Origin of the sequence: Nonomuraea sp. NPDC049129 (assembly GCF_040648495.1) — a bacterium.
Lineage (GTDB): Bacteria > Actinomycetota > Actinomycetes > Streptosporangiales > Streptosporangiaceae > Nonomuraea.
This window is the reverse complement of the sequence record NZ_JBEZDU010000022.1, coordinates 55012-169384: the sequence shown is the minus strand read 5'-3', so window position 1 is coordinate 169384 and position 114373 is coordinate 55012. Positions and strand designations below refer to the sequence as shown.

Below are 114373 nucleotides of genomic sequence, written 5' to 3'. Positions count from 1 at the left end.
CAGCATGCCGGTGTCTTGATTGAGCAGCCCGCGCGGCGCCCTGATCAGCGAGAGTGGCGCCCCGATCGCGCTCAGCGCCGCGCCGATGCGCTCGGACTCGGTGAGCATCCACCGCCCGTCCTCGCGCACCGCGTCACCGGCCACGCGCGAGCGCAGCGCGCCCTCGGTGCCGGTCAGGTCATAGCGCACGTACGCCTCGGCGTCGGCGTTCCAGCTGTCGAGGAAGGCCGGGTGCGCCATGAAGAAGCCGACGTACGCCTCCGGTGTCGGGAATGTCCGGCGCAGCCGTTCCACGGCCGGTCCCAGGGTGGCCTCCAGGACCGCGTCGGGATCGGCGCCCTCGGGCAGCGGCAGCGGCAACCCGCCGTCGACGAGCACCACGCGGGCGAAGTCGCGTTCGGCACCGGCCAGCGCGGCGACGTAGGCGCCCATGGAGTGCCCGGTCAGCACCGTCTCGGGGCCCGCGCCCACGTGGTCGGCCACGCGCAGCACGTCTTCCGCGTGCCGGGTCAGCCCGTACGGGCCGGGCAGCGCGGCGCTGTGCCCGCGACCGCGCAGGTCCATCGCGACCAGAGACCAGTCGGCGGGCAGCAGCCGCGCCACCGCGGCCCAGGCCATCAGGGAGGCGGTGATCCCGTGCACCGCGATGATCAGGCGTGGTCCCGTGCCGAACGTGGCGACCCGCATGCCGTCGACCTCGTCGAGTCTCATAGCCGGGATCTTAAGGACAAACCTTCTGGTACGGCACTCCTGACACGAAGCTTCGCCACTCGCCGGGGCTCAGCGACCGGCCGGCGCGGGCGCAGATCGCGGCCACCATCTTGCCCGGCTCGACCGGCCGCTCGCGTAGGGCCCCTGCCTCGTCCAGGGTGAGCACTCCCGAGCCGTCGGTGGTGAACGCCGGGCCGTAAAGCTTGCCGCCGCTGCCGTCGCCGTCGTCGAGCGTGCCCAGGTCCGCGCCGGCGGCCAGGTCGACGAGCCGTAAACGGTGGTCGCGCGTGACCAGCGCGACCACGTCCTCGCTGGGTGACCTGACCGCGACGTCCCCGCCCTCGAGCCGGCCCAGGGCGGCCTGGCGGGCCCGCTTCCCGGTGGCGGTGTCGTAGACGCTCACGCGACCGCGGGAGTCCACGACCGCCAGTGACCTGCCGTCGTGGGTGAAGACCACGTCGGTGACGGTCGTGCCCCGGCCGGTGCCCCCGAACGGCTTGCCCAGCCGCCTGCCCGACGCCGCGTCGAACAGGTACTGCTCGCCGGACCCCACCGCCAGTACCTTGCCGTCGGGGGAGAAGTCGGCGTCATGTACCTCGCCCACCTTGGCCGACCACAGCTGGCGCTTCGACTTCCAGTCCCAGACGCTCACCGCGTAGCGGCGGGACACGTCCTCGTCGCTGTACTCCAGCCCAGTGGCCAGCTTCGTGCCGTCGGGGCTGAAGGCCAGGAAGGAGGTCGTGTATTCCGCCAGGTCGCCGCGGGGCGCCGCCTGCGCGAGCGTGCGCCGCGTGCCGGTGTCGAGGACCGTGAACCCGCTGATGCTGCCCACCGCGGCCAGCCGCCCGTCGGGGCTGATCGCCGCGGCGTCCACCGGGTCGGAACCGGGCTTCTTCAGCACCGGGGCGCCGAGTGGCCGGCGCGGGTCGGCGAGGAAGACCTTGTAGCCGTCATCGGAGGTCAGGGTCTGCCGCGCACCAGGACCGAACTTAGCCCACCACCACGAGGGCGCCTTCTTCGGCCTGCGCACCGGGAAGTCGCTCAGGTCCACGGTGAGGACGCGGTCCTCGCTGAGATAGCGCAGGGTGTGGCCGTCGAAGCCGACCTGAGGCAGCGGCACGGAATCGTCCTCAGTGCCGCCGGGCAGGGTCAGCGTGGTGAGCAGTCTGTCGTATGCCCGCCAGACCTGGATGTTCTGCCCGGTCGCCGAGGCGAGCAACCGCCCGTCGGCGCTGAAGGTCACCGCGCCGCCGTTCCAGATGTCCACCTCGTTCCCGAGATTCTCCGTCTGTCCGCCCGGGCGGTACGTGATCCGCAGCTTTCCGCCCACGAGCCGCACCGCCGACTTGCCGTCGGGTGAGACGACCGGGCGAGTGGCGAGCGGGCTCTTCGTCCGGGTGCCGGTCCGCAGGTCCCAGGTGTATTCGTCCTGGTCGAGGATGATCAGCGCGTACCGGTCGGTCGTCCCGTACTGGACGCCGACCGAGGTGCCCGTGTCGTCGCCCACGTCATGGCTGAATGTCCACGTCCCGGCGGCCTTGCCGGTGCGCAGGTCCCACACATGGGCCCGCTTGTTGGTGGCGACCAGCAGATTCCGGCCGGTGGGGGAGAGGGCGGCGGTCAGCGGCCGCTCGCCCGCCAGGCCCAGCCGGCCGATGCCGCCGCTCCGCTTGCCGGTGCGTACGTCCCAGAGCCTGACCGCGTCGTCGCTCACGCTGGCCAGCGTCCTGCCGTCGCGGCTCAGCAGCCGCAGCGCGTCTCCCGAGGCGGCGGGGTCCCTGAACGCGGCGACCTCGCGCTGCGCCAGCGAAGCGGTCAGCGCGGCCCTGGTCTGCGGGGTCCGGTCCAGCCGCCAGGCGGCCACGCTCAGCAGCATCGCCGCTCTCGGGTCGCTCTTGCGCAGCGTGCCCGCGAACTGCGCCAGTCGCGCCGCCTCCGCCTGGTCGCGCTGCGCGGCGATCCGATCGGCCCGCTCGTCGGCGAGCGCGCTCTGCTGGACGGCCAGGCCGGTCGCGAGCAGCGAGATCACCAGCAGGGCCGCCAGGCTGATGGAGATGAGCCTGGTCCGCCTGCTCCTGCGCCTGGTCAGACCGGCGCCCGCGTCGAGGAAGTCGCGTTCGGCGGTGGACAGGGTGATGTTCCTGCGGGCCGTGGCCGCCCACCGCAGCGCGTTCTCCAGGCTGCTGCCCTGCAACAGGTCGCCGTCTTTGCGCCCGGCCCGAGCCCACCGCCGCGCGGCGGTCAGGATCTCCTTGTGTACGGCCAGGCCGTCCCGGTTGGCCTCGACCCAGCGGCGATAGCGCGGCCAGGCGAGGGGCATGGCGGGGCGGGCCAGCCAGACCTCCTCGCCTTCCCTGGACAGCAGGTAGCCGAACACCTCCAGGATCCGGGTGATCGACGAGACCTCGGGCAGCGGCCGGCCCTCGACGAGTTCGGCCAGCTCCGCCCGCCGTACCGCGAGGCCGCCCTGCTCGCTCACCGTGATCAGCCGCAGGAAGACCTCAGGCGCGAGTTCGCGCTCCTCGGCGGACAGCAGCGCGTACGCCTCCTCGGCCAGCGTGCCCAGCGCGGGATCGTGGGCGGGGGCGCCCACCCGCGCGGCCTCCCTGCCGCCGGCGGCGAGCAGCAGGCCGGTGTCGAGGCCGCCCTCGGCGCTCACCAGGGCCAGCAGCAGCTCCCGAGCGGACGGGCGCTCCAGCGGCTCCTTGCTGAGCGCCGCGGCCACCAGCGGGCGCAGCGTGGTGGGCAGCACGCTCAGGTCGGGCCGGGCCGACAGCACTCGGTGCATGACCGCGCCCAGGTTCTCGGCTTCGAACGGGTCGGTGCCGCTCGCCGCGTAGACCATGATCGCGCCCCAGGCGAACACGTCGGCGGGCGTCCCGGCCCGCTGCCCGCCGAACACCTCGGGCGCCATGTACGTGGGCGTGCCCGTCACCAGGCCCGTCGCGGTGAGCGACATCTCCGCGGTCCGCGCCACGCCGAAGTCGATCACCCGCGGCCCGTCGGGGCCGAGCAGCACGTTGTCGGGCTTCAGATCGCGGTGGATCACCCCGGCGTCGTGGATGGCGGTCAGCGCGGTCGCCACGGCCGTGGCCAGCCGGTGCAGCTCGCCGCCGCCGAAGCGGCGTCCCTCCGAGACGGCCTTGCGCAAGCTGGGGCCCTGGACGTACTCGCTGACGATGTACGGCCTGGGCCCCTCCAGGTCGGCTTCCAGGACGCTCGCGGTGCAGAACGCGGCCACCCGGCGCGCCGCGGTCGCCTCCCTGGCCAGTTGCGCCGACTGGTCGCCGTGCAGCACCTTGATCGCCACCCGGCGGCCGTCCTCGGCGTAGCCCTCGTAGACCACGCCCTGGCCGCCCGTGCCGAGCCGCCCGGCCAGCCAGTAGTTGCCCAGCCGCTGGGGATCTCCGTCGATCAACTTGTCCACGGGCAGTTGGATGCGTGCGGCTTGGTGAAAGTTTGGGCGGATAAATTACTCCTTATGAGGATTACGGTCATTGAGCACGAGGCAGACGCGACCCTCGGCTACCTGGGCGACTGGCTGGGGCCGGTCTGCGACGTCGTACGGCCGTACTTGGGCGAGGAGGTTCCCGAGCGCGCCGCCGACGGGCTGATCGTGCTCGGCGGGGAGGCGGCGGCGTGGGAGGACGATCGCTGCCCGTGGCTGCCCGCCACCCGCGACCTGCTGGCCCGCTCCGTCGAGGACGGTACGCCCACGCTGGCCATCTGCCTCGGCGCGCAGCTGATGACCCTGGCCTGCGGCGGCACCGTCGAGCGGGGCGGCGAAGGGCTGGAGGTGGGCGTCTGCGAAGTGGTCGCGCTGCCCGCCGCGGCCGCCGATCCGCTGCTGTCCGGTGTCGGTACGGCGGTGGCCGTCCAGTTCCACCAGGACGTGATTGCCCGGTTGCCCGACGGGGCGGTGCCGCTGATGACGGGAACGCCGTACCCGAACCAGGCGTACCGGCTGGGCGCGGCGGCCTGGGCGGTGCAGTTCCACCCCGAGGCCACGCCGGAGATCTTCACCTCGTGGTCCACGGCCTCGGGCCTCGGCTCGGCCCGCGAGCTGAACGCGGCGGTCGGCGCGGCCGAGGAGACGCTCATGGCCACCTGGCGGCCGGTGGCCGAGGCGTTCGGGCGCCTGGTCGCCGACAGGGCACGGCCGGACCTTGAGCCCATTCAGGGCATGTCCTGAGTCGTTCCCCGACGCGCGCCCTGGCTGTTCCTGGTCTGCGTCGGCTGATGTCCGCGCGTACCGGCCGCCGGGCCGGATGATTACCGGCGGCCGGTACGGGGTCGGGTGAGCGCGTGGGCGAGTGCGTGGACGCCGCCCAGGACGAGCGGCAGCGCGGCCAGCCCGGTCAGGGCTGACCCGGCGCCCCCAGTCGGCACTCCCGACGCCTTGAGCCGCCGCCATGCCCACACCGTGAACGGGATCACCACCACCGGCGCCGTCACCACGCCGGGCGTGTAGCCGCGCGCGAGCGCCGACTGCACCAGATGGCCCACCCCGTGCAGCCCGAACCCGGCCAGCACCGCCTGGAACACCGGGCTGCGTCCTCCGGTGCGCGCCCCCATGGCCGACGCCCCGGCCACGACGCCGCCCATCAGCCCGATCGCCACGTTCACCTGCCGCTGCGACATCTCCAGCCGCTGCCACGGGACCTGTGGGTAGCGCCGCTCCAGCTCGGGCCGGTGCTCGCGGGTCCAGCGGGCCATCGTGGCCAGCTCCTCCGCGTCGTGCGCCACCCAGGCCGCGAGCAGCCCCCACGTCACCGTCGCCGGCACGCCGTCCATCTCAACTCCCTAAAACGCAACGCAACGTTGCGTTTAACTTTAGGCTTCGGGGGCGGTGGGCTGTCAAGATGGAGGGGTGCCGAGGATCGAGTCCACCGCCGCCCGCCTGGCCAAGCTCGGCTTCGCCGACGGCGCGCGGGCCGCGACCCTGGTACGACAGTCGGGGGCCGAGCTGGACGATCTGCTCAAAGGACTGGTGGCCGTGTCCGATCCCGACCTGGCGCTCGCCTCACTGACCCGCCTGGCCGAGCGCGAGCCCCGCGTGCTCGACACACTGCGCGCGGACGAAGACCTCCAGGGCCGGGTGCTCGCGGTGCTCGGGGTGAGCGCCGCCTTGGGGGAGCACCTCGTACGCCATCCCGAGCAAATGGGGCTGCTGGCCCTGCCCGAGCTGGGAGACGCGCGGGCCGAGCTGCTGCGCGCCGTCGGCGCCGAGCCGGAGGAGGACGAGCCCACCGCGTCGGATCCCGGCGCGCTGGTGGCGCTGCGGGTCGCCTACCGCGGGCGGCTGCTGCATCTGGCCGCGCGCGACCTCACCGGGCAGATCGGGTTGCCCGACGTCACCGCCGAGCTGTCCGACCTCGCGGGCGCGGCGCTGGAGGCCGCGCTGGCCATCGCGCGGGCCGAGGTCGACGCGAGTGACGTACGGCTGGCGGTGGTCGGCATGGGCAAGCAGGGCGCCAGGGAGCTCAACTACATCAGCGACGTTGACGTGATCTTCGTGGCCGAGCCGCGCGAGGGCGCCGACGAGACGGCGGCGCTGCGCGGCGCCACCCGCCTGGCCCAGGCCATGATGCGGGCCTGCACCGCGACCACCCCCGAGGGCGCGCTGTGGGAGGTCGACGCCGGGCTGCGGCCCGAGGGCCGCGCGGGGCCGCTGGTGCGCACGCTGGCCAGCCATCTGGCCTACTACCGGCGCTGGGCCAAGACCTGGGAGTTCCAGGCGCTGCTCAAGGCGCGGCCGGTGGCCGGCGACCTGGCGCTGGGCTCGGCCTATGTCGAGGCGGTCAACGAGTTCGTCTGGTCGGCCGCGACCCGGGAGCACTTCGTCGAGGACGTGCAGGCCATGCGCCGCCGCGTCGAGTCCCACGTACGGGCCGAGGGCGAGCGGCAGATCAAGCTGGGTCCCGGCGGGCTGCGTGACATCGAGTTCGCGGTGCAGCTGCTGCAGCTGGTGCACGGGCGGCAGGATCCGCTGCTGCGGCGCAAGGCCACCCTGCCGGCCCTGGCCGCGCTCTCCCGTGGCGGCTACGTGGGCCGTGACGACTCACGCGGGCTGGCCGAGGCGTACACCTTCCTGCGCCAGGTCGAGCATCTGCTGCAACTGCACCGGCTGCGTCGTACGCATGTCCTGCCGTCGGACCCCGACGACCTGCGGCGGCTGGGCCGCGCGCTCGGCATGCACGCCGACCCGGTGGGGGAGTTCACCGCCAGGTGGCGCCGCCACGCGAGGGAGGCGCGGCGGCTGCACGAGAAGTTGTTCTACCGGCCGCTGCTGCAGGCGGTGGCCCGGTTGCCCGAGTCCGAGGCCCGGCTGTCCACCATCGCGGCGGCCGCCCGGCTGGCGGCGCTCGGCTACGTCGACCCCAACGGCGCCCTGCGCCACATCGCCGCCCTGACCACGGGCGTCTCGCGGCGGGCGGCGATCCAGCGAACGCTGCTGCCGGTCATGCTCGGCTGGTTCGCCGACACCCCGGACCCGGACGCGGGGCTGCTCGGCTTCCGCCAGGTGAGCGACAAGCTCGGCACCACGCCGTGGTACCTGCGGCTGCTGCGCGACGAGACGGCCGTGGCGGCGCGGATGGCGCGGGTGCTCGGCAGCAGCCGCTACGCGACCGGGCTGCTCCTGAACGCGCCCGACGCCGTCGGGCTGCTGGGCTCCGACGAGGACCTGGCCGCGCGCTCGCCGGACGCGCTACTGAAAGAGGCGTCGGCCGCCGTGTCGAGGCACGGGTCCGACATGGAGTCGGCGGTGGCGGCGGTACGTGCGCTGCGGCGCAGGGAGCTGTTCCGTACGGCCGTAGCCGACATTTCCGGACTTATGAGTATTGAGCAGGTCGGGGTGGCGCTGTCGTCGCTGAACGACGTGACCATCCAGGCCGCGCTGGACGTGGCGATCGGCAAGGTCGAGCTGGAGCGGCGGGGGGCGCTGCCGACCAGGTTCGCGGTGATCGCCATGGGACGGCTCGGCGGCATGGAGTCCTCCTACGCCAGCGACGCCGACGTGATGTTCGTACACTCGCCCGTGCCCGGCGCCTCCGAACGCGACGCCACCGACGCCGCGTACGCGGTCGCCAACGAGCTGCGCCGCCTGCTCGCCCTCCCCGCCCCCGACCCGCCGCTGCTCATCGACCCCGACCTGCGCCCCGAGGGCAGGCAGGGCCCGCTCGTCCGTACGCTGGCCTCCTACCAGGCCTATTACGCGCGCTGGTCGTCCCCTTGGGAGGCGCAGGCACTGCTGCGGGCCCGCTTCTCGGCCGGTGACGCCGCGCTGGGCGCCGACTTCGTCGCCGTGATCGACGACCTGCGTTACCCGCCCGAAGGCCTGTCCGACGACGTCGTACGCGAGATCAGGCGGCTCAAGGCCCGCATGGAGGCGGAGCGGCTGCCACGCGGCGCCGATCCCGCCCTGCACACCAAGCTGGGCCCCGGCGGCCTGTCGGACGTCGAGTGGGTGGCGCAACTGCTGCAGCTCCGTTTCGCGGCCGGACACCCGGCGCTGCGGACCACCCGTACTTTGGAGGCGCTGCGCGCGGCCGAGGGGGAGGGCCTGCTCGCGGCCCCCGACGCGGCCGTACTGGCGGCGGCCTGGCGCTTCGCCTCGCGCGTCAGGGACGCGATCATGCTGGTCAAGGGCCGTCCCGGCGACAGCGTCCCGGCCGACGTCAGGGAGCGCAGGCTCATCGCCCGCATCCTCGGTTATCCGCCCGATGGCTCGGAGGACTTCCTCGACGACTACCGCCGGGTGACCCGGCGGGCCCGCCAGGTGGTCGACCGGGTCTTCTACGGTTCCTGACCTGTAACAGGTTGGTTGCGGGCCGTGCGGGCGCGCCCTGGCGGGTGTATCAAGGCGCGGGGTGATCCATTTTGCTATCCATTTACGTCGACCTCGCGTTAGGTCTGGTGCTGGCGTTCCTCCTGCTGTCGCTGCTGGTGAGCGGGCTGAACGAGGCTTTCGTACGGCTGCTGGGCATTCGTAGCAAGTTCCTGTGGGCCTATCTCCGCGACACCATGGACGGCAGCGACGCGCAGGGGAAGTCGTGGTTGCCGGCCAAGGTGGCCGACGTGTTCGCGCGGCTGCCGTTCATCCGTGATCCACGGCCCGCCCACAGCGACCAGCCGGCCCCGGTCGAGGCGGCCCAGGCGCCCGAGCAGGAGACCAAGGCCGACGACGCCGTGACGAAGCTGCTCTACCAGCGGGTCCAGGAGATCGACCATCCGAAGAGGGGCCGCACCAGCATCGCCAACATTCCGCCGGAACGCTTCGCGGTGGCCCTGATGGAGATGGCCGCCGGCGAGAAGGACGGCGTCGAGGGGCTGCTGGCCAAGCTCAAGTCGATGGGCAGCCCGCTCTACGGCCATCTCAAGGGCGTGTGGGAGACCGCGCAGCGCGACATGGACCGCTTCCGGCAGGGCGTGGAGACGTGGTTCGACGGCGAGATGCAGCGGCTGTCGATGCTCTACAAGCGCTACGTCAAGTGGGTGGTCGCCCTGCTCGGCGTGGTGGTGGTGCTGCTGTTCACGATGGACGGGTTCGAGTACGGCAAGACGCTGCTGCGCGACAACGCCTTCCGCGCCTCGGTGACGGCCGTGGCCGAGGCGGGGCCCGACGCCTACAGCGAGCTCAAGGAGCGGTGCGCGCAGTCCAATCCGATGCCGTGCATCACTGAGACGCTGAGCCAGCCCGCGCTGGTCATGGTGTTCGACCACGCGATCGTCAATATCGCGATCCCGGCCGAGGGCGACCCGAGCATCCACTGGAACGGCGCCGCCTGGTGGGACCGCCTCACCACGCTCAGCCACTGGCCCGGCTATGTGCTGACGTTCGTGGCGCTGCTGTTCGGCGCGTCGTTCTGGTGGGACCTGCTCCGCCGCCTCACCGGTCTCCGTGGCCGTCGTTAGATCTGGGCTAGTGTTGCGCTGATGGAGACAGAACGGCTCATCATGCGCAGATGGCGCGACGACGACAGGGAACCGTTCGCGGCGATGAACGCCGACGCCGAGGTCATGGAGCACTTCCCGGCCCTGCTGACCAGGTCGGAGAGCGACGGCTTCGTCGACAGGATCGAGGCGGGCTTCGAGGCCCACGGGTACGGGCTCTGGGCGCTGGAGGTGCGCACGAGCGGCGAGTTCATCGGGTTCACCGGGCTGGTCCTGCAGACGTTCGAGGCGCCGTTCACCCCGGCGGTCGAGGTGGGCTGGCGGCTGGCCAAGGCGGCGTGGGGGCACGGGTACGCGATCGAGGCGGCCCGGGAGGCCGTACGGTATGGGTTCGACGTGGCGGGGCTGGACGAGATCGTCTCCATAACGACCGTGGGGAACACCCGCTCGCGCAAGGTCATGGAACGCCTGGGCATGACCCGTGACATAGCTGACGACTTCTATCACCCGCGGGTCGCGGCGGACAGCCCGCAACGGCCGCACGTCCTGTACCGGCTCAGGCGCGGTCAGGCGCTCATGGCGTAGTACATACCGGCTTATGGGTGGTCTGGGCAGGTCAGGCGCTCATCGCGTAGAGCACGTCGCGCAGGGCGGCCTCGCGGCTGCGCAGCCAGACCAGCCGCAGAACCAGCGTCGGCGCGTCGGAGGCGGGGTCCGTCTCTGTCGCGAAGTCGAGCGGGACCAGTGTGCCGGCGGTCAAGTGCGCCTCCAGCGTGAAGTCGGGCAGCAGCGCCCTGCCGAACCCCTGCCTGGCCCACTCACGTGCCATGGCGATGCTGGTCAGCTCCCTGCGCGGTACCTGCGAGCCGAAGAGCTGATCGGCCGCCAGCCGGATCGAACACCCCGGCGCGCTCACCAGCAGCGTCTCCCGATCACCGTCTGGAGCCGCGACCAGCAGCAGCTTGACTTCGTCCACGTCCAGAAAGTCCAGGTCGGGTGGCGGGGCGAACCCCAGCCCGCCGATCCGCGGACCGGAATCGAGCAGGAGCGCCGCGTCCAGGTCGCCACATGCCACCTCGGACAGCAACGCCTGCCTGGTGTATGAGCGCACCTCCACGTCCAGGTCGGGGTGGCGCTGCGACAGGCGGCGGACGATGACCGGCAGTTTGGCCGCGGCCAACATCTCCAGCGCCCCGATCCGGACCTGGCGGCGTCCGCCGGTCACCGCCCGCCGTACCTCGTCCGCATGGTCGAGCAGGCCCTGCGCGCGTGTGAGCAGAGTGGCGCCTGGGCCGGTCAGGCGCATGCCCTGGGGAGTGCGCTCGAAGAGCGCGACGCCGAGGCTGTCTTCCAGCCTGCGCACCTGTTCGGACACCGAGGCAGGGGCGAGACCGAGGTTGTTCGCGGCGCCGGTGACGGTGCCCGCCCCCGCCACCGCCACGAACCCCCGCAACTGACGCAGATCCATTCGGCCAAGCATACGGTTTTCCCGAACGCCCCCTGCGGCCGCGCCTGTTGAGGGGAAATATGCCGCTTTAGCAGGCTTCGGGGCATGAAGATGTTCGGTTTCTCCCTGGCCTACTTCTTGGTGATCCTCGACACGACCGTGCTCACGATCGCCCTGCCCGACCTCCGTACCTCCCTCGGCGGCTCACTGGCCGGACAGCAATGGGTGGTGAACGCCTACACCGTCGCCTTCGCCGCGTCACTGCTCACCGGGGGAGCGGTCGCCGATCGGTACGGCGCCGCCCGGATCTTCAAGGTCGGCGTAGCGGCCTTCGGCGTGATCTCACTGCTGAGCGCCGCGGCGCCCCATCTCGGCGCGCTGGTCGCGGCCCGCGCCCTGCTCGGCGTGGCGGGAGCGCTCTGCACGGGCGGCTCACTCGCCCTCCTGCCCGAACTCTTCCCCGGCCCCGCCGCCCGCGCCCGCGCCACCGGCCTGTGGGCCGCCATCACCGGCACCGCCCTGGCCGCGGGCCCGCTTTTGGGCGGCCTCCTGGTCGACCAGTACGGCTGGCGGGCCGTCTTCCTGCTCAACCCACCCATCGCCCTGATCAGCCTGCTGGCCATGCGAAGGGTGCGCTCACCCCGGGGGCACCGGCTCATCGACTGGTGGGTGCAGGCGCTGGCCTGCGTACTGCTCGGCCTGCTCGCCGAAGCCCTGATCGACTCGTCACCGGTCGCCGGGGTAGCGGCCCTGGTCGCCTTCGTCGTGCTGGTGATCGTGGAGCGTCGAAAGGTGCTCGCGGATCGCCGCCCGCCATTCGTGGAGCGACGAAAGGCGCTCGCGGATCGCCGCCCCGTCTTCGTGAGGCGACGGAAGGTGCACGCGGATCGCCGCCCGCCATTCGTGGAGCGCCGCGGGCTGTTCGCAGGGCGCCGCAGTCACGCCCCCGTCCTGCCCGGCGGCTTGCTCGCCGTGACCTGGCCGGAACTGCTCGCGGGCATGGTGGCCAACTTCGCCTTCTCCGGCGCCCTGTTCGTCCTGACCCTCTTCCTGCAGGACACCCACCACCTGACCCCGCTGGCCACGGGCCTGGCCTTCTTGCCCCTCACCCTCCCGATGACGGTGAACCCGCTGCTCACCGGCCGCCTGGTGGCCCGCTACGGCCCCCGCCCCCCGATCCTCGGCGGCCTCGCCCTGCTGGCGACCGGCCTGGCCGGCGTCTCGCTCACCGACTACCTGGCGCCATGGCTGGTCGTGATGGGCTTCGGGCTGTCATTCGTACTGCCAGCGCTGATGGCCGGCATCCTCACCAGCGCGCCGACCGGCACGGCGGGCACGGCAGGCGGCGTCCTCAACGCCTCCCGCCAGGTCGGCGCGACGCTCGGCGTGGCCGTACTCGGCGGCCTGTCTCACCCTCTGCCGGTGGCCGCCATCCTGACCGCACTGACCTGCGCCTGCTACGGCGTCATGGCCCGCGCCCGACGGACGATGTCCACCGTTGGCTCACCAGGGACGGCTGGACTTCCAGCCGGGAAGTAATCCGGGAACCGCAGTCATCTGTCGTGATGGATGAGTTGACTGCCCATGGTTATTCTTCGCTCCATCCGCTCATGACCTTGCCCAAAACAATCAACACCATCCCTACTACCATGACGACGAAGCCCTCCGTGGCCAAGCGGGGTGGCCATCCTGCTGCAGCTATCTCGGTTATGGTCTTCTCTCCGCTGGACAGCGGGAAAGAGGGAGCGACGAACATGTAGAAGCCGATGAAGGCGACCACTATTCCAGCTATCTCTATCAGCTTGGATACGACTCCGCTGAATGATCTCGAAGTCCTCGGCGGACGTGCGTGAGTCCTGCGTGGGTCGCGTGCGTACGCTTTGACGGTAAATTCTTCGCTTGCTGGGCGAGCACGACCTTTCTCTCGCTCCCGTAGGAATTGGCCGATTACGGTGAGGATGGCTCCAATGAAAAATCCCATAAACATGGTGGGGAATCTGCTATGACCTGATTCGTGTTCCCCGACGGCTCCACCGATCATGCCCAGCGCGGCGCTACCCATGGCAATTAATAGGCCGACTCCATAGATGACGCCACCAGGGCTGCGCAAAGCGCCGCGTGGAATATCGCCATCGTGTTCGTCCAGCCAGCGTTCCACTACGCTACGGATGGCTTCAGCCCCCGGGCCTTCGATTACCGTAGAATTGATGTATACCTTGCCGTCGCGCTCCAGGTATACATTCGTGTTTCCGAACTGCAAGACATTCCTGCCATGAGACCGTATCGACTTCTCTAGGTAGTCTATGTCCTGTTTTTCGTATCTACCGCTGGCAATCTGGCGAAGGATGGCAAGGATGACATCGTCGCTACTGGGCACGGTCCCTCATGGCATGCATTCCAGTACCTGCTTCTAATTATCTAGGGTTGTCCCCGAAGTAGTTATTCGATGAGCCCTCGTTGTATACGTTGATGTTTCCGATCTGGCCCACTGAACGACTTCCGGTTGCTACCTGCCCTTCTGAAGGCGCCGTAGGTGTCGACTTGGCTGATGGCAGTCGATTGATTTCGGCAATGGGTGAAGTGCGTCTGGATCGGCATAGCTCAATGACCCCTGGAACGGCAAGTGCCAAGCCGCCCAGGGCAACGAACAGCCCGAGTACAGTGGCAACTTTCTCAGCCTGAGCGAGGCCGACAATGGCGAAATAGATGGCTAGGCCAACCACTGCTCCGACTGCGACAACTCCACCTATCCGCATAAGTACCACTCGTGACATGGGAGCTATTATCCACGGGCAGCTTGATCATTTGCAGACTGCTCGAGAGAAAGTAGCACCTTTGTCTCCGTATTGGTGGGTAGTTTTGTCCATGCGTGAAGGCTGACGCGCACTTTTTGGGGTTATGTGCTAGCGGCATTGGCCTTGCGCAAGGTGCTAATAGGCGAGGGGTCAGTGCTCGATCTTCGGCTCGTTGCCTGCGAATCCTTCGGCGCCCAACTTGGCGTGCTCCGACTCGACCGGCCTGGTCCGCTTCGAGTTGCCAGGCTTCGTGTGGGTGGGGGTGGGTGGGAGACGCACCGGTCGCAGAGTGGCGTCTCAGATGCGGATACCGCGAGGCTGCCGGGCCAGAACGCCCTGGAGCGGGAAGATGCGCAGTACGCGCCGTAGGGGGCCGCCTGGGCCACTCAAGTGCAGAAACGGCCCGGCGCATTCGTGATTCGATGCCGGGCCGCTCTGTTCCGGTCCTGTTCCGCCACTGAAGTCCACATCGTCTGGCGCAGGATAGGCACTCACGACATCTTGACTCCGCCACCCGGTCCGTAGAGGCGGAACCCACCCTCGGTGTGGCCGTACTCGGCGACCCCTTGCCGGTGGCTGCCACCGTGACGGCACTGACCTGCGCCTGTTACGGCGTCGCGGCGCGCGCCCGGCGGACACTGCCCGCCGTCACCGAGAGTTTCGGCGATCTTGGGGGCCATGTCGTACGTGGCTCCTGACCACCCGCTCACCGGGACGGAGATACAGGCGGCTCGGGAGGAGACGCTTGGACTCGGTACCCGCAGTGAAGAGGCTTGAGTGGGATCCCGGATCGTGGGCAGCGAAGCCCGCTGGGTATTTGCGAACGCCGAGCCGGAGAGATCCGGCTCAGAAGGTGATGTGCGGCGGTGCCGGCGCGCATACTGGGCAGGGTGTTTCTGTGAGACGGCTGGTCTCCTTGTTGACGTGGGCGACCAGGCCGGAGCCGACACAGTAGCCGCACAGCCCTGTTCCCTCCAGTGCCGGATGCAGCCACGCGGGGAGTGGTGCCGTCGGCGCGGGTCGAGGGTTCACTTTTGGATCGTCAGGACCGCCTACGACGCCTCTGCCGTAGCAGCACATGCATTTGAGCACATACCCAGGAATGCTCCGATCTGCGCCGGTGCCTTGGCATTCGGGGCAGGTGAGGGGGTGGGTCATTGCCAACCACCCCTCACGCAAGTGCGGCATTTGGTCCACTCGTGCTCTTTGTCGCTTTTCCCGTTCGGGTCTTCCCAGTTACCACCCTCGCCGAAACAGGCGCCGCGGCGCCTGTGTTCTTTCTGCTCGTCATCGTCGTCTATCGTGCCCATGGCTTGACAGTATGGGGTGCGCGGGAAGTGGCGCCGGGAAGTCGGTCGGCCGGGACCATAAATCCCGTTTCCAGTAGTTCTGTGAGATGCGTTGGATAAAGTTGGGCATTTGTGAGAGCTTCCCGTTGGTTCGCTGTCGCCTTCCTCTCCACTGTCGGCGCGCTGATCGTCTACGCGCACGGATTCTGGGCTGGGCGATTTCTCGAGCTGGCTCCCAACAGCGAATACTGTGTCAGCAAGCTTTTAGGCTTTCCGGCTACCTCATGGACGTGGCTCCCGCTCAGGCATCTGTGCCATTGGCGGGATGGAACCACGACCGATCTGGTACCCGGATACGTCAACCCGCTGGTGATCCTGCTGATCGTCGGCGCGGTCACCGGAACCGTGATGTGCGCGCTGACGCTCATCGGGCGATCATCACGCGGTACGGACAGGAACTCGACCGGCTGAAGGCCCTGCTCGGAAGGCGGGTACCGGCCGGGATCGAACGCATGGCCATCGGCTGTTGGGGGCAGCCGATGGCCTTTCCCAGAGTTGTGAGTGCCCGGCGGGTGCGGTCAGGACCAGAGGTAGCTGAGTCTGACCTGCAGAGGCCGGTCGAACTCGATGCTGACCCGGGTGTCGACGCCGTCCTCGAAGGCGCGGACGTTGTGCACGGTCATGCGGGCGCCGCCGATGAAGGGGTGACCGTTGGCGTCGATCTCGGTGATGGAGACGGTGACCGGGGTGAACGGTGTGACACCGGCCAGCGCCGCGCGGAGGATGACCTCTCCTGCGGCGCTGAAGTGTTCGTTGCGGCCGTGAACCTCGTCGGCGGCGGTACCCGTCTGGTCGGCGGGTGCGTGGGCGTCGGCTTCGATGGTCGGGATGGCGCTGACGGTCTCTTGGGACATGGGGGACTCCTTCTCTCGACGAGTCGGGTTCGACTCGTTCGGCTGACTCCCATCGTCGGCAGCTTCCCGGTCATCCACATCCCCCTTGATCTGGGGGTTGCCGGGCACGGTCTCAAATCAAGGCGTCGACGCTCGCAGTCGGCTCTTCGCGCGTCATGATCGGCTCGCCGCGCGCTCACCGTACGCCGGATGCCAGACCAGGCGCTGATATGGGGGAGAAAGGGGTCGTCGCAACACAGTGATCACTTACTGGCGGCGGCTGCGCCGGTCATCTGGGTTTCCCGTGCCGGGCCAGCAGCGGGACGGTGGCGAGTTGGACGAGGGCGGCGGCGGCGAGGATGCCGTTGGTGACCTCCTCCCGCCAGGCGGGGAGGTGCTCGGAGAAGCCTGACTGCTCATCCGCGTACATCAGCAGGTTGCCCCAAGCCACGAGTGGCAGCGTCAACAGGTAGACGACCGTGAAGACGCCGACGAGCAGCAGGGAGCGCGGGCGAACGCCGTGCCTACGCAGGAGGATCCCGTGCAGGGCCAGACCGACGGCGGGCACGACGGCGAAGGCCCATATCTGCAACATGAGGCGTAGCGCGTAGTCGGCCTCCCAGAAGGACCCGGGATGGGCCGCGCTGCGGGCGATCTGGTCGGACACGAGGTTGGCCGCGGCGAAGGCCAGGAGGAACGCCAACGGGAGCAGGAGGAGCCACACATTCCAGGGGGAAGAAGGTGGAAGGACCGTGTCGCGGCGCACGACGCCGCGCACCGCGAGGAGTTGGGCGATCGCGGCGGCGGCGAGGATCAAGCCGAGCAGCGGCAGGTACCACGGCGGCGACAGCGCGCCCATGTCGAAGGGCATCGTGGCGTATCCGCCCGACGGGTCGAGAAACTCCTCGTCGTAGCCGGTGACCGGGTTGAGGACGTAGAGGACTGGCATCGCGGCCATGTAGGCAGCGCTTAGGAAGCCTGTCCCGAGCATGAGGCCCGCGGGCCGGCGGTTCAATCCGAACTCGACGAGGCCGAACAGCAGGGTGGCGGCGATGAAGAAGGCCCCGAGCAGGGCGATCCGCCCCTGAGCGAAGGGGATGAAGGCGTCGATCGCTTGGGGCACTACGTCCTCGTTCGCCTCGACGGGGCCGGCGGGAAGGCGCCTCTTCACATCGCGGACGGCGAAGAAGTTGACGACGACCACGACGAGGCCGAACGGCAGTGGAAACCATGTCAGTTTGCCCATAAGCGTTCGATGATCGCATACGGTGATCGGTTCAAGTCGAGCGCGGCGCTTCGCGCACCGATAGGAGCCTATTGGTGAGCGGCCACAAGACCAGCGGGATCACGGCCGCCGCCGAGAGCGCGAGCAGCAACGGCACGCGCTCTCCAGGCGTCAGGTGGTGCAGCAGCCGCACGTGGATCGCCAGGTGCGGCACCGCGAACACCACGTACACGGCAAGCGCCGTGCGCACCATGCCGCGCCGTACGACGAAGAAGCTCACCCCCAGCGCCACCGCCGTCGCCAGGCTCATCGCGCCATAATCCATCATCAGATGCGCGTTGTACGGCATGCGCATCCCCACGAACGGGATGTCGAAGAACGATCGGGGGAAGAACAGCGCCCAGCAGCCCACGGCGAACTGTGTCGCGGCCAGGAACGCCAGGCCCGCGCGGAGCCAGATGCGCGCGCTCATGCGGTGAGGAACCGCTCGAAGGTGATCTGCCCGACGGCATGGTCGGGAGCCAGGTGTCTTCCTTCCCGAAAGCCGCGCATTCCCCCGATCCCGGGCAGCGGCACCGACACCACCGGCCGGCGGCTGGACCGCGCCCGAGCATAGGCGCGGGCCAGATCGGCCGCGGTACGTACCTCAGGCCCGCCCATGTCCCGCGCCCGGCCCGCCGGTGGCGCCTCGGCCAGGTCGGTCAAGCGGGCGGCCACCTCGCCGGTGTCGATGGGCTGAAAGCTGACCCCGGCGGGCATCATGATCATCGGCAGCCGCCGCTGGATCGCGCACATCCAGGCGATGAGCTCGTGGAACTGGGTGGTGCGCTGGATCGTCAATGGCAGCCCGGACTCTTCCAGGAGCCGCTCACACGCCAGCTTCGCCCGATAGTAGGAGATGTCAACTAGATCGATGCCGACGATGGACACGTAGATCAGGTGCGGGCGACCGGTTCGCATGGCCGCCCGGACGAGATTGCGGGTGGCGTCCTGGTCCGCGTGGCCGTTACCGGTCGCGCAGTGGATGATCGTGTCGGTATCGGCGACCGCATACTCGAGCCCCTCACCCGTGATCAGGTCGCCGCGGTGCGTCATCTGGTCGCGCGGCGGCTTGCGGCTCAGCACGCGTACGGCGTGGCCGGCGGCGAGAAGCCGTGGAACCAACCTACGGCCGAGCCGGCCGGTACCGCCCGTCACCAGGATCGGATCTGTCATGGGTGGCAACTCTCATGGAAGAGCGCGAGGCTGATGGCCGCGCGCGGTTGTCAGGTGCACCCATTAAGAACCGGTCAGCCCTTCCCGACGTGACAACCGAAGTTTGGCGGGATTGGCGATGATGCGAATCTCGCTGATCAGGCCGCCCGCCGTCTCCGGCACCAGCACGCCGATCAGCTCCTCACCGGCCAGGGCCAGCAGGCCGGGAGCGCCGTTCAGTTCCGCGATCGACAGCCGGATCCGCTGACCGGTGGTGCGCGATGCGCCGACCAGATAGCGCGCCACCCGGTCGGCGCCGAAGACAGGTCGCCTGGCGGCGCTGATCCTGCCGCCGCCGTCCACCCACACGGTCACGTCGTGGGCCAGCAGCTTCTCCAGCCCTGGAAGATCCCCCTCCTCCGCGGCCGCCAGGAAACCTTTCACCAGGTCACGGTGGTGAGCCCGGTCCACCGGGCGCTCGGTGCTCCCACGAGCGTCGGTGAGTCGCAGGCGAGCACGCCGATACAGCTGCCGGGAGTTCGCCTCGGAGGAGTCGATGACCTCGGCCACCTGGCGATGGCTGTAGTCGAAGGCCTCACGGAGCACGAACACCGCGCGCTCCACGGGGTTGAGCCGTTCCAGCAAGGTCAGGAAGGCCAGTGAGACGAAGTCTCGCTGTTCGGCACTGTCCAGCGGTCCCAGAGCGCCGTTCGCGGTCAGCACCGGCTCAGGCAGCCACGGACCGACATAGCTCACCCGGCGGGCACGCGCCGAAGTCAACCGGTTCACGCACAGGTTGGTCGCCACCTTGGCCAGCCACGCCCACGGCGATTCGACAGCCAACGCGTGGTGCCAGCGGAGGAAGGTGTCCTGGACCACGTCCTCGGCCTCCTCGGCCGAACCCAGCATCCGATAGGCCAGCCCGAACAGGGTCGAGCGGTGCCGCTCGAACTCCTCAACCGCGTCACCCGTCACGCCCGCCAGCCTTCCAGGCCACCGAGCCGGGCCGATATTCGACCTCCGTACGCCGCTCGCGCCCAGACGATCACCCACCCGAGCGCGGAACAGCCCGGAACCGTGGTCGGTTCCGGGCTGTTCCGGTCGGGCTGCTAGATGTCGTAGTAAAGCTCGAACTCGTGCGGGTGCGGGCGCAGCCGGATCGGGTCGACCTCGTTCTCGCGCTTGTACGCCACCCACGTCTCGATCAGGTCAGGCGTGAAGACGCCGCCCTCCAGCAGGTAGTCGTGGTCGGCCTCCAGCGCGGCCAGGACCTCGGGGAGCGAGCCGGGCACCTGCGGCACCTGGCGGGCCTCCTCCGGAGGCAGCTCGTAGAGGTCCTTGTCGACGGGCTCCGGCGGCTCGATCTTGTTGCGGATGCCGTCGAGGCCGGCCATCAGCATGGCCGAGAAGGCGAAGTACGGGTTGCACGACGGGTCGGGCACGCGGAACTCGATGCGCTTGGCCTTCGGGTTGGACCCCGTGATCGGGATGCGGACGCAGGCCGAGCGGTTGCGCTGCGAGTAGACCAGGTTGACCGGGGCCTCGTAGCCGGGCACCAGACGGTGGTAGGAGTTGACCGTCGGGTTGGTGAACGCCAGCAGCGACGGCGCGTGCCTGAGCAGGCCGCCGATGTAGTAGCGGGCCGTGTCGGACAGGCCCGCGTAGCCGACCTCGTCGTAGAAGAGCGGCGAGCCGTCCTTCCACAGCGACTGGTGGCAGTGCATGCCGGAGCCGTTGTCGCCGAAGATCGGCTTGGGCATGAACGTGACCGTGTGGCCGTATTCGAGGGCGGTGCTCTTGATGACGTACTTGTAGAGCATCAGGTTGTCGGCCGTCTTGAGCAGCGTGCCGAACCTGAAGTCGATCTCCGCCTGGCCGGCGGTGCCGACCTCGTGGTGCTGCATCTCGACGTCGATGCCGGCCTCGATGAGGTTGCGCACCATCTCCGAGCGCAGGTCCGTGAAGTGGTCCATCGGCGGGACCGGGAAGTATCCGCCCTTGTAACGGGGCTTGTAGCCGAGGTTGCCGCCTTCGGTGGCCTTGCCGGTGTTCCAGGCGCCCTCGATGGAGTCGATGTAGTAGTAGCCGGCGTTCTGCCGCGTCTCGAAGCGGACGTCGTCGAAGATGTAGAACTCCGCCTCGGGCCCGAAGTAGACGGTGTCGGCGATGCCGGTGCCCTTGAGGTATTCCTCCGCCTTGCGGGCGACGTTGCGCGGGTCGCGGCTGTAGGCCTCGCCGGTCAGCGGGTCGTGCACGAAGAAGTTGATGTTGAGCGTCTTGTGCTGGCGGAACGGGTCGAGCACGGCGCTGGACGGGTCGGGCAGCAGCAGCATGTCCGACTCATGGATGGCCTGGAAGCCGCGGATCGACGAGCCGTCGAACATGAGCCCATCGGTGAAGACACTGGCGCCGAAGTTCTCTACCGGGAAGGTGAAGTGGTGCGTCGTCCCCGGCAGGTCGGTGAACCTGACATCGACGAACTGCACCCCTTCGTCACTGATGAACTTCAGGACGTCGTCGGCGGAGTTGAACACTCTCGAACCTCCCTGGGGACATGACTATCAGGCCGAGGTTAGGTCGCGGCCGTTTCCGATCGGTGTCTCGATTGTTTCGCACATGTTAAGCGGACTCAGGTCGGGTCCGAAGCCCAGCACCTGTCCTTGTCGTCTTTTTTGCCGTGCTTGTCGTCGTCCAGGTCGTAGGGGTTCGACGGTGGGCCGCTCGGTTTCACCGCGTCCGGAGCGGAGTCGTCGTAGGCGGGGTGGATGAAGAAGTCGCCCACGTCGCAGCGCACGGGGGTGCTGGTTTTGCTCCAGTCCTTCAGCCACAGAACGAGCTCTCCCGCCTCGCGGTAGACGAACACGCTGCCGACGCGGTGGGTGACGAGGCGGATGGTCGTGGTGGGTTGTCCAGGGCGGTTCACGGCATAGACCACGAGGTAGTTCAGTTTGACCTCGGCGCCGCTGCGGCCGTACTTCCTGGCCTTGGCCACGGTCGTCCTGCCCTTGACCTTGATGACGTCCGTGGAGAGCTGGGCGGTCTTCGGGGCGAAGCTGGTCACCCAGCCGCGGCTGTCGAAGTCGTCCTTGGCCCTCTTCTTGAGGTCCAGGTACTTCTGGAACCAGACGCGCTGCTCGCGATCGAGCAGCTTCATGAACGCCTTCGGCTTGCCGCCCATGAGCGTCTTGCGGTCGAGGAAGGCCGCGGTCATGAGCTTGCGGGTACGGTCCAGCGCCTTCGCCACGTCCTTCTTCGACAGCCCGCCGAGCGCCTTGGCCTTGGGCAGGACGAAGCCGGCCGCCCCCTCCGCGTACTTCTCGGCAGGGGAGCCCGCGAACGGGTCCGCCGCGGTCGGCTCCGGGGTCGCGGTCTCGACGCCGGCCGCCTCCGGGGCCGCCATGACCGGTTGGGTCTCCTCCGGGACCGGCCCCGGACTCCCGACCTGCGGTGTCAGCAGGTCGGGCCGGGCGGCGACGATCACGGTCGCGCCGCCGATCACCGCGGCCACCAGACCGGCCGCGAGCAGGCCCCGCCCCGCTCGCCGTGGCCGGGTGGCCTTGTCCGAGCGCGGCGCCCTGGCTCCCCTGCTGGCCGCCGCGCGCATCCTGCGCCGCTCGTCCTCATCGATCTGCGCGACGAGCTCGTTGAAGCGCGCGTCTAAGTCATCCCCGTTCGGCATGGCGTACATGATGGGGGACAAAGGTGATCTTTGTGGCGCGGTTGGGTCACGATCCCGACCGCGCCCCCCGCCGGATACCGTTGAGGGTATGAGCGGGAACGAGCCTCGGTGGACGCAGACCTGGCTGGGCGGTGTGAGGGCGGCGGGGGTCGATCTCGGCTACCCGGGTGAGCGCTTGGGGCTGCCGGAGCAGGGGAGCGGTGCCGTCGCCGGGTGGGGGCGGCGCATCGCCGGGCTGGTCATCGACTGGATGATCTGCACCTGGGTCGTGGTCCAGCTCGTGCTGCGGATGAACCCGGCCGAGTCGCCGTGGGCGCCCGTGGTGGTGTTCGCGATCCAGTACATCCTGCTCGTCGGGTTCATGGGGCAGACGTTCGGGCACCGGCTCGCGGGGATCAGGGTGGCCGCGATGGACGGTGGCAGCCCCCGGCTGGTGCCCGTGCTGGCACGCACGGTGCTGCTCTGCCTGGCCGTGCCCGCGCTCATCTGGGATCGCGACCACAGGGGGCTGCACGACCGCGCCTCCAACACGGTCGTCGTGCGTATGTGAAACGTCCATTGACAACGTTGTCTTCGCGGAGTCTGCTGTTGACAACGTTGTCAGGAGGGCGACATGCGGAGAGCACGTCTTGCGGTCGTGGCGACCGCGGCTGTACTGGGATTCGCCGGGTTATCCGGGGTGGCGACGGCCGATCCGCCGACGTCACCAACAGTGACCGATCCAGCTCCGTCACCGCTGCCGTCGGACGCGCCTTCGGCGGCGCCCACGCAGCCGGCGCCCATCGAGGAGGTGACGCCGCCTCCGGGCGCCAAGCGGGAAGCCGCCGTACGGACCGCGCCGCCGGGGGCGCTCTTCTATTCCTCCCTCGAGACCGGCGACCCGCAGCCGACCTGGCTCAACACGGTCGACGAGGGCAGGAAGGCCGAGGGGATCACCGGCGCCACCACCGGCGGCATCCCGGGCAACATCACCGACGAGGTCGTCGACATCGCGGCCAGCGGCGAGAACACCCCCTCGGGCGAGGTGAAGGAGAACCTGTTCGACGGGGACGTCAACACCAAGTGGCTGGCGTTCACCGGCACGGGCTGGGTGTCGGTGAAGCTGTCCAAGCCCATCGCGGTCACCCGGTACGCCATGGCCTCCGCCAACGACGCCGCCCAGCGCGACCCGCGTGACTGGGCGCTGGAGGGGTCGGCGGACGGGCAGAGCTGGACGGCCGTGGACACGCGGGCGGGGGAGGTGTTCGACGCCCGGCTGAAGACCCGCGAGTTCGACGTCGCGCATCCGGGCTCCTACCTCTACTACCGGCTCAACGTCACGCGGATCGGCTCGGGCGCGATCGTCCAGCTCGCCGAGCTGCAGCTCTCGGACGGCGATACCGCCCCGAAGCCGCCCTCCGACATGCGCAGCCTGATCGGCCCCGGCCCCGGCAGCGGCTACACCGCCAAGCCCCGCGCCGGCTACACGGGCCTCAAGGCGCTGCGCTACTCCGGCAGTACGACCACCAGCGGCGGCGGCCACTCGGCCAACAAGGTGTTCGAGACCGACATCGAGGTCACGGCCGACACCGAGCTGTCGTACGTGCTGTTCCCCGAGTTCACCGGTGCCGCGCTGAGCTACCCCAGCACGTACGCGAGCGTGGACCTGGCCTTCGCCGACGGCACCTACCTCAGCGATCTCAAGGCCGACGATCAGCACGGGATCAGGCTGACGCCGCGGGCGCAGGGCGAGTCCAAGACCCTCTACGCCGACCAGTGGAACTTCCAGCGCTCCCGCATCGGCGACGTGGCCAAGGGCAAGCGGATCAAGCGCATCCTGATCGCCTTCGACGCGCCGGCCGGGCCGCTGCCGTTCAAGGGCTGGGTGGACGACATCACGCTCGTCAACGCCAAGCCCCAGCAGGTCAAGAGCCTGGCCGACCATGTGGTGACGACGCGCGGCACCCAGTCGACCGGCGGCTTCTCGCGGGGCAACAACTTCCCGGCCACGGCCGTGCCGCACGGGTTCAACTTCTGGACGCCGATGACCGGCTCCGGGTCGAACTCGTGGCTGTACGAGTATCACCGCAACGGCAACGCCGACAACGTCCCGACCATCCAGGCGTTCGCCGCCAGCCACGAGCCGAGCCCTTGGATGGGGGACCGGCAGTCCTTCCAGGTCATGCCGTCGCTGCTGGCCAAGCCGAACCCCGACCGGGTCGCCAGGGCCACGCCGTTCCTGCATTCGGGCGAGACCGCCAGGCCGTACTACTACGGGGTCGACCTGCTCAACGGCATCCGTACGGAGATCGCGCCCGCCGACCACGCGGCCGTGTTCCGCTTCACCTTCCCCGGCGACGGCGGCAGCCTGATCTTCGACAACTACAACAACGACGGCGGGCTGACCATCGACCAGGGCGTCGTCACCGGCTTCACCGACACGCGCAGCGGCCTGTCGGCGGGCGCCACCCGGATGTACGTCTACGCGGTCTTCGACCAGCAGCCCACCGGCGGCGGCAAGCTGACCGGCGCCGGCCGCGACAACGTGACGGGCTATGTCGCCTTCTCCGCCAAGCAGGTCACGATGCGCATCGCCACCTCCTTCCTCGGTGTGGCGCAGGCCAAGCGCAACCTGGAGCTGGAGAACGGCACGTTCGAGGAGGTCAAGGCGCGGGCCCAGCGCGCCTGGGAGGAGAAGCTGGGCACCGTCGAGGTCGAGGGCGCCACGCCCGACCAGCTCACGACGCTGTACTCGAACCTGTACCGGCTGTTCCTCTATCCGAACTCGGGCTTCGAGAACACCGGTACGGCTGCCGCGCCCGCCTACAAGTACGCCAGCCCGGTATCGGCCAGGAGCGGCCCGGACACCCCCACCCAGACCGGGGCCAAGATCGTGGACGGCAAGATCTACGTCAACAACGGCTTCTGGGACACCTACCGGACGACCTGGCCCGCCTACTCGCTGCTGGCCCCCGAGGCGGGCGAGCTGATCGACGGGTTCGTCCAGCAGTATCGCGACGCCGGCTGGATCGCCCGGTGGTCCTCGCCCGGCTACGCCGACCTCATGGTGGGCACCAGCTCGGACGTGGCCTTCGCCGACGCTTACAGCAAGGGCGTGCGCGGTTTCGACGCCAAGTCGGCGTACGCGGCGGCGGTGAAGAACGCCACCGTGGTGCCGACGAACCCGGTCGTCGGGCGCAAGGGCCTGCAGACCTCGATCTTCCGCGGCTACACCGCCCTGAACGAGGTAGGCGAGGGCCTGTCCTGGGCCATGGACGGATATATCAACGACTTCGGGATCTCGAACATGGCCGCGTCCCTGGCCAAGGACGCCACCGGCGCGGAGAAGGCCCGCTACCTGGAGGAGTCCGAATATTTCCGTAGCAGGGCCCTGAACTACGTCAACATGTTCGACCCGGAGGTGGGCTTCTTCCAGGGCCGCGACTCCACGGGCAAGTGGCGGCGTACCAAGGCCGACTACGACCCCCGCGTCTGGGGCTACGACTACACCGAGACCGACGGCTGGAACATGGCCTTCCACGCGCCCCAGGACGGCACCGGACTCGCCGCCCTCTACGGCGGGCGCGCGGGTCTGGCCAAGAAGCTCGACGCGTTCTTCGCCGACCAGGAGACGGCCACGTTCCCCGGTTCGTACAACGGCGTGATCCACGAGATGCGCGAGGCCAGGGACGTCCGCATGGGCCAGTACGGCCACAGCAACCAGCCCTCGCACCACATCATCTACATGTACGACCACGCGGGGCAGCCGTGGAAGGCGCAGGCCAAGGTCAGGGAGGCGCTGTCGCGGCTGTACCTGGGCAGCGAGATCGGCCAGGGCTATCCGGGCGATGAGGACAACGGCGAGATGTCCGCCTGGTACGTCTTCAGCGCCCTCGGCTTCTATCCGCTCCAGGCCGGCAGCCAGGACTACGCGATCGGCTCGCCGCTGTTCACCAAGGCCACCGTGCACCTGCCCAGCGGCAAGGACCTGGTGATCAATGCCCCGGCCAACAGCGCCGAGAACGTCTACATCCAGAGCCTCAAGGTGAACGGCAAGGCGTGGACGTCCACCGCGCTACCGCACGACGTGCTGGCCGGTGGGGCCGTACTGGACTTCGCGATGGGGTCCAAGCCGTCCACGTGGGGCGAGCCGCCGGCGTCGATCACGCCCGACGGCGAGATGCCGCGGCCCATGCGCGACATCCCGGTCACCGGGGGCCCGGCGGCGCTGTCGGACGACACCTCGGCAACCACAGCCACCGTTTCCGGAAATATCACTCTTCAGGCGGGAACGCGGGACCAGGTGAGCTTCTACACCCTCACCTCGGCGGCCACCGGTCCCACGTCATGGAAGCTCGAGGGCTCCTACGACGGTACGGCCTGGACGGTCATCGACCAGCGGGACGGCCAGCGGTTCGACCAGGCGAGGCAGACCCGGCCGTTCAAGATCGCCCGCCCCGGGCGGTACGCCCAGTACCGCCTCACCGTCTCCGGCACGCTGGCCGAGCTGGAGCTGCTGGCAGTGCCGGATCCGGCCTGCACGCGATCCGTCACCGGCACCCACAGCGGCCCCCTCACGGTCGGCTCCGGCGTGACCTGCCTGGCGGCGGGCGCGAACGTGACCGGCCCCCTCGTTGTCCGGCAGGGGGCCTCGCTGATCGCGCGGGCCGCCACGGTCGGCGGACCGGTCACCGCGGTGGGCGCCGGGCGGCTGGTCCTGGTGGACACCTCGGTGGGCGGCCCGCTCACGGCGACCTCGGTGAAGGAGCTGTCCGTGGAGAAATCGGTGGTGGGCGGACCGGTGACGCTGGTCGGCGACAGCGGGCCGCTGATCGCCGCCAGCACGGTCAAGGGGCCGTTGACCTGCACGGGCAACTCCCCGGCGCCGACCGCGAACGGTCTGTCCAACACGGTCTTGGGACCGTCGGCCGGCCAGTGCAAGGGTCTCTAGCGCGATAAAAACCTTACCGGGTTCGATATTGAACCCGGTAAGGTTTATGCTGTCCCCATGATGATGGCCGGACTCAGGGAGAAGAAGAAGGAGCAGACCCGGCGGCGCATCGCCGAGGTGGCGCTGCGGATGTTCGCCAAGCGGGGCTACGAGGCCGTGACGGTCAACGAGATCGCCGAGGCGGCCGGGGTCGCGAAGGTCACGCTGTTCACCTACTTCCCGACCAAGGAGAGCCTCGTCCTCGACGTGGTCAAGGAGGACATGGCGAAGATCGTCAACGAGCGGCGGCCGGGACAGGCGCCGCTCGAGGCGCTGCGCGAGCACTACCGGGCGTTCGCCGCCGAGGACACGGAGGGGGTCGACGTCGAGGGCCTGCTCACCCGGGCCTGGGTGATCTCGGCCAGCCCGGCGCTGATGGCGGGGCTGCACCAGACCCGGGCCGGGCAGCGGTACGAGCTGGCCGCCGCTCTGGCCAGTGCGCGTGGGGTGCCGGACGGGTCGTGCGAGCTGCGGGACCAGCTCATGGCCGCGCAGATCACCGCCGTGCTCACGACGGTGCAGGAGGGGTTCTTCCAGCGGCTCGTCGAGGGGACGCCCATCGCCGAGGCGGGCGGTCGGCTGGCGGACGACGTCGAGCTCGCCTTCGACCTCCTAGAGCACGGCTTCACCGGACAATAAGGGGATATTTCGTGAAAAAAGGCATCAACTATGACACCGGGTTTCTGCCGGGCGAGAGCCTGTCCCGGACGACGTTCGACGCCGAGACGGTCGGGCGCGAGATGCGGGTGATCGCCGACGAGCTGCACTGCGCGGCTGTACGCGTGTCCGGCGGCGACCCGGAGCGGCTGAGCGTGGCGGCCGAGCAGGCCGCCGCGGCCGGGCTGGAGGTCTGGTTCGCGCCGTTCCCCATCGACCTCACGCCGGAACAGGTGATCCCCCTCTACGCCGACAGCGCCGAACGAGCCGAGGCCGTCCGGCGCGGCGGCGCCGAGGTGGTGCTGGTCACCGGCTGCGAGACCAGCGCCTTCTGCGAAGGGTTCATGCCCGGTGCCGACTACATGGAGCGCCTGCGGGCGATGATGTCGGCCGACATGGAGTGGTGGCAGTCGCTGGGCACGATCATGGGCCGTTTCAACGGCTTTCTCGGGGAGGCCGCCGAGACGGTGCGGCCGCTGTTCGGGGGCCGGATCACGTACGCCTCCGGGCCGTGGGAGTTCGTCGACTGGACGCCGTTCGACCTGGTCGGTGTGGACGCCTATCGGGCCGCGTACAACGCCGGCAGCTTCGTGGAGGAGGTGCGCGGCCACTTCAAGCACGGCAAGCCCGTGGCGGTGACCGAGTTCGGCACCTGTGCCTATACGGGGGCGGGGGAGCTCGGGGGCATGGCGTGGGAGGTGCCCGACGGCTCCGTACGCGACGAGGGCGAGCAGGTCCGCTACCTCAACGAGCTGCTCGACGTCTTCGAACAGGAGGGGGTCGACACGGCCCTGTGGTTCACCTTCGCCTCCTACAACCAGGTCGGTGACGACGACCTGGGCGCGTACGGCGTGGTCCGGATGCTGGATGAGACCCGCTGGGAGCCCAAGGCGGCCTTCCACGCGATGGCGGCCCGGTACGGGCGCGCCTGAACCCTGCTCGGTCGGTCAGTCGCGCGAGGCCGAGCTGTCGGTCGGGGTGCGGTGGGTCAGTGGTGTGTGCAGGTGAAGATGGCGGTGCCCGGTATGTACTTGCCGCGCAGCGGGCTCCAGCCGCCCCACACCCGGTCGTGGCCCGCCGGCCATTCGGGCTCCAGCAGGCCCGTCACGGTCAGGCCTGAGGCGACGATCAGGCCGATCCAGTCGGCCATTGTCCGATGGTGCTCGACGTAGGTGGTTGTGCCGTACTCGTCCGTCTCGACATAGGGCGAACGGTCGAAGTAGGACCGGTCGGACGTCAGCCCGCGCGGCCCCGGATCGTCGGGGAACGCCCACCGGATCGGATGGCTGACCGAGAACACGAACCGCCCGCCCGGCCGCAGCACCCGGCCCACCTCACGGAACACCGCCAGCGGATCGGCCACGAACGGCAGCGCTCCGAACGCCGAGCACGCCAGATCGAACGACCCGCCGGCGAACGGGAGCACCTCGGCGTCGGCCTGCACCACAGGGACGTGCAGGCCGGTGTCGAGGTCGATCCGCTGCGAGTGGCGCAACTGCCGGTGTGACAGGTCGAACGCGGCGACCTCGGCCCCCTGCCCGACCAGCCACCGCGCGCACTGGGCCGCGCCACAGCCCATCTCCAGCACTCGCCGGCCGCGTACGTCGCCCAGCAGGTGCGCCTCGGCCTCGTCGACGCCCTCCGGGCACCAGACGAAGCCGGTGTCGCGCAGGAACTCGCCGTGTTCGACCTGGTAGTCGTCGGCGTTGCCGTCCCACCAGCCGCGGTTGGCCCGCGAGGAGTCCGACAGCGCGTTCCCTGGAGGCACTAGCGCATCTTGGGGCCGCGCGGAACCCGAGCGCCCTTGGGCATCGGGCCCTTGGGCATCGGCATGTTCTTGGGGAGCGAGCGCAGGCGGTCCTTGACCTCGTTGACCGAGGGCTTCTTGAGGTTGCGCGGCAGCTTCATGATGTGGCGCTGGAGCTTGCCCAGCGGCACCTGCCCCTCGCCGTCACCGCACTGGATGTCGTAGATCTCGACGCCCAGCACCACCCGCGCGACCCGCTTCTTCTCGGCCGCGAGCATCTTCGCCACCCGGTTGCCGGGCCCCTCGGACACCAGTACGACCCCCGGGAACCCGATCACGAGGTGGATCAGGTCCTGGTCACGGTTGACCGCGATGGCCGGGGTGACCTGCCAGTTGCCCCGCATGCCCTGCAGCACCGCGGCGGCGGCGCCGGTCTGGCCGTGCAGGATCGAATATTGGGCGCGCTGCGCCAGCTGCCCGAACACCACGAGGCCGACGGTGAGCGCGGCGAGCACGCCGAGGAACACCGAATACCACAGATAGTCCGTGACCAGCCCGATCACGACGATCACAGCCAGCGTGCCGACCGCCGAAAGGAAGACGATCGGCAACCCCTTGGGGTTGGCCTGCTTGATGATCTGCGCGATCATGCGGAACTGCTTGATGCGTCCCGGCTTCTCTGGGTCCTCGGACTTTGCCATGCTTCGAAGAATACAAACCAACCGAGCGGGATACGAAAACGCCTCTGGTCGTTCGGGGGTTTTCTTTTACGGCAGAGCACGGTGGGCCCCACCCGCCGTACGGGGCCGGGCCCTGTCCAGGGGCACGCTCCTCCGGTGATGCGGGGCCGGGCGCCGTGACGTGACGGTGAGACCCCGGCCTACGTGCGTTACCAAACCGGTATTGCACGTCCATTCAGCGGAGCCGATGTCACGCAGCCAGGCCGCCTCCATGGCGGAGGCGGCCCAGGGGAGTTCAGGCGCTCTGGCGGGCCTCGATGGCCTGCTTGTAGAGCTTGCCCGCGCGGTAGGAGGAGCGGACGAGCGGGCCCGACAGGACACCCGCGAAGCCGATCGCCTCGGCCTCCGCCTGGAGCTCGACGAACTCCTCCGGCTTGACCCAGCGCTCGACCGGGTGGTGGCGGGGCGTCGGGCGCAGGTATTGGGTGATCGTCAGCAGGTCGGTGCCGGCGGCGTGCAGGTCGCGCATCGCCTCCACGACCTCCTCGCGCGTCTCGCCCATGCCCAGGATCAGGTTGGACTTGGTGACCAGCCCGGCCTCACGGGCCGTCGTGATCACGCCGAGCGAGCGCTCATAGCGGAACGCGGGCCGGATGCGCTTGAAGATCCGCGGCACGGTCTCGACATTGTGCGCGAACACCTCGGGCTTGGCCGAGAACACCTCTTCCAGCTGCTCACGGTTGCCGTTGAAGTCGGGCACCAGCAGCTCGACCCCGCAGCCGGGCAGCAGCGCGTGGATCTGCCGCGCGGTCTCGGCGTAGAGCCAGGCGCCGCCGTCGGGCAGGTCGTCGCGGGCCACGCCGGTCACCGTGGCGTAGCGCAGGCCCATCTGCTCGACCGACTCGGCCACGCGACGCGGCTCGTCCCGGTCGTACTCCTTGGGCTTGCCGGTGTCGATCTGGCAGAAGTCACAGCGGCGCGTGCACTGGTCGCCGCCGATGAGGAACGTCGCCTCGCGGTCTTCCCAGCACTCGTAGATATTGGGGCAGCCCGCCTCTTCACAGACCGTGTGCAGGCCCTCCCGGCGCACGAGCGATTTCAGCTCGGTGTATTCGGGGCCCGTCTTCAGCTTGGTCTTGATCCACGGGGGCTTGCGCTCGATAGGGGTTTCGGCGTTGCGCACCTCCAGGCGGAGGAGCTTTCGGCCTTCAGGAGCAACGGTCACCGACCCAGCTTACGTCTCGCCCCAACCTCTCCCACTCCCAGGGCCACCATTCGCCGGGTCATCGGATGATTCAGCTGGCTTGGCGGGCTCAGATGACCAGGCCGAAGCTGCGGATGGCGCGGGTGTAGTGGCGGTGCAGTTCGTCGTCGATCCGGTCCGACTCGGCCGAGCCGAGCAGCTCCGAGCTGGACAGCACGGACCCGGACGGCGCTGAGCCGGACGGTGCTGAGCCGGACAGCGCCGAGCCGGGCGCGGTGGTGCGGACGCCGTCGGGGGCGCTGTTGGGGGCCAGCAGCGCGGTCCGCCTGATCGACGCCACGCTCTCGCCGCGCAGGGCCGCCGCCTGCATGGGGGCGACGTACCTGCCGCTGGCCAGCAGCCCGTCGATCTCGGCCAGTTCCCCGGCCGTGAGGACGCGCAGGGCCCTCGCCTGCCGCCGTTCGTGTCTGCGGGCGTCGTCGGAGCGGGCCAGCCGCTTCAGGCAGTACTCGGTGAGCAGCACCGGGCCGCCGAGCACCCGCCCGACGATCCGGCCCAGGAAGCTGACCGCCTCGTAGCCGGTGCTGTTGGAGTTCAGTACGCCGAGCGAGGTGGCCATCTGCGTGTGGGCCGCCTCGCGCGCACGCAGCGGTGCCGCTCCGATGAGCGCCTCGCGCCATGCGCCCAACGTCGCCAGCGCGCCGTCCACGATGAGCTCGCCGCCGGTCGGCAGCTCCGCGTACGCCCTGGCCAGCAGCGCGACTCGCTGCCGCGGCGAAAGGGCCAGCCACGAGGGCAGCCCGATGACCAGCACGGGCACCCTGAGCGGGCCGGTGCGCGTGTACGTGGTGCCCAGGACCAGATCCCTGACCGCCACCTTCTGGGGACGCTTGACGCCGATCCGGTCGGCCACCCGCTCCGCCATCCCGTACACCTGCGGGGCCGAGGAGGGGTCGAGGACCTCGGCGTCGGCGGGCAGGCTGCCGAGGCGCGGTCGCAGCATCCACCCGATGGCGATCAGCAGGGCACCGAGCGCCCACGCCGCGGCGAACTGGGCGTTGACCACGATCGTCCACCCGCCCAGCACGACGAAGGCCAGCGTCAGGGTGTGCACGACGAGAGCGAGAACCAGGGCCGCGAGCCACGTCGCAGACTGCTGCACAGACCGCTTCACAGGCTGATCGTAAACAGGCGACTGCCAGATTTCACCGCGATTCGGCGACCGGCCGTGGGTCAGCGGCGCATGAGGTCTTCCTCGTGCAGGTCGTACGGCTCCAGGCCCAGTGCTTCGGCCAGCCGTTTCTCGGCGATCGGGATGACCTCCTCGACCACGATCCGCCTGCCCGTCTCGGCGGACAGTGAGGAGACCCCCACGTCCGGGATGCCGCACGGGACGATCCGGCTGAACCACCGCGGATCATTGGCGCAGTTGAGCGCGAAGCCGTGCATCGTGACGCCGCGTGAGACGCGGATGGCGACGGCGCCGAGCTGGCGGTCGGGCAGGCCGAGGCTGGTGTCGCCCGCGGCCCAGACCCCGGCCCAGCCCGGTATTCGCCTGGCCGTGACGCCGAAGTCCGCACAGATCTGGATCATCGTGTCTTCGAGCCGGCAGATGTAGCGGGTCACGTCGTCGATCTCGACGATCGGGTAGGCGACGAGCTGGCCGGGACCGTGCCAAGTGATGCGGCCCCCGCGGTCGACGTCGATCACGGGGGTACCGTCGGAGGGGCGTTCGTGCGGGGCGGTGCGCTTGCCCGCCGTGTAGACGGGCGCGTGCTCCAGGAGCAGGACCGTGTCGGTCAGCTCCCGGGCCACCCGTTTGCCGTGCACCCAGCGTTGCAGCTGCCAAGCCTGCTCGTAGGGGACGTCGACACCGAGACGGACGATGGCCAATGCGTGGGGGTCGACCCCGTGCTTGGGGCGCATGTGTCCATTGTGCCGTTCCCTCACCCATCCAGGGTAATTCAGGAGGTGAGCAGCCGAGGCTCGATCCGGAACTCCTTTGCCCCCTCGGCCCCGTCATGCTCGACTTTGTAGGCGTATCCGGCTGGATCGGTGGTTACGGCCTGAATGAAATCGGTGCCCACGTAGTGCAGCGCCACCCCCTCGTCGGCGGCGTAGCCCTCGGGCAGCTCGCCGCTGGCCACCGACTGGTGCAGCAACTGCCGGCGCTGCGGCTCGGAGTTGTAGTGGACTCCGCACGAGTAGGGCAGGAAGGCCAGGCCGTCGGCCCACACGTTGAGCTCGGGGCCGAAGGAGTCGGTGTTGCCGCCCACGTGCCAGCACAGGGCGCCCGCGCTCTGCCCGGACAGCACCACGCCCGACCGCCACGCCTCCTCGAACGCCTCGTCGTAGCCGTGCAGCCGCCACAGGGCCGCCAGGTTGGCCACGCTGCCACCGCTGACATAGATCATGTCCTGCTCGAGCATCCACGCCCGGGGATCCTTGACATTGGGCATCGGGAACACCGTCAGATGGCTCAGCTCGACGTCCCACCCGGCGAAGGCGCCGTACATCTTCAGCAGCCAGTCGGCGTCGTCGCCCATCGCGGTGGCGACCAGCCCCAGCTTCGGCCGGTCCTGGCCGGTCAGGTCGAGGCCGTAGCGCAGCAGTGGGCTCGCCTCCAGAAAACCGTGACGCGCCGTCGGGCGGAACGACCCACCGCCGATGGCAAGAATGTGCGACTGGCCGGACCTGGTCATGTTGGTATCTCCCGCGTGGTAAAGGATGAACAGCACCCTAGATTATGGCGCTAGATTATGTCGCTCAAGGCCTCGTCGAGGTGGCTATGGGTGAATCCGTAGCCGCTGCCGGACAGTTTCCCCGGCAGAATCCGGTGGCTGGGCAACAGCCCTTCCCGCGCGAACTCTCCCAGGCCGATGCTCAGCGCGAAGGCCGGGACAGGCATTGGTACAGTGCCCTTACGCAGGGCTTTCCCGAGCGTGGTGGTGAACTCCGCATTGCTCACGGGATTGGGCGAAGTCAGATTAACCGCCCCCACCAATTCCCGATTTTTCAGGATATGTAGTACGGCCTGAACCCAGTCGTCCTCGGATATCCAGGACCAGTACTGCTTCCCACTCCCGAGCGGCGCGCCGAGCCCCATCTTGAAGATGGGCAGCATCCGCCCAAGCGCCCCACCACGCCCACTCAATACGAGCCCGGTACGCAATTGCGCGGCCCGGATGCCGACCTCCTCGGCGGGCTTGGCGGCACCTTCCCAGAGCTCGCACAGATCAGCCAGAAACCCGGTGCCCTTCCCCTGGGACTCATCGATGACCCGATCCCCGGTGTCACCGTAGAAGTCCACCCCGGAGGCCGACACGAGCACCTCAGGCGGCCGGGACAACTGCCGCAACGCGTCGACGAGCACCCGAGTCCCGTCGACCCGGCTCCGCACCAGCTCGCGCTTGTACGACTCGCTCCAGCGCCGGTCGGCGATGGGCGCTCCGGCCAGATGTACGACGCCTTCGGCCCCTTCGAGCACCGAAAGATCGATCACATCGTCCCGAGGCTCCCAGTAGGCCTCCTCATCGCTCTCGGGAGGCCGCCGCACCATCCTGACAACCCGCCGCCCCTGCCCTTTGAGCGCCTCCACCAAGGGCCCCCCGAGCAGCCCGGACGCCCCCGTAACGATGATCGTCATACCTCCCACACTACGCCGGAGCCCTCCCGCCACCCACCGTTACCCGTCTGGAGTGTTGGCCGTCTGATGCCCACCCCGATCGAAGGTGCTCGCTTCGCTCGCTCGCCCTGTCAGGCGGGCTGGCGCCCGCCCCCGCGTCGGTCCTCGCTTCGCTCGGGCGTCTCCCTGGGGCGCGGCTCCGCCGCGCGCTTCGCCCACGGCTTCGATTGTTGTCCAGATGGCGCTGGTGATGCCCTTGGCCGAGCCCAAGGCAACGGGCGATCGCACGGGACGTACCGGACAGACGGGAAAGGGACGTCATTGGAGACGACGACAAAGACACGACCGCTGCTTTGGTGCCGTCCGCAGGAGAGAAGCTGATCGGCGCGGCGGCGGTTCTCGGCGCAGCCCCGGCATCGCCACTTGGTGCAAGGTCGTGAGCGCACCAACCGATCAGTGCAGCGCATCGGTAGCTAGCCGAAATCTTGGCCGATATCCCAGCCATGGAGCGATCATGGATCCATGGAGGTCATTCCGATCAGCGAAGCCAAGGACCGGCTGACCGAGCTTGCCGACCGGGCCGCGCGCGAGCATGATCACTTCACACTCACCCGGAACGGGCGGCCGCATGCCGTTATCGTGTCCGTGGCCGAGTGGGAGTCCCTGCAGGAGACACTCGAGATTCTCGCTGACCCGGAAATGCGCGCCGACCTGGTCGAGGCCGCTGCCGCCGAGGCGCGCGGCGATGTGACCACCGAGGAGGAGATGGCAGCCATCCTGGCGGCTCGCCTCGGCAAGTCCGGCGCGTGAGCGACCGCTACACCATCCTCCTGAGCCCACCGGCTCGCCCTGCGCTCGCCTCGGGCCTTCCCGAGACTGTAGCGGCCGCGGCCTGGGAGTTGATCACCGGCGCTGTCGCTCGCGAACCATGGCGCGTCGGCAAGCCTCTGCAAGAGCCATACGAGGGACTGCATGTTGCCCGGCGCGGGACCTACCGTGTGGTCTACCGCATCGACGAAGACAAACACACTGTGACGATCCAGTCCATCAAACACCGCCGCGACGCCTACCGCCCATAGAGCCCGCTGCTGCCCGCCCTACCTGTCGGTGCCAGGGGCTGGCGGAGATCACGCGTCGCCACATGAGATAGGTCAGGGATGCGGGCAGGTCAGGGTTGTGGAACCGCCGGGGAAGGCCGCGCGAGAACAGGGCCGCCTGTTCGCCCATTCTGGCTCACCGTGGATGGCGTACAGGAGCCCGGATCGTACAGCGCCGCTGTCCAGCAGTCACTTCAGCGTTCGGTCGGGATGTGCCGCAAGCCAGTTGGCGATCAGTCGGTCGGTGGTCGGCCGCGCGCTCGCCCCTTTGCCATGGTTCAGATGGGTGACCAGCGGCCAAAAGCCGTGAGTGGAAGGACCCTCTGCGAGGGAGCGGCGACGTTGGCCGACCGGGGCGCAGAAGCCGAAGGCGCACTGGGCCGTCCTAGTGGTTGAGCCCGAAGAGCTCTCTCGTGGCCTGGATGGCGTCGGGCCTTCCTTGCACGTGGAGGCGGCCCGTGGAGAGCGCGGCGAGTGCGGCGGCGGGATCGCGCCCCATCTCGGCGAGCGTCGTGGCATCGGCGAAGGTCAGGACCACATCTGGATCGTCGATGTGGCCGGGGAAGGTGTGTAGGTCGCCTTCGGCGATGCGGGCGTGCATGGCTTCGGTGCCCACTCTGAACTCAACAGTGAGGGGTGTGGCCGGGACCCGCTCGGGCCGGAACATCGCCCGCAGGGACGATGTGATCCAGTGAATTTGGAAGGCGGCGCCGTCGTCCTGCTCGCCGAGCAAATGAATGCCGAACCGGGCGAGCTCGGTCATCGTCGGTTGCAGGGCACGGCCGAGCGGCGTCAGCTCGTACACCTTTGACGCGGCCGGCGCGGGGAGCGTGCGCCGACTGATGATTCCGGCTTCCTCCAGGACCTTCAGACGGGTGGCGAGCATGTCGGTGGAGATGCCTACGAGCCCGGCGAGTAGATCGACGTAGCGTTTCGGCCCGTCGAGCAGCTCACGGACGACCAGCAGAGTCCACCGCTCGCCGACCACGTCAAGTGTCTTGGCCACCGCACAGTAATGGCCGTAGGACCGCGATGCCATGGGGGCAGCCTACCCCACTTCTCGGTCCATCCAAGTTGCTGATCTGAATTTCAGAGCACCTACTTGACTTTTCCAAGTGATCGCCTGAAGGTGTTGTCGCGGCAGGTCGCACGATCAGGACCTGCTCCATGACCTGGCCCTGGGAGGACTGTATGACCCTTGTCGAAACCGACCCCACCGCCACCATGGTCACGGTCGAGCACCTGTGCGACTTCGCCATCAGGTTCCAGACCATGCAGATCTTCTCCACCCCGGTGGCCATGCGCATGATCGCGGTCGTTGACCGCGGAACCGTCGAGGGGCCGCGGCTGCGCGGCGAGTTCCTGCCCGGTGGCGGTGACTGGATCACCGTCGGCTCCGACCGTGTCGCCCGCCTCGACGTCCGGGCGACGATTCGCACGCATGACGACGAGCTGGTGTTCGTCACCGTCACTGGCCGCGCCACGCTGTCGGAGGAGGCGATCGGTCGGCTACTGGCCGGCGAGACCATCGGCTGGAACGAGATGCACGCACGATCCGTGCCGCTGTTCGAGACCGGCGCGGAGCGCTACTCGTGGCTGAACTCCACCGTTGCCATCGCCGTCAACGAGCTGTCCCTCGACCACGTCGAATACCGCGTCTACCGCATCCAGTGACCAACCATCAGCCCGCCGAGTGAGCCCAGTGAGCCTAGTGACAGGAGGCAGCGCGCCATGCCCACCGCCGCATCGCCCGCGCACAACGTCAGAGAACTCTTCAACACCTACGCCACAACTTTCGCCACCCGCGACGTGGACGCGATCGCCGCGCTGCACTCGCCCGGAACCCAGTTCTGGCTGCACAACGGCGAGCAGCCGGTTCAGGGTCGATCCGCGCTCCGCGACAGCTTCGCCTTGCTGTTCGCCCAGTGGCCTGACCTGGGATTCGACATCCACCGGGTCATCATTGGTGAGCGGCACTGGGTTCTTGACTGGGCTCTCACCGCTGTTCTCACCGACTCCGGCGGCAACCGGCGGCCGATCCGCTTCGACTGCCTCGACGTGGTCACGCTTGACGAGAACGGGCTCGTCGAACGCAAGGACACCTTCATCGATCTTCCTCAGGCGCAGGCAGCGCTGACCGCCGTAGCGGCCGGGTCCGGGGGTCATTCATGACGCCAATGGCCGGTGCGGTCCTGCGCAACCCGATGACGCTCGCGCACGGCCCTTGTCACCAGGTGGCACTGCTTGCCAGGGTGCCGCACTCCCGACTGCACCGCCACATATTCGCCACGTTAGGTATTCGTACAGTTACGGAGGTTGTTTGTTCGGGGCGTGAGGAGTTGGGCGTGGGCAAGCATGAGGGCGCGACAAGCGCACGTACGAGGAGTTCGATCCGCCCAAGGACGAGGACAACAAGGGTGACGGGGGCGGCACAGGAGATGGCCGACACAGCAGCGGGAAGCGGAGGTGACGCCGCCGGACCTCGACAACCGCATCAGCGGCAAGATCAACGCGATAAGCGGTAATCGAGAGCCGATCACCGGCACCCTCGAGGAAGCGCTGAAAGCCGTGCCGCGGCACCTGTTCGTGCCCTCGGTGGGGCTGGCTCTGGCCGATGACGGGCCTGTGCTCATCGATTGGGGTGGCGATCCAGACGCGTGGTGGGCGGCCGTCGACGGGACGGCCGCCATCGTGACCCAACTCGAAGAGGGCGCGACCGCCCTCCGCGCCACGGAAGGCCGCTACAACTGCTCCAGCTCAGCCCTCGGTACCGTGGTCCGCCTGCTCGGACCGCTGAATCCCCAGCCTGGGCACCGCGTGTTGGAAGGGGGCACCGGCACGGGCTGGACCGCCGCATTGCTGTCACATCTGGTCGGCGAGGACGGCAGCGTGACATCTATCGAGGTTGATGAAGGTCTCGGTGAGCAGGCGGCCAAGTCCTTGGCCGCGGTCGGGGCGCAGCCGCACCTGATCGTCGGTGACGGCGCGGCCGGCTGCCCTGACCGGGCACCGTACGACCGGGTACACGTCACGTGTGGCATTCACACCGTGCCGTACGCCTGGATCCAGCAGGCCGCTCCCGGTGCGGTGGTCGTCGCACCGTTGTTGACGTTCTTCCGGCCAGGGTGTCAAGCTCGACCTGGCTCGGTCGTCGAGATGGCGGTGGAGCGCTGGGATGTGAGTCACCGGTTCAGGGCCGGTGGTTGACACCGCATCGTTGCGCCGCTCGACCGGTGCTGGGCCATGTCCGGATGGCTTTCGCGAAAGGTCGGCAGGCGATGAAGATCGCTTTCTTGGGTGATGTCCATGGTTGTGTGCTGCACGCGCTGGGTGCGGTCGTGGCGCTGCGGAAGCGACGGGAGATCCGGCTCGACGCCGTGATCCAGGTCGGCGATCTGGGCGCCTACCCGTCGTTCGATCGGTGGGACGAGGCCAGCCGTCGGTTCGGCCGGGATCATCCCGCTCAGGGGGACTTCTTCCGGCTGCTCGATCCGTCGCCGGCCTTCGCCGAGGGGGTGCGCTCGGCTCTCGGGCGGGTCCCCGGTGTGCTGTTCGTCAGCGGCAACCACGAGGATCACGACTGGCTGGCATCCTTGCACGACGCGGCGGGCGCCGAGGTCGTGCCGGTGGATCCCCTCGGCGCCTACCTCCATGTCGCCTGCGGGAACGTGGTTGAGGTCGCCGGGCAGCGCGTGGCGTTCCTGGGGCTTATCGAGGTTCCGGGGAAGATGGATCTGGACGAGAGCGCGTACGCGCGGCTGATGGCGGTCAGACCGGGTGACGTGGACGTCCTGGTGACTCATGACGGCCCGTACGGGATCTCACGCGACCGGCGCGGGAACGTACAGGGCTCGGCGAAGCTGACCGCACTCATCGAGCACCTGCAGCCGCGCCTGCACGTCAGCGGCCACTACCACCACCCCAACGGCCCCCGCCGCTACGGCCGCACGACCTCCTACGCGCTCGCCCAGTTGGTGCGGCCCAAGACCACCAAGTGGGAGCCGGAGCCCATCAACCCCGAACAACGGGTGACAGCTGGGAGCATCGGCCTGCTCGACACCGAAACCGGTGACTTCGAGTACGTACAAGATGATTGGCTGGCCGGTATCAGCGGGGACGCGTTGGACCTCGCCGAACTCATCGCAGTCCACTCCTGAAGCACGGCGCGATCAGGAGATGGACGACCAGGCGCGCAGGGAGCTTGCGCAGCCGCCGCTCACTGCACCCGCACTTCTCGATTCGGCGGCTCGTCTCCCCACACCGCGCCGACGAGCCCGTCCGGCGAGACGGGTCGCCCGTCGGAAACCGAGGCGGCGAGCCGCGTTCCTCCGCTGACCGGGCCGCGGCCGGTCAGCGTTCGGCCGCGAGGGTGACGCCCAGACCGATGAACACGCTCCCGGTCGCGGCGTCGATCCGGCGGCGCACCGCCTGGCGGCCGCGCAGCCAGCCGCCGATCCGCCCGGCCAGCACGCCGACCGTCGCGTCGGCCAGGAACTCCAGGACGATCAGGACGGCGCCGAGGACGGCGAACTGCAGCCAGACCGGCCCCGCCGCGGGATCGATGAACTGGGGCAGGAAGGCGACCATGAACGTGAACGTCTGCGGATTGGCCATGGAGGAGACCACGCCGTTGAGGAAGGCCCGCCGACCGGACATTCCGCGGCTGGCCGGATCGTCGGCCTGGCCGTTCTTGCGGTTGCGGATCATCTGGACGCCGAGGTAGATCAGGTACGCGGCGCCGGCGAACCGTAGCACCGTGAAGACGACCGGGAACGTCGTCAGCAGCACGGCGAGCCCGGCGGCGGCCGCGGCGATGTACAACGCGTCACCCGTGATCACGCCGGCCGTGGCCAGCAGCCCGGCGCGGGGCCCACCCCGCAGACCGCATCCCAGGACGAACAGCATGTCGGGTCCGGGGGTGATCAGAGCGACGATGGTGGTCGCCGTGAAAACGGCGAGCAGGTGCGGATCGATCGGCATGCGATGATCTTTCCACCTCCAGTGTCGGCGCACCGCTTCGGGGACGCCGCTCGGGGGGTGCCAGAGGCGCCAGGCCAGCTGTCAGGCGGCGTAGTGCGGGTAGCCGTAGCCGACGACCTGGGAGGTGGGACGGACACGCTGCTCGACCTTGCCGTTGCCGGTGTTGCCCTCGATCGTGGAGATCGTGCCGTCGCCGTTGTCCTTGACCACGAAGCCGACGTGGCTGATGGAGCTCAGGTCCTTGCTGCCGCTCCAGGAGTAGAAGACCACGGCGCCGGGCTTGGCCGCGGTGCCCCAGCGGTGGTTGGCGGCGAACCACTTGGCGTGGGTGACGGTGTAGGCGTCCCAGCCGACCTGGGAGCGGGCGCCGGTCTCCTCGCCGACCCAGGAGACGAACATCGAGCACCAGGCGGCGTTCAGGTAGTCCTGCCTGCTGCCGCCGTCACGCTGGACGGTCTCGGCGGCGCGGGCCGAGTTCATGTACCACTTCTGGAACTTGGTGCCGCCGCCGTTGGCGTCCTCGGTCGTGCCGACCTGGGCCTTGGCCAGGTTCAGGACCTGCTGGGCGGTGACGTTCACCTGGGCCTCGCCGTTCCTGCCGCCCTGCGCGGAGGCGGGGGCGGCCTGAGCCGCGGTGGGGGTGTGCCCTGTGGAGGCGGTGGCGGCGTTCGCCGCGGTGTGGGCGCCGAGGGCGGCGGCGGTGAGGGTCGCGCCGAGCGCGATCTTGGCATAGCTGATCTTGGGGGTGCGGATAATGGTGATTACTCCTTGCTTCCATTCCGCTTACCGGGTTAGCTGACGGGCTCGGGCGTGGAAGCTGCCCTACGGCACGTTGACGTGCCGATTAGCCCCGATCGAGACATGGGTCCCCGGTCCCGCGCACAGGCGGGTTCAGCGGTCACAGGTGATTGCCTGTGATGCATGCGATGGGTATGACGTCCGTACTCGGACTTTGGCGGCGCGGCCAGAGGGATACTCACTGTCTAGGCCAGGCGCACAGATGGGTACAACGCACCCCTGACCTGGGTAATTCCATCGCCATGAAATCGCCATGCCCAGCCCGGCCGGCTCGTCGATCCGTCAAGTAGCGGGGGTGTCTTGTTGAAGTCGCGCCAGGGCGCGTCTGGAAAAGGTTCGCGTACGGTCTGTCGAATTCGCCTCGCCCGTCCGACGTAGAGGCGTACCGACCGGACAGACGGCCAAGGAGACCCTCATGCCCCAGTACGCGATCCTCATCTTCGACAACGCCGGAGCCGGCGACTACACCCCCGAGCAGCAGGCGGCGAGCCAGCGGCACGCCGACGACCTCGTCGACTCCGGCGCCATGATCGCGGCCTACGCGCTGCGGTCCGCCGACACCGCCACCTCGTTGCGCGGCGACGTGGTCACCGACGGGCCCTTCATCGACGCCAAGGAAGTCATCGCCGGCGTCTGCGTCATCGAGGCCCCCGACCTGGACGCCGCCCTGGACCTGGCGCGTCGCAACCCCGCCGTCCAGTGGGGCCGTGGCGGCGTCGAGGTGCGCCCCGTCGCGGGCGGCATCGCGCCCACCGCCCGATGACGGCCGCGGCGGACGCGGGCCAAACCGACGCGAGCCAAACGGAGGCGGGCCAAACGGAGGCGGGACGGGCGGACGCGGGACGGGCGGACGCGGGTCAGGCGGTGGCTGACGCGCATCGGCGCGAGTGGGCTTTCGTGCTCGCCGCGACCGTGCGCGTCGCGCAGGACCTGGACCTGGCCGAGGAGTGCGTACAGGAGGCGTACGCCGCGGCACTGTCGGCCTGGGAACGCGACGGTATCCCCGCCAACCCCGCGGCGTGGCTCACCACCGCGGCCAAGCGCCGGGCGATGGACGCGATCCGCCGCGAGCGGACCTTCCGGTCGAAGCTGCCACTGCTGGTGGAGTCCGACGAGCTCGCTCCGCGCAGGCCGGCGGACCGTGATGAGGCGGACGCGGTGGAACTGGAGGATGCCGTACCCGACGAACGGCTGCGGCTCATCTTCACCTGCTGTCATCCCGCGCTCGCGCAGGAGGCGCAGCTCGCGCTCACGCTGCGGCTGGTGTGCGGGCTGCCGACCCCGGACATCGCCCGGGCGCTGCTGGTGTCGGAGCAGACGATGGCCGCCCGCATCACCCGGGCGAAGAAGAAGATCTCCGTCGCCCGCATCCCCTACCGGGTGCCGCGCCCGGCGGAGCTGCCGGACCGGCTGGCAGCCGTACTCGGCGTGCTCCACCTGCTGTTCACCGCCGGGCACACGGCCCCCTCGGGCCCCGCGCTCGTGCGCGCCGACCTGGCCGACCGCGCGCTGCACCTGGCCCGCGCGCTGCGAGAGCTCATGCCCGATGAGCCAGAGGTACGAGGGCTGCTGGCACTGCTCGTGGTCACCGACGCCCGGCGCGCGACCCGGACGGACGCTGACGGCCGGCTGCTGCGCCTTGAGGAGCAGGACCGCTCCCGGTGGGACCGCGGCGCGCTGGCCGAGGCGCACGAGCTGATCGTGGCCGGCCTGCGCGGTGGCCGCGCCGGGCGCTACCTGCTGCAGGCGGCGATCGCCTCCCTGTACGCCGAGGCGCCGTCGTACGAGCAGACGGACTGGGCACAGATCGTGGCACTCTACGACAGACTGCTGGCCCTCTGGCCCTCACCGGTGGTCGCGCTGAATCGGACCGTGCCCGTGTCGATGGCCAAAGGACCGGCGACCGCACTGGCCCTGGTCGAGGCGCTGGAGCAGGATGGCCGGCTCTCCCGGTACCAGTACCTGCCGGCGATCAAGGCGGACCTGCTCCGGCGCCTCGGCCGTACGGACGAGGCGGCGACCGCGTACCGGCAGGCGCTGGAGCTGACCGACAACGAGGTTGAGCGGGCCTTCCTCACCGGGCGTCTAACTGATCATGATCCGGGCAGGACCTCGCTTGTCCTACGTCTCGGCGTACTACCTCGGCCGGTTGGGCGATGACGAGGCCCGCGACAACGACGGCGCGGTCATCCCTGACCGCGGCTGATGCCGCCTTCACTTATCGGTGTTCGTGTCCGCGGGCACGACCTCGCCGACCGTGCCCAGCAGGCGGCGCAGCTCGTCGTACTCGATCGGGCGCCCGAGCCGGAGGGCGGCGTACTCGCCTGCGGCGCCGCCCTGCGCGGCGAGTTCGGCGCACGCCGCGTGCCACTCGTCGTGGGCCTTCCGCACGGCCTGGGCCGCGCCGGGGCTCTCGAGGTCCGACAGGTCACGGAGCCGGACATAGGTGTCATACGCCTCACGCTCGGCGGCGGAGCCCTCGGCGGGCGGCGGCAGCCGCTCGCCGAGCAGTTCGAGGAAGACCCTGGAGCGGCCCAGCTCGGAGAACTGCCAGGCGGTGACCGCGGTGCCGCCGTCCCCGAGTGCCTGCGGCGTGGCCGAGGCGAACAGCCACACGCCCAGGTCGTACAGGCCGCTGATCGAGCCGCCCGCGCTGATCCGCAGATCAGGGCTGAGGGCGCGCCCGCGCACGTCCTCCGCCGAGCGCACCGCCTCAAGCAGGCTGTCCCTGGCCACCTCCATGTCGCCCACGGACCTGGCGAGCTGGGACAGTCCCGTCAGCGCGTTCATCTCCCATGTCACCTGCCCGGCCGCGCGGGCGCGCAGCGCGGCTTCGGTGAAGAGCGCGGCGGCCTCGGCGGGGCGGCCTTCAGTCACGAGATCGTCGGCGCGCAGCGCGAGGTCGCGGATGGGGTTGCCCCAAGCGGGGAAGGGCGCGGGAGTGCGCCGGGACAGCCACGAGCGCAGCTGCTTGTCCAGGTTCGTGTGCCCGCGCACGCCCATCAGCAGCGCGAAGGGATGGGTGTTGAACGTGAGCGCCTGCTCCTGTCCCCAGGCCAGCCGCTCCCGGATTCCGCTGCGGCGGATCGCCATGGCCCGCGCCTCCAGCCGGCGTGCGCCCTCCTCGTCGCCGCGCTGCTGCGTGATCACCGCCAGGCCCAAGAGCGCGTTTCTACGCAGGTACGGGCTGTCATCCGGCGAGAGGAGCTCGTGATCCAGGTCCACCGAGCCGAGACCGTGCCTGGTGATCAGGCGGCTCCAGGCAGTGTGCCGGGCCTGGGCCGCCATCCGCGGCAGGGCCAGGGCGGAGAAGCGGCGGGCGCACTCCCGCCAGGTGGCCAGCACCTCGTCCTCCAGCCCGAGATACTGGTAGATCTCCGCCCGCAGCCACAGACAGCAGGTGCGCTGGATCTCCTGGTGCCGTGCCAGCCGCCGGGTGGTCCGCGGCACGACCTCCTCGTCGACCAGGTCCAAAGCGAGCTCGGCCAGCTCGACACGGCGCAGCGCCGCCTCGGCGGACACGGAGCCGACGGTGAGCCGCGCGTCCAGCAGCAGCGCGGAGATCAACGCGTAGTCGGGCCTGCGGCGGCGGGTCAGGAAACCGTCGTAGAGCCACTCACCGAGATTCACGGCCGTGATCACCTGTACGTCCGAGTGTTGTGCCTGGGGAGTGCCGACAGCGATCCTGTGGAGCGTCTCGACCGTCTCCACCAGGCACAGGGCGAGCGCGGGCACGGCCAGCCGGGGGTCGGGGTGCGCCACGTACGCCAGCAGGAACGGCGTCCACGCGTAACGCAGCAGCACGGTCGCCAGCACCGAGCAGAGCGCCAGCGGGGCCCGCAAGGGTTTCGGCGGCCTGGCCACGGCACGGAAGGTGCCGACCCCGACCTGCAGCAGCAGCACGGCGGCCACCAGGAACACCCCGTTGAACGCCGTGGCCCAGGCCGTCGTCGCCCAGGCCGAGGCCAGCCACTCTCCGGCAGGGGAGAAGACCAGCAGCGTGCCGGCCGCGAGCACGATGATCTCTCCCCAGCGCCGCAGCCGAGCCCGCTTGCGGACCAGGCCGCGCCAGGCCGTCATCCTGCCCGCCACGTGCCCGCTGACCAGCAGCCCGGCCAGCAGGGGCAGCCAGGCGGCGCCCCCGCCTGTGCGGGCCGCCGCCCACACGCCGAGCGCGGCAGGCGTCACGCAGGCGACCCGCCGTGCCCACGCTGACACCCGGTCGGCCCGCCCCGGCGGCCGGATCAGCAGGCCATGATCAGGTAACGCCCGCTTGTCACCCACTGGAGGGATTTCCCCGCGAACGCCGCTGTTCACGCCCGATCACGAATGCGTATCTCGCCCTTCTCAGAGCGATCCGGTGGGGATAACTTCTGCGTGGCGGCGGAAAAACCAGCGCGGAGGGCCATGCCAAGGCGTTTGCGTGTCCGGACCGGCGACCCCTGGACGCCCAACCTGGCCCGTGCGCGGCGGCGCCTGGCGCGCGGGCGGCCGCAGGACGCGGCCCGCGAATACCGGCAGGCGTGCAGGCTCGCCGACGGCAGGCGCGCCGATCCGCTCGTCAGGTCCGCGCTGCGGCAGTGGCTCGGGCTGGCGTTGCTGAAGGCGGGGCGCGGCCAGGAGGCGTTGCGGGCGCTGGTCCAGGCCTGTGAGCTGCTGGGCCATGACCCCGGGGCGGCGGAGCAGTACGCGAGCACCCTGGACACCCTCGGCCTGGTGCAGCGCGACCTCGGGCAACTCCGCGCGGCTGAGGAGTCCCACCGGAAGGCCGTGGACCTGTTCAGGCGGGCCGGTTCACGCGAGGGCACCGTACGCGCCGCCGTCAACCTCGCCGTCGCGGTCAAGGACCAGGGGCGCCTCACCGAGGCGCGCGGGCTCCTCGCCGGCATCGAGCCCGCGGCCCGCGACTGCACCGACCCGGCGCTGCTCGGGCACACGCTGCTCACTCTGGGCCTCGTCCACGAGCTGCTCAATGAACCGGCACCGGCGGAACGGCTGGCCAGACAGGCGGCCGAGGCCTACCGCGCGGCGGGAGACAGAGAAGGCGAGGCGGCCGCCACGCACAACGTGGGCCGTTTGCTGGACACGGGCGGGCGGCACCGCGAGGCCATGGAATGCTTCACCACCTCCCTGACGATCAATTTGGAGATCGGCGCCGAACTGGGCGTATCCGACGACCTCGGTGCCATAGCGTCGCTGTTCCAGCTCGCCCGCCAGTACGACGAGGCCCGCCGTGTGCATGAACGGGCGCTGGACATCCAACGCGGGGCGGGCTACCGGCGCGCGGTCGTGGCCACCCTCTGCGACCTGGGAGTGCTGGCGCGCGACCAGGACGACCTCCCTCTCGCGCGCCACCACCTGCAGGAGGCACTGCGGGAGGCCGAGACGCTCGCCGACCCGCACACCGTCTACCAGACGCGCGTCCTGCTGGCGGAGATCAGCATGCTGGAGGAGGACTACGCGCAGGCGCGCGTGGCCTACGTGGCCGCGGCGGAGGCGATGGGGGACGCCAGGGGGGCGCTGCTCGACGAGGCGGACGCCGTCACCTACTTCAGCGAGTCCCGTCTCGACGCCCCCGGCATGCTGGTGCGGCTCTCGCTCCACCTGGGCGACAGGGCGGGCGCACTCGAATGGGCGGACGCCGCGCGCGGTCAGGAGCTCGTACGCAGGCTGGCCTGGACCGCCCTGGCCGCACCACCCGGCGCACCGGCGACGATCCTCGCCGAGGAGGCCGAGACCCGCCGCCTCCTGAGTACGCAGGAGGCGGGCCTGCGGTCCGGTGGATCGGCGGACGCGGCGCTGCTGACGGCCTACAGGCAGAACTTGTCGCGCCTGCACCGGCTGGAAAACCAGCTCGCCGAGCTGACTCCCGAGTATGTGTCGATGCGCCGGGGAGAACGCCTCGGCTGGAACGGCATCACCGCCCTGCTGACTCCGAGCCCTTCACAGGACGGGCCAGAGGGGACCGAGGCCATGGCTCGTCTGGTGCTGGCCGAGTACCACGTGACCGACCACGAGACGTACGTCTTCGGCGTGACGGCCGACGCGCCGGAGCCGCAGGTCGTCACCGTGGACGTGACCCGAGCCGAGCTTCGCGAGCTGGCCGGGGCCGCCGGGGACACCCTGGCCCGCGACAGGGCCGGCCTCGGCGCGCACCTCGCGGACGAGCGACTGGTGCGGCTGCTCGCGCCGGTGGCCGAGTGGGCCGAGCCGGGGGACGTGGTCTACCTGGTGCCGCACGACTCCCTTCACCTGCTGCCCCTGCAGGCCGTGCTCGTCGAGGGCGTCCCGCTGATCGAGCGCAACCCGGTCGTGTTCGTGCCGTCGGCCTCCGTACTGCGCTACTGCCAGGCCAAGCGGAAGGCCCGCCGCGCGAGCGCGCTCATCGTCGCCGCGCCGCCCGAAGAGCATCCGCTGGCCTTCGCCAGGGAGCAGGCGCTGGCCGTGTCGCAGACGCTCGGCGGCCAGGAAGTGCTGGCGGCGGGCGATGCCTCCCGCGAGAGCCTGCTGGCCCGGTTCGCCGAACCCGGGCAGGCGCCGGACATCGTCCACTTCGCGACTCACGGCGTATTCGACCGAGAGGACCCGATGCGGTCCGGGATCGAGCTCGCGGGCGGCAGACTGACCGCGGCGGACATCCTCGGGCTCCGGCTCGACGTGGACCTCGTGACGCTGGCGGCCTGCGAGACCGGCATGAGCCAGAGCCGCCCAGGAGACGAGCTGATCGGCCTGACCAGGGCGCTGCTGTACGCGGGCGCGCCCTCGGCACTGGTCGCCCTGTGGCGCGTGGACGAGCTGTCGACCAGCATGCTGTTCGGCAAGTTCTACGCGGCGTTGCGGGCCGGCTCGCCCAAGGCCGAGGCCCTGCGCAGGGCGCAGCTGTGGCTGCGCGACAGGACGATCGCCGACGTCCTTGACTACGCGCGTGGCGCCTGCCTGCGCCTGGCGGGCGACCCCAGGGCGCTGGCCGCCGTCCGGCTGGAGGAGGCGCGGCTGCGCCTGGCGGCGGGCGACTACTCCGCGGCGGCCAGTCTGTTCCGCGACCTCGTCGCCGGCCCCGACCTGAACGAGGAGCAGCGGCAGGGCGCGGAGGTGGGCATGCTGCAGGCCACGCTCGTCATGGACACGGGCACGGACGCGGGGGCGGCACCGGACCTCGGCGTGCCCGCGTTCGCCGATCCGTACCACTGGGCGCCGTTCACGCTGATCGGCGACTGGCTCTGATCACGGCAGGAGGGGGAAGGTGTGGAGCGGCAACGGGCGGTCGAGGAGTTGATGACCAATGACTTCACCGTCGCGGAGGTGGCGGACAACGGGCCGGGGTTCACGGTCCTGCTCGGGCTGGACGGTGAGCCTGCCGGGCTCACCGGCGCGGGCAAGCGGGGACCGGCCTGCGTCGTCGAGGCGGACACTCCGTTCGGCGACGTGCTCGACTCGGCCGACCTGCTGCACGCGTTGGTGTCCGGCAGCCCAGGCCTGGTGATCGTACGGGGGAAGGACGTCGTGGGCGTGCTCAGCGCTGAGGCGATCAAAGGGGAGATCGTTCGCGACACCGCCTCCCGCCTCGTCTCCGGACGGCAGCTCGGCGACGCGCAGCCTTACGGCAGGCGGGCCGCGCCGGGCCCCAGCCGCATCCAGTGCAAGACCTGCGGCGCGACGAACACCTTCCGCCGCTTCAGTCAGGCGGCCGCCTACACCTGCCAGCACGGGGATCACGACTTCGTCCCCTACTGGAGCGCCTGACATGGGCGGACTCGTCGAAGCGGCGTCGGGGGTGGTCGACCGCCGGTTGCTCACCACGACGTTCCTGCCGGTGCTGGCCTTCCTGAGCGCCCTGGCGGCGGTCGCCGTCGCGGGCGTGGGCTGGGCCACAGCGGCCCGCTGGTGGTCGGGGCTCGGCGCGGAGGTGCAGGTCGTCATGTCGGGGCTGGTCCTCGCGGGCGCGCTGCTGATCAGCCAGCTCGTCGCCGTGCGGCGGGTCGGGCTGATCCGGGTCTATGAGGGTTACTGGGACGGCCTGCCGTACGGAGAACGGCTGGCCGAGCGGTGCCGGCTGCGTTTCATGGCATCCGATGACCAGCGGGGCTCCCTGTATCCGGTGGACGAGTCCCGGCTGATGCCGACCGCGCTGGGCAACATCCTGCGGGAGGCCGAGGACCACAGCCGCGACAGGTACGGCATCGACGGGGTGACGGCGTGGCCGCGCCTGTACGCGACGCTGCCGGACACCTTCCGGCAGACGTTCGCGGCGGCTGCGGGGGATCTCGACCTCATGGTCACGGTGAGCGGGCTGGGGCTGGCGTTCTCGCTGGCGGGCGGGGCGCTCGGGGCGGTGCTGCTGCCGTGGCACTGGGCGCTGGGGTGCTGCTGGGGCGGGCTGGTGGTCGCGTGGTGGGGGTATCGGGGGGCGGTGTGTGCCGCTGAGCCGTACGGGGAGTTGTTCCGTTCGGCGTTCGACGTGTATCGGTGGACGTTGCTGGACACAATGGGGCTGCGGCGGCCGTCCGAGTACCGTGGCGAGCCGGAGCAGTGGCGGCAGCTGGACAAGCTCTGGGTGATCGGGGCGGCCGACAGCGAACACGCCACCAGCCTCGGCTACCCGGCCACCGAGCCCATGCAGCCCCTTTTGGACCCCTCCGGATCCGCCCCGAAGTCCGTTGAGCCCGCCCCGAAGTCCACCGAGCCCGTTCCGGACCCCGCCGGGGCTTCGGTGAGTGCCTCGGGGGGCGGGCGGAAGGCACGACCGCTGCGGTTGGGCCCGTGGCTGGTGGCCGTGGCGACCGTCATGGGGATCCTCGTCGTCGCGGGCAACCTGGCCGTCCGATCGCCGGGCGGCTGGGTGGCCGCCCGCACGCTGCACCCGTACCAGGTTCTCGCCGCCACCGACGTGAAGGGCCCGTCCGCGGTCGGCGCGGTAGGCCGGTACGTGCTGCGCCAGATCGAGGAGGGCAAGCAGGTACCCCCGGAAGCCCTGGGCCCTCGTCTGCCACGCGGCGCCGTCGACGGCAAGACCGTCATCACCCTGCGCCCGGGCCCCGGCCATCTGTACGCCGACGCGGCCGCCCGGGGCACGACGGCCATGCTGCGTCTCGTGCTCCCGCCCGCCACATCGGCCGAGAAGGCGGAATCCCTCACCTTCTCCGGCGTCACCGTCCTCGACCTGTCCGGCGGCGAGCCACGAACGGGCCTGGTGATCGCGCTCTCCGCCGATCGCGTCGAGGAACTGCTCGGCCACGTCGTCGGCAGCGATGTCTACCTCGTCACCACCACCAGCTGACCGAGTCGAGGGCGGTGGGTGCGATCCCGCAGAATCGCCGTCACCGATGTCCGAGGTGGGTGGGCCAGGGCCGAGGAAGGCGATCAATCCCCGGCCCTGGCGCGCGTGAACTACGCGAGGCCCAGCTGAGCCTCGAAACGACCCTCTTCGAGGCGCCGCTTCACGGTGGTCAGGAAGCGGGCCGCGTCGGCGCCGTCCACGAGGCGGTGGTCGTACGTCAGCGCCAAGTACACCATCGACCGAACGGCGATGACCTCGCCCTCAGCGGTGTCGATCACGACGGGACGCTTCACGACGGCGCCGGTGCCGAGCATGCCGACCTGCGGCTGGTTCAGGATCGGCGTGTCGAACAGGGCGCCGCGGCTGCCCGTGTTGGTCAGCGTGAACGTGCCGCCGGTGATCTCGTCGGGCGTCACCTTGTTGGCGCGGGTGCGCTCGGCCAGGTCGGCGGTCTTGCGGGCGAGGCCGGCCAGGTTGAGGTCGCCGGCGTTCTTGATGACCGCCGCGATCAGGCCGCGCTCGGTGTCGACCGCGAGGCCCAGGTGCTCGACGTCGAAGTAGGTGACCTCCATGGTCTCGTTGTTGATCGTGGCGTTGAGCTTCGGGTGCTGCTTGAGCGCCTCGATGGCCGCCATCTCGAAGAACGGCATGAACGACAGCTTGACGCCCTCGCGGCGCAGGAAGTCGGCCTTCGCCTGGTCGCGGAGCCGGGCGATCTTGGTGACGTCGACCTCGACGACCGTGGTGAGCTGGGCCGCGGTCTGCAGCGACTCGACCAGGCGCTTGGACATGGTCTGCCGCAGCCGCGACATCTTCTCCGTACGGCCGCGCAGCGTGGTGTCGACCTCGACGGGCTCGGGAGCGGCGGCGACCGGAGCCGGCGCGGCCTGAGCGGGCGCGGCGGCGGGAGCCGGAGCGGCCTGGGCGGCGGCGGGAGCCGGCGCGGCGGCCTGCTCGCGCTGCGACTTGGCGGCCTCCAGGACGTCCTGCTTGCGGATGCGACCGCCCACGCCGGTGCCGGTGATCGACTCGAGGTCGACACCGTGCTCGTTGGCGAGCTTACGCACCAGCGGCGTCACGTACGGGCTGTCACCCGAGGACGGCAGCGGGGTCGGCTCGGCGGCGGCCGGAGCCTGCTGGGCGGGCGCCGGAGCGGCCGGAGCCTGCTGCACCGGCGCGGGAGCCGGAGCCGGAGCGGGCGGCGGGGCCTGGGCAGGAGCGGGCTGCGGGATCGAGGAGACCGGCGCGGGAGCCGGGGCCGGCTCGGGCTCCGGCTGCGGCTCGGGCTGCGCGGCGGGCGCCGGCGCGGCCTCCTGCGTGGCGGCGCCGCCGGCCTGGCCGTTCTCGTCGATGACGGCGAGCTCGGCGCCGACCTCGACGGTCTCGTCCTCAGCGACGACGATCTTGGTGAGGACGCCGGCGGACGGCGACGGGATCTCGGTGTCGACCTTGTCGGTCGACACCTCGAGGAGCGGCTCGTCGGCCTCGACGCGCTCGCCCTCCTTCTTCAGCCAACGGGTCACCGTGCCCTCGGTGACGCTCTCGCCGAGCTGGGGCATCTGTACAGAGACCGGCATCGTTATCTTCTCTCGCGTTCTGATTTCGAGGGCTTGAATTAGTTGTGTACGTGCAACGGCTTGCCGGCCAGGGCCAGCATCGCCTCACCGACGGCCTCGGACTGGGTCGGGTGGGCGTGGATGAGCTGGGCGACCTCTGCGGGCAGCGCCTCCCAGTTGTAGATCAGCTGACCCTCGGTCACGAGCTCGCCGATGCGACGGCCCACCATGTGGACGCCCACGACGGGGCCGTCCTTCTGGGCGATGACCTTGACGGCACCCGCGGTGCCGAGGATCTGGCTCTTGGGGTTGCCCGCGAGGTCGTAGACCTGTTCGACGATCTCGATGCCGCGCTCGGCGGCCTGAGCGGACGTGATGCCCACCGAGGCGACCTCGGGGTCGGAGTAGGTGATGCGGGGCACGCCCGCGTAGTCGATGGCGGGCGGGTTGAGCCCGGCGATGTGCTCGGCCACCATGATGCCCTCGGCGAACCCGGCGTGGGCCAGCTGGAGGGTCGGGATCAGGTCGCCGATGGCGTAGACGCCGGGGACCGAGGTCTGGCAGTGCTCGTCGACCACGACCGCGCCGCGCTCGATCGCGATGCCCTGCTCCTCGAAGCCCATCCCGGCCGAGACGGCGCCGCGGCCGACCGCGACCAGCAGCAGCTCGGCGTCGAGGGTCTTGCCGTTGGCGAGCGTGACGACCACACCGGTGTCGGTGGTCTTGACGCCCTCGAAGAAGACGCCCAGCTCGTACTTGATGCCGCGGCGGCGGAAGGCGCGCTCGAGCAGCTTGGAGCTCGACTCCTCCTCGGTCGGCAGCAGGTGGGGCAGCGCCTCGACGATCGTCACCTCGGCGCCGAAGGAGCGGTAGACGCTGGCCAGCTCGACGCCGATGACGCCGCCGCCCAGCACGATCACCGAGGAGGGCACGCGGTCCATCCTCAGCGTGTGCTCGCTGGTGATGACGCGCTCGCCGTCGATGTCCAGGCCGGGCAGCGACTTGGGCGCGGAGCCGGTGGCCAGGACGATGTGGCGGCCCTCGTAGACCTCGGAGCCCACCTGGATCCGGTGCGATCCGACCAGGCGGCCCTCGCCTTCGACGATCGTCACGCCGGCGCCCTTGAGCAGGCCCTGCACGCCCTTCCAGGCGCGGGTGACGATCTTGTCCTTGAACGCGTGGACGGCCGGCACGTCGATGCCGTCGAACCGGGCCTTGACGCCGAACGTCTCGCTCTCGCGGGTCTCGTCGGCGACCTCGGCCGAGTGCAGCAGGGCCTTGGTGGGGATGCATCCCCTGTGCAGGCAGGTGCCGCCGATCTTGTCCTTCTCGATCAGGGCGACCGTCTTGCCCAGCTCAGCCGCCCGTAGCGCGCAGGCGTATCCGCCGCTGCCGCCTCCCAGGACGACGATGTCGTAGGCCACAGTCAGGCTCCTTGTCGGGGTGTTCGTGATGCCGTCATCTTTTCATTTGTTTCAGATGCTCGCGTGCCGCTCGGCCAGTCCGATGAGCGTGCGGGTGATGGCCCCGGTGCCGCCCTTCGGCGTGTAGCCGTGCGGCTCGCCCTTGTTGAACGCGGGTCCGGCCATGTCGATGTGCGCCCAGCGCACCCCGTCGGGCACGAACTCCTTCAGGAAGATGCCCGCGGCCAGCATGCTGCCCCAGCGTTCGGGCTGGAGGTTGGCGATGTCGGCGATCGGGGAGTCGAGACCCTTGCGCAGCTCCTCCGGCAGCGGCATGCCCCAGGCGCCCTCGCCCGCGGCGCCGGCCACCTCGACGACCAGCTCGCGCACGGCGTCGTCGTTGGCCATGACGCCGGCCGTGCGCCAGCCGAGTGCGACGATCTGCGCGCCGGTGAGGGTGGCCACGTCGACGATCAGGTCGGGGGAGTCCTCGGCGGCGCGGGCGATGCCGTCCATGAGGACCAGGCGGCCTTCGGCGTCGGTGTCGAGCACCTCGACGGTCTTGCCGCTGTAGCTGTGGATGACGTCGGAGGGGCGCTGCGCGGTGCCGCTGGGCAGGTTCTCGGCCAGGCAGAGGTAGCCGACGACGTTGACCTTCGGGGCCAGACGGGCGACGCCGATCAGGGCGCCCAGGACCGCGCCCGCGCCGCCCATGTCGGATTTCATCCAGTCCATGGAGGCGGACGGCTTGAGCGACAGGCCGCCGGAGTCGAACGTGATGCCCTTGCCCACGTACGCCAGCGTCTTGGTGGCCTCGGGGTGGGTGTAGGAGAGGCGGACCAGGCGGGGCGGGTTGGCCGAGCCCTGGCCGACGCCGATGAGGCCGCCGTAGCCGCCGTCCTTGAGCTGCTTCTCGTCGAGCACCTCGACGCTCAGCCCGGCCTCGCCGCCGCGCTGCTCGGCGATCTCGGCGAACTTGGCCGGCCACAGGTCGGAGGGCGGCGTGTTGACCAGGTCGCGGACGAGCGTGACCGACTCGGCGAGCACGGAGGCGCGGCCGGCGATCCCGTCGGATCCATCCGCTTCGTTCGCCGACAGTACGGTGAGGTCGCCCACGGGCGCCTTCACCTCGCCGTTGGTGCGGTAGCGGGAGAACCCGTAGGCGCCCAGCAGCGCGCCCAGCGCCACGGCCTCGGCCTGGTCGGCCGATTCGGCGGGCAGGAGGAGCGCGGCGCGGGCGGTGCCGGCGAGGGACCGTACGGCGGCCCCCGCGGCGCGGCGTAGCGTCTCGGCGTCGGCGGAGTCGCCGAGACCGACCGCGACCAGCAGCGGAGCGGTGATGGCGCCGAACACGGGCACCTTGGCGAGCTCTCCGGGCTTGCCGGAGAAGCCGACGGCGGTGAGCGTGGCGGCGAGTCTGCCGCCAAAGGCCGCGTCGAGGGACTCGGCGCCCGTGGCGGGGCGAGGGCCTTCGGGGCCGGACCGGAACCCGACGATCAGCGCGTCGGTGTCGAAAGAGACTGGATCTGCTGAGTTCAGCCGCACAGTGGTCACGTAAACCGATGCTATCCAGGGTTTAGAGGTACTCACAAACAGGGGTTCATCCTACCATTCGCCGACGCGCGCCCAGGGCGACTTGGTGCTAGTGTCATTAGCACCATGTTGCTGACTCTGGACCTCAACGACGCGCGACCCCTGCACGAGCAGGTGGCCGGCGCGATCCGCCGTGCCATCGGCGAGGGCTCGTACGCGCCGGGCGACCGGCTGCCACCCGCCCGCGACCTGGCCGAGGCGCTCGGCATCAACCCCAACACGGTGCTGCGCGCCCTGCGTGACCTGCGTGACGAGGGGCTGCTGGAGTTCAGGCGGGGGCGCGGCGTGAGCGTCGCGGGCCGCGCCGACGGGCGGGCGCTGCTCCTGCAGCGGGCCCGCGAACTGCTGGAAGAGGCCACGAGGCTCGGCTACCGCCGCGAAGACCTCATCACGATGCTGGAGGAGCTGCCATGAACTCCCGATTCGCCGCCGCCGCTTGGGGGCTGATCGTCGCCGCCGCGCTGGTCGCGGCGCCACTCGCGATGCGCGGTCGGCTGCCCGACCCGCTGGCCGCGCACTGGAGAGCGGGTCTCGTGCCCGATGGCGAGCAGTCGTTCACCGCCTTCCTGATGGTGAGCGTCGTGACCTGGGGTGTGGCCTGGGCGGTGCTGTTCGGGGTCGCGGTGAACGGGAAGGCGATGGAGCGCAGGCTGAGCCGGATGTACTGGTGGGGGTCCCTGGCCGGGATGAGCGTGTTCGCGCTCGGCATGAGCGGCGCGACGCTGCTCGCCAACCTCGACGCGCCCACCTGGCGGGAGGCGGACCTGGAAGGCCGCACCATGCGGGCCGTCGTCGGCGTCGCGCTCGCCGCCGCGCTCCTGGCCGGCTACCTCGGCCGTGGCGGGCTCGACCAGCGCCCGCCCGCGGGCGAGGAGCCGCCGCGGCTGCGGCTCCAGCCGGGACAGCGCTCGGTATGGGTCAGCCGCATCACCAACTCCTGGCTGACCGCCATGAGCATGGCCGCGGCCGTCGCCCTGGCCGTGGCCGGCGTGCTGGCGATCACTGGAGTCCTGGCTGGTCTGCCTGCCGGGGGTACGGTGCCCGGGCTGGGCATCGTCCTGTTCGCCGGACTGCTCACCTCGTCGCTCACCGCCCGGGTCACCCGGGACGGGCTGGCGATCGGGTTCGGGCCGCTGGGCTGGCCGGTGCGGCGGATCCGGCTGTCGAAGATCGACAAGGCGTGGTCCGAGTCGCGGTATCCGAGCCAGGTCGGGGGCTGGGGCCTGCGCGGGCTGCCGGGCAGCGCCACCATCATGCTGCGGGGCGGCGAATGCCTGATCATCCGCTACCGCTCCGGCGGGCAACTGGCCGTGAGCATCGACGACGCCGAGCGCGGCGCGGCCCTGATCAACGCCTTGATCGCGGAGCGGCCGGCCGTACAGGCGTGACGCTCTCCCAAGGGGTACGAACGGCCGCGTCCATCAGCGGAGCACGGCGCAGATCGTGAGCGTGGTGGCCATGAAGGGGTGGCGTCGGTCAGCCGAACACGGCGCAGACCGTGAGCGTAGTGGCCGTGGCCGTCTCGACGAGGGCCCCCAGCACGTCGCCCGTGACCCCGCCCAGGCGCCGCCTGGCATGGCGGAGCAGGAGCAAGGCCGCCGCGAGCCCGGCTGCCACGCCGAGGGGAAGGACGTACACCATCCCTTGTCCCGCCACCAGGCCGAGGCCCGCTGCCGCCGCCAGGGTCAGGGCGGTGACCGCCCAGGCGGCGCCCGGCCGTACCGTGCCCGCGACCAGCGCGCCGAGCCCGTCGGGGCGGGCGGCGGGAACGGCCGACCGGCAGGCCCAGGTGAGCGCCAACCGGCCGGTGACGCAGGCGATCACCAGGGCGGGCGGCCCGAGCCCGGTCAGAGCGGGCGGTTCGAGCCCGGAAAGCGTGGTCGCCAGGGATGCCGACCCGAGCCCGGACAGCGCGGTTGTCTGGGTTGTCGGCGCGAGCCCGGAAAGGGCGGTCACCTGGATGAGCAGCGTCAGCACCAGGGTGATCACCCCGAACGGCCCAATATCCGACTTTTTCATGATGTCGAGCGCCTGAGGGGCGGGCTTCCCGCTGCCCAGCCCGTCCGCGAGATCGGCCAGGCCGTCCAGATGCAGCCCCCGCGTCAGTACGGCCAGCAGCCCGACCGCGAGCGCCGCACCCAGCAACGGCGGCCCCGGGAGCAGCAACGGCAGACAGGCCACCGCGCCCAGCACCAGCCCGATGGCCGGGGCCAGCACCATCGCCCGCCCCGCCACTTGGCGATCGACCCGTGTCACCCGGACCGGGAACACGCTCAACGTCCCGATAGCGAACCGCACCCCGTCCATCACACTCTCCCTACGGTCGCCGACGCGTGCACGGACCAGGCCCAAGACGCGCGCGCTCTCCCTATGGTGTCGGCGTGTCCACGGACCGGGGTCAAGTAGCGCACGTCACGGCGCCCAGCCCGGTGAACCGGAGGAGCGTGCCCCTGGACAGACCTCAGCCGCAGATGGCGGGTGGGGCTCACCGGGCCGGCCGTAAAAATAGCAATAACACCCACCCATCGGACGCTGAGGGAGTCCGGGGGCGGCCACTAGGGTGGCCGGATGCACGTTGTTGAACTCGAAGGCGTAGGAGTCCGGGTCGCCGGCAAGTCGCTGCTGAGTGCGGTCGACTGGCGAGTGGAGTACGGCGAGCACTGGGCCGTGCTCGGGCCCAACGGCGCCGGCAAGACGACGCTGCTCTCGCTGGCCGCGGCCGTACGGCACCCGACGGAGGGCACGGTCAGCGTCCTCGGCCACCGGCTCGGCCGGGCCGACGTACGCTCGCTGCGGCGCCACATCGGCCTGGTGGCCTCCAGCCAGCGGCTGATCGACGAGGAACTCCTGGAGGAGGAAGGCGCCACCGCCCTCACCGTGGTGCTCACCGGCCACACGGGCACGAGCGCCCCACTCTGGGACAAGTACGGCGACGCCGAGCGGGACCGCGCACTGCGCCTGCTGGGGGACGTCGGCTGCAAGGACCTGTCCGAGCGCCTGTTCCGGGTGTGCTCCCAGGGTGAGCGGGCCAGGATCAGGGTGGCCAGATCGCTCATGGCGGACCCGGCGGTGCTGCTGCTCGACGAGCCGTTCGCCGGCCTCGACCTGCCGGCCCGCGAAGACCTCATCGAAGCGGTGGAGGACCTGGCGACGACCAGGCCGGTGCTCACCACGGTGACGGTGACCCACCGCCTGGAGGAGGTACCCACCACGACGACGCACGCCATGCTCATGCGCGACGCGCGCGTCCTGGCGTCGGGGCCGGTCGCGGACGTCCTCACGCCCGCGAACCTGTCCGACTGTTTCGGCCGTTCCCTGCACGTGGATCGCATGGAGGGTCGCTGGTACGCCAGAGCGATTCGCCACTAGCCCGGTCATACGCCAGAGTCGTCCGCGGCCGTGCCAGACCGTACGCCGGAGCGGTCCGCCGCCCGCCCTGGCCATACGCCGGAGCGGTCCGTCGCCGGGCCGATCCGGACCGCACGCGGGCGTCGCGTATCTCCGGTGTCACAGACGCACTGGGCGGCCGGCGATCACCAGGGCGACATATTCGGACTCGTCGGCGAGGCGCTCGTTGAGCCGCCCCAGCTCGTCCCTGAACGCCCGCCCGCTGGCCGTGGCGGGCACCACGCCCATGCCCACCTCGTCCGACACGGCCACGATCCGCTGGGTCGTACCCCGCCACGCCGCCACCAGCTCATCGCACCGCGCGGCGACCGGCGCCCGATCGCCGTCCCAGGCACCACACTCGTCGAACACCGCCGCCAGCCACGTGCCCAGTCCGTCGACCAGCAGCGGCGTCGTCGCCGCGCGGATCGTCCCCGCCAGGTCGGTGGTCTCCACCGTCGCCCAGTGCGCGGGCCTGCGCTCGCGGTGGGCCCGTACCCGCGCCGCCCACTCACCGTCGCCTTCGCCGCGCGAGCCGGTGGCGACATAGGTGACGTACGGGTCGGCGGCCAGTCGTAGCTCAGCCTCCGCCGACTTGCCCGAACGGGAACCGCCCAGCAGCAGAGTTCTCCTCGGCTGTGCTGGAGCCTGTGAAGCCGGTGGGACGGCGAGTGTGGTGTCGAGCGTCGTCCCGTCCGGCACGGCTCGTACGCCCCACAGGGCGAGCCGCCGTGACAACTCCTCCTCGGACCTGACCCGGTGGTCCAGGCCGACGGCCACCACCTGGGTGCCGTCGGCCACCAGGCCCGCCCGGCGCAGGAGCCCGATCCGCTCGGGCCGGTCGAGCGGATCGATCAGCACGATGTCGTACGGGCCAGCCGGGGACGCCGCCGCCTCCGGGGTCGCTGTCGCCTCCGGGACCGCCGTGGCATCCGGGGTCGCCGTCGCGGCCGAGAGCGTTGCTGCGTTCGGGGTTACTGTCGCGGCCGGGAGCGCGTACAGCAGGCGGGTGCCATCGGGGCCCTCCAGGCCGTGACTGTCGGCCAAGGTCCGGTAACCGGGCGGCTCGTCGTCGAACGGGAAGCGCGCCACACCGTCGACGACGAGCTCGAAGGGTCGTCGGTAGCCGGAGGGGAGCCCAGCACATGAGGCGCACGGGCAACCCGGTTCCGGCCAGCCCGTGGGACTTGCGGTACCGGCGAGAAGGAGTTTCACCAGGCCGAGCGTACATAGAGCCCGGCATCCCGGCCTGCGGCGGAGATGCCGCTTTTGGCGGGCTGAGGGTCTTGGGGTTGGGGGTGGCCTGCGGTGGAACTGCTGGTGGTGAGTGGCGGCCCCTCCGACGAGGCGCCGTCCAGCGAGGCGTCGGCGGGTGAGGCGGGGGCGGGTAAGGCGGGGGTGCCGAGGTCGGTGCCGGTGCTGGCCCTCCGACGAGCAACCGCCCGCGGAGGGGCTGACGAAGTGCGTGACGGGCGCGGAGACCGCCTCTATGGCCCAACTACTGGTCTCGGCTGCCAAGGCCCGTGGCAACGCTCAGGGGGACGTGGTGACGATCAACGCCTACCCGGCCAGCAAGCGGGTCGTGGTCAGGGTGGACTTCGGCGACCCCGAGTCCGACGCCTTCCTGTCGGAGGCCGCGGGGTCCTTGCCGCACACCGTCTGGAACGACGGCAGGCCGCCACACGAGCCGCTCCGAAGGCGACTCCCGCCGGCACACGATACGCGCGCGGCATCGATTGACCGCCAAGCTCGGGAGTAAGGTTCCAGTGCCGTCGGAGGGTGCGTCGGCGAACCTGCGGAAAAGGAGCGTATGGCATGACATGGCGGTGGCGTTATGAAAATGCAAATGGTGGTGAGGTAACGGATCGCCCTTTGCCGCGAGAAGTTTTTCCGAGCCAGGCGGACGCGGAGTCCTGGCTCGGCGAGAACTGGGGTGAGCTGCTGGAATCCGGGGTCGAGCAGGTGGCGCTGCTCGACGAGGACCGGGTCGAATACACGGGATTGTCATTGCGTCCGGAGTGAAGCAAGGAGAAATGAAAAACCCCTTGAGCGTCATTGTTGCTCAAGGGGTTTTTGCTGCCGGTGATGTTATGGGCGCTTCGGCGGGCTGGCCGTCTTGGCGGGATCGCGCTCGACCACCGGGCCGAGCACGGAGTCGATCCGCTCCAGTACGTCGGAGTCGAGCTTGACCCCGACCGCCTTGACGTTGTCGCGCACCTGCTCGGGGCGGGAGGCGCCGACGATGGCGCTGGAGACGTTCGGGTTCTGCAGGACCCAGGCGACCGCGAGCTGCGCCATGGTGAGGCCCAGGTCGGCGGCGATCGGCTGGAGCTCCTGTACGCGGGTGAGGACGTCGTCGTTCATGAAGCGGGCGATCATGTCGGCGCCGCCGGCCGTGTCGGTCGCCCTGGAGCCTGCCGGCGGGGCCTGGCCCGGCAGGTACTTGCCGGTCAGTACGCCCTGCGCGATGGGCGACCAGACGATCTGGCCGATGCCCTCACGCTCGCTGAGCGGCACGACCTCCGGCTCGATGACCCGCCAGAGCATCGAGTACTGAGGCTGGCTGGACACGATCCGGTCGAAGCCCATGTCGTCGGCGATCTTCAGCGCCTGGGCGATCTGGTCGGCGGTCCACTCGCTGACGCCGATGTAGAGGACCTTGCCCTGCCGTACGAGATCGTCGAAGGTCTTGAGCGTCTCCTCCAGCGGCGTCTCGAAGTCGAAGCGGTGCGCCTGGTACAGGTCGACGTAGTCGGTCTGCAAGCGTCGCAGCGAGCCGTGGATGGACTCGGTGATGTGCTTACGGGACAGGCCGCGGTCGTTCGGACCGGGGCCCGTCGGCCAGTAGACCTTGGTGAAGATCTCCAGCGATTCCCTGCGTACGCCCTTCAGGGCCCGGCCGAGCACCGACTCGGCCTTGGTGCCGGCATAGACATCGGCGGTGTCGAACGTCGTGATGCCCTCGTCGAGCGCCGCCTGCACGCACTGCTTGGCGGCGTCCTCCTCGACCTGGGAGCCATGGGTGAGCCAGTTGCCGTAGCTGATCTCGCTGACCTTGAGACCGCTGCGACCGAGGGTACGGAATTCCATAGATCCGACCTTAGGCCCGTCTCATGAAGTGATCTAAATCGGGATAGGGTGCGCGACGTGCTGAAGCTCGTACGGCTGGCGCTGACCGCGGCCATCCTGACCGCGATAGCGGTACGGCTGCGCCGCCGGGCCCGCAGCCTGAAGCAGGGGCCTGAGCAAGGGACGGAGCCGAGCGGCCCCGAGCCGATCCTGGGCCGCCCCAGCGGGGCTGATCTGGCGCGTTACCGGGTGCGCGGCAGGGCCCGGCCGGTGATGGCGCTGCTCGGCGTGGCCGCGCTGACCGCGGTGGTCTTCGGGGTGTTCGCCCTCATGGGCATGCCGATCCACGACCGGGAAGAAGACCCTGTCGGCGAGATGTTCCGCGACGCCGCGAGGCGCTCGGCCATGGCCGCCACCGCCGACCCCGCTCCCGCCCAGCCCGCCACCGACGAGCCCATTCCCGCCGAGTCCGTTTCCGCCGGGCCCACTCCCGACGAGCTCGCTCCCGACGAGTTCGCTCCCGACCAAGCGGCCTCGACGCCTTCGCCCGCCGTACCCGATCCGTTCTGCCACCCCGAGCCGCGGCCGGTCACCGTCCGGCCGCTGGACCCCAAGGTGAAACGCGCGGTCGACCGCCAGTGGCGGCGCGTCGAACGGTGGCTGAAGGCCAACGCGCCCAAGACGTACGCGACGCTGGGCCGTCCGGGCCGCGCCAAGACGATCGCTGTGGCCGAGTCGCAGATGGGCGTGGACTTCCCCGACAGCCTGCGCGCCTCGCTGCTGCGCCACAACGGCTCCAGAGGGGCCGGCGCCTTCGGCTTCGGCGCCTGGTTCGACGGCACCGTCAACCTCGGCATCCGCGACATCAGGGACACCTGGCGGGCTCTCTGCGCCAACAACGGCACCGACCCGGCGATCGGGTGGTGGCACGGCCGGACGATCCCCGTCCTCTCCTTCGGTCAGCGTGAGGGAGCGGACCTCGAATACGCCGTGGTCGACTCCATCGGCGGCAAGGTCGGCTGGGACGACATGGTCTCCGGCATGAGCCCGCGCCTGCCCTCCTACTACGCGCTGATGCGGACCGTCGCCGACAGCCTGGAGAACCGTACGGAGTTCGACGGCTGGCGGCCCACGGTCACGCGAGGGATGCTGCGCTGGGAGAAGTCGGAGTGAACCGCGTTACTTCTTGGGCGGCACCGGCTTGCCGCCCGGCAGGACCGCGGGCGGCGGGAAGCGCAGCTTGCGGATCTGCAGGGCCCGCATCGCGGCGTAGAAGCCGACGCCGCGCAGGTTCTCCTTGGGATACTTCTCCGCCACCAGCTTCTTGATCCGCCAGGCCACGAAGATCGAGGTGAAGAGCACACCGATCATCATGATCGGCCAGCCGATCGTGATCACGTAGCCGAGCACCAGCGGACGGATGTCGGCGGGCCACGGGATCCACGTCGCCAGCAGGATCACCAGCGAGAACGGCAGGAAGTATTGGCTCGGCAGCCGCCGCGAGTCGACCCAGTCGCGCGCGAACTTGCGCGCCGGGCCCTTGTCGCGGGCCGGGAAATAGCGTTCGTCGCCCGCGAGCATGCCCTTGCGGGCCCGCTCGCGCTCGACAGTCTGCTTGGCGCGGGCCTGTCGATAGGCCTCTTTGCGGTCCTTGGGCGCGGTGACCGGCTGGCGCCGTCTGCCTTCCGCGTCCCGGCGCTTGGGTGTGGGACGACCCTTGCCCTGGGGCTTAGGATCGTCAATGGGGACGGGGGTGTCGTCCACGGAGGTTTGGGAACGGCGTCGCAACACGACGTCAACCCTACCTGGATGGCAACTTAGTGACGCCCCCGTGCGTTATGCGTAGGGTAATCCCAAGGCGGCTGCGCTGCACTGGGTGAACACCAGCACGACCTAAGAAGGGGACGGCCGACGCGCATGAGCGTGATGAAGAGACTTTCGATGATCTTCAAGTCCAAGGCCAACAAGGCCCTGGACAAAATGGAGGATCCGCGCGAGACCCTCGACTATTCCTACCAGCGGCAACTGGAGTTGCTGCAAAAGGTACGCCGGGGCGTGGCGGACGTCGCCACCTCGCGCAAGCGGGTGGAATTGCAGGTCAACGGCCTCGAACAGCAGGCCAGGCGCTATGAGGAGCAGGGCCGCAAGGCGCTGTCCGTCGGGCGCGAGGACCTGGCCCGCGAGGCCCTCCAGCGCCGGTCCAATCTGCAGTCGCAGATGGCCGACCTGAAGATCCAGCATGAGAACCTGCAGGCCGAGGAGGAGAAGCTGACCACGGCTTCCCAGCGGCTGCAGGCGAAGGTCGACTCCTTCCGTACGAAGAAGGAGACGATCAAGGCCACCTACACCGCGGCCGAGGCGCAGACGCGCATCAACGAGGCCTTCTCCGGCATCTCCGAGGAGATGGGCGACGTCGGTCTCGCGATCCAGCGCGCCGAGGACAAGACCGCGCAGATGCAGGCCCGCGCCGGTGCCATCGACGAGCTGCTCGCCAGCGGCGCGCTCGATGACTACAGCGGCACGCGCGGCGACGACATCCAGGCCGAGCTCGACCGTATGGGCGGCGGCATGGACGTGGAGCTGGAGCTGGCCAGGATGAAGGCCGAGCTCGGCCAGGGTCCGGCGCCCAAGAGCGCCATCGAGCCGGGCCAGGGCGGCCAGCAGGCCGCGCCCCAGCAGGCTCAGCCTCAGAACACGCAGCAGCTGCGCCAGCCTGGGGAGGGCGCATGATCGTCAGAATCATGGGCGAGGGGCAGGTCGAGATCTCGGCCGACGACATCTCCGTGCTCAACCAGCTCGACAGCGAGCTCGAGTCGGCCATCGAGTCCGACGACGAGGCGAGCTTCCGGGTCAAGTTGCACGCTCTGCTCGACAAGGTCCGCCTCGTGGGCAAGTCGCTTCCCGACGACAGCCTTGAGCCGTCAGAGCTGATCCTTCCCCCCGCGGACGCCTCGATCGAGGAGGTCCGGGAGATGCTGGGCGACCAGGGCCTCATCCCGGGCTAGCCGTGAACACGCGGTTCGCACCCGACCGCGGTCTGACCACCCGCATGGTCGTGACGATGTTCCTGCTGGGGCTGCTCTACGTGGCCTTCATGGGCGTCCTCATCGCTGTGGGCGTTCAAGGACTGGTCGTGCTGGTACTCGCCGGGGGCCTGCTGCTCGCGCAGTACTTCCTGTCCGATCGCATCGCGTTGTTCGCGATGCACGGCCGGGAGGTCTCGCCGCAAGAGGCTCCCGAGCTCCATGGCATGGTCGACCGCCTGTGCGCGATGGCCGACATGCCCAAGCCGCGGGTGGCGATAGCGGATTCCGACGTCCCCAACGCCTTCGCCACCGGCCGCAACCAGAACAATTCCGTCCTCTGCGTGACGACCGGCATCCTGCGCCGCCTGGAGCCCCAGGAGTTGGAGGGCGTGCTGGCACACGAGCTGTCGCATGTCGCCCACCGTGACGTCGCGGTCATGACGATCGCCTCGTTCCTCGGCATCGTGGCCGGTCTGATGACCAGGTTCGCCCTGTACACAGGGCTGGGGCGCAGCCGCGACAACAACGGCGGCGTGCCGATCGGGCTGATCATCATGCTGGTCTCGATCGTCGTGTACGCGATCAGCTTCCTGCTCACCCGAGCCCTGTCGCGCTACCGCGAACTGGCCGCGGACCGGGCGGGCGCGCTGCTCACCCAGCGGCCGTCGGCCCTGGCCAGCGCGCTGACCAAGGTCACCGGCGACATGGCCAGGATCCCGAGCCAAGACCTGCGTGAGGCGGCGCCGTTCAACGCCTTCTACTTCGCCCCGGCGCTGGCCAAGGGCGCCTCCATCGCCACCCTGTTCTCCACTCACCCACCGCTGGAGCGCCGCCTGGAGCAGCTGGCCAGGATCTCCGCCCAACTCGGAAGGGGCTGACCGTATGGGCTGGCTCGACACCCTGCTAGGCCGGTCGAAGCCCGCACCACCCAACCTCGACGCACTGTTCGCGCTGCCGTCCGCGGCGGTGACACTGCAGGCCGCCACCGGTCTCGTTCCCACCGGTCTCGGCTCGGTGTCCTTCCGCGCGGCGGAGGGCGGCGCGTTCGCCACCCTCGAAAGCGACGTGCAGGCGCTGCTCGGCGACCGCGTCGACAAGTCCTCCGACGGTTACGGCTACACCTGGCTCCTGGTGCGCCGATCGCCCGACGACATCAGCGACCTGGTCACCGAGCTGCACGCGGTCAACGCCTCGCTGGAGGGCGCCGGATTCGGTCCCTCGCTGCTCTGCTCGCTGGTGTCGTTCACCGATCCCAACGGCCGGCGGTTGGCGGTCGTCTACCTGTACAAGCGCGGCACGTTCTACCCCTTCGCGCCCCTGTCCGGCCAGCACCGCGACAACGCGCTCGAACTCCAGGCCAGAGGCGCGCTGGAGGGCGAGCTACCGCTGGAACAGGACCTCGGCCGCTGGTTCCCGGTATGGGGCGCCCCCGGCCTCTGATCGCACCGGGTGATCTAATGATCACGTGGAGCGACGACTGCTGGTGCTCGCGGCCACCGCCTTCGTGGTGGCGGCCGTGCTGTACAGCGCCTGGATGCCCGGCCAGTTCACCAGCCCGCTGGTCGACCGGAGCGACGGCCTGGTCGGCGAGCTGGCGGCGCGCGACCAGCCCGCGACGCGCCTGTTCAGGACCGCCGACGTGCTGGCGGGCCTGGCGATCGTGCTCGGGGTGGCGCTGACGCCCAGGGTGCGGCGGGAGCGGTTCGCCTGGCTCGGGCTGGCGGCCTTCGGCGTTCTCGTGCTCGCCGGTGGGCTGTTCCCGCTCGACTGCGCCGCGCTGGGCGATCCCGTCTGCGAGCTCGGCCCGCTGTCGCTCTCGCACCACGTCCACGTCGTGACCGGCGTGCTGGCCACGGCCGCCGTGCTGGCCGCGATGGCCCTGCTGAGCCGATACTGGGACACCTGCCTCGCCTGGCTGATCACCGGCGCGGCCCTGGGCGTCACCGCACTGACGCTGGCGGCCATCGCGGGCGGATATCCGGCCGGGCTGGCGCAGCGCGGGCAGGCGACGCTTGTGGCGATTTGGCTGGTGTACGTCGCGCTGCGACTGCTGGAGGCCGACGACCCTCCGCTGTCGCTTGGTCAGGGGCCGCATGTGGTCGTTCAGGGCGTGGGGCCGGTCGTGCTCATCAGCGCGGGGCTGGGCGGTGCGTCGTCCCACTGGGACGGGGTGGCCGCCGAACTGGCCCGGAGCCACCGGGTGATCCGCTTCGACCGGCCCGGTCTCGGCCGCAGTCCCGCCTCGCCGGCTCCACCCACTCTGTACGGGGAGGCGGCCCGCCTGGCCGCCCTGGCCCCCGCCCATCCCGAACAGGTCACCGTGGTGGCCCACTCGGTGGCCGCCTGGCACGCGGAGGCGTTCGTCAGGCTGCATCCGATGTGCGTGTCCCGGCTGGTGCTCGTCGACCCGAGCCGCGCCGACCGTGACCGGCGCGCCTCGTCGCTCGGCCGGTCCGTCGGCCGATGGCTGCCTGCGCTGGGCGGTGCCTGGGGCGCCGCCGCGCTCGCCTTCCTGGCGGGGCCGGTCGTCCATCGGCTGGTCAGTGGACTGCCGGACCGGGGGCGCGGGTACCGTACCGGCCGGGTGCTCGCCGCGGCCGTTGGGGAGTTTCTGGCCCGGCGGGACATGGCGGCCGACCTGCGCCTTGTCCGGGCGCGGCACGCCTTTCCCGACGTACCGGTGACGGTGATCAGCCCGGTGGCCGTGATCAGCGCGGGCGGGAGGGCACGACGTCAGGAGCGGCTGGCGGGCGACCTGAACGCCGACCACGTCCGCCTGACCTCCTCGACCCGCCGCATCCACCTCACCGCCGCTGGCGCGATCATCGACGCCGTTCGCGGCCTGTGACGCGACGCGCCCGCGGCCTGTGGCGTGACACCGTCCGGGGCCGTGACGCGACGGCGCGCCCGGCCTCGGCGGCGGACCGCGGGACGACGCGACCGGCGTGTTCTGGCTGGTGTGTGGGTCGATGGGCTGACGCGGAGCCGCGGAACCCACCAGAATGGCGGAAAAGACGCCATATATGGGGGTTGCAATGCCGGACCTCGTGGCCCTCAGGCCAGGGGATCCCGCGTCGGTCGGGGCGTACACCCTGTCGGGGCGGCTGGGCGAGGGCGGGCAGGGGACCGTCTACCTCGCGACCGCCGCCAACGGCGCGCGGGTCGCGGTGAAGCTGCTCCGCGCGGACCTGGCCGGAGACCACGAGGCGTCCGAACGGTTCGTCCGCGAGGTGGCGATGGCCCGGCGGGTCGCCCCTTTCTGCACCGCTCAGGTCATCGAGACGGGGCTGTTCGGCGGTCTGCCGTACATCGTCAGCGAGTACATCGACGGGCCGACGCTCGACGACGTGGTGCGTACGGACGGTCCGCGCTCGGGGACGTCCCTGCACCGCCTGGCGATCGGTACGGTGACCGCGCTCGTCGCCATCCACCAGGCGGGCATCGTGCACCGCGACTTCAAGCCGTCGAACGTCGTGCTGGCCTCCGACGGACCCCGGGTGATCGACTTCGGCATCGCCAGGGCGCTCGACCTGACCTCGTCGCTGACGGCCAGCGCCATCGGCACACCGTCGTTCATGGCGCCCGAACAGCTCACGGAGGCGGCTCCCGGGCCTCAGGCGGACATGTTCGCGTGGGCGTGCACGCTGCTGTTCGCCGCTTCCGGGCAGCCGCCGTTCGGGCAGGACAGCCTGCCGGCGGTGGTGAACCGGATCATCCATACCGACGCCGACGTCACGCCGATTCAGGATCCGGCGCTGCGCTCGCTGGTGACGGACTGCCTGGCCAAGGATCCCGGTCGGCGGCCGACGGCGGGCGAGGCGCTGATGCGGCTGCTCGGCCACGGGCCCGGCGGCGCCGCACCCGGCCTCCAACACCAGTCCGGCGGCGCCCCGCCCAGCCTCCTGCACCAGGGGACCGCCGTGGCCGCCTCGGGCCCCATCCCGCCGGTCACCTCGGGTCCCATCCCGGCGATGGGCTCCACACCTCGGGCGCCGGGTGGCTCGGGGCCGGTGCCGTCGGCGCACATGCCGTACCAGCAGCCTCCGCCGCCCCCGTACGCGCGGCCGTTATACCAACAGCAGCTCCCGCTGACCCAGCCGCCCGCCCGGACGGGCGGCAGGCGGGGCATCGGGTGGATCGTCGCCACGGCGGTCGCCTGCACGCTGGCGCTGGCCACCGTCGGCGGCATCGTCGCGGTACGGCTCGCGTCCCTGCCCGGCCCGATCGGCACCTCCTCGCCGACACCGGAGAACACGAACAGCCCGGACGCCTCGTACACCCCGACCCCGCCGACCCCCACCCCCACCCCGACGCCGACCCCGAGCCCGGACCAGAGCACCCGGACGATCGCGCTGCCCGGCACCTCCGTCGAGATCAGGGAGAACGGCTCCGACCCGATCAAGCTGGCCTCCTACAGCCTGAACGGCGGCAAGGGCGTCTACATCCGGCGGGCCGCCTCTGACGACTTCACGCTCGACAACCACTACTTCGAGTACGCCCTGGACGCCGACGGAGCCCGCGCGCTCGCCACCGACGTCGACTACAGCGGCGACGGCTACTCCCTCGTGTCGATCATCGACCACCGGACCGGCGCCAAGCGCACGGTGAAGCTCAGCATGAGGCCGGTGTTCCCGACGACGCCACGCTGGTCGCCGGACGGCAAGCTCGGCCTGGTCACGCTCTTCAAGGATGAGAGCGGGGAAAGCGTCGAGTACGGCTATGGCGTCATCGATATCGCGCGGGGCACGGGCAAGGTCTACCAGGTCAAGGAGAAGGGCGCGGGCGAGTGGCGCTTCTTCTGGGACGCCGGCGGGCAGGCCGTCGGTACGTGGGTGGGCGGCCGGATGAAGTTCTACGACCTGGACGGCAACGCGCTGCGCACGCTGACCAGCGCGGGCTCGCCCGTCTGGGTGGAGGGCGACGACGTCTCCCCGTCGGGCGGGCTGTTCCTGTCCCACTGCACCGCGGCGGGCGGCGCGGTCTGCGCCAGGTCCACGACGGGCGGCGGCGGCACGCCCGTGACCATCCCGTTCGCCACCAACCGGCTCATCGGCTGGTGGGATGACCAGCACCTGGCCGTGTGGCGGGTCAAGGGCGCCGGATACGAGGCGGTTGTGATCGATCTGAAGGGGCAAGTCATCAGAGTGCTGGCCACCGCGGCCAAGCGGGCCGAGTTCGACAAGATGGGCATGCGCTTCAGCCGCGGTACGCCCTGACGAACCCGCCGATCCTACGGACCCGAGGGGGTGCGCGTGGAAACGGAGCACGAGCAGATCGCCGTCGCCGGCGAGGGGGCGGTCTCGGCCGCGCCTGACGTCATGCGCCTGAACGCGGGCGTGGAGGTGCGCAGGACCGCGGCCGCCGAAGCCTTCGCCGCCGTCAGGGCCGCCGCCGTCCGGCTCACAGAGGCGCTGACGGGGGCCGGCATCGCCCCGGAGGACCTGCGTACCAGCGAGTTGTCCCTTGGTCCCGAGTACGAGGTCTATCCCAAGGTGGCCGCATACAGAGCCGCGCAGGGCGTCGAGGCGCTGGTCCGCGACCTGTCGCGGGCCGACCGGGTGATCGACACCGTGGCGGCGGTGGGGGAGGAGGCGCGGCTGAACGGCGTCTCGTTCGAGCTGTCCGACCCCAGCGGGGCCCTGGCGCAGGCGAGGACACGGGCGTTCCGTGACGCCGCCGCCAAGGCCGCCCAGTACGCCGAACTCGCCGGGCGCCCGCTGGGCGGGGTCGTCTCGGTGACCGAGGAGTCGGTGGGCGGGCCGCAGCCGATGGCGTTCGCCGCGCTGGCGGCGGAGGAGAAGGCGTCGATCAGCCCCGGACGCCAGACCTTGTCGGTTGGCGTCCGGGTTGTGTACGCCTTCGGTGATTAGTGGGGTTCGTCGCGCGACCGTCTCGATCCCTGCGACGGTCCGTTGTGGCTGGGGTCCCTTCGGGGGGTTCCCCTGCCGGGGTGGGAAAGAAGCGGTCCGTTGTGGGCTGGGGTCCTTTGAGGGATTACCCCCTGCGGGGGAGCGGATAAGGGCGGTCCGTTGTGGCAGGGGAGCCCCGGCGTTAGGGGAGGGCCAGCATGCGGTCCAGGGCGACCTTGGCCCAGTGGGTGGTGTCGGCGTCGACCGTGATCTGGTTGACGACCTCCCCGAGCGCCAGTGACTCCAGTGCCCACACCAGGTGCGGCAGGTCGATCCGGTTCATCGTCGAGCAGTAGCAGACCGTCCTGTCCAGGAACGAGACGTTCTTGTCGGGGAACTGCGTGGCGAGCCGCTTGACCAGGTTCAGCTCGGTGCCGATCGCCCAGCTCGAACCCGCCGGAGCCGCCTCCAGCGTCTTGATGATGTGCTCGGTCGAGCCGACGTGGTCGGCCTTGAGCACCACCTCGTGCTTGCACTCCGGGTGCACGAGCACGTTGACGCCCGGGATGCGCCGCCGTACGTCATCGACCGACTCGGCCGTGAAACGGCCGTGCACCGAGCAGTGGCCCTTCCACAGGATCATCTTGGCGCGGTCGAGCTGCTCGCGGGTGAGGCCGCCGTTCGGGCGGTGGGGGTTCCAGACGACGCAGTCGTCCAGCGACATGCCCATCTCCAGCACCGCGGTGTTGCGGCCCAGATGCTGATCGGGCAGGAACAGCACCTTCTCCCCCTGCTCGAAGGCCCAGTCGAGGGCCCTCTTCGCGTTGGAGGAGGTGCAGACCGCGCCGCCGTTGCGGCCGCAGAAGGCCTTGATGTCGGCGCTGGAGTTCATGTACGTGACGGGAATCACCTGATCGGCGAGACCGGCGTCCTCCAGCGACTCCCAGCACTCCTCGACCTGGTCGAAGGTGGCCATGTCCGCCATCGAGCAGCCCGCCGCCAGGTCGGGCAGGATCACCTTCTGCTCCTGGCCGGTCAGGATGTCGGCGGACTCGGCCATGAAGTGCACGCCGCAGAAGACGATGAACTCCGCCTCCGGCCTGGCCGCGGCCTGCTGCGCGAGTTTGAAGGAGTCGCCGGTGACGTCGGCGAACTGGATGACCTCGTCACGCTGATAGTGGTGACCCAGCACGAACAAACGGTCACCGAGCGTCTCCTTGGCCTTGCGCGCCCGCTCCACCAGGTCCGGATCGGAGGCCGGTGGCAGCTCACCAGGACAGTCGACCCCCTTCTCGCTGTGCGGATCGGCGTCCCGGCCGAGTACGAAGAGCGGCAGCCCAGTCTGGGTGGCCATGGCCATACCCCCTTATCGTCGAACTGACGATACTCATCATGACATATCGCCCGTAGCGCTTATTCCGGGGGTCCGGAGGGCTGGGAATGTGTAGCACAGGGGATGTGTTGGTAGCGTCTAAGTAGGACGTCGTAAACAGACAGCCGGGTTAGGGAGTCAGCAGATGACGGTTGAGAGCAGCGAGACCACGACGCAGGGCCTGATCCTGACTGACGCGGCCGCCGCCAAGGTCAAGGCCCTGCTTGAGCAGCAGGGCGAAGAGGGCCTGCAGCTGCGCGTGGCCGTGCAGCCGGGTGGCTGCTCCGGTCTGCGCTACCAGCTCTTCTTCGACGACCGTTCGATGGACGGCGATGTCGTGTCCGACTTCGGCGGCGTGAGCGTGGTCACCGACAGGATGAGCGCCCCTTACCTGCTGGGCGCCTCCATCGACTTCGTCGACACGATCGAGAAGCAGGGCTTCACCATCGACAACCCCAACGCCACCGGCTCCTGTGCCTGTGGCGACTCGTTCAACTAGTCGATGCGTCTAAGGTCCCGCTCGCATCCGTGCGACGCGGGACCTTCGCGTATCCTTACTCGCGTATCCTCGTTTGGTTCATTGGCTTGCCGACAACGAGGAAGAAGAATCCCGTGCGCATCGCCGTCACCGGCTCCATCGCGACCGACCACCTGATGACCTTCCCAGGAAGCTTCGGCGATCAGCTCATCGCCGAGCAGCTCGATCGGGTGTCGCTCTCCTTCTTGGTGGACGACCTGCAGATACGTCGCGGCGGGTGCGCGGCGAACATCGCCTTCGGCATGGGCTGCCTGGGGCTCAAGCCGATTCTCGTGGGCGCGGTCGGCTCGGACTTCGCCGACTACCGCTCCTGGCTGGAGCGCCACGGCGTGGACTGCGATTCCGTGCACGTCTCCGAGAACCATCACACGGCCCGCTTCCTGTGCACCACGGACGAGCATCACAACCAGATCGCCTCGTTCTACACCGGCGCGATGGCCGAGGCGCGGCTCATCGAGCTGCGGCCCGTCTCCGACCGCGTGGGCGGGCTCGACCTGGTGCTCATCAGCCCCAACGACCCCGACGCCATGCTGCGCCACACCGACGAGTGCCGCCAGCGTGGCATCCCGTTCGCCGCAGACCCCTCGCAGCAGCTCGCGCGCATGGGCGACGAGCAGATCCGTGACCTCGTCGACGGCGCCGCCTACCTGTTCTCCAACGACTACGAGAAGGGGCTCATCGAGCAGAAGACCGGCTGGTCCGACGCCGAGATCCTCGACCGGGTGGGCGTCCGCGTCACCACGCTCGGCCCCAAGGGCGCCGTCATCGACCGCGCGGGCGAGCCGTCCATCCAGGTCGCTCCCGCGCCGGAGCAGGGCAAGGCCGACCCGACCGGCGTCGGCGACGCCTTCCGCGCCGGCTTCCTGTCCGGTCTGGCCTGGGGCCTGCCGCTGGAGCGCTGCGGCCAGCTCGGCAACCTGACCGCCACGCACGTGCTGGAGCGGGTCGGTGGCCAGGAGTACGAGCTCGGGCAGAAGGCCTTCCTGGAGCGCTTCGGCGCCGCCTACGGGGCCGGGGCCGCCGAGGAGATCGCGGACCTCGTCCGCTGCCACCACGCCTGACCCGCCACCGCCTCCCCACGCGGATCGCCCCGCCGCACGGTCAGTGCGGCGGGGTGGTGTGTTCCTCCGCGAAGACGCGCCCTGTACGCGGCCCGCGACATCGCAGGGCGTCCGCGGCCCGCGATGCGGCAGGTGGTCAGGCGTCCATGTACACCCGGTGGACGAACTCGACCAGCTGGTCGTCGGGCAGGTGCCTGGCCAGGTCGGCCTCGGTGATCATGCCGACGATCCGCATGTCCGCCATCACCGGCAGCCGCTTGATCTGGTGCTCCTCCATGAGCTGGAGGGCCTCCTCGACCGTGGCGTCGGCCGGCACCGAGACCAGCCCGACCACCAGGTCGCCCGCCCGCATGGCCGACGGGGCACGGCCCTCGGCCACGCACTTGATCACGATGTCGCGGTCGGTGATGATCCCGGTCACGCGGTCGTCCACGCAGACCGGCAGTGCCCCGACATGGCTGTCACGCATCATTTGCGCGGCCCGATCGAGCGTCTCGTGGGCGGGGATGCACTCCGCGCCTTGGCTCATCAGGTCGCGCGCGGTCCGATGTGAATGTCCATCCGTCATGTCTTCCCCCCAGAAGTCGATGGTCTGACCCGAGGGGCTTCCTACCCACTTTGGGGTGCTCTGCGCCGTACGTACGAAATATCAGTAATTGCGGCGTACGTGGATGGACCAGCCGCCCTGCGGCAGCTCGTAGGAGCCCACGTGGCGGTGGGACTTCAGGCGGCACCACGCGGGGACGTCCGTGAACGCGGCCGGATCGTCGGCAAGGACGGCTATCACGGCGTTGAGCGGGACGTAGTTGATCTGCTCGGCGAGCATGATGATCGGGATCGGGCACTTCTTCCCGAGCGCGTCGATCGTCAACGCCGGCTGAATAACCTCGGTCATGCGACTCCTGCGTCCTGCCGGATTCGGTGCACCACATCGGGCAGCACGGCGAGGAACCTGTCGACCTCGGCCGCGGAAGCGCCCCTGGGCAATGACACCCGGACATTCCCATGCGTGAGCACGCCCATGGCTTCCAGAACGTGCGATGGACGAAGCGTACTAGCGGTGCACGAACTCCCGGACGATACTGCGAATCCGGCCTTGTCCAGCTCGGTGAGCAGGACCTCCCCGTCGACATAGAGGCAGGAGAAGGTCACGATGTGGGGCGCCCGCTCGACCGGATCGCCGATCACCTCCACGTCGGGCACGATCTCCGGCACGGTCCGCCTGATCTTGTCGACGAGCGCGGAGAGCCGGGAACGTTCGCGCGCCGCCTCGGCGCTCATCGCGCGCAGCGCGGCCGCGGCGGCGACGATGCCCGGTACGTTCTCGAACCCGGGGACCCGGCGCCGCTCGCGCTCGTCCTCCGGCAGGAACGACCTGAACCGCGTGCCCTTGCGCACCACCAGCACGCCCACCCCGGCGGGACCGCCCCACTTGTGGGCGCTGGCCGTCAGCACCGACCAGCCCTCCGGAATCGGCAGCCGACCGGCCGTCTGCGCGGCGTCGACCAGCAGCGGGACGCCGTGCTCCCGGCAGGCCGCGGCCACCTCCGCCACCGGCTGGAGCGTGCCGACCTCGTGGTTGGCCGTCTGCAGGCAGGCCAGGCCCGTGTCGGGCCTGGCGACGGCGGCCTTGAAGGCGGCCGGGTCGACGCGTCCGCGCAGATCCACCCCCACGATCTCCACCGTACCGCCGCCGCGTTCGTGCAGGCTGGCGGCGTGCAGCACGCTGGAGTGCTCGACCGCGCTGGTCACCAGATGCCGCCCAGCCCTCCGCCTGCCGTGTAGGGTGCCGAGCACGCCGAGATGCACGGCCTGTGTGCCCGAAGAGGTGAACGACACCTCGTCCGGGCGCGCGCCGAGCGCCTCGGCCACTTCCGTACGGGCCTGCTCCAGCAGCAGGTGCGCACGGCGGGCCTGGCCGTACAACCTCGCGGGGTCGGCCCAGCCGACATCGATCGCCGCCAGGAGCGCCTCGCGGGCCTGGGGATGGAGCGGCTCGGTCGAGGCCGCGTCAAAGTACGCCACGAGACCCATCGTCCCACTTGCCGTACGCCATCGAGGGGGCGCGCGGGAGGGCGGGGCTCTTGCACGCTAATGTGTCTGCAATCAGCTGTGCTTTTAGACATACGAGCGCCCAGGAGGACTCCTGGGCTTCATCTGTGGGGTAGGCGATCCGTGAGTCCGACTCGCCGTTCGACACGGCGTTCGTTGGCCCGGCGCAGAGTGCCGCGAGCCGCCGCTTTGGCGTTGCTGCTGGCCTCCGCTACGGCATGTGCTAATGACGTTCCCAAGGCCGATTGGTCCAAGGGTCTGCTTCCTGAGCACATCACCAGCCAGGGCGACATCGTCCAGAATCTTTGGAACGGGGCCTGGGTCGCCGCACTCGCCACGGGCGCCGTGGTCATCGTCCTGATCATCTGGGCGTGTGTGTTCCATGTGAAGCGCAAGGCCAAGGCCGAGCTCCCGCCGCAGGTCCGTTACAACCTGCCGATCGAGATGCTCTACACCTTGATCCCGCTGGTGATGGTGTCGGTGTTCTTCTTCTTCACCGCGCGCGACAGCCGGGATCTGCAGGTGCTCTCCGGCCACCCTGACGTCAAGGTCAAGGTGGAGGCGTTCCAGTGGAGCTGGCGGTTCACCACGACGATCAACGGCAAGACGTTGAAGCCGGTCGTGGGCCAGCCTGTGAGCGACTACAAGTCGGGCCCGCAGCTCGTGCTGCCCGTGGGCAAGAAGGTGGAGTTCGAGCTGGAGTCGCCCGACGTCATCCACTCCTTCTGGGTGCCGGCGTTCCTGTTCAAGCGTGACGTCATCCCGGGGCTGCCCAAGGACAACAAGGGCCGCTTCTTCGAGATCACCACGCTCGACAAGCCCGGCGTCTACGCGGGCCGTTGCGCCGAGCTGTGCGGCGTCGACCACAGCCGCATGCTCTTCTCGGTGAAGCTCGTCAAGCAGGCTGAGTACGACCAGTACATCGCGACTCAGGCTGGGAGCGCTCAGTGACCGCCATCCAAGAGCCAATCTCGACGACCCCGAGGCGCGCCTCCAAGGGCGCGGTGGTCGTGAAGTGGCTGTCCAGCACCGACCACAAGATCATCGGTCACCTCTATCTGATCACGTCGTTCGCCTTCTTCCTGATCGGCGGCGTCATGGCGCTGATCATGCGGGCCGAGCTGGCGCAGCCGGCGCTGCAGTTCGTCAGCAACGAGCAGTTCAACCAGCTGTTCACCATGCACGGCACGATCATGCTGCTGATGTTCGCGACGCCGCTGTTCGCCGGGTTCGCCAACGAGCTGATGCCGCTGCAGATCGGCGCGCCGGACGTGGCCTTCCCCCGGCTGAACATGGTGAGCTACTGGCTCTACCTGTTCGGCAGCATCATCGCGGTGTCGGGCTTCTTCACGCCCAACGGCGCCGCCTCCTTCGGGTGGTTCGCCTACACGCCGCTGTCGACCGCGATCAGCTCGCCGGGCATGGGCGGTGACCTGTGGATCATGGGTCTGGCGCTGTCGGGCCTGGGGACGATCCTCGGCTCGGTCAACTTCATCACCACGATCATCTGCATGCGCGCGCCGGGCATGACGATGTTCCGCATGCCGATCTTCACCTGGAACATCCTGCTGACCAGCATGCTCGTGCTGATGGCCTTCCCGGTGCTGGCCGCCGCGCTGCTGGCCCTGGAGGCCGACCGCAAGCTCGGCACCCACATCTTCACCCCGGAGAACGGAGGGGCGCTGCTGTGGCAGCACCTGTTCTGGTTCTTCGGCCATCCGGAGGTCTACATCATCGCGCTGCCGTTCTTCGGCATCGTGAGTGAGATCTTCCCGGTGTTCAGCCGCAAGCCGATCTTCGGCTACATCAGCCTCGTGGCCGCGACGATCTCGATCGCCGGCCTGTCGATCACGGTCTGGGCGCACCACATGTTCCCGACCGGGCAGGTGTTGCTGCCGTTCTTCTCGTTCATGACGTTCCTCATCGCGGTGCCGACGGGCGTGAAGTTCTTCAACTGGATCGGCACGATGTGGCGTGGGCACCTCACGTTCGAGTCGCCGATGCTGTTCTCGATCGGCTTCCTGATCACCTTCCTGCTGGGCGGCCTGACCGGCGTCATCCTGGCCTCGCCGCCGCTCGACTTCCAGATCAGCGACACCTACTTCGTCGTGGCCCACTTCCACTACGTGGTGTTCGGCACGGTGGTGTTCGCGATGTTCGCCGGCTTCTACTTCTGGTGGCCCAAGTTCACCGGCAAGATGCTCGACGACAAGCTCGGCAAGCTGCAGTTCTGGCTGCTGTTCATCGGCTTCCACGCGACGTTCCTGATCCAGCACTGGCTCGGCGTCGTCGGCTTCCCGCGCCGCTACGCCGACTACAGCCCGGCCGACGGCTTCACCGACCTGAACCTCATCTCGTCGGTCGGCGCCTTCGTGCTCGGCCTGTCGGTGCTGCCGTTCTTCTACAACGTCTGGAAGACCGCGCGCAGCGCGCCCAAGGTCACGGTCGACGACCCGTGGGGCTACGGCAACTCGCTCGAATGGGCGACCTCCTGCCCGCCGCCGCGGCACAACTTCACCATGCTGCCGCGGATCCGGTCCGAGCGTCCCGCGTTCGACCTGCACTACCCGCACGTGTCCGCCAAGACGCCCCAGGAGGTCGAGGCCTGATGAAGGTACAGGGTTGGCTGTTCCTGCTGTGCGGCCTGTTCTTCGCCGGCGTGGACGTCGCTTACTGGTTCTGGACCAAGGCGGACACCGGGCACGGGGAGCCGGTCGGCACCACGGCCATGGCCATCTCGGTCGGCTTCGCGTTCATGATCGGCTACTACCTGATGTTCACGGCGCGGCGCATCGGCGACCAGCCCGAGGACAACAAGCAGGCCGAGATCAGCGACGGCGCCGGTGAGATCGGGTTCTTCAGCCCGAGCAGCTGGTGGCCGCTGTTCCTCTGCCTGGCGGCGGCGTTCGCGTTCGCCGGGTTCGTGATCGGGTTCTGGATGTTCCTGATCGGCGTGTTCCTGATCATCATGGCCATGATCGGATTCGTGTTCCAGTACTACCGGGGTAACTTCTCGCACTGACCGCGAGACTTTCGGCGGGTGTCCTCTTCTGGGAGAGGACGCCCGCTTTTTGTTGTTCTTTGCCGGTACACGGATGTGACGAATCAAGCACTCAGGGTAACAAGTGAGGGGAATGGATCGATCTCGGACGGGGGAGTGCACGTGGGGCGCTTGGCTCATGGATCCGCCGGGCTGCTGGCCCTGGCCCTGCTGACATCGTGTTCTGGGACCCAGACCGACCCTTCCGGAAGCGCCGGGGCGACCGGTGCCGCCACCGGGGGTCCGGCTGCCGGGGCCGCGGCCGGTCAGACCGCCGCGGTCGGTGACGGGGTCGCGAAGCCGCCTGTGGCGGCCACCGTGGTGGTGAATCCACTCAACAAAGCCGGAAATATCCCGACGGACCAGACCGTGGTCGTCACCGCGCAGTCCGGCACCCTCAAGAGCGTCCGGATCCAGGGCGGCGGCAAGGCGGGCGAACTGCCGGGCGTGCTCAGCGCCGACGGCACTGCCTGGCGCAGCACCCGTACCGCCAGGCCGGGCACCACGTACACGATCACCACGCTCGCCGCCGGAGCCGACGGCAAGCCGATCGAGAGCACCAGCACGTTCTCGACGGTCAAGGCGACCAAGACCTTCGACATCGAGACGGTGACGCCGAACCGCTACGACACCGGTCTGACGGTCGGCGTCGGCATGCCGGTCATGGTCACGTTCGACCAGCCGATCACCGACCGGGTGGCGGTCGAGCGCAATCTCGTCATCCACAGCTCGAAGCCGGTCGAGGGAGCCTGGCACTGGTTCGACGACCGGCACGTGGACTTCCGGCCGCTGCACTACTGGCCGGCCCACACCAACGTCCGCATGGAGGCCCACCTGGCCGGCGTACGCGGGGCCGAGGGCGTGTACGGCAAGCGCGACTTCGCCTTCGACTTCAAGATCGGCCGTTCGCAGATCACCAAGGGCAGCACCGACGTCCACGTGCTGACGGTCCGCCGTGACGGCAAGACGATCCGCACCATGCCGATGAGCGCCGGCCAGGGCGGCGACTGGAAGTACTACACGACCTCCGGCATCCACCTGGCCATGTCCAGGGAGCCGGTGACCGTCATGACCTCACCCGGCATCGGGCCCGGCTCGGCGGGCTACTACCAGCTGACCGTCTACGACACCGTGCGCATCTCCAACAGCGGCGAGTACATCCACAGCGCGCCGTGGTCGGTCGGCTCGCAGGGCTACGCCAACGTGAGCCACGGGTGCGTGAACGTCAGCCCGGAGAACGCGGCCTGGTTCCTCAAGAACACACTGATCGGGGACCCGATCATCATCACGGGCTCGCCCCGGGTGCTGGAGCCGACCAACGGGTGGGGGCACTGGCAGGAGAGCTGGCGGGAGTGGCTCAAGTGGAGCTCACTCAAGGCCGCCCCCACCATGCTCCTCAACCGCTGAACACTCCTTAGCCGCTGAGAGCTCTTATCGCGGAAGGCCCGTGCAAGGCGCTACGGCTGAGGCCCTCTGTCCGTCCCTGGGGTCCTCGTGGGAGCCCTCTTGAGCGTCCTGCGGTCGCCAGGTCCCGATGGGGTCAAGCCGGGCTGAGGGAGCGGCTGGTCTCTATCCAGCGGTCCAGGGCGGCGGCGGCGCGGCCGGAGTCGACGGCCTGGACGGCGCGCGCGTAGCCGTCGATCATCGCCGCGTCGAGGTCGTCGCCGGGTCCGTCCAGCGCCACCAGGGCCGCTGCCGCGTTGAGCAGCACGGCGTCGCGCACCGGGCCCGTCTTGCCGCGCAGGAGGTCATGGACCGCCTGGGCGTTGAAGTCGACGTCGCCGCCCTTGAGGGCGCCCGCGTCGGCCCGGGGGATGCCGAGAACGGAGGGGTCGAAGACGGTCTGGGTGGCGGCGCCTTCCTTGACGATCCAGACCGTGGAGGTCGTGGCGATCGTGAGCTCGTCGAGGCCGTCGTCGCCGCGGAAGACCAGGGCGGAGACGCCGCGCTCGGCGAAGACGCCCGCGAGGACCGGCAGCATGTTCTTGTCGAAGACGCCGATGGCCTGGGCTGCGGGGCGGGCCGGGTTGGTGAGCGGGCCGAGGAAGTTGAAGACCGTCGGGACGCCGATCTCCTTGCGCGGCGGCCCGGCGAAGCGCAGCGCGGGGTGGTAGACCGGGGCGAAACAGAAGGCGATGCCCGCCTCGCGGGCGACGAGGGCCGTCTGCTCGGGCGTCAGGTCGAGGCGGATACCCAGGTGCTCCAGCACATCAGCGGCGCCGCACGAGGAGGAGGCGGCGCGGTTGCCGTGCTTGACCACGCGGGCGCCCGCGCCGGCGGCCACGATGGCGGCCATCGTCGAGACGTTGACCGTGTGGGCGCGGTCGCCGCCGGTGCCGACGACGTCGACGACCGGGCCCTCGACGTCGAGCGGGGTGGCCAGCTCCAGCATGGTGCGGGCCAGGCCCACGACCTCGGCCACCGTCTCACCCTTGGCCCGCAGCGCGACCGCGAACCCGGCGATCTGGGCCGACGTCGCGGAGCCGGACATGATCTCCCGCATCGCCCAGGAGGTCTCATCGGCGGTCAGATGCTCACCCGACAGGAGAGCCGAGAGCAGGGCGGGCCAGGTCGTCCGGGCATCCACGGCGGGCACCTACTTCGCGTTGAGTCGGGTCGAGGCGCGGCGGCGCATCAGGTCGGCGACGGTGTCGGCCAGGACCATGGGCTCCAGCGGCTGCGGGACCACGGCGTCGGCCTTGGACCAGTCGGCCAGCCAGCGGTCGTCGCGCCGGGCGATGATCAGGCAGACGGGCGGGCAGTCGTAGACCTCGTCCTTGGCCTGGCGCGAGACGCCCATGCCGCCGGCGGGCTGGGTCTCGCCGTCGAGGATGGCCACGTCGATCTCGCCGGAGCCCAGCCACTGGTGAACCTTGGGCTCGGTGGCGCACTCCACGATCTCCACGAGGGGGACATCGGCGGCGGGTCGCCGGCCGATCGCCAGCCGAACCTCTTCACGGGTGGCGGCGTCGTCGCTGTAGACGAGGACCCTCATCGTGTCGTCGGTGCTCACGGTCGCGCTCACTATCGGTCGTAGCTGTATGGTCACCTGGGATCGTACCGGTGCCCCGGCCCGCAATCCCAGGCCGCCGTCTCTGGCGGGCGTTTTGTCCCCATTTTTTGAGGTTACGGGCATGTTTGTTCCTGCTTACGGGGGGGTCGTGCGCGGGACCGCCCACAGAAGCCGCAATAATGCTGCCCGTGGCGACAGCATCCGCAATAACTTCGACGACGACAGCACAGCCGTACCGCAGGCCCAATCTGGTCAGCGTCGGTACGATCGTCTGGCTGTCCTCTGAGCTCATGTTCTTCGCGGCGCTGTTCGCGATGTACTTCACCATCCGGTCGGTGAGCGAGGGCAACGGCCTCGAGTGGGGCCCCGCGCTCCTGCAGAAGGGCGTGGAAGCCGAAGGCGCTCACCTGAACATCCCGTTCGCGACGGTCAACACGATCATCCTGGTCCTGTCGAGTGTGACGTGCCAGCTGGGCGTATGGGCCGCGGAGAAGGGGCAGGTCGGCAAGCTCCGCTTCTGGTATCTCGTGAGCTTCCTGATGGGCGCGGTCTTCGTCGCCGGTCAGCTGTACGAGTACGGCGAGCTGGCGAAGGAGGGCGCGACCCTGTCCGCGAACGCCTTCACCTCGGTGTTCTACCTGACGACGGGCTTCCACGGCCTGCACGTAACGGGTGGCCTGATCGCGTTCCTCTTCATGCTGGGACGGACGTACGCCGCGAAGCGCTTCACGCATGAGCAGGCCACCAGCGCCATCGTCGTGTCCTACTACTGGCACTTCGTCGACGTCGTCTGGATCGGTCTTTTCGCGACCATCTACATTATTCGTTAAGGAACGGGATCTCTGTGACTAGGATCACCGCTTGGCGGCGGCATCCCCTCGCGAGATACGCCGTCCTGATTTTCGCGTTGGCGCTGGTCGGGATGGCATACACCGCCTTTGTTCAGGTGGGTAAGCCTGCTGACGCGGCCCTCGCGTCAGGCAGGGTCGACGACGTGGCCGAGGGCAAGGCCCTGTTCGAGCTGCACTGCTCCAGCTGCCACGGGCTCAACGCGCAGGGCATCAGCGGGAAGGCTCCCACGCTCATCGGCGTCGGGGCCGCGGCCGTCGACTTCCAGGTGAGCACCGGCCGCATGCCCGCGGCCGACTCCGGCGCCCAGGCGCCGCGCAAGCCGGAGAGCAAGTGGGTCAACCCGGACTCGATCCGCAAGCTCGGCGCCTACGTGCAGTCGCTCGGCGGCGGCCCGCAGGTGCCCGGCAAGGAGCAGGTCGACGCCAAGCTCGGCGACGCGGGCAAGGGCGGTGAGCTGTTCCGCGCCAACTGCATCCAGTGCCACAACTGGGCCGGCGCGGGCGGCGCGCTGACGCAGGGCAAATACGCCCCCAACCTGAACCAGGCGTCTCCCACGCAGATCTACGAGGCCATGATCACCGGCCCGCAGGCGATGCCGGTCTTCAACGACTCGACGATCACGCCTGAAGAGAAGCGCAGCATGATCGCCTACATCACCAATGTTCGCGAGCAGAAGGACCCGGGAGGTTTTGGCCTCGGGCGTATTGGCCCGGTCACCGAAGGTCTCGTAGCTTGGATAGCGGGCCTCAGCGCCCTCGCCCTCGCCGCCATCTGGATCACCGCGAAGAAGCGACAGAAGTCATGACAGACAACGAGCATGAGATCGAGCAGCCGGACGAGCGCGTCCCACGGCGCGTCATCGGCACCCCCGCGCCGGGCACCTCGATGCTCGGCGCCCCCGAACGCGAGGACGTCGAGGTAGAGATCCCGGGCGTCACGCTGCAGGACGAGCAGAAGGCGCGCAAGGCCGAGAAGATCGTGGCGCTCTGCTTCACGATCACGTTCCTCGCGGCCATCGCGTTCATCATCTCGTACGTCTACTTCCAGGTCGGCAGCCCGGAGAGCACCGGCGTGTCCAACCTGGCGCTCGGCGGCACGCTGACGATCGCGCTGCTGGGGCTGGCCTCCGGCATCGTGATCTGGGTCCGCATGATCATGCCGAAATACTCCCTGGTCCAGGAGCGCCACCCCATGGTCTCCGGCGAGGAGGAGCGGGGGGTCGTCGCCGAGACCTTCATTCAGGGTGCCAACGAGAGCGGTTTCGTCAAGCGCAAGCTGCTGCGCCGCACGCTGCTGCTCGCGGCCGCGCCGCTGGGCCTGCTCCCGGTGGTGCTGCTGCGCGACCTCGACAACTCCAAGATGCCCGGCGCCGCCTTCAACAAGACGCTGCGGCACACGGTCTGGGGTGAGAAGACCAAGGACGGCAAGCCGCGCAGGCTCGTCGTCGAGGGCACCGGCCAGCCGATCCGCGCGGCCGACTTCAACTCGCCGGGCGGCATCCTGTCGGTGGTGCCCGATGGCTACCAGCACGACCTGAACGCCCTGGCCAAGGCGACGCTGATCCTGATCAAGTTCCGCCCCGAAGAGATCAAGTCCGGGACCAACCAGAACTGGACCCACGACGGGATCGTCGCCTACTCCAAGATCTGCACGCACGTGGGCTGCCCCGCGGCCCTCTACGAGCAGACCACCCACCACATCCTCTGCCCCTGCCACCAGTCGACCTTCGACGCCGCCGACGGAGCGAAGGTCATCTTCGGCCCGGCGGCCCGGCCGCTGCCGCAGCTGCCGATCACGGTCGACGGTGAGGGTTTCCTCGTCGCCGAGGGGGACTTCAACGTGCCGCCCGGTCCCAGCTATTGGGAGCGCGGCGACGCCGAAGCCGAGGCCAGGTCCAAGGGAGGCCAGGCATGAGCGAGCTGACCACCGTACCCAAGGCCATCGCCGGCCCGTCGAACTTCCTCGACGAGCGCCTCGGCGCGGGCAACTTCCTCAAGCGCAACTTTCGCAAGGTCTTCCCCGACCACTGGTCGTTCCTGCTGGGCGAGATCGCGCTCTACTCCTTCGTCATCCTGCTGCTGACCGGTACGTTCCTGACGTTCTGGTTCAAGCCGAGCATGGCGGAGATCGCCTACGACGGGTCGTACGCCCCGCTCAAGGGCGTCATGATGTCCCAGGCCTACGCGTCGTCGCTGGAGCTCAGCTTCGACGTCCGGGGTGGTCTGCTCATGCGGCAGATGCACCACTGGGCGGCCCTGATGTTCGTGGCCGGCATGATGGTGCACGCGCTGCGGGTGTTCTTCACCGGCGCCTACCGCAAGCCGCGCGAGCTCAACTGGCTGATCGGCGTCGGGCTGCTGACGCTGGCGCTCGCCGAGGGCCTGACCGGCTACTCCCTGCCTGACGACCTGCTGTCCGGCGCCGGTCTGCGGATCACCGAGGGTGTGGCGATCTCGCTGCCGCTGGTCGGCACGTACGTCACGTTCTTCCTGTTCGGCGGGGAATATCCGGGTGAGGATGTCATCTCCCGGTTCTACTCACTGCACATCCTGCTCATCCCGGGCATCATCCTGGCGCTCGTCTCCGCCCACATGGTGCTCATGTGGACGCAGAAGCACACCCAGATGCCCGGCAAGAACCGCAACAACCACAACGTGGTGGGAGCGCCGTTCTACCCGGCCTTCATGGCCAAGGCGGGCGCGTACTTCCTGTTCACGTTCGCGGTGGTGGCGGGGTTGGCGACCTTCGCCCAGATCAACCCGATCTGGCTGTTCGGGCCCTACACGCCCGCCGACATTTCGGCCGGTTCGCAGCCCGACTTCTACATGGGCTTCCTCGAAGGCGCGCTGCGCATCATGGTGCCGTGGGAGATCAACCTGTTCGGCACGTCCCATGCCGGGACACTGCCGCTCAGCGTCATCATCCCGGCGTTGGTGCCCATGGGCATCATCATGACGGGCCTGGCGCTCTATCCGTTCCTGGAACGCTGGGTCACGGGCGACAAGCGCGAGCACCACATCGCCGAGCGTCCGCGCAACAACCCGCACCGCACCGCGATCGGCATGACGGCCATCACGTTCTACGGTGTGCTCTGGTTGCTCGGCGCCAACGACGAGATCTCGGCCAACTTCCACATCAGCCTGAACGTGACCACGTACGCGGGGCGGGTGCTGATCTTCGTGGCGCCCGCACTGGCGTACCTGATCACGTATCGCATCTGCCTCGGCCTGCAGCGCTACGACGCGGGTGTCGTCTCGCACGGCGTCGAGTCGGGTGTGATCAAGCGGCTGCCGCACGGCGAGTACATCGAGCTGCACACGCCGGCGGACGACGACATCGCCGCGCACGTCCAGGGCAAGGAGCCGGTGCTGATGCTGCCGGCCGCGCCCGACAGCGCGGGCATCCCGCCGAAGGGGATGCGCGGCCCGCTCGGCAAGCTGCGCGCCCGGATGTCCAAGGCGTACGGAGGGGAGAAGATTCCTCTCGGCGACGGGCATGGGCATGAGCATGAGGAGGAGCACGCGGCGATCGGAGCCGGCGACGACCACTCCGTGACGCGGTAGTTTCTCTTCGGTTCGGGCCCGGGCGGATCATCCGCCCGGGCCCGTTCTTTTGGCGTCAGGTGTCTTCAGGGCCGGTGTTCTCTCGCGCGGGTGACTTCTCGCACGGCGTCGAGTCCGGCGTGATCAAGCGGCTGTCCCACGGCGAGTAATCGAGCCGCACACGGCGGGCGTAGTGAGCGGTGCATGGCGGTTGCGGTGAGGGGTCGCCGGAAGCCACGGTCTCACCGTCTCGTCACGGCGCCCAGCCCCGCACACCTCAGGACCGTATCCCTGGACAGGGCCCAGCCCCGCACGCGCATTGGGGCTCACCGTGCCTGCCGTAAAAACTGATCGCGCCTCTATAGGCGGCGGCGCTCAGCCCGAGGCCGGATGAGTGGAGCTAGTCGCTTTCGCCGAAGCCGATCGAGAACGCCGCGTCGAGATCGTGCTTGGAGTAGGTGCGGAAGGCGATGTGGGTCTCGGTGTGGAGCACGCCGGCCACCTTGTTGAGGCGCCCCGGGATCACCTCGGCGATCTGCTCGTAGGCGGCCACCCGGACCATCGCCAGCAGGTCGTATTCGCCGGTGATGGAGTAGACCTCGCTGACCCCCTCGATCTCGGCGATCGTCTGGGCGACCTCCGGGATCCGGTCTACCTCGGCGTTGATGTGGACGATAGCCGTGACCATGGGCCAACTCTAGCGGCCCTGATCGAGGCCGCGGTAGGCGAGGTCGATGCGGGCCTTGTGGCGGGCGGCGCCGTGGGCGGGCAGGCTCCACTCGCCGTCGACCTCCACCAGGCGCACCCCCGGTGACTCCAGCCAGCGCAGGATGCACTCGGTCTCCTCGGCGCTGGCCGCGTGGACGGGCCCGGGGCCGGGGATGACGCTCTCGGCCATGGCCACGAGGGACTCGACATAGGGGACGGGGTGGGCGCCGCGGGGCATGACGCCGGCCGCGCTGAGCCGGCCGTAGCGGATGACGTGGATGTCCCAGCCGCCGTCGAAGGCCGGGCTGGCGGCGACCAGCTGGGGGATGCGGGTGATGGCCGTGAGGCGCTGCATGCGGGCCGCGGTGCGGACGAAGGCCGCGAGACGGTCACGGTCGACGGAGGCCTCCTCGTAGCGCTGCTCGACCGAGAGGCGCTCCATACGGGCCGACACCGCGGAGAAGACGGACGAGGCGTCGAGGGTCATGGCCCGGCGGGCGGCCTGGGCGTGCAGCGCGTAGTCGGTCTGACTCTCCCTGCCCTCGCACGGCGCTCCGCAGCGGCCCATCTCGTAGAGGACGCAGGCCGCTCGGTGGGTGCGCAGGCTGATCGGCTGCGTGCATTGGCGCAGCGGCACCGCCTCGTGCAGGGCGATGCGGGCGTCGTCGGCCGAGCGGCTGCTGGAGAAGGGACCGAGGTAGGCGGCGCCGTCGTCCTTGAGCTCGCGCACGATCGACAGGCGGGGGAACGGCTCGTCGGTCAGCTTGAGCCAGACGACCTTCTCCGGGAAGCGCGACCTGCGGTTGTAGCGGGGTTTGGCGCCGCCGATCAGGCGCAGCTCGCGTACTTCGGCTTCGAGGGCGGTGGTGCAGACGATGTGGCGGACCCGCTCGGCGATGCCGATCATCTCGCGGATGCGCGGGCGGGTCTCGCTGGCGGTGAAGTAGGAGCGGACGCGGTTGCGCAGGTTGGTGCTCTTGCCGATGTAGAGGACCTCGCCGCGTTCGTCCTCGAAGAGGTAGACGCCGGGGGAGTGGGGCACCGACTCGGCCAGGTGGCGCTTGCGCTGCTGCTCGGGAGTGGGGGCGCGGACGAAGGACTTGAGCTCTTCGAGCGTGTGGACCTGGAAGGAGCCGGCCCGCTCGATCAGCCCGTGGAGCACGTGGACGGTGGCCTTGGCGTCCTGCAGGGCGCGGTGGCAGGGGTCGGTCGGGCTGCTGAAGAACCTGGCCAGCGTGGCGAGCTTGGCGTTGGGCGTCTCGTCACGAGTCAGCACGCGGCGGGCCAGGTCGACGGTGTCGACGACCGGGTTGGCCGGTGGGGGATAGCCGTGGGCCGCGCAGGCCGCCTTGACGAAACGGGTGTCGAAGCTCGCGTTGTGGGCGACCAGGGTCGTGCCGCGGATGAACTCGAGGAATGCCGGCAGCACCGACTCGATGCGCGGCGCGGCCACCACCATGGCGTCGGTGATGCCGGTCAGCACGGAGATGAACGGCGGGATCGGCCCGCCGGGATCGACCAGCGTGGAGAACTCCCCGAGCACCTCGCCCGCCCGCACCTTGACCGCGCCGATCTCGGTGATCATGTGATCGGCCGGGGAACCCCCGGTCGTCTCGAGGTCGAACACGACGAACGTGACGTCGCTCAGCGGAGTGCCGAGCTCGTCGAGAGTGCCTTGAACCGGATCCACGAACCAAGACCATAGAGAGGTAGACCGACAGTTATCAGTTTCGAACGAATAACTGTCTGGCTTGATCCTTAGTTACCCTTCCGTTTATGTCCGGGGGAAGACTCGCCAGCCGCTACTCACTGCTGCGGCCGCTCGGTAGCGGCGGCATGGGCAGGGTATGGCTGGCCAGGGACGAGATGCTTGACCGTGAGGTGGCGGTCAAGGAGCTCACGCTGCCCGAGGGCCTGTCCGCCAAGGAGCGCGGCGACCTCGTGACTCGGGCCGTACGCGAGGCGCAGGCGACCGCGCGGCTGCGGCATCCGGGCATCGTGGCACTGCACGACGTCATCGTCGAGCACGAGCGGCCGTGGCTGGTCATGGAGCTGCTGCGGGGCCGAACGCTCGCGGACGCGGTCCGGGAGCGCGGGGCGATGCCGCAGGAGCAGGTCGCCGACATCGGGGCGCGCGTCCTGGACGCGCTGTCCGCCGCGCACGCGCAGGGGTTGCAGCATCGCGACGTCAAGCCGGGCAACGTCTTCCTCACCGACGGCGGCCGGGTGGTGCTCACCGACTTCGGCATCGCCCGGCAGGAGGGGCAGGCGACGCTGACGGAGCAGGGGCTGATGATCGGCTCGCCCGGCTTCATCGCGCCCGAGCGGCTGGAGGGTGAGCCGGGCGGCTCGGCCAGCGACATCTGGTCGCTGGGCGCCACGCTGTTCACCGCCGCCGCGGGTGGGCCGGCCTACGGCGGCTCGTCGGCCGAGCGGATCAGGGCGACGCTGACGCTGCCGCCGCCGGTCGTGCCCGGCCCGATCGGGCCGGTCCTCGCCGCCATGATGGCGCGCCATCCCGCCGCCCGCCTCGACGCGCGGGCCGCCATGCACGCGCTCGGAGAGGTCGCGGCGGGGCGGACGGTCCGGCTCGCGACGCAGCACGATCTCACCGCGCCCGGCCGGGTGAAGCGCCGCGGTAAGGCGATCGTCTGGATCGCCGCCGCCGTGGCGGTGCTGCTGATCGCCGTCGGCGTCACCTACTTTGTGACGAAAAATCAGGACAAGGTGCCAGAAGCCTTCAGCGTCCCCATGAACGTGTGCTCGCTCCTCGCCCAGGCCGAGATCGGCGAGCTGCTGAACACCCGGCAGCCGCCCAAGCCACAGCCCGGCTCCGACGAGGTGGGCCCCAAGTGCGGCTGGCCGGTTCAGGGCAGCGGCGTGGGGCTGCAGCTCCAGAAGGACTCCGACACCGCCGACCCCTGGTCGATGACTCCGGTGACGGCCCACACGCTGCTGGGCAACCAGCAGCGCTACTGGGCCAAGTACGACCAGGTCGACTGGACCTGGCCGGAGATCGGGGTGAAGAACTCACTCAAGGCCAAGCGCACTCCGGTCCACGCCCTCACCGGCGTCGGGGAGGAGGGCTTCGCCTTCGAGCTCGCCGGGCCGTCGGGGCGGGTGCACTCCGCCCACGTCTACTACCGGCTGGCCAACCTGGTGGTGAGCGTCGAGTACACCACGCTCGCCACCAAGCCCACCGACGAGGACATCAGGCAGTCGGCGCTGAAGGCTGCACGGGCCAGCGAGCGGGCGTTGCGCAGTGCAGGCTGACTTCTACCTCCTGGCCGGCCGTTACCGCCTGGTGGAGCGGCTCGGCGAGGGCGGCGCGGGCACCGTGTGGCGGGCGCTCGACCAGACGCTCGACCGGCAGGTCGCGGTCAAGCAGATGCGGGTGCCGGCCGGGCTGACGCCGCGCCAGCGGGCCGAGTTCGCCGATCGGGCGATCCATGAGGCCAGGTCCGCGGGGCGGCTGCGCGATCCCGCCATCGTGCTCGTCCACGACGTGGTGCTCGACGGCGACCAGCCGTGGATCGTCATGGACCTGGTCGCCGGGCGCTCGCTGGACAAGGTCATCGAGGAGCGCGGCCCGCTGCCGCCGCAGGCCGTGGCCCGCATCGGGGCGCAGGTGCTGTCGGCGCTGCGGGTGGCGCACGCGCACGGCATCCTCCATCAGGACGTCAAGCCGGGCAACATCATGCTCGACGCCGACGGCTCGGCCATGCTCACCGACTTCGGCATCGCGACTCCGATGGGCGGCCGGGGCGATCGGCGGGGCACGGCGGGCTCGCCCGGCTACATGGCCCCCGAGCGGCTGAACGAGCATGCCGCCGGCCCCGCCTCCGACCTGTGGTCGCTCGGCGCGAGCCTCTACACCGCGGTGGAGGGCCGGCCGCCGTTCGAGCGCGCCCTGCCGGCCGCGGTGGCCGCCGCGGTGCTGCTGCACGACCCGCCGTTTCCGGCCAGGGCGGGGCGCGAGCTCGGCGGGCTGCTGATGGCCATGTTGGCCAAGGACCCCGCGGCCCGGCCGTCGGCCGAGCAGGTCGGCGAGCGGTTGAGCGGCGTGCCCGCTTCCGGCGCTCGCCTCGTGCCCGCTTCCGGTGCTCGCCGATGGTGGCTCGTGCCCGCCGTGCTGGCCGCCGTCGCCGTGGTGGGGGTGGGCGGCTGGTACGGCGTGAGCGTACTGAACGGGCCGAAGGAGACGGGCAGCTACGCGGCGGCGCCCGACCCGTGCGGGCTGATCGGTGACGCAAAGGCCGGGCAACTGCTGAAGGATCCCGGGCAGGCGTCTACGGGCGCGGTGCAGCGGCAACGCACCAGGCCGGGCGAGTGCGTGTGGCAGGTGCGCGACGGCTCCCGGATCGTCCGCTCGATCACCGTGCGGACCAGGGCCGAGCAGCCCGACGGCGACTACAGCGGTCCCGCCGTGGCCCGGCTGCGGTTCGACAGCGAGCGCGGCAGCCGCGCGGCGGCGAAGGGCACGGTCTTCCGCAAGACCGTCGGTCCCCTGGCCGACGTGCCGGGCGTGGGCGAGGCGGCGTTCGTGCAGGACACCTACGAGCTCTACATGAGCAGCACCAAATCCGGCCGATCGGACACCACGCTGCTCTTCCGTACGAGTAATCTCGTGGGCGAGGTCATCCTGCGCCGCGAGGACGTTCCGCCGAGTTCCCCGGCCGACAGGGAGACGGCGATCGAGTCCGCCCGCGTGGTCTCCGCGGCGCTGCGCGACTGAAGCCCTTCGCAAGCATCTTGCAAGTGGTGTGACTAGCATGTTTCCCCGCAAGTCAGGGCAACCTCAGGAGTCCCTCGTGAATCCCGGTAGCGCGTTCGAGCCGCCGACCAACCCCTATCCGATCCAGGGCAGGCAGTTCGAGCAGCCGACCATGCCACCCGGACCGCCCGGATCGCCCTGGGGGCCGCCCCCGCCTCCGCCTCCGCCGCGCAGGCGGTCGTGGATCCTGCCCGTGGTGGCCGTCGCGGTGGTCGTGCTGATCGGGGGCGGCGCGGGTGCGTACATCGTGTACGGGAAGGTCGCCCGCTCCACACCTTCGACCGGCGCCAAGCCGGTCAAGTCGCCCGTCTCGGCGGCGGCGCCGGCGCTCGACGTGTGCTCGATGCTGCCCAAGAGCGAGGCCGAACGCCTCGTGCCTCAGGCGACGGTGGCCAAGGGCTCCAACGACTCCGACTACACGCTCAGCTTCACCTGCAACTGGGTCAACCGCCGCATCTCGTTCGGCGAATACTGGCGCAGCCGGGAGATCGACGTCCGCGTCGAGCAGCACCGCGGCGACGGCGCCAAGACCGGCCGGACCATGGCCCAGAACTCCTACGACATCGACTACGGCGGCGGCAAGTACGCCGAGACGGCCAAGCCCACGCCGAAGAAGGGGGAGAAGGAGTACGTCTCCCCGGTCAAGGACGTGCCCGGCATCGGTGACGCCGCGTTCGCCCAATACACCTGGCGCCGTTCCGGCAAGCTGCTGTGGTACTCCTTCGGCGAGGCCCACGCCCGCGTCGACGACATGACGATCAAGGTCAAGTACCAAGCCGACCAGCAGCGCAAGGACGCGCAGATCCTCAGTAACGCGACCACCCAGTCGGTCACCGAGGCCAACGGGATCCGCGAGGCCAGCACCGTACTCGGGCACATCGCCAAGGGCGTAGCGGCCTGGAAGGCGCAGCACCCCAACGTGCTGGCCCAGCCGGACAAGGCCGCCGTCACCAGCACGCCCAAGCCCGAGGGGACGCCCTCGCCCACGAACCTCGCCATCTTCCCGGCCGCCTGCCAGGCCATGAAAGACCCGGTCAGCCGGCTGGTCCCCACTCCCACGCCGCGCGCCCGCGGCACCGAGGTGGGCAACGACGCGCAGACCGAGTGCCGGTGGCTGAACCTGGACATCCCCGTGGGCGCCGACGTCAAGCGGATCCGCAGCGCGCTGATCACCACGCACCGCTTCACCAACCGGGCCGGCGTCGAGGACGCGCCGGCCGCGCGCGCCTACTACACGGGGCAGCGCGGCAGCCGCGGCGCCAACGCGGGCTCCACCATCGGCGGCATCTCGTGGAGCGGGCTGTCCGAGGTCAAGGGCCTGGGAGAGGCGGCCTTCAGCCAGTACGTGCGGATCACGCACGGCGAGACGTTCGCCTCCACGGGCACGGTGCTGCTGCGGCAGGGGGCGATGGTGATCGTGGTGGACTACTCGGGCGCCGAGCGGCCCAAGGACGAGCCCGTCAACTCGCCCAAGGTCAAGCTGATGTCCGACAAGGAAGCGCGTGACGGGGCGCTGTCCCTGGCCAAGACGTACCTGGCCGAGCTGGCCAAGAAGCCGATCGGCAGCTGACCGGGCAGCGGGCCCGACCGGCCCGACCGGATGGTGGGCGTCCGGCCTGGCTGGGCGCTTCAGGCCGTCCAGTGGCCGCTGTCGCGCATCGCGAGCTCGCTCACGGTCACCGGCATGACCGGCGTCGCGCCGGACCTCTGGGGGCCGCTCAGCTCCCCGCAGAGGCACCCGGCCGCCCGCTGGCGGCTCGCGTGGCGCGGGCTCGGCAGGTGAGCCCGCCCTTCGAGCCGCCGCGAATCCTCCCGTCGTGGATCGTCCACCCGGCCTGAGCTTGACGGCGACGGTTACAGCTCTGCAAGTGCGTTGCAAGTGCGGCAAATAGCGTGGGCCCCGCAAAGCAAATGAGCCGCGTGATCTAGCTTGTCCAATACAGGGGCGTGGGCAAGCCGGGGGAGATCCGCGGCTCGCTGCTTTTCCCGGCGAGGAAGGGCTCCAGCAGGCCGGGTACGGCGCGTGCCGCCAGGTCGAGCCCCTCGCCCGTGCCGACGTCGACCACGTCGTAGTGCCCGTCTCCCGCCGCCGTCGTCGCCGAGAGCGTGAGCAGACCGGCGCGGCGCTGGAAGAACGACTGCTCGATCGTCCAGCCGACGATGCCGCTCCGGTCGAGCGCGACCGTACGCCGTGCGGCCGAGCCCTTCCTGGTGATCAGGTGGTGCGGACCGAGCGCGTGGCCGAGCCCCCGGTAGGCGTCGGCGGCCAGCCACAGGCCGGTCGGGAGCCCGATGACCAGCACGGCCGCAGGCCAGATCCAGCCCGCCTGCCACGTCCAGAGGAGCGGCGGCACCCCGGCCAACGCGGCCAGCACCACGACGCCGACGACCGCGCGGACGAGGCGCCTGTGCCGGGCCGCCGCAGGATGCGCCACCAGCCCGGCCCGCCACGGTCCCACTGCGGGCGACGTCGCGGCCTGCCCCGGCTCCGCCCGCGAGGCCACCGCTCCGGGCCGTCCCAGACCCATGACGCGTTCGGCGATCTGTTCGGCCACTGGGCGGGGGAGTGGTGGGGTGAGCGCGGCCACGTCCTCCGTTTCGTTCTCGGCCGCCTTGCGCAGCCCGGTGGCGACGGCCTTGACCCGCGCGCCGCCGCCCAGCCGCAGCAGCAGTGGCTCGCTGATCTCCACGCCGCGCAGCCGCCGCTCCTCCAGCGTCAGGGACCGGCTGGTCAGCAGCCCACGTCGCAGCCGTAGCCGCCCCGGTTCGCGCTCCAGCCGGTAGCGCCCCCACGACTCGGCGAACAGCAGCAGCGCGCCCGCCACCCCGATCACCACGTTGGCCGCCACGAGCAGCGGCACCGCCAGCCACGGCTGCCCCGTGACCCAGCCCCAGGCACCCTCTGCCGTCCCAGTGGTGAACAGGTTCACGCCGAACGCGTCCAGCAGCTTGTAGAGCGCCCCCAGCACCAGCGCGCCGCCCGCGAACGACCACACCGACAGCGGCGCGTACCTGATCCAGGCCCACCGCAGCTCCGCCAGCGCGCGGTCGTCCCCGAGCGGGACCTCGCCGGTCCGCAGCAGGGTACGGCGCAGCTCCTCGGCCTCCCACCTGGCCAGCGGGTCAAGGGTGAGCTCGGTCCCCTCGCCCGGATGCTCTCCGGTGCCGACCTTGACGACGGTCAGCCCGAACACCCGCCGTACCGGATCCGCCGTGAGGTCGACGCTGCGCACGCGGTCGCGCGGGATCGAGCGGTGCTGCCGTACGGCGATGCCCGAGCGCAGTTCCAGGCGCTCCGTGGTGAGCCGCCACTGGGTGGAGCGGAGCCGGGCCCCGTCGTACGCCAGGACCGCGGCCACGATCAGCGCCGCCGCGCCCGCGCCCGCCGCGACCGTGGCGCCCAGCGACCAGTCGAGCCCGATCAGCGTGCGCACCAGGACGGTCACCGCGGGCACCACGATCGCCAGCGACAGCACCGCCGATGCGCCCAGGCTCCGTGAGGAGAGTTTCCGCCAGCTCACGTCGCGTCCCCCGGTGTCGCCTGGGTGATCGCGGTGAGCCGCTGTGCCAGCTCGGCCGCCAGCTCGTGGTCCAGCGCCTCGATCTTGATCGCGCCCGCCGCCGAGCCCGTGGTCACCGTGACGTCCGCCAGCCCGAACAGCCGCTGCACCGGCCCCCGCGCGGTGTCGACCGTTTGGATGCGCGACATCGGCGCGACCCGCCAGGTGTGGGTCAGCCAGCCCTTGCGCGTGTAGACGGCCTCGCCGGTGACCTCCCAGCGCTCCACCCGGTAGTACGCGCGTGGCGCGGCCACCGCCAGCAGCAGGCAGCCCGCCGCGAAGACGGCCGTCACGATCCCCAGCCAGACGGACCGCTCGGTGAACAGCCAGTAGGCCGCCACCGCGGCGGCGGCCACCGGCACGGCCAGGATCATCGCCTGGACCGTCCACCAGGAGATAGCCCGCCTGTCGGCCTGGTTGCGCGGCGGACGCAGCGTCGTCGTGCTCACGTCTGGCTCGCGTGGTCGCGCGGCGGTGCTCACGTCCGGCCCCCCGTCTTGCGCATCGACGCCGAGGCCGAGAGCAGCACCAGCCCGAGCACGCCGATCACGATGGCGGCGAAGATCTCGCGGCCGTGGAGGAACGGCAGGATGTTGACCAGCAGCAAGTCGTGGGCCCACCGCCACCAGCCCAGCAGGGTGTTGACCACGCCGCCGACGCCCTGCGCCACCAGCAGCCAGCCCAACAGGTACAGAATCACTTTCACGCCATCCAGCGTTCCGCGCCCGCGATGCCCGCCGCGTCGGCCGTAGGTCTCGGCGACCATCGACTTTGGTCGCTGTCCTTGGGCCCGGGCAGCCTCTAACCTCGTGGAACGTGACGGAATACCGGTGGCTGCTGCCCTCGGTCCTGCTGGGGGACGGCGACGAGCGGCGTCCGGTGCGGCGCTCGACCCGCGACTGGATCGTCGACGTCCTGATGTTCCTGGCCGCTTGCGGGCTGGCTCTGTTGAGCATGCCGGACCTGGAGGGGCAGCCGACGCCCGTGGTGGCGATCGAGCAGGTGGTCGGCGCGCTGGCCTGCGCGGCGGTGTGGTTGCGCCGCAGGTGGCCGGTCGGGCTGGCGCTGGTGACCACGGTGCTGTCGATCTATCTGACGCTGGTGGGCGGGCCCGCGGTCGTCGCCCTGTTCACCGTGGCGGTGCACCGGCCGTTCAAGATCTCCGGGCCGGTCGCGCTGCTCGGCCTCCTGACGCTGATCCCGTTCTCCATGCTCAGGCCCGACAAGGAGCTGGGCCTGCTGGGGCAGAACGTCTTCGGGGCGGCCATCGTGCTGACCGTGTTCGCCTGGGGCATCGTGGTCCGAGCCAGGCGGCAGCTCGTCTGGTCGCTCAGGCAGCGCGCCGACAGCGCGGCGGAGGAGGCCAAGCGGCTCGAGCGCGAGCGGATCGCCAGGGAGATGCACGACGTGCTCGCGCACCGCATCTCCATGCTCAGCCTGCACGCGGGCGCGCTGGAGTTCCGGCCGGACGCGCCCGCCGAGGAGATCGCCAGAGCCGCCGGGGCGATCAGGAACAGCGCCCACCACGCGCTGCAGGACCTGCGCGAGGTGATCGGCGTGCTGCGCCACTCGGCACCCGCGGCCGGTGACCCCGTCCCCGACCGCCCGCAGCCCACGCTGGCCGACCTGTCCCCGCTGATCGAGGAGTGCCATGAGGCGGGCATGGAGGTGGACTTCGCGCTCGACGCCGGTGACGCGCCGGAGGGGCTGGGCCGCAATGTCTACCGCATCGTCCAGGAGGCGCTCACGAACGCGCGCAAGCACGCGAGCGGTGCTCCCGTGACGGTCACGGTCGCCGGCGGTCCGGGGGCGGGCCTGACGGCCGAGGTCCGTAATCCGCTTCGGGTACGCCAGAGCACGCGCATCCCCGGAGCCGGTGCCGGGCTCATCGGCCTGACCGAGCGGGCCCAGCTCGCGGGCGGGCGACTCGAGCACGGCGCGACCCGCGAAGGCGACTTCCTGGTGCGCGCCTGGTTACCTTGGCCAGTGGAGACTTCCCAGGAGGACGCATGACCGCGCCGATCCGCGTGCTGATCGTCGACGACGACGCCCTGGTGCGAGCCGGACTGTCGATGATCCTCGGCGGGACGGGCGACATCGAGATCGTGGCCGAGGCGGGCGACGGCTCGGAGGTGCCGCCGCTGATCGCCGCGCACCGGCCCGACGTGGTGCTGATGGACATCCGGATGCCCGACGTCGACGGGCTCACCGCGACGGAGGCGCTACGCGCGGCCGAGTCCCCGCCCGAGGTGGTGGTGCTGACCACCTTCCATGCCGACGCCCAGGTGGTGCGGGCGCTGCGCGCGGGGGCGGCGGGGTTCCTGCTCAAAGACATCCCGCCGCGCGAGCTGGTCGAGGCGATCCGGAAGGTGGCGGCCGGCGACCCGATCCTGTCGCCCGCCGTGACCCGCCAGCTCATCACGCACGTCTCCGAGGACGGCGGCCACGCGGTCCGGCGTACGGACAGGGCCCGTGACCTGCTGGCCAAGCTCAGCGAGCGCGAGCGCGACGTGGCGCTGGCCGTCGGCCAGGGGAAGTCGAACGCCGCCATCGGCCGCGAGCTCTACATGAGCGTGGCCACGGTCAAGGCGCACGTCTCGCGGATCCTCACCAAGCTGGACCTCAACAACCGGGTGCAGATCGCGCTCACGGTGTACGACGCCAGCCTTTGAGCATCCGCTCGATCGTGGCCCGGTGCAGCACCAGGTCGTCGGGGTCGTCCGGCATGGGCTGCTCGCCGAAGTGGATCCGGCGCTGCCACACCCTGGCCATGATGGCCCCGTGCCGCAGCGCCGCGTACATCTCGTAGAACTCCATGTCCCGCACCTGATAACCCGTCAGCTCCCGATATTTCCCGCAAACGTCTTCGCGTCGCATGAAGTCGGGAATTCCGGGCATGCCGATGGCCTCGGTAATGTCCTGGAAGAAACGGTGCAGGAAGATCATCCACGCCAGATCGAGCTCGCGCGGCCCCACCGCGGCCATCTCCCAGTCGAACACCGCCACCGGCCTGAAGTCCCGATACATCACGTTCCCGATGCGGGCGTCGCCCCAGCAGAGCACGTCGGGTCCAGGGTCGCGCGGCCAGTGCGCCTCCAGCCAGTCGAAGCCCCGCTCCAGCAGCGGGATCCGCATCCCGCCGTGCGCCCACTCGTAATAGGCGCGCTGCCCGTCCACGTGGCGGCGCAGCCCGCCCTCCGGGAGTACGGCCAGGTCCCCCTCGGTGAACGGCGCGTCGTGCAGCGCGGCCACGATCGCCACTGTCGCATCCTGCAGCCGGCGCCGATCATGCGGCGCCGCGTCGAGCATCCAGCCCTCGAACGTGTACGGCAGGACGTCGGGCGGTACGTCACCATCCTCCCGTTCCATGATGAAAAAGGGAGTGCCCAGCGGGCCGGGGTCGGGCTCGAACCAGAGGGCCCTGGGTGCTGGAATTCCAGCTTTCTCCCTGGCCGAGCGCATGATCTCGAACTGGGCCCGCAGATCGTAGGAAGGGAAGACGGGCACCGCTTCCTGGGCGGGCGCCATCCTGGCCACGCACCGGACGCGCTCTCCGGGCCAGGACGCGGTGAAGAAGAGCGTTTCGCTGGACATGCCGTTTTCCATCGGCCTCGACAGCTCGGACACCGTCACCGGCCGGTCAACTCGCCCGCTGAGCCAGATTCCCAGCCGATCGTGCAGTTCCTCCAGGTCACGGGTGGAGGTGCGCATCTCGTCCGTCACGGTGGGCCTCCTGGATGAACACCGGGTGAACGCGGGTCCCGGCCCAGTCGTATACCCCTAGCAAGCGCTTGTCCATATCCGACCTGCCGTTACGGACAGGTACACGACAGCCGTACCCTTGTCTGAAAGGGCATGTCACGAAGGGACCGTGGGATGAGTTCAGCGGGTGAAGGTCTGTCTCGCCCGCTTCCCGAGCAGGTGAGACTCAACGTCGTCGATCTGGCGGCGCAGGTCCTCGGGTCCATGCCCGCTGCCACGATTCCGCCGCCGCTGCGCGGCATCGCCAAGTTCGACCCGCGCAAGCGCGCCAAACTGGGCAGCGCGCCCATCGCCGCCCAGCTGGAGAACGACAAAGAGTTCCGCGAGGTGGTCGCCGAGTCGGTGGCCGCCGGATGGCCCGAGCTCGTCGCCTCGCTGATCGAGGGCAACGTGCCACCCGCCGCCGACCCCGTGCTGGTGGCCGCCGCGGCCTATCTGACGCGGCCGGTCGGCTGGGCGGAGATGGTCGAGGCCGCCCGGGCCGATCTCGAGCAGTCGGCGGTCGCGGCCGAGGGGACCGAGCGCGAGGAGGTGGTGACCCGGCTGCGCGAGCAGCTCGCCGCCCAGAAGAGCGCCGCCAAGGACGAGTCCGACCGGCTGCGCGAGCAGCTCAGGGCGGCCCGCGCCGAGAACTCCGACCTGCGCCGCAAGCTCCACGAGGCCCGCGAGCGGAGCAAGGCGGCGGTGCGCCGCGCCGAGGAGATGGAGCACGCGGCCGACGACGCCAGGTCCGCCGCCACGGCCGCGGGCAGCGCGGGCGAGTCCGAGCTGCGCCGGCTCCGCGAGCGGCTGGCCGACGTGGAGAAGCAGCTCGAAGCCTCGCGCCGGGCCGCGCGTGAGGGCAGGAGCATCGAGGACGCCCGCGTCAGGGTGCTGCTCGACGCGCTCCAGGACGCCTCCGCCGGGCTGCGCAGGGAGCTGGCCCTGCCCACCATGATCAGCAGGCCCGCCGACTCGGTGGCCGCGCTCACGGGCGAGCGCCCCGGCGTCAGGGGCGTGCCCGCCCGCGCGCTGGCCGACGACGACCCGCAGCTGCTCGACCAGCTGCTCGCGCTGCCGCAGGTGCACCTGATCATCGACGGCTACAACGTGACCAAGACCGGGTACGGCACGCTGACCCTGGCCGATCAGCGCAACCGGCTGATGACCGGCCTCGGCGGGCTGGTCGCGCAGACCAGGGTCGAGGTGACCGTGGTCTTCGACGGCGCCGAGCTCAACGCGCCCGTCCAGGTGGTGGCGCCGCGCGGGGTGCGGGTGCTCTTCAGCGCACCCGGCGAGATCGCCGACGACCTGATCCGCCAGCTCGTCCGCGCCGAGCCGCCGGGCCGGGCCATGGCGGTGGTCTCCTCTGACCGCGAGGTGGCCGAGTCCGTCCGGCGTATGGGAGCCAGACCGGTTCCGTCGGCTCTGCTGCTGCGCAGGCTGGGCCGCGCGTAGATTACGAATCGGTTGTTAGGGTGAAAGCACACCCGCCACTTCTGTACCATTTCGCCCCAGATATATTCCCCTGGAGGCGACACTGTGAGGTTTGGCCGGGCGCCACTGGCCGCGGGACTCGCGATCGGGCTGCTGCTTTTCCCCACAAGCGAGGCACTGGCCGCGCCGAAGCCCACGATCAAACAGGCGAAAGCCAAGCTCAAGAAGCTGAACGATCAGGCCGACAAGGTCGTCGACCGCTACAACACGGCGACCGAGAAGTACAAGGCGGCCCAAGGCGAATACGGCAAGCTGAACGCCAGCTACAAACGCAAGCTTGAGACGGTCGCCACCCTGCGCGCCCAGGTCATCGACATGGCCGTCGACACCTACACGCGCGGCCCCGACGCCACTTCCTGGCCCACGATGATCGGTCAGCCGGATCCCACGGGCCTGCTGGGCGGCATGGCGCTCGCGGGGCAGCTGTCGGAGGAGAAGGTGGCGCGGCTGGCGGCCTTCGATCGCGAGAACCGCGGGCTCAAGGACGAACGCGACAAGGCCGAGGCGGCGCTGCAGGCGGCCGACAAGGAGCGCGACGGGGTCGAGAAGGAGCGCTCGGAGGTCCGCAAGCTGATCGCGAAGCAGAAGAAGCTGCTGGACAAGCTCGGCGCCTACAAGACCGGTGACCCCAACAGCACCGGCATCAAGTACACGGGCTCGGCCTCCGGCAACGCGGCGGCGGTGCTCAGGTTCGCTTACGCGCAGGTGGGCAAGCCGTACGTGTTCGGCGGCACGGGACCGAGCGGCTGGGACTGCTCGGGCCTCACGCAGGCGTCGTGGCGCGCTGGGGGCGTGTCGCTGCCCCGGACCACGTGGCAGCAGTGGGCCTGGGGGTCGTCCCGCAAGGTGGATCTGAAGGACCTGCAGCCCGGCGACCTGATCTTCAGCTCAGGGCTTGGACATGTCAGCATTTATGCGGGCAACGGGCAGATCGTGCACGCCCCCCAGACCGGCGACGTGGTCAAGGTCGTCACTCTGTCCTCCTATGGCGGCACCCTGGTGGGAGCTATCCGTCCGTAGGTTGTTCCGGGTGAAGAACCACTGATTTTCTGTACGGCAAGCATGGTGAGCCCCACCCGCCGTCCGTGGCTGGGCTCTGTCCAGGGACACGCTCCTCCGGTGGAGCGCGCTGGGCGCCGTGACGTGCGTCCTCTTGACCCGGTCCGTGGTTTCCGGTGGCCATGGACCGGATGGTCCGCCGATTAACGCTTGGCGGTCCACGTGGGCTTGCCGGCCAACGGACCTCGGCCCGGTGGTCAATGGACCTCGGCCGGGTGGTCAATGGACCTCGGCCGGGTGGTCAACGAACTCGGCCCGGTGGTCAGCGGGCTCCGACCTGCTGTTCAACGGGCTCTGGCCGCTTATTCAACGGCACCCGACCGGCTGTTCAACTGATCCCGATTTGCTGGTCGCCGGATTTCGGCGCGCAGGCCGATGCCGCTGGCCGGGTCGCTGAACGCTGCTCGAACGCCTTCAGCGGGTGACGACGATCACTGATCTCGGCCCGTCGGTGACCCTGGCGACGCCCACATCCGCGCAGTCGCGACACGATCACGCGCCCTCCGGCGTGTTGCTAGCGGGACCAGTGTGACAAGAGTGACAAAAGGGACCTGACAGATCACTGTGTGGTCAAGTGTGAGAAGGGTCACATTTGAATAACATAACCCGGCGCTCCAGCTGGGGTTGGGGACTTTACTGACACCTCTGAGTGATCCTGACAACCCCATGACGGCTTTGCCAGCTCGTTACTCAAGGGCGTAGCTTCTGGCGTCGCGGCGAACAAGCCATGGCGTCGCGACTCTCCATCGGGTCCCCGATGTGGACAGAAAAGAAATCCGTTAGGTCGCCGCCCTTCTACATGTCATTACGTGGCGGTGGCCTGCCGAGTCCGTGCAGCCAGGAGGCACGGAGCCGGGGACCCAGCGATCCCGCTCCCGGGATCAGGGGTGAATCGGCGCGTATTGCGCCGTAGGGCGACTTCCAGGCCCGAATCCGTCAGCTAACCCGGTAGGCGTTCGTGGAAGTCCCAAGGAGAAATCCTGTCTACCTCCCCCAGTAACCCCCGTCTGTCCCGCATTGCCCTGAGTGGCGCAGCGCTCACGATGACCGTGACGGCCGGAGGTTTGGTCCTCCCTGCCCCGACGGCGCAGGCGGCGACAACGCGTGATGCGGCCGAAGTTTCCGGGACCAATACAGCGGCGAAAGCCGTCAGGTCCGTGAAGAAGGTCGCGCAACAAACAGCGGTCGCTCGGCAAAAGGTGAAGGCCCGTACGGCCGTCGCCGTGGCCAAGGACCAGATCGGTGACCCGTACAGTTACGGGGCCACAGGACCTGGTTCCTTCGACTGCTCCGGTCTCGTCCAGTACGCCTGGAAGAAGGCCGGCGTCAAGATCCCGCGCGTGACGAACAGCCAGTTCGCCCGCATCAAGAAGAAGGTCTCCTGGAAGAATCTGAAGCCAGGTGACCTGATGTTCTTCTATGGGCTCGGCCATGTGGGCATGTATGTCGGCAACGGCAAGATGGTCCATTCGCCGAGGACGGGTTCGACGGTGCGCGTCGAGAAGCTCAGCGGATGGCGCAAGGCGTCGTTCGTGGGCGCGGTGCGTCCCGGCCTGTAAGTCCGGCCTGATCCGGCCTGCAAGACCGTCACGAAGGTCCCGTCCCAGCTGGGACGGGACCTTCGCGTGTTCCGGGCCCTTCCGCGACGACGAGCCGACGCTTTGCGCGACGACGTGCCGGGCCTTTGCGCGACGAGGAGCCGGGTCTCTCCGCGACGGCCGGTTCGCGGCGCGGGACGACTACGATCGGGGAACGTGTCCGTGCAGGTGAGCCGCCGAGTCTTGGGGGTGGGGGTGCTGCTCCTGGCCCTCGCCTCGGCCAGCGCCGCCCCGCACCGGTCTCCGGGGACGGACGGCCTCTCGGCAGCGGTTCGTGACCTGCCGTCCGGTGGGCCCGATCAGTCCGCGACCGGCCACAACCCGCCGGCCGGTGATCGTGAGCTTCCGGCGGAGGCGCGGGGACTCTGGGGGGATGGCTCCGAGGTCGTACGAGGTGTGCGTTCGGTCGTCGTCGGTCAGTATGCGGCGCCCGAGTCGCTTCGTGATCTGGCGCGCCGGGCCGATGCCGCCGGGTCGCGGGTCTCCGCCGTGCTCGGCCGCCCCGTACGGCCCGTGGTGCTCGTGCCCGGCTCGGCGGCCGAGGCTGCTCGGGTGGCCGGGGTGGGGAGTGTCGACGGGCTGGCGGCGGTGGCCGATGGCGGGAGAGTGGTCGTGGTGCCCGAGAACTTCGCCCGGCTGACCCCCACCGGGCGGGACATCGTGCTCACGCACGAGCTCACTCACGTCGCGGCCGGGACGAAACGGTTGCCGGTGTGGCTCTATGAGGGGTTCGCCGACTACGTGGGCTACCGGGACGCGGGGTTGCCAGTCCGGGTGGCCGCCACCGAGTTGGCCGCCGAGGTGCGGGCCGGGCACTTGCCGGGCGAATTGCCAGGGCCTGCGGCATTCGCACCGTCCAGCCGGGAGCCTGCACGTCTGGCACGGGCGTACCAGGAGGCGTGGCTGGCGTGTCGCTTCATCGCCGAGCGGTTCGGTGAGGGGACTCTGGTGAGGCTCTACCGTGATGCCCAGACGGGTGGCATCGACCGGGGGCTCACCAGGCTCGGGCTCTCGGCAGGGACGCTGACGGCACGGTGGCGCGACTACGTGCGGGACCAGCTTGCGTAAGGGGAACGCGGATGGACGATCTGCAGGGCACCGACGACAGCATGCCGCCGCCTGACGACGACGCGGGCCCCGATCGGAACCCGGCACCACAGCCCGGCGAGGACGCCGCATCAAGCGACCCCGCCACGTCAGGCGGTAGCGCCGCGCCACACGACCGTGCCGCACCAAGGGACCGCGCCGTGCCAGACGACCGTGCCACAGCGAGTGACCGTGCCGCGCCAGACGACCGTGCCGCGCCGAGCGACCGTGCCGTGTCAGGTGGCTGGGTCGCGGACGGTGGGGACGTCGCGTTCGGCCGGGCCGGTGCCGGTTGGGCGCTGGTCGTGCTCGGTGTGGTGATCCTGGCCGTGGTGGCGTTCACGACGCCCTGGCGGGTGATGCCCTCGGGCACCCCCACGGTGACGCCGGATCCGGCGCGCGACTTCAGTGCCGCCGAGATCGCCAGGGCCGCCGCCTTCGACGCGGCCACGAGCCTGCCCGGTTACCTCTCCCTCGGGCTGACCGTGCTGTTCGCGGGGTTGCTCGTGCTCACGCCGTTCGGTGCCAAGGTGCTGAGTAAGCTGCGCGGGCCGTGGTGGGTGCGGGTCGTGCTGGGGGTGGTGGTGCTGACCGCGATCGTCGAGGCGATCAGGTGGCCCCTGGGCATCTGGTACGAGGTGCAGCTGCGCGACTACGGCCTGTCCACGCAGGACTGGGCCGGCTGGACCGGCGACCGGCTCAAGAGCCTGGCCGTGAACGTGGTGCTGCAGTCCATCATGGTGCTGGTCGTGGTGGCGCTGGCCAGGTGGCTGCGGCGCTGGTGGATCCCGGCCGCCGCGGGCGCGTTCGCGTTCACCTTGGTGGCCTCGTTCGTGTATCCGGTCGTGTTCGAGCCGCTGTTCAACGACTTCCGCCCGATGCCGGGCGGCGCGCTCAGGGCGAACCTGATGATGCTGGCCGAGCGCGCCCATGTCCCGGTCGAGGACGTGCTGATCGCCGACGCCTCCCGCCGGACGAACGCGCTCAACGCCTACGTCTCCGGCTTCGGCGCCACGCGCCGGATCGTCGTGTACGACACGCTGCTGCGGGCCCCGCAGTCCGAGGTCGAGCTGGTCGTGGCGCACGAGCTGGGCCACGCCAAGTACGGGGACGTGCTGGTCGGCACGCTGGTGGGCGGGCTGGGCGCCGCGTTCGGCGCGATCCTGCTGTTCCTGCTGCTGGGCATGCTGCGGCGGCGCACGGGCATCGCCTCGGCGGCCGATCCACGGGCGGTAGGAGTGATCATGGGCTTGATGAGCCTGGCCACGGTCATCTCAGGACCGGCCCAGAACGTGGTCAGCCGCCACATCGAGGCCCGCGCCGACCTCCACGCCCTGAACCTCACGAAGGACCCGGCCACCTTCATCTCCATGCAGAAACGCCTGGCAATTACCAATATTTCCGACTTGTCGCCGGATCCGGTGGAATATGCCCTCTATGCGTCACACCCCACCGGCCCCCAACGCATCGCCATGGCCCGGGAGTGGGCCGCGCTGAACGGCCAGCAGCAGCCGTGACCGGCGTGCTCATCGTCACGAACGACTTCCCGCCCCGGCCGGGCGGCATCCAGTCGTTCGTGCACGGGCTGGCCCTGCGCACCCCTGGCGTGGCCGTCTACGCTCCGGCCTGGCAGGGGTGCGCGGAGTTCGACAGCCGCCAGCCGTACCGGATCGTCCGGCACCCCACCTCGCTCATGCTGCCCACCCCGGCGGTCGCCCGCCGGGCCGCCCACCTGCTGGCCGAGCAGCGGGCGGACACCGTGGTGTTCGGCTCGGCGGCCCCGCTGGGCCTGCTCGCGCCGGGGTTACGGGCGGCCGGCGCGCGGCGCGTGGTGATGCTCACCCACGGCCACGAGGCGTCGTGGGCGAGCGCGCCGCTGTTCCGTGGGGCGCTGCGCAGGATCGGCGCGCACGCCGACGTGGTGACCTACCTCGGCGAGTACACGCGCGCCCGGCTGGCCGCGGCGATCTCGCCGGCCAAGCTGGTACGTCTGGCGCCGGGCGTGGACACCGGCCAGTTCCACCCGGACGCGCCCAAGGCCGAGCTCGGGCTGGCCGGGCGGCCGGTGGTGATCTGCGTGTCGAGGCTGGTGCCGCGCAAGGGCCAGGACCAGCTCATCAGGGCCTGGCCCCGGGTGCTGCGCGCGGTGCCGGAGTCGGTGCTGCTGTTCGTGGGCGGCGGGCCGTACCGCAAGCGGCTGGAGAAGCTGGCGCGGGGGCACGAGTCCGTCCGCTTCACCGGTACGGTCCCGGCGGGCAGCCTGGCCGGTTATTACGCCGCCGCCGACGTGTTCGCGATGCCGTGCCGTACCCGGCTGGGCGGCGTCGACGTTGAGGGGCTGGGGATCGTGTTCCTGGAGGCATCGGCGACCGGCCTGCCGGTCGTCGCGGGCGCGTCCGGCGGCGCCCCGGACGCGGTACGGCACGGCGAGACCGGCCTCGTCGTCGACGGCACCGACGTGGCGGAGGTCGCCGCGGCCCTGATCGAGCTGCTCGGCGACCCCGAACGGGCCCGGAAGATGGGCGCCCGGGGCCGCGACTGGATCGCCGGCGAGTGGACCTGGGACCTGGTCGCCGCCCGCTTCCACGCGCTCCTTTAGCCCTTGGTGGCCCCCAGGGTGAGTCCGGCGACGAACTGCTTGTGCAGCATCTGGAAGACGATCAGCGTCGGCAGCGCGACCAGCATCGACCCGGCCGCCAGCAGGTTGTAGTCGGTGAAGAACTGGCCGCGCAGGTTGTTCAGGGCCGAGGTGACGGGCAGTTTGTCGCCCGACGACATCAGCACCAGCGCCCACAGGAAGTCGTTGTACATGAAGGTGAACTCCAGCGTGGCCAGCGCCGCCAGCACCGGGCGGCACAGCGGCAGCGTGAGCTGCCAGTAGCGGCGCCACACGCTCGCTCCGTCGACCAGCGCCGCCTCGGTGATCTCCTCCGGGATCGTGCGCATGAAGTTCGACATGACGAACACGCAGAAGCCGAACTGGAATGCCACGTGCACCAGGATCAGCCCGAGGTAGGAGTCGTACAGCGACTGCGAGTCCGACAGCCACGCCGGCAGCGGCACGAGCGTGTAGAGGGTGTAGAGCGGGGTGATGAGCACCTGCGGCGGCAGCAGGTTGCCCGCCGTGAACGTGATCAGCAGCGCCTTGCGCCCCGGAATGCGCAGCCGCGCGATCGCGAACGCGGTGAACGAGGCCATGAACAGCGTGATCAGTACGCCCGGGATCACGATGATCAGCGTGTTGAGGTAGTAGCGGGGCAGGTCGGCCTGGCTCCACGCTTGCCCGTAGTAGTCCAGCGTCAGGTGCTCGGGCAGCGAGAAGTACCCCAGCCGCGCGGTCTCGTCGTACGGGCGCAGCGAGGCGTAGAGCGCCAGCGCGAGCGGCAGGACCCAGCCCAGCGCCACGAGGCCGAGGAAGACGTGCAGCAGGATCCGCAGCGGACGCGCCCGGCGGCGCACCGGCTCCCGGCGATCCTGGACCGGGGGCGTGGTGATGGGCGCGGTGAGCGTCATCGTTCCTCCCTGAACAGCTGCGACAGGTAGGTGACGATGAACCCGAGCGTGATCACCAGCAGGATCACCGCGATGGCCGAGCCGAACCCGATGCGGCTCGCCTCGCCCACGATGTTCTCGGTGACCAGCACCGACAGCAGCTCCAGCCCGTTCCTGCCCTTGTTGATGGCGTAGACGATGTCGAAGGCGCGCAGCGCCTCGATGACCGTGATCACCAGCACGATCACGTTGACCGGGCGCAGCGTCGGGAACACCACCCGGAAGAACGCCTGCGCCTCGTTGGCCCCGTCGATCGCGGCCGCCTCCTTGAGCGCGGGATCGACCGCCTTCAGCCCGGCCAGATAGATGATCATCACGTACCCGACGTGCCGCCAGCCGGCCGCCACCATGACCACCCAGATGTTGATCGACCGGTCGCCCAGCCAGTCCACGGTCAGCCCGGTCACCGCGTTCAGCACGCCGTAGTCGGAGGAGTAGACGAGCTGCGCGATGAACCCCACGACGGCCAGCGACAGCACGACCGGCGTGTACAGCGCGCTCTGGTACACGCGCGACAGCCGCAGCCGCCGGTCCAGCAGCACCGCGCAGAACAGCCCGAACGGCGTCGCGACCAGACCGAGGAAGCCCAGCCAGAGCACGTTGTTGCGGATGGCCGACCAGAACGGCGGATAGTCGTTGACCAGGTCGGTGTAGTTCCGGCCGCCCACCCACTCCATCGGCTTGATGCCGTTCCAGTCGGTGCCCGACAGCCCGATGGAGGCCAGCGTGGGCCCCCAGATGAGGCCCACGTTGACGATGATGGCCACCCCCAGCCCGATGACCAGGATGGTCACGTCGCGGGCGGAGTAGCGACGGGTCTTGGCGGCCATCAGCGGAAGATGTTGGTCTTCTGCTTCTCGATGCTCGCCAGCAAGGAGTCGATCTCGTTCGGCTTGCCGACGAACGACTGCAGCGACGGGATCATCACCGTTGAGGCGAAGTCGGGCCGGGTGTCACGATCGAGGAACTGGGCCAGGTGCGTCGCCTTGGACACCAGCTCGGCGCCGCGCTTCTGCAGCGTGCTGTAACCGCTGGTGTCGGCTTTGGAGCTGGCGGCCAGGGTGCCCGGGTCCAGCTTGGTGGCGATGTTCTGCGAGCTGCCCTGGGCCAGGTGCTTGAGCACGGCCTTGGCCCCGTCGACGTTCTTGGCCTTGCCCGAGATCATGTAGCCGTCGATCGGCGCGTCGATGGAGTCGGTGCCGTAGGTCGGATTGATCTCGGGGAAGGTGAAGAAGTCGATGTCGTCGCGCTCGTTCTCCGGGAACTGCTGGGCGACGAACATGCCGAGCAGGTACATGCCGGTCTTCTTCTGCTGCAGCGCCTGCCCGGCCTCCTGCCAGGTACGGCCCAGCGCGGCGGGCTGGTGATACTCCATCAGCCCGCGCCAGGTGTCGAAGACCTGCTTGACCCTGGGGTCGGTCCACGACTCCTTGCCGCCCATGAGCGAGATGTGGAAGTCGTAGCCGTTCGTCCGCATGTTGATGATGTCGAACGTGCCCATGGCGGGCCAGCCGTCCTTGTCGGCGAACCCGATCGGGATCAGCCCGTCGGCCTTCATCTTCTTGGCCAGCGCGGTGAACTCGTCCAGCGTCTTGGGCGGCTCGTAGCCCTTCTCCTGCCACACACTCTTGCGATAGAAGACGGCCCACGGATAGTACGTGAACGGCACGAAGTACTGCTTACCGTCGGTGCCCGTCGAGGCGGCCTTGAAGGCGGGTGTGTAGTCGCTCCCGATTTCCCGCCACACGTCCGAGATGTCGGTCGCGAGCCCCTGCTCGGCGAAGAACTGCATGCGATATCCGGCGAACCAGGTGAAGACATCGTCCGGCGTGCCTTTGAGGTAGCGGTTGATGTTCTCCTGGAACGTGTTGTGGTCCACGGTATTGATCTTCACTTGGGCCTGGGTGAAGCCCTTTAACACGGTTTCGAGGGACTTCTTGGGGATTTCGTCCGAGGCGTTGGAGCCGAACGTGACCGTGCCCAGGTTTCCGGATGACTTACCACCCGGCGGCGCGGCGGGCTGACTGGACCCGCAGCCGGCCAGGACGGCCGGGACGCCGAAGGTGGCGGCCGCGCCGAGCAGCAGGTTACGACGGGAGATCGGCAGACGTTGGACCATGGTGGTTCCTCCTTGCCAGGACCCTCAAATTCCCCCGAATTCGCTCGATTTCCTTCAGAGAAGAGCACACACAACCAGCTGTCAACGCACGATTTGATGTCGAACGCCGGCCAAGAACCATCACAACCGAGCACGGGCCTTGAAATCCGCAGGTGGCGTGTCATGATGCGTCCGAATGGCATGTCGGGAAATGTCGAGAAACTGTTGGGAACTGGGTGATGCGATGCTCGCCGTCCAGCGACAGCAGACGATTCTGGAGCTCGTACGGCTGAACGGCGCCGTCAAGGTGGTCGACCTGGTGCGCGAGTTCGGCGTCTCGGACATCACGATCCGCCGCGACCTCGAGCTGCTGGCCGAGCGGGGGCTGCTGGCCAAGGTGCACGGCGGCGCGACCGTCATCGGCGCCGGCTCGACCGACGAGCCCGGCTTCGCCGTCAAGTCGGTCCAGCAGGAGGACGAGAAGCTGGTCATCGCCCGCCGCGCCGCCGAGCTGGTGTTCCCGGGCACCGCCGTGGCGCTCTCGGCCGGGACCACGACCTGGACGCTCGCCCACCAGCTGGTGAACACGCCCGGCCTGACCGTGGTGACCAACTCGGTGCGCATCGCCGACGTCTTCCAGCACGGCGGGCGGCCGGACCAGACGGTGGTGCTGACGGGCGGCGTGCGTACCCCATCGGACGCCCTTGTCGGCCCGGTGGCGGTCGCCGCGATCCGGCTGCTCAACGTGGACATGCTGTTCCTGGGCGTGCACGGGATGACCACGCGGGCCGGGTTCACCACGCCGAACATGATGGAGGCCGAGACCGACCGCGCCCTGGTCGAGGCCGCGAGCAGCCTGGTCGTGCTGGCCGATCACACCAAGTGGGGGACCGTGGGCATCAGCACGATCGCCCGGCTCAGCGAGGCCGACGTGGTGATCTCCGACGGCGGGCTGCCCGAGACGGCCAGGACCGCGCTGTCCGAGCAGGCGGGCGAGCTGGTCATCGTTTGATCTTGACGGGGCCAGGCTCTGACGGTCCCCGCATACCAATCCGATCACATGGCATACGCTGAGCCGGAGTGATCCTACCTTTCTGTGGGATCAACCCTTATGTTGTCAGTGCTTAGCTGTTACCCCTAGTAGTGGTCCTACCTATTCACACGCATCATTTCGCGCCCCCACCGAATGATCGGATGAGTGAGAAGGGTGGCACAGTGAACAAGCTGTTCGCGGCTGGGGCGATGACACTCGCCGTCGCGCTCGCGCTTAGTGCCTGCTCAAGCAATTCGCCCAGCGGAAGCCAGTCCTCGGCGCCGGCCTCCGGGGGCAAACAGAAGGTCTCCTTCCTGGTGTTCCCCTCGCCGAACCTGCCGGAGTCGTACTGGAAGGCCCAGGTCGATCTGGTGACCAAGGCCAACCCCGACCTGGAGGTCGAGCTGGTCGCCGCGCCTTCGGAGTCCGAGCGCAACGACTACGCCAAGCAACTGGCCGCTTCCGGGCAGCTGCCTGACGTACAGATCGGCATGCAGGACCTGATCGCCCTGGAGCCGAGCCTGGCCACGTGGACGCCGGAGGAGCTCAAGGACTTCCTCTGTCCGACCTGCGGCGCGGTCAACGGGAAGATCCTCCAGTTGCCGACCAACACGCAGACGATCCCGAACGTCTACTACAGCAAGAAGCTGTTCCAGAAGGCCGGCATCGCCGAGCCGCCGAAGACCTACGCCGACCTGCTGGCCGACGCCGAGAAGCTGAAGGCCAAGGGCATCACCCCGTTCGTGTCGGGCGGCGTGTTCGTCACCTCCCAGCCGTGGACCGCCATCCTGGCCACGGACCTGTACGCCAAGACGCCCGACTGGATGACCAAGCGGCGCAACGGCGAGGTGAAGTTCGCCACCGACCCGGCCATGAAGGCCGCCACGCAGAAGTTCACCGACCTGGCCGCCAAGGGCTACCTCGACAAACGGCAGATCGGGCAGGACTACCCCAAGACGCAGGAGGCCTTCCTCGGCGGCAAGGGCGCGATGTACCCGATGGGCAGCTGGTTCGCCGCCGCGGCCGACGGCTCGCCCATGAAGGACGACATCGGGGTCTTCGCCTGGCCCGGCGACGACGGCGCCCTGCACATGCCGACCTTCACCGGCGGCGGGCTGTCCGTCAGCGCGACGGCCAAGAACATGGCCGCGGCCAAGAAGTTCGCGCTGGCCTTCCAGCTCACCAAGGAGAACCTGGACGCCTCGGTCAAGGCCGACGCGCTCTTCCCGGCGATCAAGGGCTACACGCCGCCGTCGGACACGGGCCCGGTGTTCAAGGCCGTCTACGACCTGTGGCAGAAGGCGCTGAACGAGAAGGCGACCGTCCCCGCGTTCAGCTGGGAGGCCGGGGACACGGCGATGCTGCCGGGCATGCAGGGCAAGTTCTGGTCCACGGCGCAGGACCTGGTCAGCGGCAAGAAGACGGTCGACCAGGCACTGGCCTTCCTCGACACCGAGTGGGAGAAATCCGGCTGATCCGGCGGGGCGGGCCGCCGAGCGCCCGCCCCTCGGTCTGACCGGGATCCGATTCCGACCAGGAGGGGTCTGGCCTGATGGCCGCTGGCACCACCATCCACCATCACAAGCCCGGCCACGCGCAGGCCCGAGTACGCCGGCGACGGCCGGGCGGCAAAGGGGCCGGGCTGTGGCATTTCCTGTCGTTCGCCGCGCCCGGCACGCTCATCTACTTCTGCCTCGTCGTGCTGCCGATCACGCTCAGTTTCGGTTACAGCCTGACCGACCAGGCATTGCTGCGGCCCAAGACGCACTTCGTCGGGCTGCGCAACTACCAGTTGCTCCTGCAGGACGAGACGTTCCTGCAGTCGCTGCGGGTGACCACGATCCTCACGCTGATCGTCGTCATCGTGCCGAACGTCCTGGGCGTCGCCATCGCGGTGCTCCTCGACCGCCGCGGCTGGCTCTACAACGCGCTGCGCAGCGTCTTCTTCACCCCGATGGTGATCAGCTCCGTGGTCATCAGCGTCATCTGGACTCGCATCCTCGCCGACGACGGGCCGATCAACCAGACGCTCAGGGCGCTGGGCGTCAGTGAGCCGCCGGGCTGGCTGTCCGACCCGGACATCGCGCTCTACTCGCTGTCGTCGATCGTCTGCTGGCAGATGCTCGGATTCTGCGTGGTCGTCTATCTCGCCGGGCTGCAGGGCGTACCCCAGGAGCTGGCCGAGGCGGCGGCGATCGACGGCGCGGGTCCGGTGCGCAGGTTCTGGAGCGTCACCTGGCCGCTGCTGGCGCCCGCGCTCACCATCAACACGGTCGTCCTGCTGATCTCCGCGTTCAAGATCTTCGACCACGTGAAGGTGATCACCAACGGCGGACCCGGTACGGGGACGACCGCGAGCGTGGCGCTCGTCATCCTGCAGGAGGGGTTCGTGGAGAACCGCACCGGCTACGCCTCGGCGGAGGCCGTCGTCATGCTGATCGTCATCGCGCTGCTGTCGGTGATCACGCTGCGCGTGCTGGGGCGAAGGGAGGTGCAGCTCTGATGCGCTCCACCGTGCCGTGGCTGCGCCCGCTGGTCGCGCTGGTCGTCGGCGGGGTATTCTTCATCCCTCTGTACATCGCGCTGATCAACGTTTTCAAGGAGAGCCGGCAGGTCGCCAGTGGCGCCATGTCGCTGCCGATCCCGCCCACCTTCGACAACCTGATCAGGGTGCTGACCAGCCCGGACAGCCTCTTCTGGTCGTCGCTGCGGACCAGCGTCCTGGTCACCTCCCTGTCGATCATCATCCTGACGGTGCTGTCGGCCATGCTCGGCCACTACCTGGCCCGGCAGAACACCTGGTGGTCCCGAGTGATCATGGTCCTGCTGCTGTGCGGGCTGATGATCCCGCCGCAGGTGATCCTGATCCCGATCACTCAGGTGCTCAAGGCGCTCGGGCTGATGTCGACGCTGCAGGGCCTCGTGCTCTTCAACGTCGGCTACTACGTGCCGTTCGGGGTCTTCGTCTTCTCCGGCTTCATGAAGGGCGTGCCGCGGGAGCTGGAGGAGGCCGCGGCCATCGACGGGGCCACGCGGTGGCAGACGTTCTGGAAGATCGTCTTCCCGCTGCTGCGTCCGGCGACGGCCAGCGTGCTGATCTTCCTCGGGGTGTGGATCTGGAACGACTTCCTCAACCCGCTGATCATCTATGG

General features: G+C 69.7%; 105 protein-coding genes and 2 riboswitches (2 of these 107 running past the window's edge). Of the genes, 59 read left to right on the top strand and 46 right to left on the bottom strand.

Annotation, left to right across the window (positions count from 1 at the left end; translation table 11 throughout):
- Positions 1–711: the 5' portion of an alpha/beta hydrolase gene (locus tag AB0B64_RS46240; RefSeq protein WP_358188476.1), read on the bottom strand. The gene continues 141 nt to the left of window position 1, outside the view; only the first 711 of its 852 coding nucleotides appear in the window; it begins with the start codon at positions 709–711; its stop codon lies beyond the left edge, outside the window.
- Between the two features lie 10 nt (positions 712–721).
- A complete protein-coding gene (locus tag AB0B64_RS46235) occupies positions 722–4138 on the bottom strand; it encodes a serine/threonine-protein kinase (protein WP_358188469.1) in 3417 nt (1138 codons plus the stop codon).
- A 54-nt stretch (positions 4139–4192) separates the two neighbouring features.
- Between AB0B64_RS46235 and AB0B64_RS46230 the strand changes: the two genes are divergently transcribed.
- Positions 4193–4903, top strand: a complete 711-nt coding sequence (locus AB0B64_RS46230) for a type 1 glutamine amidotransferase (RefSeq protein ID WP_357944782.1) — start codon at positions 4193–4195, stop codon at positions 4901–4903.
- Positions 4904–4983: 80 nt separating this feature from the next.
- Here the strand turns inward: AB0B64_RS46230 and AB0B64_RS46225 are convergent, their stop codons facing one another.
- On the bottom strand, positions 4984–5505 hold the full coding sequence (locus tag AB0B64_RS46225) for an HXXEE domain-containing protein (protein WP_358188461.1): 522 nt from the start codon (positions 5503–5505) through the stop codon (positions 4984–4986).
- A 76-nt stretch (positions 5506–5581) separates the two neighbouring features.
- On the opposite strand from AB0B64_RS46225, the gene AB0B64_RS46220 reads away from it, so the two are divergent.
- The 3 genes from AB0B64_RS46220 (at position 5582) to AB0B64_RS46210 (ending at position 10191) form a co-directional block, all read left to right on the top strand.
- On the top strand, positions 5582–8521 hold the full coding sequence (locus AB0B64_RS46220; RefSeq protein ID WP_358188455.1) for a bifunctional [glutamine synthetase] adenylyltransferase/[glutamine synthetase]-adenylyl-L-tyrosine phosphorylase: 2940 nt from the start codon (positions 5582–5584) through the stop codon (positions 8519–8521).
- A 71-nt stretch (positions 8522–8592) separates the two neighbouring features.
- Positions 8593–9627, top strand: a complete 1035-nt coding sequence (locus AB0B64_RS46215) for a hypothetical protein (protein ID WP_357944793.1) — start codon at positions 8593–8595, stop codon at positions 9625–9627.
- A 21-nt stretch (positions 9628–9648) separates the two neighbouring features.
- Entirely contained in the window at positions 9649–10191 is a 543-nt protein-coding gene (locus AB0B64_RS46210) for a GNAT family N-acetyltransferase (RefSeq protein ID WP_358188450.1), read from the top strand.
- 31 nt (positions 10192–10222) lie between these two features.
- On the opposite strand, the gene AB0B64_RS46205 is transcribed toward AB0B64_RS46210, so the two are convergent.
- The gene (locus AB0B64_RS46205; protein WP_358188445.1) at positions 10223–11074 is read right to left on the bottom strand and encodes a LysR family transcriptional regulator; all 852 of its coding nucleotides are present in this window, start codon (positions 11072–11074) and stop codon (positions 10223–10225) included.
- Positions 11075–11158: 84 nt separating this feature from the next.
- Here AB0B64_RS46205 and AB0B64_RS46200 point away from each other — a divergent pair, with 84 nt between their 5' ends.
- Positions 11159–12592: an MFS transporter gene (locus AB0B64_RS46200; RefSeq protein ID WP_358188440.1), complete on the top strand. Its 1434-nt coding sequence runs from the start codon at positions 11159–11161 to the stop codon at positions 12590–12592.
- A gap of 49 nt (positions 12593–12641) precedes the next feature.
- On the opposite strand, the gene AB0B64_RS46195 is transcribed toward AB0B64_RS46200, so the two are convergent.
- Positions 12642–13430 (bottom strand): hypothetical protein, encoded by a 789-nt coding sequence (locus tag AB0B64_RS46195; protein ID WP_357944804.1) that lies wholly within the window; start codon positions 13428–13430, stop codon positions 12642–12644.
- A 1839-nt stretch (positions 13431–15269) separates the two neighbouring features.
- Here AB0B64_RS46195 and AB0B64_RS46190 point away from each other — a divergent pair.
- A complete protein-coding gene (locus AB0B64_RS46190) occupies positions 15270–15608 on the top strand; it encodes a hypothetical protein (RefSeq protein WP_358188431.1) in 339 nt (112 codons plus the stop codon).
- A gap of 107 nt (positions 15609–15715) precedes the next feature.
- On the opposite strand, the gene AB0B64_RS46185 is transcribed toward AB0B64_RS46190, so the two are convergent.
- The 7 genes from AB0B64_RS46185 to AB0B64_RS46155 form a co-directional block, all read right to left on the bottom strand.
- Positions 15716–16051, bottom strand: a complete 336-nt coding sequence (locus tag AB0B64_RS46185; RefSeq protein ID WP_357944810.1) for a hypothetical protein — start codon at positions 16049–16051, stop codon at positions 15716–15718.
- Positions 16052–16319: 268 nt separating this feature from the next.
- A complete protein-coding gene (locus AB0B64_RS46180; protein ID WP_357944813.1) occupies positions 16320–17276 on the bottom strand; it encodes a hypothetical protein in 957 nt (318 codons plus the stop codon).
- Between the two features lie 31 nt (positions 17277–17307).
- Complete coding sequence (locus AB0B64_RS46175; protein ID WP_358188422.1) at positions 17308–17727, bottom strand: hypothetical protein; 420 nt, start codon at positions 17725–17727, stop codon at positions 17308–17310.
- Entirely contained in the window at positions 17724–18470 is a 747-nt protein-coding gene (locus AB0B64_RS46170; protein WP_358188419.1) for an NAD(P)H-binding protein, read from the bottom strand. Before AB0B64_RS46170 ends, AB0B64_RS46175 begins: the two co-directional genes overlap by 4 nt.
- A gap of 63 nt (positions 18471–18533) precedes the next feature.
- Positions 18534–19424, bottom strand: a complete 891-nt coding sequence (locus AB0B64_RS46165) for an RNA polymerase sigma-70 factor (protein ID WP_357944820.1) — start codon at positions 19422–19424, stop codon at positions 18534–18536.
- A 134-nt stretch (positions 19425–19558) separates the two neighbouring features.
- A complete protein-coding gene (gene glnA / locus AB0B64_RS46160) occupies positions 19559–20983 on the bottom strand; it encodes a type I glutamate--ammonia ligase (protein WP_225298326.1) in 1425 nt (474 codons plus the stop codon).
- Between the two features lie 95 nt (positions 20984–21078).
- A complete protein-coding gene (locus AB0B64_RS46155; RefSeq protein ID WP_358188407.1) occupies positions 21079–22128 on the bottom strand; it encodes a hypothetical protein in 1050 nt (349 codons plus the stop codon).
- 88 nt (positions 22129–22216) lie between these two features.
- Between AB0B64_RS46155 and AB0B64_RS46150 the strand changes: the two genes are divergently transcribed.
- The 4 genes from AB0B64_RS46150 to AB0B64_RS46135 all read left to right on the top strand — a co-directional run bounded on the left by AB0B64_RS46150 (position 22217) and on the right by AB0B64_RS46135 (position 28686).
- Positions 22217–22678, top strand: coding sequence for an RDD family protein (locus AB0B64_RS46150; RefSeq protein ID WP_358188393.1), 462 nt, complete (start codon positions 22217–22219; stop codon positions 22676–22678).
- A gap of 63 nt (positions 22679–22741) precedes the next feature.
- Positions 22742–27058: a GH92 family glycosyl hydrolase gene (locus AB0B64_RS46145; RefSeq protein WP_358188387.1), complete on the top strand. Its 4317-nt coding sequence runs from the start codon at positions 22742–22744 to the stop codon at positions 27056–27058.
- A 57-nt stretch (positions 27059–27115) separates the two neighbouring features.
- Positions 27116–27736 carry a TetR/AcrR family transcriptional regulator gene (locus AB0B64_RS46140; RefSeq protein ID WP_357944831.1) on the top strand — a complete coding sequence of 207 codons (621 nt, stop codon included), beginning with the start codon at positions 27116–27118 and terminating at the stop codon, positions 27734–27736.
- Positions 27737–27747: 11 nt separating this feature from the next.
- Positions 27748–28686 carry a hypothetical protein gene (locus AB0B64_RS46135; protein ID WP_358188377.1) on the top strand — a complete coding sequence of 313 codons (939 nt, stop codon included), beginning with the start codon at positions 27748–27750 and terminating at the stop codon, positions 28684–28686.
- Positions 28687–28742: 56 nt separating this feature from the next.
- On the opposite strand, the gene AB0B64_RS46130 is transcribed toward AB0B64_RS46135, so the two are convergent.
- The 7 genes from AB0B64_RS46130 to AB0B64_RS46100 form a co-directional block, all read right to left on the bottom strand.
- The gene (locus AB0B64_RS46130) at positions 28743–29522 is read right to left on the bottom strand and encodes a methyltransferase domain-containing protein (RefSeq protein ID WP_357944835.1); all 780 of its coding nucleotides are present in this window, start codon (positions 29520–29522) and stop codon (positions 28743–28745) included.
- A complete protein-coding gene (locus AB0B64_RS46125; RefSeq protein ID WP_357944837.1) occupies positions 29522–30202 on the bottom strand; it encodes a DUF4191 domain-containing protein in 681 nt (226 codons plus the stop codon). Before AB0B64_RS46125 ends, AB0B64_RS46130 begins: the two co-directional genes overlap by 1 nt.
- A gap of 274 nt (positions 30203–30476) precedes the next feature.
- Positions 30477–31406: a lipoyl synthase gene (gene lipA / locus AB0B64_RS46120; protein WP_357944840.1), complete on the bottom strand. Its 930-nt coding sequence runs from the start codon at positions 31404–31406 to the stop codon at positions 30477–30479.
- A gap of 88 nt (positions 31407–31494) precedes the next feature.
- Entirely contained in the window at positions 31495–32559 is a 1065-nt protein-coding gene (locus AB0B64_RS46115; RefSeq protein WP_358188348.1) for a hypothetical protein, read from the bottom strand.
- Positions 32560–32618: 59 nt separating this feature from the next.
- Positions 32619–33311 (bottom strand): lipoyl(octanoyl) transferase LipB, encoded by a 693-nt coding sequence (lipB, locus tag AB0B64_RS46110; protein WP_357944845.1) that lies wholly within the window; start codon positions 33309–33311, stop codon positions 32619–32621.
- 38 nt (positions 33312–33349) lie between these two features.
- Positions 33350–34087 (bottom strand): peptidase E, encoded by a 738-nt coding sequence (locus tag AB0B64_RS46105; protein WP_357944848.1) that lies wholly within the window; start codon positions 34085–34087, stop codon positions 33350–33352.
- Between the two features lie 50 nt (positions 34088–34137).
- Entirely contained in the window at positions 34138–35031 is an 894-nt protein-coding gene (locus AB0B64_RS46100; protein ID WP_357944850.1) for a TIGR01777 family oxidoreductase, read from the bottom strand.
- Between the two features lie 501 nt (positions 35032–35532).
- Here AB0B64_RS46100 and AB0B64_RS46095 point away from each other — a divergent pair.
- Together AB0B64_RS46095 and AB0B64_RS46090 are read left to right on the top strand one after the other, a co-directional pair.
- Complete coding sequence (locus tag AB0B64_RS46095; RefSeq protein WP_358188334.1) at positions 35533–35820, top strand: type II toxin-antitoxin system Phd/YefM family antitoxin; 288 nt, start codon at positions 35533–35535, stop codon at positions 35818–35820.
- Entirely contained in the window at positions 35817–36089 is a 273-nt protein-coding gene (locus tag AB0B64_RS46090) for a type II toxin-antitoxin system RelE/ParE family toxin (RefSeq protein WP_357944855.1), read from the top strand. The genes AB0B64_RS46095 and AB0B64_RS46090 overlap by 4 nt, the downstream gene beginning before the upstream one ends.
- Before the next feature lie 403 nt (positions 36090–36492).
- Here AB0B64_RS46090 and AB0B64_RS46085 read toward each other — a convergent pair whose 3' ends face one another.
- Complete coding sequence (locus AB0B64_RS46085; protein WP_357944858.1) at positions 36493–37146, bottom strand: helix-turn-helix domain-containing protein; 654 nt, start codon at positions 37144–37146, stop codon at positions 36493–36495.
- A gap of 152 nt (positions 37147–37298) precedes the next feature.
- On the opposite strand from AB0B64_RS46085, the gene AB0B64_RS46080 reads away from it, so the two are divergent.
- The 4 genes from AB0B64_RS46080 to AB0B64_RS46065 all read left to right on the top strand — a co-directional run bounded on the left by AB0B64_RS46080 (position 37299) and on the right by AB0B64_RS46065 (position 40264).
- Entirely contained in the window at positions 37299–37781 is a 483-nt protein-coding gene (locus AB0B64_RS46080; RefSeq protein ID WP_357944861.1) for a DUF3237 domain-containing protein, read from the top strand.
- A gap of 57 nt (positions 37782–37838) precedes the next feature.
- Positions 37839–38279 (top strand): nuclear transport factor 2 family protein, encoded by a 441-nt coding sequence (locus AB0B64_RS46075; RefSeq protein ID WP_358188321.1) that lies wholly within the window; start codon positions 37839–37841, stop codon positions 38277–38279.
- Between the two features lie 294 nt (positions 38280–38573).
- Complete coding sequence (locus tag AB0B64_RS46070) at positions 38574–39314, top strand: methyltransferase domain-containing protein (protein ID WP_358188316.1); 741 nt, start codon at positions 38574–38576, stop codon at positions 39312–39314.
- A gap of 71 nt (positions 39315–39385) precedes the next feature.
- Positions 39386–40264, top strand: coding sequence for a metallophosphoesterase (locus tag AB0B64_RS46065; protein ID WP_358188313.1), 879 nt, complete (start codon positions 39386–39388; stop codon positions 40262–40264).
- 193 nt (positions 40265–40457) lie between these two features.
- On the opposite strand, the gene AB0B64_RS46060 is transcribed toward AB0B64_RS46065, so the two are convergent.
- Both AB0B64_RS46060 and AB0B64_RS46055 read right to left on the bottom strand, forming a co-directional pair.
- On the bottom strand, positions 40458–41087 hold the full coding sequence (locus AB0B64_RS46060) for a LysE family translocator (protein ID WP_358188310.1): 630 nt from the start codon (positions 41085–41087) through the stop codon (positions 40458–40460).
- Between the two features lie 81 nt (positions 41088–41168).
- Positions 41169–41666, bottom strand: a complete 498-nt coding sequence (locus AB0B64_RS46055) for a CHAP domain-containing protein (protein WP_358188307.1) — start codon at positions 41664–41666, stop codon at positions 41169–41171.
- A 186-nt stretch (positions 41667–41852) separates the two neighbouring features.
- A riboswitch (cyclic di-AMP (ydaO/yuaA leader) is annotated at positions 41853–41994 on the bottom strand.
- A 306-nt stretch (positions 41995–42300) separates the two neighbouring features.
- Here AB0B64_RS46055 and AB0B64_RS46050 point away from each other — a divergent pair.
- The gene (locus AB0B64_RS46050; RefSeq protein ID WP_357944876.1) at positions 42301–42648 is read left to right on the top strand and encodes a YciI family protein; all 348 of its coding nucleotides are present in this window, start codon (positions 42301–42303) and stop codon (positions 42646–42648) included.
- A gap of 101 nt (positions 42649–42749) precedes the next feature.
- Positions 42750–44045 (top strand): sigma-70 family RNA polymerase sigma factor, encoded by a 1296-nt coding sequence (locus AB0B64_RS46045; protein ID WP_357944879.1) that lies wholly within the window; start codon positions 42750–42752, stop codon positions 44043–44045.
- A 54-nt stretch (positions 44046–44099) separates the two neighbouring features.
- Here the strand turns inward: AB0B64_RS46045 and AB0B64_RS46040 are convergent, their stop codons facing one another.
- Complete coding sequence (locus AB0B64_RS46040; RefSeq protein ID WP_358188300.1) at positions 44100–46169, bottom strand: hypothetical protein; 2070 nt, start codon at positions 46167–46169, stop codon at positions 44100–44102.
- A gap of 123 nt (positions 46170–46292) precedes the next feature.
- Between AB0B64_RS46040 and AB0B64_RS46035 the strand changes: the two genes are divergently transcribed.
- Genes AB0B64_RS46035 through AB0B64_RS46025 form a run of 3 tightly spaced genes read left to right on the top strand, consistent with a single transcriptional unit; the run spans position 46293 to position 51162 of the window.
- The gene (locus tag AB0B64_RS46035) at positions 46293–49109 is read left to right on the top strand and encodes a CHAT domain-containing tetratricopeptide repeat protein (RefSeq protein ID WP_358188295.1); all 2817 of its coding nucleotides are present in this window, start codon (positions 46293–46295) and stop codon (positions 49107–49109) included.
- A gap of 21 nt (positions 49110–49130) precedes the next feature.
- On the top strand, positions 49131–49628 hold the full coding sequence (locus AB0B64_RS46030; protein WP_357944887.1) for a hypothetical protein: 498 nt from the start codon (positions 49131–49133) through the stop codon (positions 49626–49628).
- Position 49629: 1 nt separating this feature from the next.
- Entirely contained in the window at positions 49630–51162 is a 1533-nt protein-coding gene (locus AB0B64_RS46025) for a hypothetical protein (RefSeq protein ID WP_357944890.1), read from the top strand.
- Between the two features lie 110 nt (positions 51163–51272).
- Here the strand turns inward: AB0B64_RS46025 and sucB are convergent, their stop codons facing one another.
- Genes sucB through AB0B64_RS46010 form a run of 3 tightly spaced genes read right to left on the bottom strand, consistent with a single transcriptional unit; the run spans position 51273 to position 55675 of the window.
- Positions 51273–52739, bottom strand: a complete 1467-nt coding sequence (gene sucB, locus AB0B64_RS46020) for a 2-oxoglutarate dehydrogenase, E2 component, dihydrolipoamide succinyltransferase (protein WP_357944892.1) — start codon at positions 52737–52739, stop codon at positions 51273–51275.
- Positions 52740–52777: 38 nt separating this feature from the next.
- Positions 52778–54142, bottom strand: a complete 1365-nt coding sequence (gene lpdA, locus AB0B64_RS46015) for a dihydrolipoyl dehydrogenase (RefSeq protein ID WP_357944895.1) — start codon at positions 54140–54142, stop codon at positions 52778–52780.
- A gap of 51 nt (positions 54143–54193) precedes the next feature.
- Positions 54194–55675, bottom strand: coding sequence for a leucyl aminopeptidase (locus AB0B64_RS46010; protein WP_357944898.1), 1482 nt, complete (start codon positions 55673–55675; stop codon positions 54194–54196).
- Between the two features lie 105 nt (positions 55676–55780).
- Here AB0B64_RS46010 and AB0B64_RS46005 point away from each other — a divergent pair, with 105 nt between their 5' ends.
- On the top strand, positions 55781–56128 hold the full coding sequence (locus AB0B64_RS46005) for a GntR family transcriptional regulator (protein ID WP_357944901.1): 348 nt from the start codon (positions 55781–55783) through the stop codon (positions 56126–56128).
- A complete protein-coding gene (locus AB0B64_RS46000) occupies positions 56125–57102 on the top strand; it encodes a hypothetical protein (RefSeq protein WP_358188269.1) in 978 nt (325 codons plus the stop codon). The genes AB0B64_RS46005 and AB0B64_RS46000 overlap by 4 nt, the downstream gene beginning before the upstream one ends.
- 88 nt (positions 57103–57190) lie before the next feature.
- On the opposite strand, the gene AB0B64_RS45995 is transcribed toward AB0B64_RS46000, so the two are convergent.
- Positions 57191–58021, bottom strand: coding sequence for an adenosylcobinamide-GDP ribazoletransferase (locus AB0B64_RS45995; protein ID WP_357944907.1), 831 nt, complete (start codon positions 58019–58021; stop codon positions 57191–57193).
- 261 nt (positions 58022–58282) lie between these two features.
- Between AB0B64_RS45995 and AB0B64_RS45990 the strand changes: the two genes are divergently transcribed.
- On the top strand, positions 58283–59083 hold the full coding sequence (locus AB0B64_RS45990; RefSeq protein ID WP_358188258.1) for an ATP-binding cassette domain-containing protein: 801 nt from the start codon (positions 58283–58285) through the stop codon (positions 59081–59083).
- A 138-nt stretch (positions 59084–59221) separates the two neighbouring features.
- Here the strand turns inward: AB0B64_RS45990 and AB0B64_RS45985 are convergent, their stop codons facing one another.
- Complete coding sequence (locus AB0B64_RS45985) at positions 59222–60193, bottom strand: bifunctional adenosylcobinamide kinase/adenosylcobinamide-phosphate guanylyltransferase (protein ID WP_358188249.1); 972 nt, start codon at positions 60191–60193, stop codon at positions 59222–59224.
- A gap of 397 nt (positions 60194–60590) precedes the next feature.
- Here AB0B64_RS45985 and AB0B64_RS45980 point away from each other — a divergent pair, with 397 nt between their 5' ends.
- Both AB0B64_RS45980 and AB0B64_RS45975 read left to right on the top strand, forming a co-directional pair.
- A complete protein-coding gene (locus AB0B64_RS45980; RefSeq protein ID WP_358188242.1) occupies positions 60591–60860 on the top strand; it encodes a hypothetical protein in 270 nt (89 codons plus the stop codon).
- 56 nt (positions 60861–60916) lie between these two features.
- On the top strand, positions 60917–61123 hold the full coding sequence (locus tag AB0B64_RS45975; protein WP_214637851.1) for a hypothetical protein: 207 nt from the start codon (positions 60917–60919) through the stop codon (positions 61121–61123).
- A 66-nt stretch (positions 61124–61189) separates the two neighbouring features.
- Here AB0B64_RS45975 and AB0B64_RS45970 read toward each other — a convergent pair whose 3' ends face one another.
- Positions 61190–62191, bottom strand: a complete 1002-nt coding sequence (locus AB0B64_RS45970; protein WP_357944918.1) for an aldo/keto reductase family protein — start codon at positions 62189–62191, stop codon at positions 61190–61192.
- Between the two features lie 57 nt (positions 62192–62248).
- On the opposite strand from AB0B64_RS45970, the gene AB0B64_RS45965 reads away from it, so the two are divergent.
- Positions 62249–63343 (top strand): SMI1/KNR4 family protein, encoded by a 1095-nt coding sequence (locus AB0B64_RS45965; protein ID WP_358188238.1) that lies wholly within the window; start codon positions 62249–62251, stop codon positions 63341–63343.
- A gap of 6 nt (positions 63344–63349) precedes the next feature.
- On the opposite strand, the gene AB0B64_RS45960 is transcribed toward AB0B64_RS45965, so the two are convergent.
- The gene (locus AB0B64_RS45960; RefSeq protein ID WP_225298405.1) at positions 63350–63934 is read right to left on the bottom strand and encodes a DUF3043 domain-containing protein; all 585 of its coding nucleotides are present in this window, start codon (positions 63932–63934) and stop codon (positions 63350–63352) included.
- Positions 63935–64087: 153 nt separating this feature from the next.
- On the opposite strand from AB0B64_RS45960, the gene AB0B64_RS45955 reads away from it, so the two are divergent.
- The 7 genes from AB0B64_RS45955 to AB0B64_RS45925 all read left to right on the top strand — a co-directional run bounded on the left by AB0B64_RS45955 (position 64088) and on the right by AB0B64_RS45925 (position 71066).
- A complete protein-coding gene (locus AB0B64_RS45955) occupies positions 64088–64900 on the top strand; it encodes a PspA/IM30 family protein (protein WP_357944923.1) in 813 nt (270 codons plus the stop codon).
- Positions 64897–65175 carry a hypothetical protein gene (locus tag AB0B64_RS45950; protein ID WP_357944926.1) on the top strand — a complete coding sequence of 93 codons (279 nt, stop codon included), beginning with the start codon at positions 64897–64899 and terminating at the stop codon, positions 65173–65175. The genes AB0B64_RS45955 and AB0B64_RS45950 overlap by 4 nt, the downstream gene beginning before the upstream one ends.
- Before the next feature lie 2 nt (positions 65176–65177).
- On the top strand, positions 65178–66074 hold the full coding sequence (htpX, locus tag AB0B64_RS45945; RefSeq protein WP_358188227.1) for a zinc metalloprotease HtpX: 897 nt from the start codon (positions 65178–65180) through the stop codon (positions 66072–66074).
- Between the two features lie 4 nt (positions 66075–66078).
- Complete coding sequence (locus AB0B64_RS45940) at positions 66079–66636, top strand: hypothetical protein (protein WP_357944931.1); 558 nt, start codon at positions 66079–66081, stop codon at positions 66634–66636.
- Positions 66637–66661: 25 nt separating this feature from the next.
- A complete protein-coding gene (locus AB0B64_RS45935) occupies positions 66662–68044 on the top strand; it encodes an alpha/beta fold hydrolase (protein ID WP_357944933.1) in 1383 nt (460 codons plus the stop codon).
- Between the two features lie 187 nt (positions 68045–68231).
- Positions 68232–70412 (top strand): serine/threonine-protein kinase, encoded by a 2181-nt coding sequence (locus AB0B64_RS45930; protein WP_358188216.1) that lies wholly within the window; start codon positions 68232–68234, stop codon positions 70410–70412.
- Between the two features lie 36 nt (positions 70413–70448).
- Complete coding sequence (locus AB0B64_RS45925; RefSeq protein WP_357944938.1) at positions 70449–71066, top strand: SIMPL domain-containing protein; 618 nt, start codon at positions 70449–70451, stop codon at positions 71064–71066.
- 181 nt (positions 71067–71247) lie between these two features.
- Here the strand turns inward: AB0B64_RS45925 and nadA are convergent, their stop codons facing one another.
- On the bottom strand, positions 71248–72405 hold the full coding sequence (gene nadA, locus AB0B64_RS45920) for a quinolinate synthase NadA (RefSeq protein ID WP_358188206.1): 1158 nt from the start codon (positions 72403–72405) through the stop codon (positions 71248–71250).
- A gap of 157 nt (positions 72406–72562) precedes the next feature.
- Between nadA and AB0B64_RS45915 the strand changes: the two genes are divergently transcribed.
- Complete coding sequence (locus AB0B64_RS45915) at positions 72563–72916, top strand: iron-sulfur cluster assembly accessory protein (protein ID WP_357944942.1); 354 nt, start codon at positions 72563–72565, stop codon at positions 72914–72916.
- A gap of 113 nt (positions 72917–73029) precedes the next feature.
- Entirely contained in the window at positions 73030–74016 is a 987-nt protein-coding gene (locus tag AB0B64_RS45910) for a carbohydrate kinase family protein (protein ID WP_357944945.1), read from the top strand.
- A 136-nt stretch (positions 74017–74152) separates the two neighbouring features.
- Here the strand turns inward: AB0B64_RS45910 and AB0B64_RS45905 are convergent, their stop codons facing one another.
- The 3 genes from AB0B64_RS45905 to AB0B64_RS45895 form a co-directional block, all read right to left on the bottom strand.
- Positions 74153–74584 carry a CBS domain-containing protein gene (locus AB0B64_RS45905; protein WP_357944947.1) on the bottom strand — a complete coding sequence of 144 codons (432 nt, stop codon included), beginning with the start codon at positions 74582–74584 and terminating at the stop codon, positions 74153–74155.
- Positions 74585–74665: 81 nt separating this feature from the next.
- Positions 74666–74911, bottom strand: coding sequence for a sulfurtransferase TusA family protein (locus tag AB0B64_RS45900; RefSeq protein WP_225298426.1), 246 nt, complete (start codon positions 74909–74911; stop codon positions 74666–74668).
- A complete protein-coding gene (locus AB0B64_RS45895) occupies positions 74908–76050 on the bottom strand; it encodes a cysteine desulfurase family protein (RefSeq protein ID WP_357944949.1) in 1143 nt (380 codons plus the stop codon). Before AB0B64_RS45895 ends, AB0B64_RS45900 begins: the two co-directional genes overlap by 4 nt.
- Before the next feature lie 174 nt (positions 76051–76224).
- Here AB0B64_RS45895 and AB0B64_RS45890 point away from each other — a divergent pair, with 174 nt between their 5' ends.
- The 4 genes from AB0B64_RS45890 to AB0B64_RS45875 all read left to right on the top strand — a co-directional run bounded on the left by AB0B64_RS45890 (position 76225) and on the right by AB0B64_RS45875 (position 80515).
- Positions 76225–77019, top strand: coding sequence for a cytochrome c oxidase subunit II (locus AB0B64_RS45890; protein ID WP_357944951.1), 795 nt, complete (start codon positions 76225–76227; stop codon positions 77017–77019).
- Positions 77016–78677, top strand: coding sequence for a cytochrome c oxidase subunit I (gene ctaD, locus AB0B64_RS45885; RefSeq protein WP_358188181.1), 1662 nt, complete (start codon positions 77016–77018; stop codon positions 78675–78677). Before AB0B64_RS45890 ends, ctaD begins: the two co-directional genes overlap by 4 nt.
- Positions 78677–79090, top strand: coding sequence for a cytochrome c oxidase subunit 4 (locus AB0B64_RS45880; RefSeq protein ID WP_225298434.1), 414 nt, complete (start codon positions 78677–78679; stop codon positions 79088–79090). Before ctaD ends, AB0B64_RS45880 begins: the two co-directional genes overlap by 1 nt.
- Positions 79091–79231: 141 nt before the next feature.
- The gene (locus AB0B64_RS45875; RefSeq protein ID WP_357944957.1) at positions 79232–80515 is read left to right on the top strand and encodes an Ig-like domain-containing protein; all 1284 of its coding nucleotides are present in this window, start codon (positions 79232–79234) and stop codon (positions 80513–80515) included.
- 133 nt (positions 80516–80648) lie between these two features.
- Here the strand turns inward: AB0B64_RS45875 and trpD are convergent, their stop codons facing one another.
- Both trpD and AB0B64_RS45865 read right to left on the bottom strand, forming a co-directional pair.
- Positions 80649–81695 (bottom strand): anthranilate phosphoribosyltransferase, encoded by a 1047-nt coding sequence (trpD, locus tag AB0B64_RS45870; protein WP_357944960.1) that lies wholly within the window; start codon positions 81693–81695, stop codon positions 80649–80651.
- A 9-nt stretch (positions 81696–81704) separates the two neighbouring features.
- A complete protein-coding gene (locus tag AB0B64_RS45865; protein WP_357641975.1) occupies positions 81705–82103 on the bottom strand; it encodes a hypothetical protein in 399 nt (132 codons plus the stop codon).
- A gap of 197 nt (positions 82104–82300) precedes the next feature.
- On the opposite strand from AB0B64_RS45865, the gene AB0B64_RS45860 reads away from it, so the two are divergent.
- The 4 genes from AB0B64_RS45860 to AB0B64_RS45845 are packed head-to-tail and all read left to right on the top strand — an operon-like array spanning position 82301 to position 86536.
- Positions 82301–82951 carry a heme-copper oxidase subunit III gene (locus AB0B64_RS45860; RefSeq protein WP_225298440.1) on the top strand — a complete coding sequence of 217 codons (651 nt, stop codon included), beginning with the start codon at positions 82301–82303 and terminating at the stop codon, positions 82949–82951.
- A 14-nt stretch (positions 82952–82965) separates the two neighbouring features.
- Positions 82966–83778, top strand: a complete 813-nt coding sequence (locus AB0B64_RS45855; protein WP_357944962.1) for a c-type cytochrome — start codon at positions 82966–82968, stop codon at positions 83776–83778.
- Complete coding sequence (locus AB0B64_RS45850; protein ID WP_357944964.1) at positions 83775–84887, top strand: Rieske 2Fe-2S domain-containing protein; 1113 nt, start codon at positions 83775–83777, stop codon at positions 84885–84887. The genes AB0B64_RS45855 and AB0B64_RS45850 overlap by 4 nt, the downstream gene beginning before the upstream one ends.
- Positions 84884–86536, top strand: coding sequence for a ubiquinol-cytochrome c reductase cytochrome b subunit (locus tag AB0B64_RS45845; protein WP_357944967.1), 1653 nt, complete (start codon positions 84884–84886; stop codon positions 86534–86536). The genes AB0B64_RS45850 and AB0B64_RS45845 overlap by 4 nt, the downstream gene beginning before the upstream one ends.
- Positions 86537–86915: 379 nt before the next feature.
- Here the strand turns inward: AB0B64_RS45845 and AB0B64_RS45840 are convergent, their stop codons facing one another.
- Positions 86916–87203, bottom strand: coding sequence for an Lrp/AsnC ligand binding domain-containing protein (locus tag AB0B64_RS45840; protein WP_225298448.1), 288 nt, complete (start codon positions 87201–87203; stop codon positions 86916–86918).
- A 9-nt stretch (positions 87204–87212) separates the two neighbouring features.
- Positions 87213–88913 (bottom strand): DEDD exonuclease domain-containing protein, encoded by a 1701-nt coding sequence (locus tag AB0B64_RS45835; RefSeq protein WP_358188150.1) that lies wholly within the window; start codon positions 88911–88913, stop codon positions 87213–87215.
- An 86-nt stretch (positions 88914–88999) separates the two neighbouring features.
- Here AB0B64_RS45835 and AB0B64_RS45830 point away from each other — a divergent pair, with 86 nt between their 5' ends.
- The 3 genes from AB0B64_RS45830 to AB0B64_RS45820 all read left to right on the top strand — a co-directional run bounded on the left by AB0B64_RS45830 (position 89000) and on the right by AB0B64_RS45820 (position 93567).
- The gene (locus tag AB0B64_RS45830) at positions 89000–90496 is read left to right on the top strand and encodes a serine/threonine-protein kinase (protein ID WP_357944973.1); all 1497 of its coding nucleotides are present in this window, start codon (positions 89000–89002) and stop codon (positions 90494–90496) included.
- Positions 90486–91958 (top strand): serine/threonine-protein kinase, encoded by a 1473-nt coding sequence (locus AB0B64_RS45825; RefSeq protein ID WP_357944976.1) that lies wholly within the window; start codon positions 90486–90488, stop codon positions 91956–91958. Before AB0B64_RS45830 ends, AB0B64_RS45825 begins: the two co-directional genes overlap by 11 nt.
- 76 nt (positions 91959–92034) lie before the next feature.
- Positions 92035–93567 carry a hypothetical protein gene (locus AB0B64_RS45820; RefSeq protein WP_357944978.1) on the top strand — a complete coding sequence of 511 codons (1533 nt, stop codon included), beginning with the start codon at positions 92035–92037 and terminating at the stop codon, positions 93565–93567.
- 59 nt (positions 93568–93626) lie between these two features.
- Here AB0B64_RS45820 and AB0B64_RS45815 read toward each other — a convergent pair whose 3' ends face one another.
- The 4 genes from AB0B64_RS45815 to AB0B64_RS45800 all read right to left on the bottom strand — a co-directional run bounded on the left by AB0B64_RS45815 (position 93627) and on the right by AB0B64_RS45800 (position 96263).
- Entirely contained in the window at positions 93627–93827 is a 201-nt protein-coding gene (locus AB0B64_RS45815; protein ID WP_357944981.1) for a hypothetical protein, read from the bottom strand.
- Between the two features lie 95 nt (positions 93828–93922).
- On the bottom strand, positions 93923–95518 hold the full coding sequence (locus AB0B64_RS45810; protein ID WP_358188130.1) for a PH domain-containing protein: 1596 nt from the start codon (positions 95516–95518) through the stop codon (positions 93923–93925).
- The gene (locus tag AB0B64_RS45805) at positions 95515–96006 is read right to left on the bottom strand and encodes a PH domain-containing protein (RefSeq protein WP_358188124.1); all 492 of its coding nucleotides are present in this window, start codon (positions 96004–96006) and stop codon (positions 95515–95517) included. The genes AB0B64_RS45810 and AB0B64_RS45805 overlap by 4 nt, the downstream gene beginning before the upstream one ends.
- Positions 96007–96035: 29 nt before the next feature.
- A complete protein-coding gene (locus AB0B64_RS45800; protein WP_358188111.1) occupies positions 96036–96263 on the bottom strand; it encodes a hypothetical protein in 228 nt (75 codons plus the stop codon).
- 110 nt (positions 96264–96373) lie between these two features.
- Here AB0B64_RS45800 and AB0B64_RS45795 point away from each other — a divergent pair, with 110 nt between their 5' ends.
- Positions 96374–97570, top strand: coding sequence for a histidine kinase (locus AB0B64_RS45795; RefSeq protein WP_358188108.1), 1197 nt, complete (start codon positions 96374–96376; stop codon positions 97568–97570).
- Complete coding sequence (locus AB0B64_RS45790) at positions 97567–98229, top strand: response regulator transcription factor (RefSeq protein ID WP_358188102.1); 663 nt, start codon at positions 97567–97569, stop codon at positions 98227–98229. Before AB0B64_RS45795 ends, AB0B64_RS45790 begins: the two co-directional genes overlap by 4 nt.
- On the opposite strand, the gene AB0B64_RS45785 is transcribed toward AB0B64_RS45790, so the two are convergent.
- The gene (locus tag AB0B64_RS45785) at positions 98204–99280 is read right to left on the bottom strand and encodes a phosphotransferase family protein (protein WP_357944994.1); all 1077 of its coding nucleotides are present in this window, start codon (positions 99278–99280) and stop codon (positions 98204–98206) included. The genes AB0B64_RS45790 and AB0B64_RS45785 overlap by 26 nt on opposite strands.
- A gap of 153 nt (positions 99281–99433) precedes the next feature.
- Between AB0B64_RS45785 and AB0B64_RS45780 the strand changes: the two genes are divergently transcribed.
- The 6 genes from AB0B64_RS45780 to AB0B64_RS45755 all read left to right on the top strand — a co-directional run bounded on the left by AB0B64_RS45780 (position 99434) and on the right by AB0B64_RS45755 (position 107137).
- A complete protein-coding gene (locus AB0B64_RS45780; RefSeq protein ID WP_357944997.1) occupies positions 99434–100756 on the top strand; it encodes an NYN domain-containing protein in 1323 nt (440 codons plus the stop codon).
- A gap of 84 nt (positions 100757–100840) precedes the next feature.
- Positions 100841–101815, top strand: a complete 975-nt coding sequence (locus tag AB0B64_RS45775; RefSeq protein ID WP_357945000.1) for a C40 family peptidase — start codon at positions 100841–100843, stop codon at positions 101813–101815.
- A gap of 850 nt (positions 101816–102665) precedes the next feature.
- Positions 102666–102824: riboswitch (cyclic di-AMP (ydaO/yuaA leader) on the top strand.
- A 73-nt stretch (positions 102825–102897) separates the two neighbouring features.
- Entirely contained in the window at positions 102898–103413 is a 516-nt protein-coding gene (locus tag AB0B64_RS45770; RefSeq protein ID WP_357945002.1) for a C40 family peptidase, read from the top strand.
- 195 nt (positions 103414–103608) lie between these two features.
- On the top strand, positions 103609–104520 hold the full coding sequence (locus tag AB0B64_RS45765) for a hypothetical protein (RefSeq protein ID WP_358188086.1): 912 nt from the start codon (positions 103609–103611) through the stop codon (positions 104518–104520).
- 11 nt (positions 104521–104531) lie between these two features.
- A complete protein-coding gene (locus AB0B64_RS45760) occupies positions 104532–106055 on the top strand; it encodes a M48 family metallopeptidase (RefSeq protein ID WP_357945007.1) in 1524 nt (507 codons plus the stop codon).
- Positions 106052–107137, top strand: coding sequence for a glycosyltransferase family 4 protein (locus AB0B64_RS45755; RefSeq protein ID WP_357945009.1), 1086 nt, complete (start codon positions 106052–106054; stop codon positions 107135–107137). The genes AB0B64_RS45760 and AB0B64_RS45755 overlap by 4 nt, the downstream gene beginning before the upstream one ends.
- Here AB0B64_RS45755 and AB0B64_RS45750 read toward each other — a convergent pair.
- Genes AB0B64_RS45750 through AB0B64_RS45740 form a run of 3 tightly spaced genes read right to left on the bottom strand, consistent with a single transcriptional unit; the run spans position 107134 to position 110209 of the window.
- Positions 107134–108051, bottom strand: coding sequence for a carbohydrate ABC transporter permease (locus AB0B64_RS45750; protein WP_357945012.1), 918 nt, complete (start codon positions 108049–108051; stop codon positions 107134–107136). The two genes, AB0B64_RS45755 and AB0B64_RS45750, sit on opposite strands and share 4 nt — an antisense overlap.
- Complete coding sequence (locus AB0B64_RS45745; protein ID WP_357945015.1) at positions 108048–108920, bottom strand: sugar ABC transporter permease; 873 nt, start codon at positions 108918–108920, stop codon at positions 108048–108050. Before AB0B64_RS45745 ends, AB0B64_RS45750 begins: the two co-directional genes overlap by 4 nt.
- Complete coding sequence (locus tag AB0B64_RS45740) at positions 108920–110209, bottom strand: ABC transporter substrate-binding protein (protein ID WP_357945017.1); 1290 nt, start codon at positions 110207–110209, stop codon at positions 108920–108922. Before AB0B64_RS45740 ends, AB0B64_RS45745 begins: the two co-directional genes overlap by 1 nt.
- Positions 110210–110432: 223 nt before the next feature.
- On the opposite strand from AB0B64_RS45740, the gene AB0B64_RS45735 reads away from it, so the two are divergent.
- The 4 genes from AB0B64_RS45735 to AB0B64_RS45720 all read left to right on the top strand — a co-directional run.
- Positions 110433–111200, top strand: a complete 768-nt coding sequence (locus AB0B64_RS45735; protein WP_357945019.1) for a DeoR/GlpR family DNA-binding transcription regulator — start codon at positions 110433–110435, stop codon at positions 111198–111200.
- Between the two features lie 182 nt (positions 111201–111382).
- Positions 111383–112696, top strand: coding sequence for an extracellular solute-binding protein (locus AB0B64_RS45730; protein ID WP_358188062.1), 1314 nt, complete (start codon positions 111383–111385; stop codon positions 112694–112696).
- A gap of 77 nt (positions 112697–112773) precedes the next feature.
- The gene (locus AB0B64_RS45725; RefSeq protein WP_357945024.1) at positions 112774–113724 is read left to right on the top strand and encodes a sugar ABC transporter permease; all 951 of its coding nucleotides are present in this window, start codon (positions 112774–112776) and stop codon (positions 113722–113724) included.
- Positions 113724–114373: the 5' portion of a carbohydrate ABC transporter permease gene (locus tag AB0B64_RS45720; protein WP_357945026.1), read on the top strand. 178 nt of this gene lie beyond the right edge of the window; the window shows 650 of its 828 coding nt (coding positions 1–650); the start codon lies at positions 113724–113726; its stop codon lies off the right edge, out of view. Before AB0B64_RS45725 ends, AB0B64_RS45720 begins: the two co-directional genes overlap by 1 nt.

Excerpts from the sequence above, each read along its gene's own strand:
- AB0B64_RS45845 (WP_357944967.1), top strand. The coding sequence starts at position 84,884 with ATGAGCGAGCTGACCACCGTACCCAAGGCCATCGCCGGCCCGTCGAAC.
- AB0B64_RS45995 (WP_357944907.1), bottom strand. The coding sequence starts at position 58,021 with ATGGACGGGGTGCGGTTCGCTATCGGGACGTTGAGCGTGTTCCCGGTC.
- AB0B64_RS45895 (WP_357944949.1), bottom strand. The coding sequence starts at position 76,050 with ATGGGTCTCGTGGCGTACTTTGACGCGGCCTCGACCGAGCCGCTCCAT.
- AB0B64_RS45780 (WP_357944997.1), top strand. The coding sequence starts at position 99,434 with ATGAGTTCAGCGGGTGAAGGTCTGTCTCGCCCGCTTCCCGAGCAGGTG.
- AB0B64_RS45880 (WP_225298434.1), top strand. The coding sequence starts at position 78,677 with ATGAAGGTACAGGGTTGGCTGTTCCTGCTGTGCGGCCTGTTCTTCGCC.
- nadA (WP_358188206.1), bottom strand. The coding sequence starts at position 72,405 with ATGGCCATGGCCACCCAGACTGGGCTGCCGCTCTTCGTACTCGGCCGG.
- AB0B64_RS46225 (WP_358188461.1), bottom strand. The coding sequence starts at position 5,505 with ATGGACGGCGTGCCGGCGACGGTGACGTGGGGGCTGCTCGCGGCCTGG.
- AB0B64_RS45940 (WP_357944931.1), top strand. The coding sequence starts at position 66,079 with ATGGGCTGGCTCGACACCCTGCTAGGCCGGTCGAAGCCCGCACCACCC.
- AB0B64_RS45830 (WP_357944973.1), top strand. The coding sequence starts at position 89,000 with ATGTCCGGGGGAAGACTCGCCAGCCGCTACTCACTGCTGCGGCCGCTC.
- AB0B64_RS45905 (WP_357944947.1), bottom strand. The coding sequence starts at position 74,584 with ATGACGGATGGACATTCACATCGGACCGCGCGCGACCTGATGAGCCAA.
- AB0B64_RS46170 (WP_358188419.1), bottom strand. The coding sequence starts at position 18,470 with ATGACAGATCCGATCCTGGTGACGGGCGGTACCGGCCGGCTCGGCCGT.
- sucB (WP_357944892.1), bottom strand. The coding sequence starts at position 52,739 with ATGCCGGTCTCTGTACAGATGCCCCAGCTCGGCGAGAGCGTCACCGAG.
- AB0B64_RS45970 (WP_357944918.1), bottom strand. The coding sequence starts at position 62,191 with ATGGAATTCCGTACCCTCGGTCGCAGCGGTCTCAAGGTCAGCGAGATC.
- lipB (WP_357944845.1), bottom strand. The coding sequence starts at position 33,311 with ATGCGCCCCAAGCACGGGGTCGACCCCCACGCATTGGCCATCGTCCGT.
- AB0B64_RS46185 (WP_357944810.1), bottom strand. The coding sequence starts at position 16,051 with ATGTCCCAAGAGACCGTCAGCGCCATCCCGACCATCGAAGCCGACGCC.
- AB0B64_RS46080 (WP_357944861.1), top strand. The coding sequence starts at position 37,299 with ATGACCCTTGTCGAAACCGACCCCACCGCCACCATGGTCACGGTCGAG.
- AB0B64_RS46085 (WP_357944858.1), bottom strand. The coding sequence starts at position 37,146 with ATGGCATCGCGGTCCTACGGCCATTACTGTGCGGTGGCCAAGACACTT.
- AB0B64_RS45725 (WP_357945024.1), top strand. The coding sequence starts at position 112,774 with ATGGCCGCTGGCACCACCATCCACCATCACAAGCCCGGCCACGCGCAG.
- AB0B64_RS46075 (WP_358188321.1), top strand. The coding sequence starts at position 37,839 with ATGCCCACCGCCGCATCGCCCGCGCACAACGTCAGAGAACTCTTCAAC.
- AB0B64_RS46175 (WP_358188422.1), bottom strand. The coding sequence starts at position 17,727 with ATGAGCGCGCGCATCTGGCTCCGCGCGGGCCTGGCGTTCCTGGCCGCG.
- AB0B64_RS46050 (WP_357944876.1), top strand. The coding sequence starts at position 42,301 with ATGCCCCAGTACGCGATCCTCATCTTCGACAACGCCGGAGCCGGCGAC.
- AB0B64_RS46210 (WP_358188450.1), top strand. The coding sequence starts at position 9,649 with ATGGAGACAGAACGGCTCATCATGCGCAGATGGCGCGACGACGACAGG.
- AB0B64_RS46105 (WP_357944848.1), bottom strand. The coding sequence starts at position 34,087 with ATGACCAGGTCCGGCCAGTCGCACATTCTTGCCATCGGCGGTGGGTCG.
- AB0B64_RS46200 (WP_358188440.1), top strand. The coding sequence starts at position 11,159 with ATGAAGATGTTCGGTTTCTCCCTGGCCTACTTCTTGGTGATCCTCGAC.
- AB0B64_RS45900 (WP_225298426.1), bottom strand. The coding sequence starts at position 74,911 with ATGACCGAGGTTATTCAGCCGGCGTTGACGATCGACGCGCTCGGGAAG.
- AB0B64_RS46145 (WP_358188387.1), top strand. The coding sequence starts at position 22,742 with ATGCGGAGAGCACGTCTTGCGGTCGTGGCGACCGCGGCTGTACTGGGA.
- AB0B64_RS46005 (WP_357944901.1), top strand. The coding sequence starts at position 55,781 with ATGTTGCTGACTCTGGACCTCAACGACGCGCGACCCCTGCACGAGCAG.
- AB0B64_RS45955 (WP_357944923.1), top strand. The coding sequence starts at position 64,088 with ATGAGCGTGATGAAGAGACTTTCGATGATCTTCAAGTCCAAGGCCAAC.
- AB0B64_RS45865 (WP_357641975.1), bottom strand. The coding sequence starts at position 82,103 with ATGAGGGTCCTCGTCTACAGCGACGACGCCGCCACCCGTGAAGAGGTT.
- AB0B64_RS46230 (WP_357944782.1), top strand. The coding sequence starts at position 4,193 with ATGAGGATTACGGTCATTGAGCACGAGGCAGACGCGACCCTCGGCTAC.
- AB0B64_RS45745 (WP_357945015.1), bottom strand. The coding sequence starts at position 108,920 with ATGGCCGCCAAGACCCGTCGCTACTCCGCCCGCGACGTGACCATCCTG.
- AB0B64_RS45930 (WP_358188216.1), top strand. The coding sequence starts at position 68,232 with ATGCCGGACCTCGTGGCCCTCAGGCCAGGGGATCCCGCGTCGGTCGGG.
- AB0B64_RS45860 (WP_225298440.1), top strand. The coding sequence starts at position 82,301 with ATGCTGCCCGTGGCGACAGCATCCGCAATAACTTCGACGACGACAGCA.
- AB0B64_RS46155 (WP_358188407.1), bottom strand. The coding sequence starts at position 22,128 with ATGCCGAACGGGGATGACTTAGACGCGCGCTTCAACGAGCTCGTCGCG.
- AB0B64_RS46100 (WP_357944850.1), bottom strand. The coding sequence starts at position 35,031 with ATGACGATCATCGTTACGGGGGCGTCCGGGCTGCTCGGGGGGCCCTTG.
- AB0B64_RS45735 (WP_357945019.1), top strand. The coding sequence starts at position 110,433 with ATGCTCGCCGTCCAGCGACAGCAGACGATTCTGGAGCTCGTACGGCTG.
- AB0B64_RS46035 (WP_358188295.1), top strand. The coding sequence starts at position 46,293 with ATGCCAAGGCGTTTGCGTGTCCGGACCGGCGACCCCTGGACGCCCAAC.
- AB0B64_RS45950 (WP_357944926.1), top strand. The coding sequence starts at position 64,897 with ATGATCGTCAGAATCATGGGCGAGGGGCAGGTCGAGATCTCGGCCGAC.
- AB0B64_RS46095 (WP_358188334.1), top strand. The coding sequence starts at position 35,533 with ATGGAGGTCATTCCGATCAGCGAAGCCAAGGACCGGCTGACCGAGCTT.
- AB0B64_RS45990 (WP_358188258.1), top strand. The coding sequence starts at position 58,283 with ATGCACGTTGTTGAACTCGAAGGCGTAGGAGTCCGGGTCGCCGGCAAG.
- AB0B64_RS45790 (WP_358188102.1), top strand. The coding sequence starts at position 97,567 with ATGACCGCGCCGATCCGCGTGCTGATCGTCGACGACGACGCCCTGGTG.
- AB0B64_RS46140 (WP_357944831.1), top strand. The coding sequence starts at position 27,116 with ATGATGATGGCCGGACTCAGGGAGAAGAAGAAGGAGCAGACCCGGCGG.
- AB0B64_RS45975 (WP_214637851.1), top strand. The coding sequence starts at position 60,917 with ATGACATGGCGGTGGCGTTATGAAAATGCAAATGGTGGTGAGGTAACG.
- AB0B64_RS46000 (WP_358188269.1), top strand. The coding sequence starts at position 56,125 with ATGAACTCCCGATTCGCCGCCGCCGCTTGGGGGCTGATCGTCGCCGCC.
- AB0B64_RS46205 (WP_358188445.1), bottom strand. The coding sequence starts at position 11,074 with ATGGATCTGCGTCAGTTGCGGGGGTTCGTGGCGGTGGCGGGGGCGGGC.
- AB0B64_RS45760 (WP_357945007.1), top strand. The coding sequence starts at position 104,532 with ATGGACGATCTGCAGGGCACCGACGACAGCATGCCGCCGCCTGACGAC.
- AB0B64_RS45850 (WP_357944964.1), top strand. The coding sequence starts at position 83,775 with ATGACAGACAACGAGCATGAGATCGAGCAGCCGGACGAGCGCGTCCCA.
- AB0B64_RS45770 (WP_357945002.1), top strand. The coding sequence starts at position 102,898 with ATGACCGTGACGGCCGGAGGTTTGGTCCTCCCTGCCCCGACGGCGCAG.
- AB0B64_RS45915 (WP_357944942.1), top strand. The coding sequence starts at position 72,563 with ATGACGGTTGAGAGCAGCGAGACCACGACGCAGGGCCTGATCCTGACT.
- AB0B64_RS46180 (WP_357944813.1), bottom strand. The coding sequence starts at position 17,276 with ATGGGCAAACTGACATGGTTTCCACTGCCGTTCGGCCTCGTCGTGGTC.
- AB0B64_RS45730 (WP_358188062.1), top strand. The coding sequence starts at position 111,383 with ATGAGTGAGAAGGGTGGCACAGTGAACAAGCTGTTCGCGGCTGGGGCG.
- AB0B64_RS46065 (WP_358188313.1), top strand. The coding sequence starts at position 39,386 with ATGAAGATCGCTTTCTTGGGTGATGTCCATGGTTGTGTGCTGCACGCG.
- AB0B64_RS46125 (WP_357944837.1), bottom strand. The coding sequence starts at position 30,202 with ATGGCAAAGTCCGAGGACCCAGAGAAGCCGGGACGCATCAAGCAGTTC.
- AB0B64_RS46060 (WP_358188310.1), bottom strand. The coding sequence starts at position 41,087 with ATGCCGATCGATCCGCACCTGCTCGCCGTTTTCACGGCGACCACCATC.
- AB0B64_RS46025 (WP_357944890.1), top strand. The coding sequence starts at position 49,630 with ATGGGCGGACTCGTCGAAGCGGCGTCGGGGGTGGTCGACCGCCGGTTG.
- AB0B64_RS46150 (WP_358188393.1), top strand. The coding sequence starts at position 22,217 with ATGAGCGGGAACGAGCCTCGGTGGACGCAGACCTGGCTGGGCGGTGTG.
- AB0B64_RS45750 (WP_357945012.1), bottom strand. The coding sequence starts at position 108,051 with ATGACGCTCACCGCGCCCATCACCACGCCCCCGGTCCAGGATCGCCGG.
- AB0B64_RS45840 (WP_225298448.1), bottom strand. The coding sequence starts at position 87,203 with ATGGTCACGGCTATCGTCCACATCAACGCCGAGGTAGACCGGATCCCG.
- AB0B64_RS45740 (WP_357945017.1), bottom strand. The coding sequence starts at position 110,209 with ATGGTCCAACGTCTGCCGATCTCCCGTCGTAACCTGCTGCTCGGCGCG.
- AB0B64_RS45980 (WP_358188242.1), top strand. The coding sequence starts at position 60,591 with ATGGCCCAACTACTGGTCTCGGCTGCCAAGGCCCGTGGCAACGCTCAG.